The 114,262-nt window shown below is 57.6% G+C and carries 108 protein-coding genes and 6 pseudogenes (2 of these 114 cut by a window edge); 44 read left to right on the forward strand and 70 right to left on the reverse strand.

All coding sequences use genetic code 11. The features are described from left to right. The 3 genes in view from H045_RS01590 to H045_RS01600 are tightly spaced (at most 10 nt apart) and all read left to right on the forward strand, a layout consistent with a single transcriptional unit that may run on beyond the window. Window positions 1-347 carry the 3' portion of an FUSC family protein gene (locus tag H045_RS01590; RefSeq protein WP_015371210.1) on the forward strand. Its footprint begins 1,789 nt before the window's first position, so 347 of the gene's 2,136 nt are visible here — the last part of the coding sequence; its start codon lies beyond the left edge, outside the window; it ends in the stop codon at window positions 345-347. Next, the gene (locus H045_RS01595) at window positions 337-537 is read left to right on the forward strand and encodes a DUF1656 domain-containing protein (RefSeq protein WP_004371957.1); all 201 of its coding nucleotides are present in this window, start codon (window positions 337-339) and stop codon (window positions 535-537) included. The genes H045_RS01590 and H045_RS01595 overlap by 11 nt, the downstream gene beginning before the upstream one ends. A gap of 10 nt (window positions 538-547) precedes the next feature. Then, complete coding sequence (locus H045_RS01600) at window positions 548-1,417, forward strand: efflux RND transporter periplasmic adaptor subunit (RefSeq protein ID WP_015371211.1); 870 nt, start codon at window positions 548-550, stop codon at window positions 1,415-1,417. Between the two features lie 200 nt (window positions 1,418-1,617). Here the strand turns inward: H045_RS01600 and H045_RS01605 are convergent, their stop codons facing one another. The 20 genes from H045_RS01605 to yaaA all read right to left on the reverse strand — a co-directional run bounded on the left by H045_RS01605 (window position 1,618) and on the right by yaaA (window position 26,097). Next, complete coding sequence (locus H045_RS01605; protein ID WP_015371212.1) at window positions 1,618-2,520, reverse strand: HlyD family secretion protein; 903 nt, start codon at window positions 2,518-2,520, stop codon at window positions 1,618-1,620. After that, window positions 2,517-3,269 (reverse strand): ABC transporter ATP-binding protein, encoded by a 753-nt coding sequence (locus H045_RS01610; protein WP_015371213.1) that lies wholly within the window; start codon window positions 3,267-3,269, stop codon window positions 2,517-2,519. Before H045_RS01610 ends, H045_RS01605 begins: the two co-directional genes overlap by 4 nt. Window positions 3,270-3,276: 7 nt before the next feature. After that, window positions 3,277-4,407 (reverse strand): ABC transporter permease, encoded by a 1,131-nt coding sequence (locus H045_RS01615; RefSeq protein ID WP_004371949.1) that lies wholly within the window; start codon window positions 4,405-4,407, stop codon window positions 3,277-3,279. Further along, entirely contained in the window at window positions 4,407-5,858 is a 1,452-nt protein-coding gene (locus tag H045_RS01620) for an efflux transporter outer membrane subunit (RefSeq protein ID WP_236277510.1), read from the reverse strand. Before H045_RS01620 ends, H045_RS01615 begins: the two co-directional genes overlap by 1 nt. Window positions 5,859-6,015: 157 nt before the next feature. Next, entirely contained in the window at window positions 6,016-6,417 is a 402-nt protein-coding gene (locus H045_RS01625; protein ID WP_015371215.1) for a hypothetical protein, read from the reverse strand. Continuing rightward, complete coding sequence (locus tag H045_RS01630) at window positions 6,418-7,230, reverse strand: SDR family oxidoreductase (protein ID WP_015371216.1); 813 nt, start codon at window positions 7,228-7,230, stop codon at window positions 6,418-6,420. A 14-nt stretch (window positions 7,231-7,244) separates the two neighbouring features. Beyond that, window positions 7,245-7,709 (reverse strand): hypothetical protein, encoded by a 465-nt coding sequence (locus H045_RS01635; RefSeq protein ID WP_004371932.1) that lies wholly within the window; start codon window positions 7,707-7,709, stop codon window positions 7,245-7,247. A 275-nt stretch (window positions 7,710-7,984) separates the two neighbouring features. After that, window positions 7,985-9,436, reverse strand: a complete 1,452-nt coding sequence (locus tag H045_RS01640) for a mannose-1-phosphate guanylyltransferase/mannose-6-phosphate isomerase (RefSeq protein ID WP_004371931.1) — start codon at window positions 9,434-9,436, stop codon at window positions 7,985-7,987. Between the two features lie 187 nt (window positions 9,437-9,623). After that, a complete protein-coding gene (locus tag H045_RS01645; RefSeq protein ID WP_004371929.1) occupies window positions 9,624-10,280 on the reverse strand; it encodes an alginate O-acetyltransferase AlgF in 657 nt (218 codons plus the stop codon). Window positions 10,281-10,296: 16 nt separating this feature from the next. Then, a complete protein-coding gene (locus H045_RS01650) occupies window positions 10,297-11,475 on the reverse strand; it encodes an alginate O-acetyltransferase (RefSeq protein WP_004371927.1) in 1,179 nt (392 codons plus the stop codon). Window positions 11,476-11,486: 11 nt separating this feature from the next. Then, window positions 11,487-13,019 carry an MBOAT family O-acyltransferase gene (locus H045_RS01655; protein WP_015371217.1) on the reverse strand — a complete coding sequence of 511 codons (1,533 nt, stop codon included), beginning with the start codon at window positions 13,017-13,019 and terminating at the stop codon, window positions 11,487-11,489. Window positions 13,020-13,255: 236 nt separating this feature from the next. Further along, window positions 13,256-14,365, reverse strand: a complete 1,110-nt coding sequence (locus tag H045_RS01660) for a mannuronate-specific alginate lyase (RefSeq protein ID WP_004371922.1) — start codon at window positions 14,363-14,365, stop codon at window positions 13,256-13,258. 8 nt (window positions 14,366-14,373) lie between these two features. Continuing rightward, a complete protein-coding gene (locus tag H045_RS01665) occupies window positions 14,374-15,822 on the reverse strand; it encodes an alginate O-acetyltransferase (protein WP_015371218.1) in 1,449 nt (482 codons plus the stop codon). A gap of 11 nt (window positions 15,823-15,833) precedes the next feature. Further along, window positions 15,834-17,402: a mannuronan 5-epimerase AlgG gene (algG, locus tag H045_RS01670; protein WP_041931415.1), complete on the reverse strand. Its 1,569-nt coding sequence runs from the start codon at window positions 17,400-17,402 to the stop codon at window positions 15,834-15,836. Next, a complete protein-coding gene (locus H045_RS01675; RefSeq protein WP_004371916.1) occupies window positions 17,402-18,889 on the reverse strand; it encodes an alginate export family protein in 1,488 nt (495 codons plus the stop codon). Before H045_RS01675 ends, algG begins: the two co-directional genes overlap by 1 nt. After that, window positions 18,886-20,412: an alginate biosynthesis TPR repeat lipoprotein AlgK gene (algK, locus tag H045_RS01680; RefSeq protein ID WP_080627527.1), complete on the reverse strand. Its 1,527-nt coding sequence runs from the start codon at window positions 20,410-20,412 to the stop codon at window positions 18,886-18,888. Before algK ends, H045_RS01675 begins: the two co-directional genes overlap by 4 nt. An 8-nt stretch (window positions 20,413-20,420) precedes the next feature. Further along, a complete protein-coding gene (locus H045_RS01685) occupies window positions 20,421-21,587 on the reverse strand; it encodes an alginate biosynthesis protein Alg44 (protein WP_004371911.1) in 1,167 nt (388 codons plus the stop codon). Between the two features lie 36 nt (window positions 21,588-21,623). Further along, on the reverse strand, window positions 21,624-23,105 hold the full coding sequence (alg8, locus tag H045_RS01690) for a mannuronan synthase (RefSeq protein ID WP_162276117.1): 1,482 nt from the start codon (window positions 23,103-23,105) through the stop codon (window positions 21,624-21,626). An 83-nt stretch (window positions 23,106-23,188) separates the two neighbouring features. Further along, complete coding sequence (locus tag H045_RS01695; RefSeq protein ID WP_004371908.1) at window positions 23,189-24,505, reverse strand: nucleotide sugar dehydrogenase; 1,317 nt, start codon at window positions 24,503-24,505, stop codon at window positions 23,189-23,191. Window positions 24,506-25,317: 812 nt separating this feature from the next. Then, window positions 25,318-26,097: a peroxide stress protein YaaA gene (yaaA, locus tag H045_RS01700; protein WP_015371220.1), complete on the reverse strand. Its 780-nt coding sequence runs from the start codon at window positions 26,095-26,097 to the stop codon at window positions 25,318-25,320. A 399-nt stretch (window positions 26,098-26,496) separates the two neighbouring features. On the opposite strand from yaaA, the gene H045_RS01705 reads away from it, so the two are divergent. The 5 genes from H045_RS01705 (at window position 26,497) to moaE (ending at window position 30,708) form a co-directional block, all read left to right on the forward strand. Further along, window positions 26,497-27,621 (forward strand): polysaccharide deacetylase family protein, encoded by a 1,125-nt coding sequence (locus H045_RS01705; RefSeq protein WP_032870564.1) that lies wholly within the window; start codon window positions 26,497-26,499, stop codon window positions 27,619-27,621. Window positions 27,622-27,968: 347 nt separating this feature from the next. Next, a complete protein-coding gene (locus tag H045_RS01710) occupies window positions 27,969-29,363 on the forward strand; it encodes a PhoH family protein (RefSeq protein WP_004371901.1) in 1,395 nt (464 codons plus the stop codon). Between the two features lie 180 nt (window positions 29,364-29,543). Further along, window positions 29,544-30,017 carry a cyclic pyranopterin monophosphate synthase MoaC gene (gene moaC / locus H045_RS01715; RefSeq protein ID WP_015371221.1) on the forward strand — a complete coding sequence of 158 codons (474 nt, stop codon included), beginning with the start codon at window positions 29,544-29,546 and terminating at the stop codon, window positions 30,015-30,017. Continuing rightward, a complete protein-coding gene (gene moaD, locus H045_RS01720; protein ID WP_004371898.1) occupies window positions 30,014-30,256 on the forward strand; it encodes a molybdopterin converting factor subunit 1 in 243 nt (80 codons plus the stop codon). Before moaC ends, moaD begins: the two co-directional genes overlap by 4 nt. Window positions 30,257-30,258: 2 nt before the next feature. Further along, window positions 30,259-30,708: a molybdopterin synthase catalytic subunit MoaE gene (gene moaE / locus H045_RS01725; RefSeq protein WP_015371222.1), complete on the forward strand. Its 450-nt coding sequence runs from the start codon at window positions 30,259-30,261 to the stop codon at window positions 30,706-30,708. A gap of 137 nt (window positions 30,709-30,845) precedes the next feature. Here the strand turns inward: moaE and rhlB are convergent, their stop codons facing one another. Then, a complete protein-coding gene (gene rhlB / locus H045_RS01730; protein WP_169895156.1) occupies window positions 30,846-32,291 on the reverse strand; it encodes an ATP-dependent RNA helicase RhlB in 1,446 nt (481 codons plus the stop codon). 96 nt (window positions 32,292-32,387) lie between these two features. After that, window positions 32,388-33,044: an alpha/beta hydrolase gene (locus H045_RS01735; protein WP_004371893.1), complete on the reverse strand. Its 657-nt coding sequence runs from the start codon at window positions 33,042-33,044 to the stop codon at window positions 32,388-32,390. A 346-nt stretch (window positions 33,045-33,390) separates the two neighbouring features. Here H045_RS01735 and H045_RS01740 point away from each other — a divergent pair, with 346 nt between their 5' ends. The 5 genes from H045_RS01740 (at window position 33,391) to H045_RS01760 (ending at window position 38,963) form a co-directional block, all read left to right on the forward strand. After that, window positions 33,391-34,422 carry an amino acid ABC transporter substrate-binding protein gene (locus H045_RS01740; RefSeq protein WP_004371891.1) on the forward strand — a complete coding sequence of 344 codons (1,032 nt, stop codon included), beginning with the start codon at window positions 33,391-33,393 and terminating at the stop codon, window positions 34,420-34,422. 72 nt (window positions 34,423-34,494) lie between these two features. Continuing rightward, the gene (locus tag H045_RS01745) at window positions 34,495-35,676 is read left to right on the forward strand and encodes an amino acid ABC transporter permease (RefSeq protein ID WP_004371890.1); all 1,182 of its coding nucleotides are present in this window, start codon (window positions 34,495-34,497) and stop codon (window positions 35,674-35,676) included. A gap of 10 nt (window positions 35,677-35,686) precedes the next feature. Then, window positions 35,687-36,784: an amino acid ABC transporter permease gene (locus tag H045_RS01750; protein ID WP_004371888.1), complete on the forward strand. Its 1,098-nt coding sequence runs from the start codon at window positions 35,687-35,689 to the stop codon at window positions 36,782-36,784. A gap of 11 nt (window positions 36,785-36,795) precedes the next feature. After that, window positions 36,796-37,560 (forward strand): amino acid ABC transporter ATP-binding protein, encoded by a 765-nt coding sequence (locus tag H045_RS01755; protein WP_003171943.1) that lies wholly within the window; start codon window positions 36,796-36,798, stop codon window positions 37,558-37,560. Between the two features lie 137 nt (window positions 37,561-37,697). Next, window positions 37,698-38,963, forward strand: a complete 1,266-nt coding sequence (locus tag H045_RS01760) for a CynX/NimT family MFS transporter (RefSeq protein ID WP_015371223.1) — start codon at window positions 37,698-37,700, stop codon at window positions 38,961-38,963. A gap of 2 nt (window positions 38,964-38,965) precedes the next feature. Here H045_RS01760 and H045_RS01765 read toward each other — a convergent pair whose 3' ends face one another. The 9 genes from H045_RS01765 to H045_RS01805 all read right to left on the reverse strand — a co-directional run bounded on the left by H045_RS01765 (window position 38,966) and on the right by H045_RS01805 (window position 47,609). Continuing rightward, window positions 38,966-39,604, reverse strand: coding sequence for a DUF1120 domain-containing protein (locus tag H045_RS01765; RefSeq protein ID WP_015371224.1), 639 nt, complete (start codon window positions 39,602-39,604; stop codon window positions 38,966-38,968). A 10-nt stretch (window positions 39,605-39,614) separates the two neighbouring features. After that, window positions 39,615-40,742: a DUF1120 domain-containing protein gene (locus tag H045_RS01770; RefSeq protein ID WP_015371225.1), complete on the reverse strand. Its 1,128-nt coding sequence runs from the start codon at window positions 40,740-40,742 to the stop codon at window positions 39,615-39,617. An 11-nt stretch (window positions 40,743-40,753) separates the two neighbouring features. Further along, entirely contained in the window at window positions 40,754-43,141 is a 2,388-nt protein-coding gene (locus H045_RS01775; RefSeq protein WP_015371226.1) for a fimbria/pilus outer membrane usher protein, read from the reverse strand. 182 nt (window positions 43,142-43,323) lie between these two features. Next, window positions 43,324-44,070: a fimbria/pilus chaperone family protein gene (locus H045_RS01780; protein WP_015371227.1), complete on the reverse strand. Its 747-nt coding sequence runs from the start codon at window positions 44,068-44,070 to the stop codon at window positions 43,324-43,326. 2 nt (window positions 44,071-44,072) lie between these two features. After that, a complete protein-coding gene (locus H045_RS01785) occupies window positions 44,073-44,699 on the reverse strand; it encodes a DUF1120 domain-containing protein (protein WP_015371228.1) in 627 nt (208 codons plus the stop codon). Window positions 44,700-44,777: 78 nt separating this feature from the next. Then, window positions 44,778-45,398, reverse strand: a complete 621-nt coding sequence (locus H045_RS01790) for a DUF1120 domain-containing protein (protein WP_015371229.1) — start codon at window positions 45,396-45,398, stop codon at window positions 44,778-44,780. Between the two features lie 36 nt (window positions 45,399-45,434). Next, window positions 45,435-46,046, reverse strand: coding sequence for a DUF1120 domain-containing protein (locus H045_RS01795; protein WP_015371230.1), 612 nt, complete (start codon window positions 46,044-46,046; stop codon window positions 45,435-45,437). A 243-nt stretch (window positions 46,047-46,289) separates the two neighbouring features. Next, window positions 46,290-46,910: a DUF1120 domain-containing protein gene (locus H045_RS01800; protein ID WP_015371231.1), complete on the reverse strand. Its 621-nt coding sequence runs from the start codon at window positions 46,908-46,910 to the stop codon at window positions 46,290-46,292. A gap of 69 nt (window positions 46,911-46,979) precedes the next feature. Beyond that, complete coding sequence (locus H045_RS01805) at window positions 46,980-47,609, reverse strand: DUF1120 domain-containing protein (RefSeq protein WP_015371232.1); 630 nt, start codon at window positions 47,607-47,609, stop codon at window positions 46,980-46,982. Between the two features lie 433 nt (window positions 47,610-48,042). On the opposite strand from H045_RS01805, the gene H045_RS01810 reads away from it, so the two are divergent. The 7 genes from H045_RS01810 to dacB all read left to right on the forward strand — a co-directional run bounded on the left by H045_RS01810 (window position 48,043) and on the right by dacB (window position 55,929). Further along, complete coding sequence (locus H045_RS01810) at window positions 48,043-48,807, forward strand: response regulator (protein ID WP_004371866.1); 765 nt, start codon at window positions 48,043-48,045, stop codon at window positions 48,805-48,807. A gap of 195 nt (window positions 48,808-49,002) precedes the next feature. Then, on the forward strand, window positions 49,003-49,638 hold the full coding sequence (locus tag H045_RS01815; RefSeq protein WP_004371863.1) for a response regulator: 636 nt from the start codon (window positions 49,003-49,005) through the stop codon (window positions 49,636-49,638). Window positions 49,639-49,727: 89 nt separating this feature from the next. Next, window positions 49,728-50,198 carry a nuclear transport factor 2 family protein gene (locus tag H045_RS01820; RefSeq protein ID WP_004371861.1) on the forward strand — a complete coding sequence of 157 codons (471 nt, stop codon included), beginning with the start codon at window positions 49,728-49,730 and terminating at the stop codon, window positions 50,196-50,198. Between the two features lie 36 nt (window positions 50,199-50,234). Next, on the forward strand, window positions 50,235-50,510 hold the full coding sequence (locus H045_RS01825) for a GIY-YIG nuclease family protein (protein ID WP_003234198.1): 276 nt from the start codon (window positions 50,235-50,237) through the stop codon (window positions 50,508-50,510). A gap of 224 nt (window positions 50,511-50,734) precedes the next feature. Further along, entirely contained in the window at window positions 50,735-51,670 is a 936-nt protein-coding gene (locus H045_RS01830) for a glutathione S-transferase family protein (RefSeq protein ID WP_015371234.1), read from the forward strand. Window positions 51,671-51,780: 110 nt separating this feature from the next. Next, on the forward strand, window positions 51,781-54,195 hold the full coding sequence (locus H045_RS01835; RefSeq protein WP_041931416.1) for a TonB-dependent siderophore receptor: 2,415 nt from the start codon (window positions 51,781-51,783) through the stop codon (window positions 54,193-54,195). A gap of 279 nt (window positions 54,196-54,474) precedes the next feature. Beyond that, window positions 54,475-55,929: a D-alanyl-D-alanine carboxypeptidase/D-alanyl-D-alanine endopeptidase gene (dacB, locus tag H045_RS01840; protein WP_015371236.1), complete on the forward strand. Its 1,455-nt coding sequence runs from the start codon at window positions 54,475-54,477 to the stop codon at window positions 55,927-55,929. Window position 55,930: 1 nt separating this feature from the next. On the opposite strand, the gene H045_RS01845 is transcribed toward dacB, so the two are convergent. Beyond that, window positions 55,931-56,710 carry an IclR family transcriptional regulator gene (locus tag H045_RS01845; RefSeq protein WP_015371237.1) on the reverse strand — a complete coding sequence of 260 codons (780 nt, stop codon included), beginning with the start codon at window positions 56,708-56,710 and terminating at the stop codon, window positions 55,931-55,933. A gap of 120 nt (window positions 56,711-56,830) precedes the next feature. Between H045_RS01845 and hmgA the strand changes: the two genes are divergently transcribed. Genes hmgA through maiA form a run of 3 tightly spaced genes read left to right on the forward strand, consistent with a single transcriptional unit; the run spans window position 56,831 to window position 60,051 of the window. Further along, the gene (gene hmgA, locus H045_RS01850; protein WP_015371238.1) at window positions 56,831-58,114 is read left to right on the forward strand and encodes a homogentisate 1,2-dioxygenase; all 1,284 of its coding nucleotides are present in this window, start codon (window positions 56,831-56,833) and stop codon (window positions 58,112-58,114) included. A 2-nt stretch (window positions 58,115-58,116) separates the two neighbouring features. After that, entirely contained in the window at window positions 58,117-59,403 is a 1,287-nt protein-coding gene (fahA, locus tag H045_RS01855; protein WP_003234185.1) for a fumarylacetoacetase, read from the forward strand. Window positions 59,404-59,415: 12 nt separating this feature from the next. Next, window positions 59,416-60,051, forward strand: a complete 636-nt coding sequence (gene maiA, locus H045_RS01860) for a maleylacetoacetate isomerase (RefSeq protein ID WP_003234183.1) — start codon at window positions 59,416-59,418, stop codon at window positions 60,049-60,051. A 253-nt stretch (window positions 60,052-60,304) separates the two neighbouring features. Here maiA and H045_RS01865 read toward each other — a convergent pair whose 3' ends face one another. Further along, window positions 60,305-61,108, reverse strand: a complete 804-nt coding sequence (locus H045_RS01865) for a SirB1 family protein (RefSeq protein ID WP_015371239.1) — start codon at window positions 61,106-61,108, stop codon at window positions 60,305-60,307. A 186-nt stretch (window positions 61,109-61,294) separates the two neighbouring features. On the opposite strand from H045_RS01865, the gene H045_RS01870 reads away from it, so the two are divergent. After that, the gene (locus H045_RS01870) at window positions 61,295-62,314 is read left to right on the forward strand and encodes a Glu/Leu/Phe/Val dehydrogenase family protein (protein ID WP_003234179.1); all 1,020 of its coding nucleotides are present in this window, start codon (window positions 61,295-61,297) and stop codon (window positions 62,312-62,314) included. A gap of 54 nt (window positions 62,315-62,368) precedes the next feature. Here H045_RS01870 and H045_RS01875 read toward each other — a convergent pair whose 3' ends face one another. Next, window positions 62,369-62,578: a YebG family protein gene (locus H045_RS01875; protein ID WP_015371240.1), complete on the reverse strand. Its 210-nt coding sequence runs from the start codon at window positions 62,576-62,578 to the stop codon at window positions 62,369-62,371. Window positions 62,579-63,045: 467 nt separating this feature from the next. Here H045_RS01875 and H045_RS24225 point away from each other — a divergent pair, with 467 nt between their 5' ends. The 4 genes from H045_RS24225 to H045_RS24975 are packed head-to-tail and all read left to right on the forward strand — an operon-like array spanning window position 63,046 to window position 68,329. Beyond that, entirely contained in the window at window positions 63,046-64,230 is a 1,185-nt protein-coding gene (locus H045_RS24225) for a site-specific integrase (RefSeq protein ID WP_081602864.1), read from the forward strand. Continuing rightward, entirely contained in the window at window positions 64,230-65,693 is a 1,464-nt protein-coding gene (locus H045_RS24230) for a tyrosine-type recombinase/integrase (protein WP_081602865.1), read from the forward strand. Before H045_RS24225 ends, H045_RS24230 begins: the two co-directional genes overlap by 1 nt. Further along, a complete protein-coding gene (locus H045_RS24970) occupies window positions 65,686-67,863 on the forward strand; it encodes a hypothetical protein (protein WP_157225349.1) in 2,178 nt (725 codons plus the stop codon). Before H045_RS24230 ends, H045_RS24970 begins: the two co-directional genes overlap by 8 nt. Further along, a complete protein-coding gene (locus H045_RS24975) occupies window positions 67,853-68,329 on the forward strand; it encodes a hypothetical protein (RefSeq protein WP_157225350.1) in 477 nt (158 codons plus the stop codon). Before H045_RS24970 ends, H045_RS24975 begins: the two co-directional genes overlap by 11 nt. A 209-nt stretch (window positions 68,330-68,538) precedes the next feature. Here H045_RS24975 and H045_RS24980 read toward each other — a convergent pair. From H045_RS24980 to H045_RS25340, 20 genes and pseudogenes are all read right to left on the reverse strand, one after another. Beyond that, window positions 68,539-68,657: pseudogene (locus H045_RS24980) on the reverse strand (IS3 family transposase); the annotation flags it as partial. Window positions 68,658-68,860: 203 nt separating this feature from the next. Beyond that, window positions 68,861-69,160 (reverse strand): annotated as a pseudogene (locus H045_RS24240) (transposase domain-containing protein); the annotation flags it as partial. Continuing rightward, window positions 69,160-69,324, reverse strand: a pseudogene (locus H045_RS24245) (ATP-binding protein); the annotation flags it as partial. The pseudogenes H045_RS24240 and H045_RS24245, both read right to left, overlap by 1 nt. After that, a pseudogene (locus H045_RS24250) lies at window positions 69,317-69,679 on the reverse strand (IS21 family transposase); the annotation flags it as partial. The pseudogenes H045_RS24245 and H045_RS24250, both read right to left, overlap by 8 nt. 28 nt (window positions 69,680-69,707) lie before the next feature. Beyond that, a complete protein-coding gene (locus tag H045_RS24255) occupies window positions 69,708-69,908 on the reverse strand; it encodes a DUF1737 domain-containing protein (protein ID WP_015371244.1) in 201 nt (66 codons plus the stop codon). Between the two features lie 228 nt (window positions 69,909-70,136). Continuing rightward, complete coding sequence (locus H045_RS01895; protein WP_015371245.1) at window positions 70,137-71,396, reverse strand: MFS transporter; 1,260 nt, start codon at window positions 71,394-71,396, stop codon at window positions 70,137-70,139. 39 nt (window positions 71,397-71,435) lie between these two features. Beyond that, window positions 71,436-72,728 carry an ATP-grasp domain-containing protein gene (locus tag H045_RS01900; protein ID WP_015371246.1) on the reverse strand — a complete coding sequence of 431 codons (1,293 nt, stop codon included), beginning with the start codon at window positions 72,726-72,728 and terminating at the stop codon, window positions 71,436-71,438. Between the two features lie 28 nt (window positions 72,729-72,756). Further along, on the reverse strand, window positions 72,757-73,383 hold the full coding sequence (locus H045_RS01905) for a CDP-alcohol phosphatidyltransferase family protein (RefSeq protein WP_015371247.1): 627 nt from the start codon (window positions 73,381-73,383) through the stop codon (window positions 72,757-72,759). Between the two features lie 11 nt (window positions 73,384-73,394). Continuing rightward, window positions 73,395-74,669 carry a pyridoxal phosphate-dependent aminotransferase gene (locus H045_RS01910; RefSeq protein ID WP_015371248.1) on the reverse strand — a complete coding sequence of 425 codons (1,275 nt, stop codon included), beginning with the start codon at window positions 74,667-74,669 and terminating at the stop codon, window positions 73,395-73,397. Next, window positions 74,666-75,406 carry a phosphocholine cytidylyltransferase family protein gene (locus H045_RS01915; RefSeq protein WP_015371249.1) on the reverse strand — a complete coding sequence of 247 codons (741 nt, stop codon included), beginning with the start codon at window positions 75,404-75,406 and terminating at the stop codon, window positions 74,666-74,668. The genes H045_RS01910 and H045_RS01915 overlap by 4 nt, the downstream gene beginning before the upstream one ends. 41 nt (window positions 75,407-75,447) lie before the next feature. Next, window positions 75,448-76,788 (reverse strand): hypothetical protein, encoded by a 1,341-nt coding sequence (locus H045_RS01920; RefSeq protein WP_041931418.1) that lies wholly within the window; start codon window positions 76,786-76,788, stop codon window positions 75,448-75,450. A gap of 2 nt (window positions 76,789-76,790) precedes the next feature. Beyond that, entirely contained in the window at window positions 76,791-77,996 is a 1,206-nt protein-coding gene (locus H045_RS01925) for a pyridoxal phosphate-dependent aminotransferase (RefSeq protein ID WP_015371251.1), read from the reverse strand. A 10-nt stretch (window positions 77,997-78,006) separates the two neighbouring features. Further along, window positions 78,007-78,924 carry a hypothetical protein gene (locus H045_RS01930; RefSeq protein ID WP_015371252.1) on the reverse strand — a complete coding sequence of 306 codons (918 nt, stop codon included), beginning with the start codon at window positions 78,922-78,924 and terminating at the stop codon, window positions 78,007-78,009. Window position 78,925: 1 nt separating this feature from the next. Next, on the reverse strand, window positions 78,926-79,945 hold the full coding sequence (locus H045_RS01935; protein WP_015371253.1) for a GNAT family N-acetyltransferase: 1,020 nt from the start codon (window positions 79,943-79,945) through the stop codon (window positions 78,926-78,928). Between the two features lie 10 nt (window positions 79,946-79,955). Continuing rightward, entirely contained in the window at window positions 79,956-81,077 is a 1,122-nt protein-coding gene (locus H045_RS01940; RefSeq protein WP_015371254.1) for a 2-aminoethylphosphonate--pyruvate transaminase, read from the reverse strand. 5 nt (window positions 81,078-81,082) lie between these two features. After that, entirely contained in the window at window positions 81,083-81,925 is an 843-nt protein-coding gene (locus H045_RS01945) for a phytanoyl-CoA dioxygenase family protein (RefSeq protein WP_015371255.1), read from the reverse strand. A gap of 41 nt (window positions 81,926-81,966) precedes the next feature. After that, complete coding sequence (locus H045_RS01950) at window positions 81,967-83,190, reverse strand: pyridoxal phosphate-dependent aminotransferase (protein WP_015371256.1); 1,224 nt, start codon at window positions 83,188-83,190, stop codon at window positions 81,967-81,969. A gap of 94 nt (window positions 83,191-83,284) precedes the next feature. Continuing rightward, entirely contained in the window at window positions 83,285-84,382 is a 1,098-nt protein-coding gene (gene aepY / locus H045_RS24260; protein WP_015371257.1) for a phosphonopyruvate decarboxylase, read from the reverse strand. Window positions 84,383-84,429: 47 nt separating this feature from the next. Then, window positions 84,430-85,299: a phosphoenolpyruvate mutase gene (aepX, locus tag H045_RS01955; RefSeq protein ID WP_015371258.1), complete on the reverse strand. Its 870-nt coding sequence runs from the start codon at window positions 85,297-85,299 to the stop codon at window positions 84,430-84,432. 888 nt (window positions 85,300-86,187) lie between these two features. After that, a complete protein-coding gene (locus H045_RS25340; RefSeq protein WP_015371259.1) occupies window positions 86,188-86,490 on the reverse strand; it encodes a transposase in 303 nt (100 codons plus the stop codon). A 55-nt stretch (window positions 86,491-86,545) separates the two neighbouring features. Between H045_RS25340 and H045_RS24990 the strand changes: the two genes are divergently transcribed. From H045_RS24990 to tnpC, 4 genes are all read left to right on the forward strand, one after another. Then, on the forward strand, window positions 86,546-86,788 hold the full coding sequence (locus H045_RS24990) for a hypothetical protein (RefSeq protein ID WP_157225351.1): 243 nt from the start codon (window positions 86,546-86,548) through the stop codon (window positions 86,786-86,788). Window positions 86,789-87,022: 234 nt separating this feature from the next. Continuing rightward, window positions 87,023-87,340: an IS66-like element accessory protein TnpA gene (gene tnpA, locus H045_RS01965; RefSeq protein WP_015371260.1), complete on the forward strand. Its 318-nt coding sequence runs from the start codon at window positions 87,023-87,025 to the stop codon at window positions 87,338-87,340. After that, on the forward strand, window positions 87,337-87,672 hold the full coding sequence (gene tnpB / locus H045_RS25405) for an IS66 family insertion sequence element accessory protein TnpB (RefSeq protein WP_015371261.1): 336 nt from the start codon (window positions 87,337-87,339) through the stop codon (window positions 87,670-87,672). The genes tnpA and tnpB overlap by 4 nt, the downstream gene beginning before the upstream one ends. A 62-nt stretch (window positions 87,673-87,734) precedes the next feature. Beyond that, the gene (tnpC, locus tag H045_RS01975) at window positions 87,735-89,261 is read left to right on the forward strand and encodes an IS66 family transposase (protein ID WP_015371262.1); all 1,527 of its coding nucleotides are present in this window, start codon (window positions 87,735-87,737) and stop codon (window positions 89,259-89,261) included. 49 nt (window positions 89,262-89,310) lie between these two features. Here tnpC and H045_RS01980 read toward each other — a convergent pair whose 3' ends face one another. Next, window positions 89,311-90,060, reverse strand: a complete 750-nt coding sequence (locus H045_RS01980; protein WP_015371263.1) for an alpha/beta fold hydrolase — start codon at window positions 90,058-90,060, stop codon at window positions 89,311-89,313. Then, window positions 90,053-90,745 carry an RBBP9/YdeN family alpha/beta hydrolase gene (locus tag H045_RS24265; protein ID WP_341844154.1) on the reverse strand — a complete coding sequence of 231 codons (693 nt, stop codon included), beginning with the start codon at window positions 90,743-90,745 and terminating at the stop codon, window positions 90,053-90,055. Before H045_RS24265 ends, H045_RS01980 begins: the two co-directional genes overlap by 8 nt. Before the next feature lie 54 nt (window positions 90,746-90,799). Between H045_RS24265 and H045_RS01985 the strand changes: the two genes are divergently transcribed. After that, window positions 90,800-91,258 carry an Lrp/AsnC family transcriptional regulator gene (locus H045_RS01985; protein WP_015371265.1) on the forward strand — a complete coding sequence of 153 codons (459 nt, stop codon included), beginning with the start codon at window positions 90,800-90,802 and terminating at the stop codon, window positions 91,256-91,258. Between the two features lie 28 nt (window positions 91,259-91,286). Here the strand turns inward: H045_RS01985 and H045_RS01990 are convergent, their stop codons facing one another. After that, complete coding sequence (locus H045_RS01990) at window positions 91,287-92,612, reverse strand: aminotransferase-like domain-containing protein (RefSeq protein ID WP_015371266.1); 1,326 nt, start codon at window positions 92,610-92,612, stop codon at window positions 91,287-91,289. A 92-nt stretch (window positions 92,613-92,704) separates the two neighbouring features. Here H045_RS01990 and H045_RS01995 point away from each other — a divergent pair, with 92 nt between their 5' ends. The 8 genes from H045_RS01995 to H045_RS02030 all read left to right on the forward strand — a co-directional run bounded on the left by H045_RS01995 (window position 92,705) and on the right by H045_RS02030 (window position 100,760). Next, on the forward strand, window positions 92,705-93,865 hold the full coding sequence (locus H045_RS01995; RefSeq protein WP_015371267.1) for an MFS transporter: 1,161 nt from the start codon (window positions 92,705-92,707) through the stop codon (window positions 93,863-93,865). Window positions 93,866-93,929: 64 nt separating this feature from the next. After that, window positions 93,930-94,706: a YqcI/YcgG family protein gene (locus tag H045_RS02000; RefSeq protein ID WP_157225352.1), complete on the forward strand. Its 777-nt coding sequence runs from the start codon at window positions 93,930-93,932 to the stop codon at window positions 94,704-94,706. A gap of 263 nt (window positions 94,707-94,969) precedes the next feature. Beyond that, window positions 94,970-95,797, forward strand: coding sequence for an arginase family protein (locus H045_RS02005; protein ID WP_015371269.1), 828 nt, complete (start codon window positions 94,970-94,972; stop codon window positions 95,795-95,797). Between the two features lie 166 nt (window positions 95,798-95,963). Then, window positions 95,964-96,767 carry a diaminopimelate epimerase gene (dapF, locus tag H045_RS02010; RefSeq protein WP_208597732.1) on the forward strand — a complete coding sequence of 268 codons (804 nt, stop codon included), beginning with the start codon at window positions 95,964-95,966 and terminating at the stop codon, window positions 96,765-96,767. After that, a complete protein-coding gene (gene cysK, locus H045_RS02015) occupies window positions 96,751-97,728 on the forward strand; it encodes a cysteine synthase A (protein ID WP_015371271.1) in 978 nt (325 codons plus the stop codon). Before dapF ends, cysK begins: the two co-directional genes overlap by 17 nt. A gap of 94 nt (window positions 97,729-97,822) precedes the next feature. Continuing rightward, a complete protein-coding gene (gene metX, locus H045_RS02020; RefSeq protein WP_015371272.1) occupies window positions 97,823-98,947 on the forward strand; it encodes a homoserine O-acetyltransferase MetX in 1,125 nt (374 codons plus the stop codon). Between the two features lie 50 nt (window positions 98,948-98,997). Further along, the gene (locus tag H045_RS02025; RefSeq protein WP_015371273.1) at window positions 98,998-99,744 is read left to right on the forward strand and encodes an SDR family oxidoreductase; all 747 of its coding nucleotides are present in this window, start codon (window positions 98,998-99,000) and stop codon (window positions 99,742-99,744) included. A 116-nt stretch (window positions 99,745-99,860) separates the two neighbouring features. Next, a complete protein-coding gene (locus H045_RS02030) occupies window positions 99,861-100,760 on the forward strand; it encodes an ATP-grasp domain-containing protein (RefSeq protein WP_015371274.1) in 900 nt (299 codons plus the stop codon). Between the two features lie 264 nt (window positions 100,761-101,024). Here the strand turns inward: H045_RS02030 and H045_RS02035 are convergent, their stop codons facing one another. The 10 genes and pseudogenes from H045_RS02035 to H045_RS25660 all read right to left on the reverse strand — a co-directional run bounded on the left by H045_RS02035 (window position 101,025) and on the right by H045_RS25660 (window position 110,281). After that, on the reverse strand, window positions 101,025-101,369 hold the full coding sequence (locus H045_RS02035; RefSeq protein ID WP_015371275.1) for a hypothetical protein: 345 nt from the start codon (window positions 101,367-101,369) through the stop codon (window positions 101,025-101,027). A 9-nt stretch (window positions 101,370-101,378) separates the two neighbouring features. Then, window positions 101,379-101,993: a DUF6037 family protein gene (locus tag H045_RS02040; protein WP_015371276.1), complete on the reverse strand. Its 615-nt coding sequence runs from the start codon at window positions 101,991-101,993 to the stop codon at window positions 101,379-101,381. A 225-nt stretch (window positions 101,994-102,218) separates the two neighbouring features. Further along, window positions 102,219-103,235 (reverse strand): oligopeptide/dipeptide ABC transporter ATP-binding protein, encoded by a 1,017-nt coding sequence (locus tag H045_RS02045; protein WP_015371277.1) that lies wholly within the window; start codon window positions 103,233-103,235, stop codon window positions 102,219-102,221. Further along, window positions 103,232-104,266 carry an ABC transporter ATP-binding protein gene (locus tag H045_RS02050; RefSeq protein WP_015371278.1) on the reverse strand — a complete coding sequence of 345 codons (1,035 nt, stop codon included), beginning with the start codon at window positions 104,264-104,266 and terminating at the stop codon, window positions 103,232-103,234. The genes H045_RS02045 and H045_RS02050 overlap by 4 nt, the downstream gene beginning before the upstream one ends. Window positions 104,267-104,268: 2 nt before the next feature. Further along, window positions 104,269-105,123, reverse strand: coding sequence for a D,D-dipeptide ABC transporter permease (ddpC, locus tag H045_RS02055; RefSeq protein WP_425262179.1), 855 nt, complete (start codon window positions 105,121-105,123; stop codon window positions 104,269-104,271). A 47-nt stretch (window positions 105,124-105,170) separates the two neighbouring features. Continuing rightward, the gene (locus H045_RS02060; protein ID WP_015371280.1) at window positions 105,171-106,187 is read right to left on the reverse strand and encodes an ABC transporter permease; all 1,017 of its coding nucleotides are present in this window, start codon (window positions 106,185-106,187) and stop codon (window positions 105,171-105,173) included. A gap of 106 nt (window positions 106,188-106,293) precedes the next feature. Continuing rightward, entirely contained in the window at window positions 106,294-107,850 is a 1,557-nt protein-coding gene (locus tag H045_RS02065; protein ID WP_015371281.1) for an ABC transporter substrate-binding protein, read from the reverse strand. A gap of 183 nt (window positions 107,851-108,033) precedes the next feature. Beyond that, window positions 108,034-108,591 carry a D-alanyl-D-alanine dipeptidase gene (gene ddpX / locus H045_RS02070; protein WP_015371282.1) on the reverse strand — a complete coding sequence of 186 codons (558 nt, stop codon included), beginning with the start codon at window positions 108,589-108,591 and terminating at the stop codon, window positions 108,034-108,036. A 42-nt stretch (window positions 108,592-108,633) separates the two neighbouring features. Further along, on the reverse strand, window positions 108,634-109,485 hold the full coding sequence (locus tag H045_RS02075) for a MurR/RpiR family transcriptional regulator (RefSeq protein ID WP_015371283.1): 852 nt from the start codon (window positions 109,483-109,485) through the stop codon (window positions 108,634-108,636). Window positions 109,486-109,769: 284 nt separating this feature from the next. After that, window positions 109,770-110,281: pseudogene (locus H045_RS25660) on the reverse strand (hypothetical protein). Window positions 110,282-110,500: 219 nt separating this feature from the next. On the opposite strand from H045_RS25660, the gene H045_RS02080 reads away from it, so the two are divergent. Beyond that, window positions 110,501-110,956, forward strand: coding sequence for a helix-turn-helix domain-containing protein (locus tag H045_RS02080; RefSeq protein ID WP_015371284.1), 456 nt, complete (start codon window positions 110,501-110,503; stop codon window positions 110,954-110,956). A gap of 135 nt (window positions 110,957-111,091) precedes the next feature. On the opposite strand, the gene H045_RS02085 is transcribed toward H045_RS02080, so the two are convergent. Continuing rightward, window positions 111,092-111,358, reverse strand: coding sequence for a YebG family protein (locus tag H045_RS02085; RefSeq protein ID WP_015371285.1), 267 nt, complete (start codon window positions 111,356-111,358; stop codon window positions 111,092-111,094). Between the two features lie 903 nt (window positions 111,359-112,261). On the opposite strand from H045_RS02085, the pseudogene H045_RS02090 reads away from it, so the two are divergent. Both H045_RS02090 and H045_RS24275 read left to right on the forward strand, forming a co-directional pair. Continuing rightward, window positions 112,262-112,504: pseudogene (locus H045_RS02090) on the forward strand (phosphate-starvation-inducible PsiE family protein); the annotation flags it as partial. A 144-nt stretch (window positions 112,505-112,648) separates the two neighbouring features. After that, window positions 112,649-113,098, forward strand: a complete 450-nt coding sequence (locus tag H045_RS24275) for a phosphate-starvation-inducible protein PsiE (protein WP_081602868.1) — start codon at window positions 112,649-112,651, stop codon at window positions 113,096-113,098. Between the two features lie 76 nt (window positions 113,099-113,174). Here the strand turns inward: H045_RS24275 and H045_RS02095 are convergent, their stop codons facing one another. After that, window positions 113,175-113,915 carry an HNH endonuclease family protein gene (locus H045_RS02095; RefSeq protein ID WP_015371288.1) on the reverse strand — a complete coding sequence of 247 codons (741 nt, stop codon included), beginning with the start codon at window positions 113,913-113,915 and terminating at the stop codon, window positions 113,175-113,177. Between the two features lie 4 nt (window positions 113,916-113,919). Next, window positions 113,920-114,262, reverse strand: the end of a protein-coding gene (locus tag H045_RS02100; protein WP_236277792.1) for an AAA family ATPase. 755 nt of this gene lie beyond the right edge of the window; 343 of the gene's 1,098 nt are visible here — the last part of the coding sequence; its start codon lies off the right edge, out of view — the gene reads right to left on this strand; it ends in the stop codon at window positions 113,920-113,922.

Genomic DNA, 114,262 nt, shown 5'->3' on the forward strand with positions numbered 1-114,262 from the left:
ACCTGTTGCGCTGGATGCTGCAGGTGCAGGAAGTCGGCCACGCGATCATCGAATTGCGCAACGAGCAGGCAATGCTGCCGGTGCACCCGGCCTACGCCGAGTCCCAGCCGTGGCGCCAGGCCATCCGCGTGATGGGCCGCGCGCTGATGCGCCTGTTTCTGCAACCCAACGCCGGCAACCTGGAGCGCGGGTTGATCGCCGTCGACCACGCGATCAGCCGCGTGCAGGCCACCGACGAACCCTTCGCCCCGCACTTCGACACCTCGGCCCTGCGTCGGGTCAAAAGCTACCTGCACTTTATCCGCACCTCATTGCTCGACCCGCAAGGACCGTTGCATGCCTCGTGAAATCGCGTTCCACGGCCTCTACCTGCCGAGTATCACCCTGATGTTCCTGATCGCGGCGGCCCTTGCCTGGGCGCTGGATCGCTGTATAGCAGGGTTTGATCTGTACCGTTTTTTCTGGCACCCGGCGTTGCTGCGCCTGAGCCTGTTCGTCTGCCTGTTCGGCGCCCTGGCGCTCTGCATTTACCGTTGAGAATGCCCCGATGAAAAAGTTTTTCAGCCTCTTCGCCACCTTGCTGGTATTGGCGTTGGCGATCTGGATTGGCCGCACGCTGTGGGTGCATTACATGGACACGCCATGGACTCGCGACGGTCGTGTGCGCGCCGACGTCATCAATGTCGCGGCCGACGTGACCGGCGAGGTGGTCGAGGTGCCCGTGCGCGATAACCAGTTGGTCAAAAAAGGCGACCTGCTGATGCAGATCGACCCCGAGCATTACCGCATTGCGGTCAAGCAGGCGCAGTCTCTGGTGGCCTCACGCAAAGCCACCTGGGACATGCGCAACGTCAACGCCCACCGCCGCGCCGACCTCGACGCGCTGGTGATCTCCAGGGAAAACCGCGACGACGCCAGCAACATCGCCGACGCGGCCCTGGCCGATTACCAGCACGCCCTGGCGCAACTGGACGCCGCCGAGCTCAACCTCAAACGCACCCGAGTGCTCGCGGCGGTCGACGGCTACGTCACCAACCTCAACGTGCATCGCGGCGACTATGCGCGCATCGGCGAAGCCAAAATGGCCGTGGTGGACATGAACTCGTTCTGGGTCTACGGCTTCTTTGAAGAAACCAAGCTGCCCCATGTGAAGGTGGGCGACAGCGCCGATATGCAATTGATGAGCGGCGAGACCTTGAAGGGGCATGTGGAAAGCATCTCGCGCGGCATCTATGACCGCGACAACCCCGAAAGTCGCGAGCTGATCGCGGATGTGAACCCGACCTTCAACTGGGTGAGGCTGGCCCAGCGCGTGCCGGTGCGGATTCATATTGATCAGGTACCGGAAGGTGTTTTGTTGGCGGCCGGCATCACCTGCACCGTGATCGTGAAGCCACCTGTGGCGAGCAGGCTGTGACGAGCGGGCTTTTGTGGCGAGCGGGCTTGCACCGCGTTGGGGTGCGAAGCGCCCCCAATCCAGCAAAATGCGGTGTACCTGATACGGCTCAGCGCCTGGTTTTGGGGCTGCTGCGCAGCCCAACGCAGGACAAGCCTGCTCGCCACAGTAGCGGGCTTGCCACAGTAGCCTGCCTGTCACAGGGCAGCATTTGCCGATAGCTACGGCCCAAACCGCACCAGCATGCGCTGCCCCACCCGCAGTGATGCTGGCGTTGGTTGGTCGAACGCGAGGATACATTCGACCGTGCGCATATTGGCCCTGATCTGGGGGTCGTCTTCCAGGGTGCTGCTGCCCAGCACTGAGCTGATGCGCACCACGTGGGCGATCAGCGGGATGGAGCCGTTGACGCTGTCGTCCGTGACCTCGGCTTTCATCCCCGGGACGACCACGCCGGTGAATGACTCATTCAGCTCGGCACGCACGATGCGTGGCTGGTTGGGCAGCAACACGAATGCCGCGCCCGATTGTGCGGAGACGGCGGCGCCAGGCTGGATCAGGCGGCGCACGACCTCGGCGTCGATGGGTGCACGCAGACTGCGCCGGGTCAGTTCGTAGCGGGCCGCCGTCAGCTTTCTTGCGGCGGCCTGGGCGTCGCCCTGATTTTTTTCCAGCGCGTCGCGTAACCGCGCGGCGCTCTCGCGGGCCTCGTCGGCGCTCTGGTTATCGCCGGCACCGGCGGCTGCGGCAGTGCTCAGGCGCGTGGCCGTTTGCTCGGCGAACGTGAGCTGCCTGGTCAGTTGCCTGGCTTGAACCTCCACCTGCTGTTGCTCACCCAGTGCGGCAGCCACCGCCAGTTGCGCCGGTTCACTGTCCAGTGTGGCGAGCAGTTGGCCCTGCTTGACGGTTTCGCCTTCACTGACCTTGATCTCGGCCACCACGCCGTCACGGGTGACACCGAGTCTGAGCAAACCGCCTTCCACGTCAATGCGGCCGCGCGCCACTGCGAGGTAGGTCGGGGGCGCCGCAGCGGGCCTGGCCGGGACGTCTTCACGGGAGCAGGCACTCAGCACCAGCAGTGCGCTGCTCAACAACAGCCAGGGGCGAAACAGACGTGGGTTCATGCGCAGGGTTCCTGGGCACCGGCGGTTGTCGCCGGCTGGAAGGGAAAAGGGGTGTCGTTGAGGATGCGGCCGTCTTCGATGGTCAGCACCCGGTCGGCATTGCTGATCAAGCGCGGGTCGTGACTGACGCACAGCACCGTGGTGCCACGGGTGCGGGCGATGCGGTGCAGGATGTCGATCACGATGTGGCCGTTGGCGGCGTCCAGCGCACTGGTCGGTTCGTCGGCGAACAGCAGTTCGGGCGCCTTGGCCACCGCCCGCGCAATCGCGACGCGCTGCTTTTCGCCGCCGGACAATTCGGCCGGGCGCAGTTTCAGGCGCGCACCCAGGCCGACCTCTTCCAGCGCTTCGATGGCGCGTTGCCGGATTTCCCTGGCCGGCAGCCCGAGGTAGCTCAAGGGCAGCGCCACCTGTTGCAGCGCAGTCAACGCCGGAAACAGGTTGAAGCCCTGGAACACAAAGCCGGTGTGCCGCAGGCGAAACTGCTCCAGAGCGCGCGCGTCGAGGCTGCCCAGGTCTTGCCCAAGTGCGCAGGCGCTGCCCCGGTCTGGCCGTTGCAGGCCGCTGAGAATCGCGAGCAGGGTGCTTTTGCCGCAGCCGGACGGGCCGGAGATCAGGGTCAGTTCGCCAGGGCGTATCGCCAGGGTGATGTCGTGCAGCACGGGGGTTACCACCCGTCCCGAAGTGAAGGCTTTGCTGATCCCGCTGGCGTGCAGGGTGATGGGTGATGCCGAGGTCAGAACGCTCATGGACGGTTCATCTCAAAAGACTCGCCGGGTCGGCGTGACGTAGGGTGCGGATGGCCGCCAGGCCTGACACCAGGGCCAGGGTCATGCTCAGCAGCAGGCACACCAGCGCTGCGATGGGCGAGAGCTGCAACGGCACGTTGTAGTAGCCGGCCAGCGCGAAGAACAGCGCGGCCAGCACCGAACTCCCCAGCAGGCCCAGGGCCCCGACCCAGAACGCCTGCTCCATCACCACTTTACGCAGGGCCGTGACGCCAACGCCCAGGGCGTTCAAGGTCGCGTATTCGCGGATCGAGCCAACGACTGCAGCCACCAGCGTCTGGCTGGTGATCACGGCGCCCACCAGAAACACGATCGCCGCCAGAAACAGCACGCCGGCCCCGGCGCCCGTGTCGAACATCCAGTACAGCTGCGAGCGTTGGGCGAACTGTTGTGCCGTCCATACCGCGTAGCTGCCGAACGCGGCGCCGTCGCCCAGGCGCGCGGCAACCGCCTCGGCCTGGGCGGGGTCGCGCACCTTGGCCACCAGGTAGGTAATGCGGTCTGCGGGCGCGGTGGTGTCGAGTTGTCGCGCGGTGGTCAGCGACGCCAGCACGTTCACTCCGCCCAGCGCGCGCAGGCCGCTGGTGATGCCGACCACGCGCACGCGATGGCCGTTGATGGTCGCGGCGTCCCCCAGGCTGACGCCCAGGCTGTCGAGGTCGGCGCGGTCGACGATCACTGCGCCGGGTTCGTCCAGGCGTGCGCGCAGCGCGGTCGGCAGCACGCGTTCAAACATCAGGCCTTGCGGGCCGGCATCGATACCCGACACAAACACCGACACGCCGCCAGTGTCCCGGGCGCCGCGCCAATCGGCGTCGACCCAGCGAAACGGTTCCACCCGCACCACATCGGCGTCCATGCGCAAACGCATCTCCACGCCGGCGTCGATGGGCCTGCCGAGGTTGACGCTCTGGGTGCCGGGGTAGCCAACCCACAGGTCGGCCGTGGAGCCGGTGATATACACGCTGGCGCTGCCAAAGATGCCCAGCACGAGCGCAGCCTGCAGCAATTGCAGCAACCCGGCGAAGCCCACGGCAATGATTGCCGGCAGGAAGCGGCGCCATTCATGGATCAGGGTCAGGCGGGCAAGGGCGACCATCAGTCAGCTTCCTTGATTGCGCCCGCTGGCAACGGTGCGCCACCGAGCGCCTTGTACAGCGCAATGTAGGCGATACCTCGTTCCGTACTGGCAGCGTCGGCCTGTTGCAGGGCCTGTTGCGCGCGCATCTCGGCGTCCGCCAGCGCCAGCGTGCTTATCAACCCCAGTTGCGCGCGCTGTCGCAAGGCGTGCAGGCGTGCTTGCGTTGCCGCCTGTGCCTGGCGGGCCGCCTGCTCACGCAGCCGTGTTTGTTGCAGATCCCCCAGCGCCGTTTCCACCTGGGTGACGCCTTGCAAAACGGCCTGCCGATAATCCAGCAGGGCGGCTTGTAGCTGGTGGTCGCTGGCGCGAGCGGCGCTGGCGCGTTGGCCCCAGTCGAACAACGGAATGCTGATGCCCGGCCCGGCCGAGAAAATGCCGTTGCCGCTGGGCGTGCGTTTGCGGTTGCTGGCGATGTTCACCGACCACTGCAACGACGCGCCCAGGCTCAGGCGTGGGTACAGGTCGGCGCGGCTCATGCCCAGCTCCCCGGCGGCGACCAGCACCTGGGCCTCGGCGCTGGCGATGTCCGGGCGCGTGCGCAACAGGTCCGCCGGCAGGGTGTCGAGCTGCCACGGGCCCAGGGTAGGCGGCGGTCGCGGTTGCAGCCAGCGCGGATCAGGTTCGGATTGGCCCGCCAGCAGCGCCAACTGTTGCCCGTGGCGGTTGATCAACTGACGCGGCGCGCTCAGGCTCATCTCGGCCTGCGCCAGTTCCGCTTCAGCGGCGCAGACTTCGGCGGGCGAGGCCAGGGCGAGGTGCTCGCGCACCCGCAGCAGCGCCAGTTTTTCCTGCTGGGTGTCGCGCAGGCGGGTCAGGCTGAGCTCTGCCTGTTGCGCCGAACGCAGCTCCAGCCACTGCCGGGTAACTTCTGCGACCAGTGACACCTGCACGCTGCGCACATCGGCCTGCACCAGCGCTTCATGACCCTGGGCCAGGCGCTCGGCGCTTTGCCGGGCGCCGAACAGCGGTAATTCCCACTGCGCATCGAAGCCGATCAGAAAGTACGAGGTGCTGGTGTCGGGGCTGATTGCATCGTGGGTCTTCACGCCCAGCGACGGCAGGTAGGGCGCCTGCGCGCTGCGGCTGAGCACACGGGTGGCCCGCAACCGCTCGATGGCCGCGCCGACCTCCAGATTGTTGTGCAGGGCGCGCACCACCAGGGCATCGAGTTCGGGATCGTTGAAGGCGTGCCACCACTGATTCAAATCGGGCTTGTGCGCCGCCAGGGCAGCCGGCGTGTTGCGCCATGCCTGCGGCGTGGACGGTTTCAAGGCGGGCAGCGGGGCTACCGAACAGCCGGCGACCAACACCAGGGACAGGGTGCACAGCGTACGACACGAGCGCGATCTGCTGAAAAGCTTGATAGGGGTCACCCAGGGCGTGATGGGATCGATGCGGACTACGATCAACGACAAACGCGATAGGGGTCTGAGGATGCTGAGTCAGGATTCAGGGCGCGACTGTACCCATAGCGTCCGTTCAGTTCTGTTGCGAAATTGTATTGCGGGCAAATGAAGGGGCAGACGACCGCGCGCGCAGTCGTCTGCCATGGGGAGGGGTGGCCGATCAGGCCTGGCAGTAGGTCTCGTGCAAATGGCGCCACAGCAGGGCGCCGCTGGCCAGCTTCTCGAACACCACCGTGGCACGGCGGTCTGTCTGGGTGCCGCTGTCATCAACCTGATGCTCGCGGTAACTGACGATGGCCCCGCGCGCATGCCGATCAATGCCGGTCAGCTCGCTCAAGGTGATCTTCAACCCCGGCCGCTGCCCGCCGAGCCGCGTAAACAGGTAATTGACCCCGGCCGCATTCATGCGCGTGCCGGTGGACGGCGCGATCATGGTGAACTCCGGCGAAAAGCGCGCCAGCAACTGTTGCAGCATGCCTTCCGGTGCCACACCGGCAAACCATTGCTCGATCTCGATGTGGGTCTGGATCACTTCTTCGAAAAAGTCGCTGTAGTCGATCATTTATAAACTCCCATTCAAGCCAAAACGCTTCTTCAACACCTTCTCCAGCAAGCCCTTGGGCAACAACGCTGCCATCAGCGGCAACGCCCGGCTGCCATTGCCCGAACGCAGCAAGCGCGGGGGCTTTTGCCGTTGCGTGGCCTTGAGCACATCCACCGCGAAGACGCTGGCGGAGGTTGGTTTGTCCTGTGAGGCCTGGGTGCGGGCGCGGATGCCGTCGCGCAGGGGCCACCAGGGTGATTGTTCGTGGATCAGGCGTTCGGCCTGGGCGCCGGCATTTTTTGCGAAGTGGGTGTCGATCGCGCCGGGTTGCACTTCCATCACGCGTATGCCGAACGGCGCCAGTTCCATGCGCAGGGCGTCGCTCAGCGCGTGCACGGCGGCCTTGGAGGCGCAGTAGGCACCGGCAAACGGCGTGACCAGCACGCCGGAGACGCTGCCAATGTTTACCACCAGCCCCTTGCTGCGGCGCAAGGCGGGGAACAGCGCCTGGGTTACGCCGACGATGGAGAATACGTTGGTTTCGAACTGGCGCTGCATGGCCTCGGTGCCGCCGTCGAGCAGCGGCCCCATGCCGCCGTAGCCGGCGTTGTTGACCAGCACATCCAGCTCGCCCAGTTGCTCGGCCAGGTGCTGCAGAGCGGCGCTGTCGTTGACGTCCAGTTGCACGGCCCGCAAGCCTGCGGCGGCGAGGGCGGCGACATCGTCCGCGCGGCGGGCGCTGGCCCACACGTCGAAACCTGCGTCTTTAAACGCGTCAGCCAGGGCGCGGCCGATGCCGCTGGAGCAGCCAGTGATGAGTACGTTGGGCATGGGGCAATCCTTTGTCAGTCCGAGAAACTGCCTTGCAGGTGCTCGGCACGAAATTCCAGGGTTTGCGCGCGGTAACCGGGGCGCAGCGGCGGGGTGGGCAGGCAATCGTCCCAGGTGGCACCGGCCTGCAATTCGCCGGGGCCGCGATAGCGGGGGGCGGCGTAGACGTTGTCGGCCAGGTTGACGCTGTCGCCCGGTGCGTAGGCGGCGACGCGCCAGCGCAGTTCGGTGAGGGGGACGTCGTTGCCGTTGTTCAGGGTCAATTTGAGTGGGCGGTCGGCGGGGCATTCCTGAGGCGAGTAGGTGATGCGCAGTTCAAGGCGCGCCAATTGCGAGGCTTCGCGGTTGTCGAGCCACACCACCCACACCGCGACCAGGCCCAGGCCTGCGGCGGCGGCCAGCGACACCGGCAAGGCCCTGGCCGGGTAGCGCAGCAGCAGGATCAGCCAGGTGATGATCAGGAGAACGCCGAAGAACATGGAGACCACCTCGAATAGGGAACCAGCATCCTAACTTAAGCTGAGGTGGGATTGGTTACCTTGAGCAGTGTGTGGGCCGCACGGACGCCATCGCAGGCGAGCCAGCTCCCACGTTCGACCGCATTCTAAAGTGGATGCGCGGTCAACTGTGGGAGCTGGCTTGCCTGCGATGAGGCCCGTACAGTCACCACCAACCATCCGAAAAAAAGCCCCCACCCGGCCCACTGCGGATAGGGGACGCAGTGGGCCGGGTGGGGGCTTGTTCTACGACCGTGTTACTGCGCGATAGTTTTCACCGACACGCCACGTTCAATCGGCGTCGAGCGACCGTAGATGTCTTCGAAGCGCTCGATGTCGTCTTCGCCCAGGTAGCTGCCCGATTGCACTTCGATGATCTCCAGCGGGATCTTGCCCGGGTTGCGCAGGCGGTGCACCGAGGCGATCGGGATGTAGGTGGACTGGTTCTCGCAGAGCAGGAACACGTTCTCGTCACAGGTGACTTCGGCGGTGCCGCTCACCACGATCCAGTGTTCGGCGCGGTGGTGGTGCATCTGCAGCGACAGGCACGCGCCCGGCTTGACCGAGATGTGCTTGACCTGGAAGCGGCCGCCCATGTCCACCGAGTCGTAGGAACCCCACGGACGATAGACTTCGCAGTGGTTCTGGGTTTCGCTGCGGCCCTGCTCGTTGAGGGTGTTGACCATCTGCTTGACGCCCTGGACCTTGTCCTTGTGGGCAATCATCATCGCGTCCTTGGTTTCCACCACCACGATATTGTCCAGGCCGATCACCGACACCAGCTTGCCGTTGCCGTGGACCATGCAGTTGCGGCTGTCCTGGATGACCACATCACCCTTGCTCACGTTGCCATTGGCGTCTTTATCGTTGACCGCCCACAGCGAGGCCCAGCAGCCCACGTCGCTCCAGCCAGCGCTCAGCGGCACCACGCAGGCGCGCTGGGTTTTTTCCATCACGGCGTAGTCGATGGAGTTGTCCGGGCAGCAGGCGAAAGTGGCTTCGTCGAAGGTCACGGTGTCGGCGGTCTGCTCGCTGCGCTCCAGGGTCAGCAGGCAGGTGTCGTAGATGTCCGGATCGTGCTTTTTCAGCTCTTCGAGGAAGCGGCTGGCGCGGAACAGGAACATGCCGCTGTTCCAGAAATAGCCGCCGCTTTTGACGAACTCGACGGCGCGCTTCTCGTTGGGTTTTTCCACGAACTGTTCGACGCGGCTGACACCTTCGGGCAGCAGCGAGTCGTTGGCGGACTTGATGTAGCCATAGCCGGTTTCCGGGCGGGTGGCCGGAACGCCGAACAGCACCATCTCGCCGCGCTCGGCCGCCACGGTGGCCAGGGCCAGGGCGCGTTGCAGGGCTTTCTGGTCGTCGATCACGTGGTCGGCCGGCAGCACCAGCATCAGGTCGTCACGGCCTTCGTTGACCAGCATCATCGCGGTCAGCGCCACGGCCGGCGCTGTGTTGCGGCCGAAGGGTTCCATCAGGATGCGCTGGCACTCGAGCTTGCGAGCGCTCAACTGCTCGTTGACGATGAAGCGGTGGTCCTTGTTGCACACCACAATCGGCGCGTCCATGCCTTCGAACACCAGGCGCTCCAGGGTCTGCTGGAACAAGGTGTGCTCGCCAGTCAGGGCCAGGAACTGCTTGGGGAACTGTTTACGGGAAAGCGGCCAAAGACGTGAGCCGCTACCACCGGAAAGGATTACTGGGATCATGGGTGTTTCTCCTTGAATCAGTTTGGGTCAGAGCTACGAAGGTTTGTCGTTTCACTCTTGTTTTTGTCTCGGTCCTGAGCTGAAACCCGTTCAGTGTGGGAGCTGGCTTGCCTGCGATGGCGTTTTCAAGACCGCCATCGCAGGCAAGCCAGCTCCCACAAGGGGGCGTGTCAACTCAGGGAAATCGTCAGCGGGTCGACACGGGGCGTTTCACCCACACTGGCGACAGGCTCGAACCAGAACCGGTGACATACAGCACCGCCGCTTCACCACGTTCCAACGCAACCGGCTTCACATCGCCGACTTTCTTGTCACCGTCATACAACGCCAGGCTTACCTTCACCGGGTTGATTTCACGCTCACCACGGCCCTTGGCGGCCACCGACTTGACCACATCGGTCTTGCCATCGGCGGTTTTCAGGGTCAGGGCCTTGTCGCTGAGGTTCTGCACACGCACCAGCGCTTTCTGTTTGTTCTTGAACGGCGGCTCTTCGATCAGCTGCGGCTGGCCGCTGCCACTGTTGACCAGGGTGTAGTAGTGGTCGGCGGCCAGCTTGACCGGTACGGTCTGGCTGCCGACTTTGGCGCTGTAGTCACCGCCGGGCATGAAGCTGAAGTCGCTGCTGGCCAGTGGCGCAACCTCATTGAGGTTGGTATTGCCCACAGTGGCGCTGACTTCCTGGTTGCTGGCGTTGTAGATACGCACAAAGCTTGAGCCTTTTGGCGCGGTGGGGCCGTACAGGGCGGCGTCACCACCGGCGAAGGCGGACATCGATACGAAGCTCAAGCCGGCAGCGATGGCCAGAGTCTTGGTGAGATGGCGCGCAGTTGTAGTGAAAGTCATGTGAGTTACCTCTCTTTCAGTTGTGCGCCCGGTCGGGCGTCTCGGATTTTTTAAGGGGGTTGTTCGACGCCAGGTCTTGCTGGCGCATACCGGCTTGTTTGAGCTGCGCAACCCAGTCGGGGTCGGCGTCGCCGATTTCGTTGTTCACAGGCAGATAACGCTCAGGAAACTCCCAGATCAGCACTTGCGGTGGGGTGTTCTTGAAGTCATCGCTTTTCAGGTAGCTGAGCATCGGCAGAATCGGGCCGTGGCCGTCTTCGGAGTAGTTGATGACGTCGCTGTGCAGGGCCTGCTTGAGCGCGCCGACAAAATTCCAGTTGGGATTGGCGCTGTAGCTGGTGCCCACCAATGCCACCGGGGTTTCGCTGTCGGCGAACAGGGCGTCTTCGCCTTTGTCCTGCGCCAGGTGCGTCACGCGTTTTTGCAGGGGCTCCTTGGGCGGCATCAGGTTTTCGAACAGCGGGTCCAGCGGCAGGAACAGGCGCAGGTCACCTTTGTGCGGCTCGGTTTTTTCCGCCTCGGTGACAAAGCGCTGCGGCTCGCCGCTCAATGGCGTCTGCTCGGAGATGGTTTTGGCCAATTGCTTGGCTGCGATTTCCGCACCGTCCGGGGTCCAGTGGGTGTCGGTGCGCAGGAACACTTGCGTGCCGGTCAGCTTGGCCTGTTGCAGCGGCCCCAGCAGGTCCGGCGCGACGATCTTGTCGGCGGCGACACGGGCGTGGAAGTCCTGGTACAGGTTGGCGTGGATGCTCGCCGGTTTCACCTCGTCCAGATGCTCCGGGTACAGGCGCACCTTGGCCGGCACAATCGCCATCACCAACTGGATGCCACGGGCCTTGAGCTTCTGGCGTACGCCTTCGACCAGCGCGTAGTTGTCTTGCAGGTTCTGGTCCTGGTTGGCGATGGCGTTGAATTCCTCATCGCTGTACAGCCAGTGATCGCGACCCAGTACCACGCCGGTGCGGCCTTCGTTGAACAGCTTGTAGTCCAGCGCCGCCCACAGGTTGGTGCCCAGGCGCTTGATCGGGAACTCTTTGTCGTAATGGGTCTCGACGGCCTTGGTCCAGCGACCGTTGAGCACGGTGGCGTCGGCGTTGGTGCTAAAGCCCATGAAGCTGCGCAGCGACCAGGCGCCCAGCGCCAGCAGCAGCGCCAGGAACAGGCTGATATAGAGGACGCGTAATGAACGGGTCATGGTCGGCTCCCTCAGAATTGGAAGTAAAGGAACGGCGAGAAACTCTGCGCCGACAGTTTCAGAATCGACGCCACGAACAGCAGCAGCACCGCCGCACGCATGGCGTAGCGTGGCCAGTCAGCGGTCCAGTAGGCCGGTTGCACGGCCGCATCGCGACCCACGCTGAAACCGGGCTGATGGATGCTGCCGGGGTTGTCGCCCGGTACGGCCTTGATCAGGCTCGGGTCGGCCGGTTTGGCTTTATCCGCAGGGCGGTTGGTGTAGAAGTCGCGCAGACCGAAGAACGCCAGGGTTGCGTAGGCCACCACCAGGGTTGCCACTTGCAGGCCGGTGAGGCTGGAACGGTTGAGTTCCGACAGCGACCACTCGCCAAAGCTGAACATGGCGCCGTACATACGACCGGCCACGTGCAGGTTTTCGGCGCGGAAGATCACCCAGCCCATCACCACCAGCAGGAAGGTGAAGGCCCAGCGCACCACGTTGAAGCTACGCGGCGCGGTGTTGAGGCCGATGGCTTTTTCGATCGCCAGCCACATGCCGTGCCAGGCGCCCCACACGATGTAGGTGATGTTCGCGCCGTGCCACAGACCACCGAGCAGCATGGTCAGGAACAGGTTGCGATAGGTGGTCAGTGTGCCTTTACGGTTGCCGCCCAGGGTGATGTAGAGGTAGTCACGCAGCCAAGTGGAGAGGCTGATGTGCCAGCGGCGCCAGAACTCGGTGATCGACTGGCTGATGTACGGCTGCTTGAAGTTTTCCATGAAGCGAAAACCCATCATCAAGCCCAGGCCGATGGCCATGTCGCTGTAGCCGGAGAAGTCGAAATACAGTTGCGCGGTGTAGGCCAGCGCGCCGAGCCAGGCGTCACCCGTGGTGGGGTTTTGCAGGGCGAAGCAATGGTCGGCCACCACCGCGAGGGTGTCGGCGATGAATACCTTCTTGATGAAACCCTGCATGAACCGCGTGCAGCCCTCGGAGAATTTATCGAGGGTGTGCGTACGGTTGTTGAACTGGTCGGCCAGGTCGCGAAAACGCAGCACGGGGCCGGCGATCAGGTGCGGGAAGATCGCCACGAATGCGGCAAAGTCGATCAGGTTGCGCGTGGCCGGGGTGTCGCCGCGATACACGTCGATGATGTAGCTGATGGACTCGAAGATGTAGAACGAGATGCCAATCGGCAACAGCACGTGGGTGAGGATGAACGGCTCCAGGCCCGCCGACTTCATCATCACGTTGATGCTGTCGACGCCGAAGTTGGCGTACTTGAAGTAGCCGAGGATGCACAGGTCGACAGCCACGCCGAGCAGCAGCCAGCGCTGGGCCGGCTTGGTGCGCACGCCGGCGGCACCGACCTTCAGGCCGATCCAGTAATTCCACAGCGTGACGGCGGCGAACAGCGCCAGGAAGTCCACTCGCCACCAGGCGTAGAACACATAGCTGGCAATCAGCAGCAGCAGGTTGCGATAGCGTTGCCCGCTCAAGTAATACAAGCCGAGAAAGATCGGCAAGAACAGGAACAGGAACACATTGGACGAGAAAACCATCCCGATCTCTCCATGTTTAACCAACAGTCAAGGGCCGAAGCCCCCCCAAACCCCCCCACGATTTCGGGAAGGTGTACGCGTTCAGTGTGGGAGCTGGCTTATGTGGGAGCCGGGCTTGCCCGCGATGGGATCAACTCGGATTGTCTAAATCACCGAGGTGTCTGCATCGCAGGCAAGCCAGCTCCCACATAAAACCAGCTCTCACAGTTGGACCGAGTCCAACCGGGAGCTATGTATCAGCTGCCTTTGTTGCCTTTTTCATGCGCCGGGTCGTAGACCTTGGTCAGGTCACCCCCCAAGCGGAACGTCTTGAACGGTTGCATGCCGTGCTTGCGCTCGATCACGTCCGGGGCGCAGGTGTAGAGGGTGCAGAAGGGTTCGAGCCAGGCGAATTTCATGTCCTTTTTCAGGTCCTTCATGTCCTGCTCTTTGCCGTTCTTCTGCTCGAAGATCTCCGGGTCCTTGACCCCGGCCAGCACCTTGTCGCCCAGGCGCTTGAGCGCGCTGTTGTTTTCCTGGCGCAGGTCCACGCCATTGACCAGCGCGAAACTGGCGATCATCGACAGCGGCGGCAGGGCGTAGTTGTGGTACGACAGGGCACGTTGCTGGCGCTTCAATTCATTGGGCAAAAAGCCCTGGTCGTCGACCTGGTTCACGCCGACCTTGTATTCCTTAACCGCCCAATCAAACAGGTCGCGACGGTTGGTGGCGACGGACGTGGCCATCACCGACCAGGCGGCCCAGTAGGAATGGTTGTTGGTTTTTTCCAGCGGCAGGTTGTCCCAGTCGCTCACCACCTGGTCGGCCAGCTTGTTGAACCAGGCTTCGATCAACTGCGATTCCTGCTGGTGATTGGCCAACGGGTGCGAGTCGGAGAACTTCAGGCGCACATAGGCCGAGGCCATGCTGCCCAGCGCCCATTTGCGCATGGACTTGCCGGTGTGGTTGAAGTCCTTGGACATCAACGCGTCGGCCTTGGCCCACGACACCAGCCAGTTCAGCGTGCATTCAAGCTGCTGCGGACGGCCGTCGCGCATGAACTGCATCACGCGTTTGCTGGTGTCTTTTTCCAGCTTGGTGATGTCGGCGGTGCTGTCGCGAAAGGCTTTTTCCGACTGCAGGTTCAGCGTGGAGCGTGCTTTGTCCGAACCTTCGTACTTGCTGCGAAACTGCAACGGGCCGGTGTAGGGAGCGGGCATGGTGTCGCAGTTTTCCTTGAAGTCGCCGGTCTTGAACGCTTCGATCGGTGCGAAATAGCCCTGGGGCGGACGCAGCGGCGCGGCGGCGTTGGCAGCGCCGGCGAAGATCGCCAGGCCGAGCAACGATGGAATCAATAACTTTTGCATAAGTAACCTCACTTCCCGAGTTGGGCGGTCTGCTGACCACCGCCTGGAAATACGTTGCGTGTGCAAATTTTCGCTTCGACTTTCTGCGCAGCAGCGCCCGCTTCGGGGCCCTGCACTTCCACGGCCAGCAGGTTCTGCGAGGCCCAGTCTTCATCGGTGCGCAGTTCAAAGGCGAAACGCCCGTCTGTATCGGATGTTTCGGGTTTCTCGATCTTGATGTCCTCGTGGCGCCCGTTCATGTACCAGAGGGTGGCTTGCAAGGTTTTCACCGAGGGATCGGCGAAGCGGATATCGACCTGGTGGTTCACGTTACGCAGGTCCTTGTTCGAACTGTTGACCATCAGTTCGTTCTTGCCGGGTTTGAGCGTGGTGCTGGCACTCATCTGCGCGGGCTTGCCTTCGCAGCCGTTGTCGAGCAGCGCCATCATCTGGCGGTAGATGGTTTCCTGGTCCAGGCGGTACAGCGGCGAGAATTCCCAGATGAGGATTTTCGGCGGGGTTTTCTGGAATTCTTCGCTGCCCAGATACTGGATCATCGAGCCTTCCAGGCCACCGCCAGGGAAGGCGACGTTGAGGATGTCGGCACCGATTTCCTGTTGCAAAAAGCCTGCGAAGTTGTAGTTCTTGCCGCTGTGGCTGGTGCCCACGAGGGTGATCTGCGGGTTGCCCGAATCGCCGAACAGGTCGCCGTCGCCCGCTTCGCCCTTGGGCTCGGTGGTGAACTGGTCCATGTACTGGATCGCGTAGCTGGTGCCGCACAGCTGGCCGGCCATGTTGTGCAGGGTGCCGGTCTTGCCCATGCGCCCGGAGCGCTTGGTTTCGAATTCCTGGCGGGGAATATCGGCAAATTCGGGCAGTGCGCGCACCTTGGCGCCGACGATCTTCGCGGTGCGCTGGGCGCCGTATGGGGTCCAGTGTTGGTCGCCGCGGAAGTAGAAATCGTGGGCCGGCAATTCATCCGGCAGTTGCTCGTTGGTCAGCGGCGACAGGTCCGGCACCACGTAGCCCATCTTGGCAAAGCGGCCGAGCATGGTCTTGTAATTGCCCAGCGCCTTGTCGAAATCGAACGAGGCTTTTTCTGCCGGGTTGAGCTTGTTGCGGTTCACCAGGCCACGGGTCGGCTGGTAGACCAGCACCAGTTCCACGCCCTTGGCCTTGAACGCATCGTGCAGTTGTTGCAGACGCTTGTAACCAGCGGGGCTGGTGTCGAATTCGGTGCGCAGGTCTTCCTGGGTACGGAACAGCCAGTCGCCCTGGGCTTGCACCAGGGTGGTGAAGTTCTGCTGGTAGCGAGTGGTGTAGTTCTTCGCGTCATGGGCGGCCGGGCACAGGCTGCAGCACGGTTCGGCGGTGAAGGTCGGCGCCTTCACTTCATCGGCGCGCACGCCCTGGCTGGCCGCCAGCAGGCCGAGGGTCAGACCCGAAAGGCTCAGCAGTTTGATCATGTGTGGGTGCATAAGGGTCATCCTCAGTCCAGCATTTCGGTCTGGCGTTCGACAGGGTCGATCAGCACGGCTTTCTGCTGGCGCACCAGCAGGTCGAGAATTTCTTCCTGGCGTTCACCGAGAATCCCGGAGAAGCTGATGCCACTGGTTTTGGTCGGTGCCAGCATCGACACGCGGTACAGCTCGATGCTCAACGGCGAGTCGATCGACAGCGGCCCGCTGCCGTTGCCTGCCAGTTCACCGCCGACCACGATCAGCGACACCTTGGCGTCGAAAGGGTCGAGGGCGATGTCGCGGTCGGTGTCGGTCAGATCCTTGATGTGGCCGTAGACGCCGGTCAGGCCGTTGGCCATCGAGGTGTTTTCGTACAGCTTGATGTTCACGCTGTTACGCACGCGGATGCCGTGGCGACGGTTGGCGATCACCTTGTTGCCCCACAGCAGGTTGTCGCCGCTCTCATAGAGCGTGATGCCGTCGGTGTGGTTGCGGTAGATCTCGTTGTCGGCGATCAGGTTGTTCTCGCTGTTACGGTCGATCACCAGGCCCGACAGCTTGTTGTCGTAGCTGCGGTTGTTGAAGATGAAGCTGTCGTTCACTTCCCGGGAAATGATGATGCCGTGCTTCTTCTTCGTGCCGTACACGGTGTTGTCCGCGATGATCAGGCCGTGGGAACGGTCATGGGGGTCAATGCCGTAGACGATGTTGTCCTTGTAGGTATTGCCCTTGATCACGAAGCCCGTGGTCTCGTAGCAGTAGAAGCCGTACCACATGTCCGAGAACTCGGAATCGACGATCCAGCCGGTCGGTTCAGGGCGCTTGAGCACCTTGGCCATGTTCGGCGTGTACTGGGAAATACTCACCCCGTACGATTTGCTGTTGGCATAGCCGAAGCTGGCCATCTTGCTGTTGGCGATGTAGGTCTGGGTGCCGCCCCAGGCCAGCAGGAACGGACGAAATTCCTTGGGCGACTTGAACAGCGCCGGGCCGTTGGCTTTCTCATCCCAACCGGTGATCCGCGTGTCGCGCACAAACAGCTGGCCGTCGTTGATCAGGAACGAACCGGCTTGCTGGGACAGGCGCAGCTCCTGGGTTTTGCCGTCGATTTCAAGGATGCCCTGACGGCCCACCACGATCGGCAGCTTGGCCAGGAATACGCCCGGTGACGTTTCGCTCAGGTACTGTTTGGGCACTTTGGCCAACAGGTCCTTGAGGTTCATATAGCCGTCGTCGACAAAGATCGCCTGGGGAATGCCGTGCTGGCGCACCACCCATTCGGCCATCTTGTTGTCACCGCCGATAAAGTCCTTGAGCGCGTCTTCCTGCATCATGCGGCGGATGCTGACCTTGCCCGGCTTGTTGCGCACGATCTTCTTTTCCATCGCCGCTGCGGTGTAGCCCGACAGGTCGGGCAGCGCCGGCTTGGCCATTTCCAGCGGCGCGGTGGGCGGGCTGGAAATGGTGTAGGTCTTGGCCTGTTGCAGTTCCTTGGCGATGGTCGGCGCCTTGGCCGCCGTGTCGGCAAAGGCCGTGGCGCTGGCCATCAGCATTGCCGCGACGAGTAGGCTTTGAGCATTCATTGCGCAGGCTCCCATCAGAACTTCCAGATCACGTCGACAAAGGCGCGATGCATGTACGAGTCGACCTGGCTGCCATAGGCATCACCCGGCTTGAACACACCGGCACGCAAGCGCACCAGCGCTGACGGCTCGTCAATCGACTGGCTGAGCGCGGCCGGCAGCAGGCCTTTCTTGAAGTATTTGGTGACGACCAGGTCCATCTCCTGGCCCAGGTCTTTCTTGCCGTCTTCCAGAGGCAGCGAGGTGCTGGAGAGGATCGCGCCGGTCACGTCATCGGTGTTGTTCTGCACCGCGTCGATGCCGTTGCTGCCCACCGGCTTGTTGCCGTCCACACGCCAGAACTTGTGGTACACCAGGCTGGCGTCGTAGTCCTCGCGCAGTTGCCAGGAACCGAACAGGCTCATGGACTGCATGTTGTTCATCTCACCGCGAAACGCTTCGCCGAAGCGGTGCACGCGGGACTGGGTGCCGGTCCAGTTCGAACGGTTGCTCTGCAGGCCGTTCTGCTCGTACTCGGCGCTGGCACGCGAATACGCCGCGCCCACTTGCCACTGCGGGTCCAGGCGCAGGCGCACGCCCAGGTCGGTGGCCCAGCCGCTGATGTTGTCGCTGCGCTTGGCGGTGGCAGGGCGGCTGCCGTCGGCGTTCAGGGCGTTGACTGTGTCGCGGTCGCCTTTCATGCCGGTGACGCTGGCCCAGTAGTTGACGGTGTTAGTGTTGCGCCAGTTATAGGCGTCGCTGTTGGCTTCGATGCCGAGCCAGGTGAGGTCGCCGTTTTCGCGCTTGTCCAGCGAGTCGGTGGCCACGCCCGGTTCCGGGAAGTCGAGCTTGCCGTTGTCATGGGTGTGGTGGCCGCGCAGGCCGATCCACTGCCCCGGCGTCCACTGGTAGGCGGCGTCGGCGTAGAGGTGTTGGCGGTCCTTGTCGAGCGGGGACAGTTCCTTGAGGTCGGTGCGGTATTCGCTGAAACGTTCGGCGGCGCCCACATTGGCCTTGAGCAGGGTGGTGTCGAAGGTCCAGTTCAGCGCTTCGATGTTGGTGTCGCGCCATTGGCCGTCGTCATTGCGCAGGCGTTGGCGACCGAACTTGAGGATCTCGCCGGGGTAGGGCGTGAAGCCGCCGTACGCCACCCAGAACTCGCGCATCGCCAGGTAATTCTTTTTGGTCTTGCGGTCGCTGTTGCTGGTTTGCTGGTTCTCGTCATCGGCCGACTGTTGCAGGGTGTCGGTCTCGATGATATCGCTGGAGGCCACTGCCTGGCCCATGGCGTAGGCGCTCCAGTTGCCGCTTTCACCGTAGATCCACGGGCGCAGGTCGATGCCGATACCGTTGACGTCGCCGCCTTTCTGGGTGCCCAGGTCACGGTCATCCTCGGACTGGCCGGTGACTTTGACTTCCAGGCCGAAGTTCTTCGCTTCGGTGAGCGCGGCCAGGGTCGGGCACGACCACAGCAGGGCGAAGGTCAGGCCGATACCGGCCTTGACGAATGGGTTGAGCTTCATAGGGATTCCTCGCCGTCGTCTTCTTCATCCAGGGCGTGCAATTGCAACGTGCTCTGGGCCAGGGTGCCGCGAGCGGCCAGTTCCTGTTGCACCAGGCGTTGGCCTTCGGCGCGTTGCTCAGGCGTCAGCGGTGCTTCGAGCTGGGTGGCCAGCTCAACGGCTTCCGGGGTGTCCTGGGCCTTGGCCAGCTGGCTGAAGACATAGGCGTTCAATGGGTCGGGCTTGGTGCCCTTGCCTTGGGAAAACAGTTGGGCGATGGCGAAGTCGGCGCTGTTCTGGCCGTTGCGCGCAGCGGTCAGCAGGTGGTCGAGGGCTTTTTGCGGGTAGACCTTGCCCAGGTAGCCACGGCGGTAGATCTGGCCGAGGTAGTAGTCGGCTGCGACTTCCCTGCCCACGGCTTTTTCGAAATGCGCTTCGGCGGCCTGTGCGTCCGCCGGCACCCACTTGCCTTCGTAGTAGAGCTTGCCCAGCAGCAGTTCGGCACGCGGCTGGTCGGCGGCGCGGCCGTTGTCCAGGTACTGCATCATCTGGTCGACGTCGCCCAGTTCGGGGAAGTCGTAAAGCAGTTGCGCCAGGCTGACCCAGGAGGCCGGGTAGCCGGGGGCGATTTTTTCCAGCAACGCCTGGGCGGTTTTTTCATCCGGGGTGCCGAGGGTGGCATCGCCGAGGACGCGGGCGACGCTGTCGACACGCTGGGCAGTGACCGTGCCACGGCTGTAGCCGGCTTCCAGCTGCTTGAGCAACTCGGCCTGTTTTTCCGGCGCGGCCTGTTTCTGGTACACGGTGGCCAGTTCGACGTAGCAGATGTCGGTGGTGTTGAGCGCGGCCTTGCAGATGCGCTCGACGTCATCCAAATGCTGGTCATAAGTGTCCTGGGTGCGGTACAGCAGCACCTGGGCCAGGCCGGCTTCCGGGTAACCGGCGGCTTGCCATTGTGTGATCTGTTGTTGGGCGTTCACGTTCGGGAAGCTGTGAGGGTATTGCAGGTACAGCATGGCCAGCGGGATCAGGGTGTTGCCTTCGCCATTGGCAAAGGCTTTTTTCAGCAGACCTTCGGCTTCATGGTGCTCGGCTTCGGTTGCGCCGGGCTTGGCCACCAGCAGGCGACCAAGGCGTGCCTGGGCGCGCGGCGACGTGTCGGCCGCGGCCCGGTAAGTGGCTTCGGCCTGTTTGATCTGCGCAGGATCCCGGGTGCCCACCTGGATATCAGCCAGACCCACCTGGGCCTCGCTGTAACCCAGGTCGGCCAGTTGCTGGTAATTCTGCTGTGCGGTGGCGGTGTCGCCGCGCTTGAGGGCTTCGTTGGCCAGGCGCTGGTCGGGCAGGCCCGCGCAACCGGCGAGGCTGACAGCCAGTGCCAGAGCGCAGTAGGCCAAAGTGGAATGGGATCTGCTTTGTGTGGGAGCTGGCTTGCCTGCGATGGCATCGGCACGGTTTGTCAGGGACACCGAGTTGCCTGCATCGCGGGCAAGCCCGGCTCCCACAGGGGTCGGTGTTGTGATTGAGATAGGGTTCACAGGCATGTCCTCGCTTACAGACCGTGAGCCATGGCTTTGTCGATCAGCCAGTTCAGCGACGGGCCACGGTCGCTGGTGACTTCCACCGGGCGGCCGGCGTAGGCGCTGTCCAGCGGTGCATCGGGCTTTATCTGCACGCGGATGTCGGAGGACAGGTCGGCGCTGTTCAGGCTGGAGCTGCTGACGATCGTGCCGGTGCGCACCTGTTCTTCATCGGCCACCTGGAACGTCACCGGGGTGCCTGGGCGCACGTCGCCGAACTGGCGATAGGTGAAGCGCGCTTCCACGTTGGCCTGGGCACCGCGTGGCACCAGTTGGAAGATCACATCGCCTTTGCTGGCGTACTGGCCGTCGGCGACCATTTGCTGGGCAACCACGCAATCGCACGGCGAGGTCAGGGTGCCGGTCATCTGCTTGCCGAACAGTTCCTCAACCTTGGCCGGTTGCAGCTGGTCTTCGTCCAGATGGCCCTTGAGTACGTCGAGCATGCTGGTGCTGAAGGTGGCGAGTGGCGCGCCTTTGGCGGCGACAGCGTCACCTTTGAGCAGGCTCTGCACAGTGCCGTCGCGCGGCATGGTCACGTTCATGCCGGGCACGCTGACCAGGCCGGCCTGGGCGTGGCTGACGAAGTACATGCCGTACACCGATTTGAAGACGAAACCGAACGCAGCAAGGCCGACGATGAAGATACCGGCGCTGAACACCACGGCGCGCAGGCGACCGAACGCGGTCATGCCGCTGCCGCCGTCCTTGACCTTGCGCGCCTTGGTGAAGTTGTCGCGCTGCAGGGTGGCGAGCACGTCGCCCATGGTCACGATGTCGCCGGACAGGTGCGAGGTGATCAGGTGGCGCAGGGTGGAAATATCCTGGGCGTCGAGGTTCTGGAACTGGCAACCGGCGCGGCCGGTCTGGCGGTCGTAGGAGCGGATCTGCAGCTCCACGTCCATCGCCAGGCCGAGGTTGTCGATCACAAATTGCAGACGGCCCTTGTGCACCTCACCGACGGTCAACGGCTGGGTGGCGGTGAACGCCAGGCCGCCGGCGGACAGGTCGATCACCCGTGCTTCGGTCTGGGTGCGGTCGGTGTTGAAAAAGCGCAGCTTGGCCGGGATCTTGACCCGGGCATGTTGGCGCTGGGCTTCGGATTCGTGGACAACGTTGGCGTTTACTTGGCTATTCATCGGTGTAATTCCTAGGTTAATTCAGGCTTGGCAGGGTCAGACCATCATCAAGAGCACGGCGACGAAAATGCTGCCGGCGGAGAAGGTCATGGTCCGAGACGACCAGGTGTTGAACCAACGTTGAAAGCTGGCCAAATCGCGGGTCAGTTTGGTGTCCTGGCGGGTCCAGGACTGTTGATCAAGGCGGAAGAACACGTAGATCTTCACCAGCGCGCCCATGATCTGGTTGTAATAGAGAATCACCGGGTAAGCCGGGCCGATGGTGTGGCCGGAGCACGACAGCAGCAGGGTGAGGATCAGGCGGGTGATGCCGATCCACAGCAGGTACGCGAGGATGAAGGCGCCGCCGTACTTGAAGGTGGCGATGATTGCCACGGTCAGGCCGAGCAGGGAGGTCCACATCGACACGCGCTGGTCGAACAGCACCACGCTGGTGAACAGGCCCAGGCGGCGAACACCCAGGCCCAGGGCTCGGGAGTTCTGGCGCAGGTTGTTGCCGTACCAGCGGAACATCAGCTTGCGGCTGGCCTTGATGAAGCTCTTTTCCGGCGGGTGTTCCACGGTGTTGATCGCGGCGTCCGGCACGTAGAAGGTGTCGTAGCCCAGGCGCATGAGGCTGAACCAGCTGGACTTGTCATCACCGGTGAGGAACTTGAAGCGGCCCAGGCGCCAGTGTTGCAGCGAGTCGCTTTCCACGTCGGCGATAAAGCCCGGGTCGGTGACCACGCGGGCACGGAACACCGACATGCGTCCGGTCATGGTCAGTACGCGCTTGGACAGGGCCATGGAGCACATGTTGATGTGGCGTTGGGCGAAGCGCAGCTTGTGCCATTCGCTCATGATGTAGCCGCCGCGCACTTCGCAGAATTCGTTGGTGGTCAGGCCGCCAACGTTGCCGAACAGCTGGAACCACGGCACGGTCTTGCGCACCACGCCTTCGGCCAGCACGGTGTCGCCATCGATCACGGCCACCACGGCGCGGTCATCCGGCAGGTGACGGGAGATGGCGCGAAAACCAAAGGCCAGGCCGTCGCGCTTGCCGGTGCCGGCGATGCGCACGAAGTCGAGCTTCACATGCTCGGGTGGGTTCATCTTTTCCCAAAGGCTTTTGACCAGCAGCTCATCGGACATTTCCACCAGCGAGCACACCACGGTGGTGGGGAAGCCGCATTCGATGGCTTCGCGGATCACCGAGCTGTAGACCTGTGCGGTGGTCAGCGCATCGATACGAAAACTGGTGACCATCAGGAACACATGGGACGGGTCGGCAGCCTTGCCCAGCTTGCGCACTTTGCGGCGCAGGTGCGGGTACACCACGTACAGAAACAGCATGCCGCGAAAGAAGTGCGTCGCACCCATCGAGTAGCGCCAGATACCCACGGCGCCAATCAGGAAAATAAAATTCTTCGACTCGGAGTCGAACGTACTCGCCGGCAACAGCAGGGCGAGACCCATCAGCAGGCTCAGAAAGAACAGCCAGCCGGCGGATTGGAGCAGTACGTGTTTTAACTTGGACATAAGCGTCATCCGAAGGTGAAGAAGGCTCCGGCTGCACCTGCTGGGGGAGCAGGACAGGTGCAGCGCGGAACTTGCCGTTGCTGTTACCAGCAAATGCCTTCGGTACGACCTGTCGTGCAGGTCGCCTTGGACATAAAGCCCACCAGGTCGATCACTTGCTTGCCGTGCGGTGCGTTCTGCGCCAGCGCGCGGAATTTCTCGTCGCGATTGCCGAGAATGATCACGTCGGAGTTGTTGATCACATCGTCGAAGTCCGAGTTGAGCAGGGACGACACGTGCGGGATCTTGCCTTCGATGTAGTCCTTGTTCGCACCGTGAACACGGGCGTACTCGACGTTGCTGTCGTAGATGCTCAGGTCATAGCCCTTGCCGATCAGCATTTCGGCCAGCTCCACCAGCGGGCTTTCACGCAGGTCGTCGGTGCCGGCCTTGAAGCTCAGGCCCAGCAGGGCGACTTTGCGCTTGTCGTGGCTGGAAACGATGTCGAAAGCGTTCTGCACCTGGGATTCGTTGCTGCGCATCAGCGAGTTGAGCAGCGGCGCTTCCACGTCCAGGGAACCTGCGCGGTACGTCAGGGCGCGCACGTCCTTTGGCAGGCACGAGCCGCCGAACGCGAAGCCCGGGCGCATGTAGTACTGGGACAGGTTGAGGGTCTTGTCCTGGCACACCACTTCCATCACTTCGCGACCGTCGACACCGACGGCCTTGGCGATGTTGCCGATCTCGTTGGCGAAGGTCACTTTGGTGGCGTGCCACACGTTGCAGGTGTACTTGATCATTTCGGCAACGGCGATGTCCTTGCGGATGATCGGTGCGTCGAGCTCTTCGTACAGCGATTGCAGAACATCGCCGGAGGCTTTGTCGAACTCGCCAATGACGGTCATCGGCGGCAGGTCGTAGTCGGCGATGGCAGTGGATTCACGCAGGAATTCCGGGTTGACCGCGACGCCGAAGTCGACACCGGCCTTTTTGCCGGAGCAGTCTTCCAGGATCGGGATAACCACATTGGCCACGGTGCCTGGCAATACGGTGCTGCGCACCACCACGGTATGACGGGTGGTCTTGTCACGCAGCACAAGACCGATTTCACGGCACACGGCTTCGATGTAATCCAGTTCCAGATCGCCGTTTTTCTTGCTTGGCGTGCCGACGCAGATCATCGACAGGTCGGTGTCACGAATCGCTTCGGCGAAGTTGGTGGTGCCACGCAGTCGGCCGGTTTGGATACCCTGGCTCAACAGCTCGCCCAGACCAGGCTCAACGATGGGCGATTTGCCAGCGTTGATCAGGTCGATCTTGTCCTTGGAAATGTCTACGCCAACCACGTCGTGGCCACGGGCAGACAGGCAACCGGCACAGACTGCGCCAACGTAACCCAAACCAAATATGCTGATGCGCATCGCAATTACCTCTGTATTTAAATCATTGCCATTGGATGGCCGGAGTTCATGTTTGCAAGCGTCACTAATGCCGCGAAAGTTAGGCGAATAGACGCCGACTTGCCGCATGCAGGCATGTTGAATAACGAGTGACTAACTATTGCACTCAAGTTGTGCGCAACGTGGCCTTGTTATTGGGGCTTGCCCTCAAATGCAGCCAGCCTTCCTGGGAGAAGGACGTGGCGCCAGTGCCGCAAGACCTTGATAGTGGCTATAAGCCTTTAATTATCAATGGCTTGGGTTGTATCACTGACCCATCAGGGGAAGCTCGGCCTTGGCCTTATAGTGTGTGGCAATGCATCCTTATCGCCGCTCTTAACTAGTGGGTTGGTATTCTGACCCCTGAGCGAAAGTTATTAAGACAACTTCGCTACTTCCGTTGGTCTGCCATGTAAGTCATCTCCTACAGAAACATAGAATTTCGTTACCGGTGGTATGAGCGGTGCTTTGAGATGAAGTTCCTGGCCGCTCATCCTGTTTCTGGAAATTTCTTGAAATATTAGAAAAGATGGCACTGGTATTATATTGATAGCACTTGCTATTTAAGCCAGTAATTGTGGGGAGATGGTGCGCGGAGATGGTTTTTTGCCACTAGTGTTTTGGAAAATGGGTGCCACTGCGAAAAAAATCGACGAATGTCGAGTGAAAGATTTTTCAGGATTTCATGTGAATTTTTTTTGACGTCAAAAAGACGGCGTTTTGCTGCGGGAGATGCGGGAGGAGGGCGGGAAGGTACCCGCTCCCGTCTTTGAGCGCTCAATGTGTGTCAGGCTTTATTCCGGTGCATGATCGCGCAGGAACACCAGCGTGTCCGGCTTGGACTGCTGCGCATTGAAGCGATAACCCTGCATCTCGAACTGCTTGAGTTTGGCCGGATCGTTGATGCGTTCTTCGATGACAAAGCGGCTCATCATGCCCCGTGCTTTTTTCGCGTAGAAGCTGATGATTTTGTACTGGCCGTTCTTCAGGTCCTTGAACTCGGTATTGATGATGCGGGCGTTCAAAGCCGTGCGTTTGACCGCAGAGAAGTATTCGTTGGAAGCCAGGTTGAGCAGCACGTCATCACCTTGTGCGGCCAGCGCTTCGTTGAGCCACTCGCTGATGCGCGTGCCCCAGAAAGCGTACAGGTCCTTGCCACGGGCGTTGGCGAGTTTAGTGCCCATTTCCAGGCGGTACGGCATCATCAGGTCGAGCGGACGCAGCAGGCCGTAGAGGCCTGAAAGCATGCGCAGGTGGTCCTGGGCGTAGCTGAAATCGGCGTCGCTCAAGGTGTCGGCGTTGAGACCGGTGTAGACGTCGCCCTTGAACGCAAGCAGCGCCTGCTTGGCGTTTTCGGGGGTGAAGGAGGGCGTCCAGCTGCCGAAGCGCGCGGCGTTGAGACCGCCGATCTTGTCGGAGACGTGCATCAATTCGCTGATTTGCGCTGGGGTCAGGTCGCGTAATTGCTCGATCAGCTCCTGGGAGTGGTCCAGGTATTGCGGCTGCGTGAATCGCTGGGTGGCCGGGGGGGATTCGAAGTCCAGGGTTTTGGCGGGGGAAATGACCGTCAGCATGGGTTGGCTCCTATAGTCGTTGGGAGGATTGTAGGGGGTTGAGGGGATTGGGGGTATATCCGTTGCTGCGGTAATGGCTGATATGGGCTGCGCCCTTGCGGCGCGCCCCAGATCAAGATCAAGAGCGCGACTGCCTTAAAGCCGACCGGAATGGTTTGCCGAACGCTATCAAAATGTGGGAGGGGGCTTGCTCCCGATAGCAGTGGGTCAGCTACAAATAAGCTGACTGACCTAGCTCATCGGGAGCAAGCCCCCTCCCACATTTGGATCTCCACTTGTCTGATGGATATCACACTGCTTTTGCTCTGGCTTTTGATCTTGATCTCAAGCGCCCTGCCCACCCCAATCCCACGAGTCGATCAGCTATAGTGCCCAACCATTCAGGAAGGGAGTCCCCCTGTGCGATTAGCACTTTTATTGTCTGCATGCCTGCTATGCCTGAACGCCCAAGCCGCCCCCGCTGACGTTGCCAGCCTGGACCGCGGCACCTGGCCCGAAAAGCTCGGCAGCCCGGCGCTGTTCGACGTAGCCTCACGCGCCGAAATCCTGATGTTCTCCCGCAGCCTGCTGGCCAGCGAGTCCCTTGACGAACCCTCGCTCAAACAGCGCCTGGGCTTGAAGATCATCAACCTGGCCGCCATCGACGACCTGCGCCGCCAACTGTGGAAGCGCCTGCTGGCAAACTACATCTTCGCCCAGCAGAGCTGCGAGGAAGATGCCTCGTTCTGCTACCTGGTGGAGAGCATGGACGACCTGCGCGAGCAGGCCGGCAAGCTTGAGCTCAGCGAAGACTCCTTCTATATAGGGTGGGCCGCCCCGAGCCATGCCTTCCATGAGCGTTACCTGGACGAGCTGCTGCGCAAGGCGGCCCTGTTCCCGCAGATCAGCAGCGAAGTTGCGCGCTTCGGCGACCATGAACGCAACGGCGACGAGTTCAACGACCGCGTGTTCCTGCTCACCTTCGATGGCGGGCCGGCTGCGGTCGGCGGCAATACCGACTGGCTTGCCGACTACCTGCGCAAACAGAAAATGAACGCAACCTTCTTCGTGCTCGGCAGCAGTCTGCAAACCCGTGTGGAGCGCAGCTCGGCCAGCGACGTGCAGGCGTTGTATCAGGGGCAGTGCGTGGGGACTCAGGGTTGGCAGTACCGCTCCCACAGCCACTGGGTTGACTGGCAAAGCTCCATCACCCGCAGTGCCACGCTGGCGCAGAACCTGATGCCGGAAAACTATGTGCCGCAGTTCCGGCCGCCCTATGGGCAGCGCCGTGCCGACAGCCAGGGGTTTTTCCAGTCACAGGGTTTGCAGGTGGCGTTGTGGGATATCGATTCCCAGGACGAGCCGGGCAAGCTCAAGGCCGATGAGTCGGCGCAGCGGGTGCTCACCCTGATGCTGTTATGGCGCAAAGGCGTGATCGTATTCCACGACACCCAGGACCGGGCGCGGCTGGCATTGCCGATGTTGCTGCATGAAACGGCGCAGAGCGGGCTGGGCTGGCAGGACTGTCGGGAGGCGTTTCGCTGAAAAGCGCAAGTGCCCGGCCCTGTTGGGGATCAGGCGTTTTTGGGGCGATTTTTCAAAGCATTTCAAGGCAGGCTGACTTCCGACTTTAGCGGGGTAGGTGGCACTCGGCTAGTGCTATTCGTCATCCTGAAAAATAAACTTCAAAAAAACGTCAAAGTGCTTTTTTCTGTCATGGGTTTTGCGGTATTACGAAGTCAGACCGCCGAACCCTGCAACACAGGTGGCGTCTTCCAAGACTCCTCCTGTGGGCAATGCACTTGACGTCACTCAGGTGTGTGCGGTGGTCGAATCGAGGCGCAGCACCGCTCAGGTATTGCGTCGAATGGCTCCCACAAAGGTGACCGAGTATGGATGATCATGGACGTAACCCTTCTTCCGACCAGCCAATCCTTTATGTGCTTGATACCAACGTACTGATCCACGATCCAAACGCACTGCTTAACTTCGAAGAACATCACGTCGCCATCCCCATGATCGTGCTTGAGGAACTCGACAAACTCAAAAGCGGGCACCACAGCGTGGCCGCCGAATGCCGCCAGGCCATTCGCCTGATCGACAAGACGCTGGGCGAGGCTTCGCCTGAAGACGTTGAAGTGGGCGTGCCGATCCAGCGTGGCAAAAGCGGACCCAAGGGCCTGCTGTCGATCCTGATGAGCAAACGCGGCGAGCCCAACAGCCTGCTGCCGGAAAACCTCAACGACAACAAGATCATCAATCAATTGATCGACCTGCACGCGCGCGACAAGGACCTGCGTCTGGTGCTGGTGACCAAAGACATCAATATGCGCCTCAAGGCCCGTGCATGCGGGATCGCGGCCGAGGATTACAGCACCGATCAACTGGTCGACGACGTCTCGATGCTCTCGCGCGGGTATCACACGGTGCCGGGCTCGTTCTGGGACCTGGTCGCCAAGGTCGAGACCCGTCAGGATCATGGCCGTACCTGGCACCAGGTGCAGTTGATCGACAATCTGCCCTCCGTGCACATCAACGAATTCATCGTCGACGAGCAGGGCTTTGTGGGCTGGATCAAAGAGATCCAGGTCGACAAGCTGCTGATCCTCGACCTGCATCAAGAGCCCCTGTTGCACCAGGAAGCCTGGGGCCTGAAACCGCGTGACATCTACCAGAGCCTGGCGCTGTATGCGTTGCTCGACCCGGACATCCACCTGGTCAACCTGACCGGCGCCGCGGGCTCGGGCAAAACAATCCTCGCCCTGGCGGCGGCCATTGAACAGACGATGGTCACCAAGCGCTATCGCCGCATTATCGCGACCCGCAGTGTGCAGGGCCTGGACCAGGAGATCGGCTTTCTGCCCGGCACCGAGGCGGAAAAAATGGAGCCGTGGCTGGGGGCGATCACCGACAACCTCGAAGCCTTGCACATGGATGATGAAAACACCCATGGCAGCGTCGACTACATCCTCAGCAAAGTGCCGTTGCAGTTCAAATCCCTCAACTACATTCGAGGTCGCAGCTTCCAGCAAAGCCTGATCCTGATCGATGAATGCCAGAACCTCACGCCGCATCAGATGAAAACCATCATCACCCGTGCCGGCGCCGGTTCCAAAGTGGTGTGCCTGGGCAACCTGGCACAGATCGACACCCCTTACCTGTCCGCGACCAGCTCCGGGCTGACTTACCTGACGGAACGTTTCAAGGACTTCCCGAACGGCGTGCATATTGCGCTGCAAGGGGTACCACGGTCGATTCTGGCGGAATACGCCGAATCTCACCTATAAACGCGGTCAATGTGGGAGCTGGCTTTTTGTGGGAGCTGGCTTGCCTGCGATAGCAACACCTCGGTTTCCCTGATCCACCGAGGTGCCTGCATCGCAGGCAAGCCAGCTCCCACACAAGCCGGCTCCCACATTTATTGTGTGTAAGGTTTACAATCGGTGCTCCTGTTCAGGAGTAACGCTGTGCTGACTCATCTCGATTCCCAAGGTCGCGCCCATATGGTCGACGTCACCGACAAGTCCGTGACGTTCCGTGAGGCGGTGGCCCAAGCGCGGGTGCGCATGCTGCCGGCCACCCTGCAAATGATTGTCAACGGCGCCCACCCCAAGGGCGACGTGTTCGCCGTGGCCCGCATCGCCGGGATCCAGGCGGCGAAAAAAACCAGTGACTTGATCCCCTTGTGCCACCCGCTGATGCTCACCGGCGTCAAGGTCGAACTCAGCGCCGAAGGTGCGGACGCGGTGCTGATCGTGGCGCGCTGCAAGCTCTCCGGGCAGACCGGCGTGGAGATGGAAGCGTTGACCGCCGCGAGTGTCGCGGCGTTGACGATCTACGACATGTGCAAGGCCGTGGATCGCGGCATGACCATCGAAAGTGTGCGCCTGCTGGAAAAGCTCGGTGGCAAGAGCGGGTACTTCAAGGCGGAGGAGCAATGAGTATCAACGTGCTGTTTTTTGCGCGCTACGCCGAAGCGGTGGGCTTTGATTCGCTGGAGATGGAAGGTGATTTCGCCACCGTCGATGCAGTGCGCCTGGCGTTGGCCAGTGACCCGGAGTTTGCAGTGCTCAATGAGTCCAGTCTGATGTGTGCGCGCAACGAAGAGCTCTGCTCGCTGGACGAGCCCGTGCAGGCCGGTGATGAAGTGGCGTTTTTCCCCCCCGTGACGGGAGGCTGAACATGGCGATTCGTGTGCAGGCCAACGCCTTTGATCCGGGCGCCGAAGTCAATGCGATGCACGCGGCCAATGCCGGTGTGGGCGCGGTGGTCAGTTTTGTCGGCTATGTGCGCGACTTCAATGATGGGCGCGACGTGTCGGGGATGTTTCTCGAGCACTATCCCGGCATGACCGAAAAGGCCCTGGCCAAAATCGCCGTGGAGGCCGAGCAGCGCTGGCCGTTGCTCAAGCTGGAAGTGCTGCACCGCATTGGCGCGCTGGAGCCGGGCGAGCCGATTGTGTTTGTCGCGGCCGCCAGTGCCCATCGCCAGGCCGCGTTCGATGCCTGTGCGTTTGTGATGGATTACCTGAAGACCCGGGCGCCATTCTGGAAGAAGGAAAACACGCCGGACGGGCCACGCTGGGTGGAAGGGCGCAGCAGTGATCACGCGGCAGCTGATCGCTGGAAGTAAATGGTTCAAGGTCAATGGATATCTAAATGTGGGAGCGGGCTTGCTCGCGAAAGCGGTAGATCAGTCAGTACATTTTTAACTGACAGACCGCATTCGCGAGCAAGCCCGCTCCCACATTTTTGACTGCATTCCAAGGCTTAAGGGCGCTTGCGCTCGACGGCTCGCAACAGATGCGTCGACGGCGTTTCACAGCTGATCTTGCGCCCCAGCAGCGTTTCGATCGACGGCAACTGATACGAGTCGTCTTCCCCGGCAAAGCTGATCGACACGCCTGCGGCACCCGCACGACCGGTTCGGCCAATGCGGTGCACGTAGTCGTCCGGCACTTCCGGCAGGGTGAAGTTGATCACGTGGCTGATGCCGTCGATGTGAATCCCGCGCCCGGCCACATCGGTGGCCACCAGCACGCGAATCTTGCCTTCGCGGAAGCCTTCCAGGGTCTTGATGCGCTTGTGTTGTGGCACGTCGCCCGACAGTTGCGCGGCGTTGACGCCATCGCGCACCAGGCGCTCTTCGATGCGGCGCACTTCATCCTTGCGGTTGGCGAACACCATCACGCGCTCCCAACCGTTGTCGTTGATCAGGTTGTAGAGCAGCTTGTACTTGTCGGCACCGGCCACGGCGTAGATGTGCTGCTCGACGTTTTCGCTGGCGACGTTCAGCGCCTCGATCTCGACGATGGACGGGTCAGTGGTCCACTGCTTGGCGAGGTTCATCACGTCTTCGGTGAAGGTCGCGGAGAACAGCAGGGTCTGGCGCTCGTTTTTCGGCGGAGTCTGGCGAATGATCTGCCGCACTTGCGGGATGAAGCCCATGTCGAGCATACGGTCGGCTTCGTCCAGCACCATCACTTCGACCATGTCCAGGTGCACGTCGCCGCGCTGGTTGAAGTCGAGCAGGCGTCCTGGAGTGGCCACAAGGATGTCGCAGTGGCGCGCTTCGAGGTGCTTGAGCTGCTTGTCGAAGTCCATGCCGCCCACGAACGTCATGACATTGAGGCCGGTGTACTTGGTCAGGTCGGCGGCGTCCTTGGCGATCTGCACCACCAGCTCGCGGGTGGGGGCGATGATCAGCGCGCGCGGTTCACCCATGTAGCGTTCTTTGGGCGGCGGCGTTTGCAACAGCTGGGTGATGATCGAAATGAGGAACGCGGCGGTCTTGCCGGTGCCTGTCTGGGCGCGGCCTATGGCGTCCTTGCCGGCGAGGGTAAAGCCCAGCACTTGTGCCTGGATCGGCGTGCAGTACGGGAAGCCCAGGTCCTGGATGGCGTGCATCAGTTCCGGAGCGAGCTTGAAGTCGTGGAAGCGGGTCTTGCCTTCCTGGGGCTCGACGACGAAGTCTTCGAGTTTCCAGGGGATCACTACCGGTTTGGGCTTGGGCGCACGTTCGCGAGGTGGCCTGGCAGCGGCGACGGGTTCCACCGGTGCGGCAGGTTCAGGCGGCCGGGCAGCCGGTGCGCTACGCGCTGGCTGCTGAGCCTCGGTGCGGCGGGGGGCGGCAGGGGCAGGCGCACTGGCAACTGGCGCGAGCGGCTCAGCCTCGCTTTTGCCGAACATCTTCTTGAGTGCTTTGAGCACGGTGATCTCATTAAATGGGTTAAGGAATGTACGCCGGCCAGTGTAATGCAAGAATCGGGCGCGGCGTAGTGCGTCTGTCATACGGCTACATAAACGCCGGTTTCAGCTCAGTCGTGCGAGCAACCAGGCGCCGATGTCGTGGATCTCCTGAGGTAACACTTCGTGGCCCATTGGGTATTCCTGCCATGTCACGGTGACACCACGGCTCTTTAAATGCTCGAAGGCGCTGCGGCCCATCGCGTTCTGCACCACCTCATCGTGCTGACCGTGCAGGCACAGCGCCGGAATGCGCTGCTGGCTGGCAGACAATTGCAGCTCATTGTCGAAAGTGGGCGCATAGGTAGAGAGGGCGATCACGCCACCCAGCGGCCCCTGCCAGTTCAGATACGCGGTGTGAAAAACCACCGCGCCGCCCTGGGAAAACCCTGCGAGAAAAATCCGCGAGGCGTCTATTCCGGTTCTCTTCTGCGCTTCGATGAGGTCCGTGACCATGTGCGTGGACGCGTCCAGCTCTTCAAGGCTGATCGAGCGCGCCGGGCTCATGGCCTTGATGTCGTACCAACTGGGCATCGCGTAACCGCCGTTGATCGTCACCGCACGGGTCGGTGCCTGGGGCAGGACAAAGCGGGTCGACAGCAGGGTTTCCTGCAGCGCTTCGGCCACCGGCATGAAGTCGTAGCGATCAGCGCCCAGGCCATGCAGCCAGATAACGCAGGCGTCTGCGGGCTTGGCGGGCTGAAGAATCAAGGGGTCGGTCATGTCTGCTCCATAAATGTGCGAGCGCTCCGATTGAGTGCGTCGGAACGGTGCGTAACGGGTGGATTTGTTAATAAAGTGTCGCAAGGTTGAATCTTTTGCTCTTGACCGTGTGCTGAATCGACTCAGTCGTCACTCTGGTACGGCGCTTGCTATGCACACAGCGATGTCAGGTCTCTTCCACGTCGGTAACACTATCAGTGACGCCGCTTGTGGGATAGCAACTGGACTTATAGCGACAGCCTCAAACCGTTTGACCCCAAAAAAAGCCAACACGGGTCAAAGTCGCCTCAAAAGGGTGCGGTGGGGTTCGAGCTCCGACACAACAAGAGCAAAACTGGAGGTTTGAATGAAGGTATTGAAATCCACCCTGGCCATCGTGACCGCGGCCGCTGTATTGGGTGTCAGTGGTTTTGCCCAAGCCGGCGCCACCCTGGACGCCGTGCAGAAGAAAGGCTTTGTGCAATGTGGCGTGAGTGACGGCCTGCCGGGTTTCTCGGTACCGGATGCCAGCGGCAAGATCCTCGGGATCGATGCTGACGTTTGCCGTGCTGTAGCCGCCGCCGTGTTTGGCGACGCGACCAAGGTCAAGTTCAGCCAGTTGAATGCCAAGGAGCGTTTCACCGCGCTGCAATCGGGCGAAGTGGACATTCTGTCGCGCAACACCACCATGACCAGCTCTCGCGACGCGGGCATGGGCCTGAAATTCCCGGGCTTCATCACCTACTACGACGGCATCGGCTTTCTGGTAAACAACAAGCTGGGCGTTAAAAGTGCCAAGGAACTGGACGGTGCAACCATCTGCATCCAGGCCGGTACCACCACCGAGCTGAACGTTTCCGACTACTTCCGTGGCAACGGTCTGAAATACACCCCGATCACCTTCGACACCTCCGATGAAAGCGCCAAGTCGCTGGAATCCGGGCGTTGCGACGTGCTGACCTCCGACAAGTCCCAACTGTTCGCCCAGCGCAGCAAGCTGGCCTCGCCGAAGGACTACGTGGTTCTGCCGGAAACCATTTCCAAGGAGCCGCTGGGCCCGGTCGTGCGTAACGGCGACGACGAGTGGCTGGCCATCGTGCGCTGGGTTGGCTACGCCATGCTCAACGCTGAAGAAGCCGGCATCACCTCGAAGAACGTTGAAGCTGAAGCCAAGTCCACCAAGAACCCGGACGTTGCACGTCTGCTCGGTGCCGACGGCGAATACGGCAAAGACTTGAAAGTGAAGAAAGACTGGGTCGTGCAGATCGTCAAGCAAGTCGGTAACTACGGCGAAGTGTTCGAGCGCAACCTGGGCAAGAGCACCCCGCTGGAAATCGACCGCGGCCTGAACGCACTGTGGAACAACGGCGGTATCCAGTACGCGCCCCCTGTGCGCTGATCGCTGATGGTTCTGTCACCCGGTGGGCCAACCGCCGGGTGATGTTCTGTTCCATTCTTTTCGGGGCACTTCATGCAAAATCAAATCGGCGCACCCAAGCAGAAGCTCAGCTTCAGCGATCCCAAAGTGCGTGCGTGGCTCTTCCAGATCATCACGATTGTGGCGGTGGTCTCCCTGGGCTGGTACCTCTTCAACAATACCCAGACCAACCTTCAGCACCGGGGCATCACCTCGGGGTTCGACTTTCTTGAGCGCAGTGCCGGCTTCGGCATCGCGCAGCACCTGATCGACTACACCGAATCGGACAGCTATGCCCGGGTGTTTGTGATCGGCTTGCTCAACACCTTGCTGGTGACTGTGATCGGTGTGGTCCTGGCGACCCTGCTGGGTTTCATCATCGGCGTGGCGCGCCTGTCGCCCAACTGGATGATCAACAAGCTGGCGACGGTGTATGTGGAAGTGTTCCGCAACATCCCGCCGTTGCTGCAGATCCTGTTCTGGTACTTCGCGGTGTTCCTGACCATGCCGGGGCCGCGCAACAGCCATAACTTCGGCGATACCTTCTTCGTCAGCAGCCGGGGCCTGAACATGCCGGCGGCGCTGGCCGCCGACGGGTTCTGGCCGTTCGTGATCAGTGTGGTGCTCGCCATCGTTGCTATCGTGTTGATGGCGCGCTGGGCCAACAAGCGCTTCGAGGCCACGGGCGTACCGTTCCACAAGTTCTGGGCCGGCCTTGCGCTGTTCATCGTGATCCCGGCGTTGTGCGCCTTGATCTTCGGCGCGCCGCTGCACTGGGAAATGCCAAAACTGCAAGGCTTCAACTTCGTTGGCGGCTGGGTATTGATCCCCGAACTGCTGGCGCTGACGTTGGCGCTGACGGTCTATACGGCGGCGTTCATCGCCGAGATCGTGCGGTCGGGCATCAAGTCCGTCAGCCACGGCCAGACCGAAGCCGCCCGCTCCCTGGGCCTGCGCCCTGGGCCGACGCTGCGCAAGGTCATCATTCCGCAGGCGCTGCGGGTGATCATTCCGCCGCTGACCAGCCAATACCTGAACCTGGCGAAAAACTCGTCACTGGCCGCCGGAATCGGTTACCCGGAAATGGTTTCGCTGTTTGCCGGCACGGTACTCAACCAGACTGGCCAGGCGATTGAAGTCATTGCCATCACCATGAGCGTGTACCTGGCGATCAGCATCAGCATTTCCCTGCTGATGAACTGGTACAACAAGCGCATTGCGCTGATCGAGCGGTGAGGAAACCTGCATGAGTTCGCATACGTTCAAACCTGATATGCCGCCGCCGAACAAAGTCTTCGGGCCGATGGCATGGATGCGCGCCAACCTGTTCTCCAGCTGGCTCAATACCCTGCTGACCCTGTTGGCGTTTTACCTGATCTATCTGGTGGTCCCGCCGATCCTGAACTGGGCCATCCTTGACGCCAACTGGGTGGGTACGACTCGCGCCGATTGCACAAAGGAGGGCGCCTGCTGGGTGTTCATCCAACAGCGCTTCGGGCAGTTCATGTATGGCTACTACCCGGGCGACCTGCGCTGGCGTGTGGACCTCACCGTGTGGCTGGCCATCGTTGGCGTGGCGCCGTTGTTCATCTCGCGTTTTCCGCGCAAGGCGATCTACGGCCTGGGCTTTCTGGTGCTGTACCCGATCATCGCGTTCTTCCTGCTGCACGGCGGCGCTTTCGGCCTGACCAACGTGGCAACCAGCCAATGGGGCGGCCTGATGCTGACCCTGGTGATCGCCACCGTCGGCATTGCTGGCGCGTTGCCGCTGGGCATCGTGCTGGCCTTGGGCCGACGCTCGAACATGCCGGCGATTCGGGTGGTCTGCGTGACCTTCATCGAATTCTGGCGCGGCGTGCCGTTGATCACGGTGCTGTTCATGTCCTCGGTGATGCTGCCGTTGTTTTTGCCTGAAGGCATGGGCATCGACAAGCTGCTGCGGGCATTGATCGGCGTGATCCTGTTCCAGTCGGCCTACGTGGCCGAGGTGGTGCGCGGCGGTCTGCAAGCGATCCCTAAAGGTCAGTATGAAGCCGCTGCGGCGATGGGCCTGGGTTACTGGCGCAGCATGGGCCTGGTGATTTTGCCGCAAGCCCTGAAGATGGTGATTCCCGGCATCGTCAACACGTTTATCGCGTTGTTCAAGGACACCAGCCTTGTGATCATCATCGGCCTGTTCGACCTGCTCAACAGCGTCAAGCAAGCTGCCGCCGACCCGAAATGGTTGGGTATGGCCACTGAGGGCTACGTGTTCGCCGCCCTGGTGTTCTGGATTTTCTGTTTTGGTATGTCGCGCTATTCCATTCATTTGGAACACAAGCTCGACACAGGCCACAAGCGTTAGGAGTTGATGTGATGAGCGAAGCGATCAAACAGCCTGTGAGTCCTGAAGGCATTATCCAGATGCAGGGCGTCAACAAGTGGTACGGCCAGTTCCACGTGTTGAAAGACATCAACCTCAACGTCAAACAGGGCGAGCGTATCGTGCTGTGCGGTCCGTCGGGTTCGGGCAAGTCCACCACCATCCGCTGCCTCAACCGTCTGGAAGAGCACCAGCAGGGCCGCATCGTGGTCGATGGCGTGGAACTGACCAACGACCTCAAGCAGATCGAAGCGATCCGCCGTGAAGTGGGCATGGTGTTCCAGCACTTCAACCTGTTCCCGCATCTGACCATCCTGCAGAACTGCACGCTGGCGCCGATGTGGGTGCGCAAGATGCCCAAGCGCAAGGCCGAGGAAATCGCCATGCACTACCTGGAGCGCGTGCGTATTCCGGAGCAGGCGCACAAGTTTCCGGGGCAACTGTCCGGCGGCCAGCAACAGCGTGTGGCGATTGCCCGCGCGCTGTGCATGAAACCCAAGATCATGCTGTTCGACGAACCGACCTCGGCTCTCGACCCGGAAATGGTCAAAGAGGTGCTGGACACCATGATCGGCCTGGCCGAAGACGGCATGACCATGTTGTGCGTAACCCACGAAATGGGTTTTGCGCGCACCGTGGCCAACCGCGTGATCTTCATGGACAAGGGCGAAATCGTGGAACAGGCGGCGCCGAACGACTTCTTCGACAACCCGCAGAACGATCGGACCAAGTTGTTCTTGAGCCAGATTCTGCATTGATCGATGGTTGAATGAATAAACCCGGCCTGGTGCCGGGTTTATTTTTGCCTGTAGGCTGTAGGGCTATTCGCCAGTTGCTCGGTCATTTGCGCCACGCACCTGTCAGACCTTGTTTTTTCTTTTCCTACAGTTGATCCATGAGCCCTCAAGCCCAACGCACGCCCGACCTGGAAGCACTCCTGATTGACGCCGAAGCCGACGACGATGCGGTGCAACAGGCGCCTGCGCCTGTGACTCGCCCGTGGCTGTTGCTGCTGGGCCTGATCCTGGTGGCGCTGAATCTGCGCCCGGCATTGTCGAGCCTCGCACCGCTGCTCAGCCAGGTGTCCGATAGCCTTGGGTTATCGGCGGCTCGGGCCGGGTTGCTGACCACCTTGCCGGTGTTGTGCCTGGGCCTGTTCGCGCCGCTGGCGCCGATCCTGGCGCGGCGGTTTGGCGCCGAGCGCGTGGTGCTGGGCGTTTTGCTGATGCTGGCCGCCGGTATCACCCTGCGCAGTGCGTTCGGTGAAGTGGGCCTGTTTAGTGGCAGCCTGCTCGCCGGGGCGAGCATCGGCGTTATCGGCGTGTTGTTGCCGGGCATCGTCAAGCGCGACTTCGCCAGGCAGGCCGGCGCGATGACCGGCGTGTACACCATGGCGCTGTGCCTCGGCGCGGCGTTGGCGGCGGGGGCGACGGTGCCGTTGAGCCATTACTTTGCAGACGACTGGTCGCTCGGTCTGGGGTTCTGGATGCTGCCGGCGCTGTTCGCAGCGTTGTGCTGGCTGCCTCAGGCCCGGCGCAAACACGCGACCCACCAGGTCACCGCGCGGGTCAAGGGCCTGCTGCGCGATCCGCTGGCCTGGCAAGTGACCTTGTACATGGGCCTGCAATCGTCGCTGTCGTACATCGTGTTTGGCTGGATGCCATCGATCCTGATGGGGCGGGGCCTGAGCGCCACAGACGCGGGTTTGGCGCTGTCCGGTTCCATCATTGTGCAACTGCTCAGTGCACTGACCGCGCCGTGGCTGGCCACGCGTGGCAAGGATCAGCGCCTGGCAATTGTGGTGGTGATGGTCATGACGCTCGGCGGGCTGTTCGGCTGCCTGTACGCGCCGATCGACGGCCTCTGGGGCTGGGCGGTTTTGCTCGGCCTGGGGCAGGGCGGTACGTTCAGTCTGGCGCTGACCCTGATCGTGTTGCGCTCGCGGGACGCCCACGTGGCGGCCAGCTTGTCGGGCATGGCCCAGGGTATCGGCTACACCCTGGCGTCAATGGGGCCGTTGGCCGTGGGTGTGATCCACGACGTCACCGGCGGCTGGAGTGCGGTCGGCTGGGTGTTTGGCGTGATCGGCGTGGCCGCCATCATCGCAGGCCTCGGCGCCGGCCGCGCGCTGTACGTGGGTGCCGGCAGCGCGCGGCGCTGAAACTACAGGTAAACCACTTCAAGAGTGGCCGACCCGTCCATCAGCGTCTCCACGCTCAGATCGAGGTTTTTGCGCGCGTTAAGCGTGGCTTCCAGTGTCAGCGTGCTGGTCAGGCTGCGGATGGCCGACGGCCCGGCTACGCTGCCCATCAGGTCGGTGAACCCCAAGAGGCTGCGTGAGCCAATGTCGATGGGGTTGAGGTTGGCGGTGCGCCAGGCGACCCCGCCGGTGGTGGACTCGGTGCCGTACACCACGCTCATGTCGTCGACGACGGTTTGTTTCGGGTCAACGCTCACCGAGTACACACCGATCTTGTTACCGCTGGTGTCCAACCCCAGGCCGTAGAAAATTTCGCTGTTGACGTGGGCCGTGCCGTCGCGGTTATCGCGCATGCGCAGGGCGAAGCGGCCGGGGGCATTGCAGCTGACCGTCAGGGTCAGGGACTTGAGGGGCAGACGCGTGCCGACCTCCTCGTTGAGGTCGTTGCGCGAGATCTTGCCGAAGTCCACGTGCCCGCCGCTCGACAGCAACGGCGTGCACGCCATCGGCGTAATCAGGCCCTTGACGCTCAGGTCGACCGTGGAGGCGGCGTGCGCGGTGCCTGCCAGCAAAGGCAATACAGCAAATAGCAGGGGGTTCATGGCGGTGCTCCTAGGGGTAGTGAAGTTCGAGGGTGGCCGCGCCATCCAGCTGCACCTCGCTGCCCAGGTCCAGGGAACCCAGCGGTGCGATCACCGCTTCCAGGCTCGCAGTGGCGCTGAGTTGTTTGATCGGCACGGGGCCGCTGGTACTGCCGGCGCTGGTGCTGAAACCCAGGTAACGGCTGGCGCCTATCGCCAAGGGAAGGGCGCTGGCGCTGCTCCAGGCCGAGGTGCCCGTGGCCGAGTCGGTGCGATACAGCTGCGGCCAGCTGTCGGCGGTGGTGCGCGTGGGATCGAATATCAGGCGGTAGCGGCCAATCCTGTTTTGCCGGGCGTCCAGGCCCAGGCCGAAGAGAGTGTCGTCCGCGGGCCCCGTGGCCGAGCCGAGGCGGTTGTCCCCCAGGCGCAGGGTGAAGGCGCTGGGCGCATCGCAGGCGACGCTGACGATCAAGGGACGTGCGGGCAGCGCGGTCTCCTTGTCCATGTTCAGGTCCATCACCGAGAGTTTGCCGAAGTCCACCGTGCCGCCCCCGGACAGGCTCGGCGTGCAGGCCGCCGGGGCGAAGCGTGCCTGCAGGCGCAGTTCCCGCGAGCGGCCGGCGTTGATTGCGTCGAACACGCCTTGAGTGTCCCAGGTGACAGCGTCGTTGACCTGCGAGGCTGCTTCGCTGGCCCAGGCGCTGATCTGGATCTGCACTGACAGGCTGCGACCCCCCGCGGCTACCCCGGCGCGTAGCGGCACGATGCCGTGTTCCGGACGCCAGCGCAGGCTTGTCGCGGTCTGGACCGGGGGCTGGCCGCTGCCGGCGAGCAGGCCCAATTCCACGCCTTGACCGTCGAGCAGCGCATCGCTCACCTGCAGGCTGTAACTGCCGCGAGGGGTAAACGCGAAGCGCTCAAGGTCTGCTGCCATGGCGCGATAGAACAGGCTCATGTCGGTGGGGTTGGGACAGTTCAGGGTCAGGCCCAAACGCCGTTCGCCCAACGAACGCTCGGTGGCTGGCGTGAGGGCGAGCGCGCGGTTCATCTGGCCGAAATCCACCCTCGGTTCGCTCAGGTGCAACTGGCACTCATCGGCGCCCCAGGCATTGGCAGCCTGCAGAAGGGCGAGGGCGAGCAAGGCAGGTTTCATGCCCATGGTGAGAGTCCTCATGGTTGGCACCGCGCGTCTGCGGTTTCGTAATACACCTCGGGGTCGCCGCGTTCGGGCAGTGCGAAGTCCAGGCGGCAGCGGGCCTGGCCCGGCGCGCTGATCCACAGCGGGCGACGGTTGAGTACATCGGGCAGGAATACCTGGCTGCCTTCCTGCACCAGGGTCACGAATTCGCCGTCGTCGGTACTCACGGCCGCTCCCCGCGCAAGCGGACGGCCGTCAGCGGTGCTGACGGTGAGCAACGCGCGGCGCGTCAGTGCCACGCCGAACTCGACTTTATCCACCGCGCCGCGCCCGGCGGACAGCACCGCCAGACCATTGCTGATGTCGGCATTGCGCGGCAGCGAACGGGTTTGCACCTCCACCGGGCTGCGTCCATACGCGCTCAGTTGCGGCACCACGGCCTGGCCCTGCCAGTCGGTCCACACCGGGCCGCTGGGGGTGCTGACCTTGATGCCGGCCATATCGCCCACCGACATCAGCGCGAAGGTTTCGCGCACCGGGTAAGGCGAAAAGGTCAGGCCGTCGCCGTGCAGCACCACGCCACCGCGTGCGCCGCCCTGATAGCTGGAGCGCTCGGCGTTGTTGCGCGTGTAGTTGAAGTCCAGCTGGCTGTAATAGGGCAGCGCCGAGACGCCGAGGGACGATTCCACCTCGCGGTCGCGACTGTCGCGCTCCACCCCCACGCGGTAGCTCAACTGGTCGTTGAGCTGTTCGTTGAGCCCGGCGCCGATGCGCTGTTCGCCGCCGGCATTACGGGTCCAGGCACGGGCCCTGCGGTTTTCGCCCAATGGCACGCTGATGTTCACGTACACGCTGTCATCGCTCTGCTGGCGCCCGCCGACTTGCCACTCGGCGCTGGCCGACACCGACACGCGGCCAACGCTGATGCCCCACGACGCCAATGCGCGGCTGCTGCTGTCGCCGGTAAAGTTGGAAGACCGCGAGACCCCGGCACTGAACGCGCCCAGCAGCGGGTGCGACCAGGACGCTGTGGCGCTTTGCTGGTCGCGGTAGCGTGAGCGTTGTTGTTCACGGGTCGTGGTGGTGTAAGTGGAGTCTTCCAGGTCGCGGTAACCCAGGCTGCGCCAGGAACCGGCGGTGGTGATCGACCAGCGTTCGGACACGCGCTGGGACCACGAAAAATCGGTTTGCACGCCGCGTTCGTTACCCTGGCGAGTGGCCTGGGCGAGCTGGGTCGAGACTTGAAACTGGCTGTCCTGCCACGGCAGCCATCCCAGGTTCAGGCCGCTGGCGCGGTAATCTTCAGCGGCCAGTACACCGGCGCCAATCGTGATCTGCGGATGCAGCGCGCCGCTCCAGCCGCCGCTGACCACCCAGGGTTCGGCGCCTTCACCGCGACCCACCTTGCGCACACGGCCAGCGGCCACCGAATAGCCCGGCGCCGGCAAACCCAGGCCGAGCATGGCGGCGGGCACCGTGAAGCGGCGTTCTTCACCTGTGGTTTCCCTGATCGTGACTTCCACATCCGAACGTCCGTTGAGGCGTCGCACGTCCGTCAGCGAAAACGGCCCGGCGGGCACCACGGTGGAATGAATCAGCGTGCCGTTCTGGCGCACTTCCACCTGGGCCGGGCTGTTGGCGATGCCGGTGATGGTCGCGCCCTGGTTCTGGTCCTGCAGCGCGGTTTCGGTCAGCACCTGGGCACCGGTGATTTGCGCGCCGGCCAGCACCGGGTTGTAGAGATTGAGCTGACCCGCCTGGAACACCGCCTGTTGTTCGGCAAATGTGCGTTGGGCGTAGGCGTCCAGGTGGGTGGTGCGCGAGACCTTGTCCTGCCAGGTGCGCACCTGGCGGCTGCGCACGATCCAGTCACCGGCATTGAAGCCCACCTCGGTGTTGGCCGAGCCGAAGCGGCTGTTGTCGTCGCCGTATTCGTTGTACAGGCCGGTGAGGTCGTAGTTGAGCAGCCCGGCAAACCCGCCGGTCTGGTAGCCGGACACGTCCTGCATCGCCGGGCGCAGCGCATCGGTGGGCACCACCAGCGACAGGCTGAGGCTGGCCGGATCTTGTTTGATGACCGTTTGCGGGTAGGCGTCGAGAAATCCGTGGCAGTCGGCGTTGGCGTCTGGCACGCGCAAGTTGCCCGCGTTTAGCAGCGCCTGGTTGAAGCACAGCGCGCCCTGGTCGTCGAACACCACGTCCACTCGGCCACGCCGCTGGCCGTTGACGTTGAGGTTGAGGGCGTGACGCCCTGCGGTGAAGCGCGGGGCCTGCAACAGCAGGTTGGCCAGTTGCGGGTCGATGCCGCGCTGGGACAGGGTTTGCGGGTCGAAAGAACCGGCGCTGTCGTCGGCCAGGGCGTCGCCGTTCAGCGCCGCGGTGCCCAGGCTCAGCGCCAGGCCCGCCAGCAGTCGGCGCATGGCGCGCGGTGAAACGCCGGGCAAGGCTGCGCCGTAGCGGTCAGTCTTAGCTGTGCTCACAAGGTGTACTCGCATAAGAGAGAAGCGCCACGCCATTCCCTGACGCGGCAGACTCCCGGCGGCCTTCAATGGGAGGCCACTTCATTGTCAGGGCGCCGCAACCCGTCCCTGCGGCGCGGTGATCAGAGGGTGATCGGTGCTTCGTAGGGGCCCACGGCAAACCCGTAAACGGTGGCCGGCTGCAATTGCACGGTGCTGGCCTGGGCCTGGCTGGCGGTGACTGTCAGGGTTTCACCCGGCAGCACATAGGTACGCGGCAGCAGCGCCGAACCGCTGCCTGGCAGCAGCCTCAACTCCTGTGCCAGGCGCACCACGTACGGCGTTGGGTTATGCACGCTCAGTTGGCCGTTTTGCAGGCTCCAGGTCAGCCCGGTCCAGGGGGTGCGGTTGGGTGCCAGGCCTTTGGGATGCAGGATCACCGGCAGGTTCTGCCGCACTGTCACGCCCACTCGGGCATGGCCGGCCTCGGCGGCGGCGCGGCCCTGGGGCATGCCTTCGAAGATCACGCGTTTCAACCGCTGGGTGGTCAGCGGCGTCGACGATTGCAGGATAAAGCGAATCAGTTGGCTCCTGGATGGCTCGACCCGCGTCAGCGGCGGCGTGACAAACAGCAGCGGCGCGGTGTCTTCCGGAATGTCTTCGAGAGTCACGTGCAGCAGCGCCAGTTTTGAGTCGGTGTTGGTCACGGACACCGAGGCTTCGCCGTCGGCCTCATTGACGATCACCACCGAGGTGTCCGGCACCATGCCGTCGGCCAGCACCAGGGTCGGGCCCCACAACGTCAAGGCCACAGCGGCGAGGTACAGCCCGGTATAGCGAACAAGGTTGAACAGCCGTGAGAGCAGGGCAAAACGCGGAATGGGAAACATGGTTAGAGGTACCTCAGGTCGAGCACGATGGAGCCGTCCAGCGGCACCTCCTGGTCGAGGGTCAGGAAGGCGGCGGCATTGATCGACGTGTCGATCTGCAAGGTGGCGGTGATCCGGCGATGGGGTTCGGGCACCAGGGTGCCGGGTGTGGCGAAGCCCATGAAGTTGTCCGGGTAGGCATTGGACTCGGGAAACCAGGTCTCGCCCTGGTTGCTTGACGCCAGCACCAGTGCGCGCACGTTGTCGCCGAAGGCTTCGCGAATCGCCAGCGAGACGGAGCCCAGGCGTTCACTCGGTGCATGAATGTTGTTGCCCAGGCCGTAATAAAAGCCTGGCCCAACCGACGACGCGGCGCGGTTGTCCACGCCCACCAGCACGAACAGCACCGGCTCGTTGCAGCTCACTTCCAGGTCAAGGTTGCGGGTGGGCAGCTTGGTGAATTCGTAGTGGTTGAGTGAGCGCGCTGGCACCCGTCCGTGATCGACGATGCCATCGGCAGACAGAGACGGCGTGCAGGCGCTGGGCGTGATGATCCCGGTGAACGTCATTTCGACGGACGAAGCCCACAGGGCGGGCGTGGCGGGCAGGCAGAGGCACAACGTCAGCAGACGGCGCGAGAAGATGTTCATGGTCAGGTTTGAAACCGTGAGTGAAGGAGACATCCGTGGCAATCGCGCCACGCCGTACCGGCATGGCGCAACCGTGCATTAGAGGTACTTGACGGTCAGGGTGACGGAGCCGTCGATGGCCACTTCGTTGGTCAGGGTCAGGCTACTGGCGGGGGCGATAATCGGACGGATGCTCATGTCCGCTGTCATCACTTGCACGGCTGTCGGTGTGTTGATGTCGGTGGTGGTGACCGACATTATGTCGCCCTTTTGAAAGTAGGACATGGCCCGCCAAGTCGAGCCGTTGTTGCTCGATGCAATGGTTCGCGAGGCAACGCCATCGGCGGTCGCATTAGAGAGTCTCAGTTCCATACCGCCGAGCTTCTCGCTTTCATTGATTAGCCCCAGGCCGAACAGTCCGCCGTCGTTTTCGTACTCCGAACCGGCGCGATTGTCCTTCGGCTCCAGTGCCATCAGGGTTGCCGCGTCACAGGTAACGGTCAGTGGAACCGCCTGATGGGGCAAAAATGTCGGTTTATCGGTATTCAGATCCTTGGCGGAAATCTTGCCGATATCCACGTTTCCGCCATTGGGCAGGGTGGGCTCACAGGCGCTGGGGGTGATCAGCCCGCGCACGGTCAAGTCAACGCTGGAGGCCGCGACGGCGGTGCCAGCGCCAGCAAGCAGCAAGGCGGCAAACAGAGTGTTGAAGGACTTCATGGTGGTGCTCCTACAGGGGAAGAGGGGTTAACGGATTCACAAGTACTTGAGCTGCAGCGTTGCCTGGCCATCAACGGGCACTTCATCGATGAGCGTGAGTGCGTTGGCTGGCACGATGATCGAGAACGCCCGCAGCCGTGCGTGCAGGTCCTTGAGGGCCATAGGGGTGTTGCTGCCGATGGCGGCGAACGACGTCAGCCCCTCGTGGCCCAGGTAGTTCGATGCCGACCAACTGCTGCCGCCATTACGCGAGACGATCACGTTGACTGCGTTTTCATCGGCCACCGGGTCGAACAGGGTGAACGTCACGCTGCCAAGTTTTTCGTCGTTGGGGGTCAGGCCCAGGCCGTGGTCGCGCCAGTTGATAGCCGAGGTGCCCGCGCGGTTATCGATGGTGGTCAGGGTGAAAAAAGTCTCGCCGTCGCAGTGCACTTCCAGGCGCAGCTCGGCAGGGGCCAGCAGCGTGGGCCGGGTGGCTTGCAAGTCCTTGGCGGTCATCTTGCCGTGGTCGATCAACCCGTCATTGGTGAGGGTGGGCGTGCAGGAACTGGGCACAATCGCCCCGGAAACGCTCAAGTCGGCAGTGCTGGCGGCGAAGGCGCCCGGCGCACAGGCCGCAAGCAGGAAGGCGAGGGTGACTCTGTCCATAGGTATACGTCCTTGGGTGTTGAGAAAAATCCATGGGTGAAACCACCCTGGTGCAGGTCCCCAAGGCCGTCGTTAAAGCGCTGCTGGGCGCGCGGGAGGAAATTTAGCGCCGGGGCGGGAGGACGGAAATACAACTAATACGAATGACACGGTGGCAATGATGTCGGCGGCTTGTTTTTGAGGGTGGTGTCGGTTTATAGCGGCCACGCTGTTGATTGCGAGGCCGCATTCTGCGGATGCGTGTCAGAGGTACTTGACGGTCAGGGTGACGGAGCCGTCGATGGTGACTTCGCTGTCCAGGGTCAGGTCTTTGGCGGGAGCAATCCTTGGCATGACATAAAAATCGGCGAACAACTGCCGGACCGGCGTTGGTGCGTTGACGGTATCCATCGCAAAGGAAAGGATCTCACCGGGCCTGAAATAGACGCTGGGATGCCACGTAAGACCGTTATCCCAGGAGGTGATGGTTCGCGATGCTGCACCGTCGGCGTTTGCATTCAATAAAGCCAGGGCCATATCGCCGAGTTTTTCGTCGTCGTTGATCAAGCCAAGGCCGAAACGCTCCGCCGTTTCATCGTGGCCCGAACCTGCGCGGTTGTCCCGGGGCTCCAGCGCCAGGAGGGTCGCCGCCTCGCATTTGACGTTCAGTTGCAGTACGTGGTGTTGCAAGTTTGTGGTTGTCTCCACGTTCAGATCCTTGGCGGACAGTTTGCCAAGGTCTACGTTGCCGCCGTTGGAGAGTCCGGGTTCGCACGCGCTGGGTGTGATCAACCCGTGCACGCTCAAGTCCACACTGGAGGCTGCGATGGCGCTGCTGGCACTCAAGAGCAAAAGCGCGGCGAGCAGAGTATTGGGGGATTTCATGGGATCTCCTGGGTCAGTCCTGGCTATGCATGCGGGAGTTGAGAGGCAACCTGTCGAAGGCTAAGCCGCCTACAGGTACTTCACTTCGAGGGTGGCGGAACCGTCGATCTGTACTTCATTGGCCAGGTTGAGGTCCTTGGCCGGCGAGATGATGGGCGCGACTATCAGGTCAGTCGTCAGCGCCTTGATCGGAACGGGCGCCCATTGGCCGTTTGTGCGTGACCCGAAGGCTGCAAGGTTTTTGCGTTGCCACATGGCATCGTCGAGTTCCATCCAGGTCTGGCCGCCGTCGAGGGATTCCAGTGCCGCAATGGTCACCTCGTCCGCGACGGAATTGCTCATCAGAAAGTGGTAGCGGCCGATCTTTTGCGTGTTGTCGATCAGGCCCAGGCCGTAGCCCGTCGAGGTGGTGGAAGACGAGGCGCGATTGTCGGTGCCCTGCAGGGCGAACAAGGTGCTGGCATCGCAATCGATGCTCATCTGCAAGGTGCGTTCGGGCAACAAGGTGTAGGTGTCCTGCTTGAGGTCCTTGGCCGAAATCTTGCCCAGATCCACGTCGCCGTTGCTGGACAGTCCCGGTGTGCAGGCGCTGGGCGTGATCAGGCCTTTGACGCTCAGGTCGATGTTGCTGGCGGCGAAGGCGTTGCCCAGGCATGCGCTGAGAAGAATGGTCGAGCAGGCAACTAGCGGCTTTTTCATGTGATGCGGCTCCGGTGTCCGTTTTAAGTGGGGCAGATGTAGTAGCGACCGCCTTTAAGTAGTCAGCGGTGTCCCTCTTGATGGGGTACCGCGCAATTTAGCGAGAGGGGGGCTGTAGTGGAATGCAACTAATACGAGACTGAGCGGATGTCTCACAAGACAAGTAGGCGGTGTCGTATTGCTTTATTAAATAGCCCACGCTTTATGCGGTTTTCGTAGTTGTTGTATCGCTGCGCTACATCCGTTCGGATATGTTCAAGGCTCGAAGAACATTTTTTTGAACATCAATTTTTGAGGTTCAAAACAGCGTCTTGGGGCGAAAGGCTCGCGTGTGGCCACCGTCATGCCGGCTGAGCTGTTCGCTCTCTAGAGAGGGCTTATGCCGGGCACGTTTCCAGAAGGGAGTTCATGCCAGGCAAAGTCCGACGCGGCCATGCCATGGGATAAACGCGGTACTCGCGTACTGGTGGTGGACGACCATGGCACCTATCGGTTGTTGCTGAGCTCATTGTTGGGAAAGCTGGGTATTGCGCACCAGTGTTGCTGCGATGGTCGGCAGGCGCTGGACACGATGGTGGCGCAGCCTTTTGATGTGGTCATTACCGACTGTCATATGCCGGTGATGGACGGGTACGCCATGACCCGTGAGCTGCGCCGCCGCGAACGGGCCGCAGGCAGCCCTGCCTGTTGCGTGTTGGCCTTGACCGCAAGCCCCGGGCCGCTGGACATCCAGCGCTGCCTGGCTTGTGGCATGGACGGCTGGCTGGTCAAGCCGGTCGGCCTGGGCAAACTGCGGGAAGTGCTGCGCTACTGGTTGTCGGCGCCCCAGGCCCGGGGGCGCGCGGTCGCGCATTGCGCCTCGGGCCTGCCTGTGAGTCGGCCCACGCGCGCCAGCTTGATTGCCACATTCGGGTCCTGGGACATCGCAGAGCCACTGCTCGTGAACCTGATTCAGGAAGCTCAGCATGACTTGACCACCCTGGGGCAGGCGCTGGTCTGCCTGGATGGAGTGCTGACCACTCAGCGTCTGCACCGTCTGATGGGCAGCATCGCGTTTTTGGGCAACACCGGTCTTGAGTCACAGGCCGTGCGCCTGATCGAACAGGTCAACCAGTCCGGTGTTTCGGACAATGTGCTGGCACTGCAGGTTTTTTTTCGTGAGGTGGAAAATTACCTACAGTACTTGAGCAGCCTGTAAGGCTTAGTTGTTGTAGGAATTTCTTACTCTGTTATGTAGTACTTTTCTGTATGTAATTTCTTTTATTTATGTGGGTATTAACTGATGGCACTTAAAACATTGGTTGGCACAGATTTCACTCAGTTATTGGTGGTTGTTGCCTACAACCAGTCGGGATATTTTGCTACTAACTAATTGCCATCATGGAAACAACCAATGCTTCGCATAATTATTGCTGACGATCACCCTATTGTCCGCGTCGGGCAAAAAGTCGTGATTGAGGCGAGTGGTAAATGCAAAGTCGTGGGCGAGGCCAACGGCCCGGACGAGCTGCTGGCGCTGGTGAACAAGACCCCCTGTGATGTGATCGTGACGGACTTCGCGATGCCGGGCGATCAGCAGGCCGATGGTTACGGTTTGCTGGGCCTGTTGCATCGCCAGTTCCCGCGGGTGCCGGTGATCGTGGTGACCATGTTCGCCAATGTCGCCACCCTGCGCACCGCGCTGTCCCACGGTGCGCGGGCCGTGGTGGCCAAGAGTGCGTCGGCGCGCGAGTTGCCCCAGGCCCTGCAGACCGTGGTGCAGGGACGCACTTTTGTCAGTGAGTCCCTGCGCCTGCAGCTCGATCAGGCCGGCCTCGCGCAACCGACGCGCACGCCGCAGTTGTCCGGCAAGGAGCAGGAAGTGGTCAGAATGCTCGCCAGTGGCATGACCGTCAGCCAGATCGCCGCGCGGGTCAATCGCAGTATTTCCACGATCAGCAAACAGAAAAGTACTGCCATGCACCGCTTGTGTATTTCCACTGATGTGGACTTGTTCGCCTATGCGCGTGATGTGGGGATGGTGCCTTAGTCACCGTCTCTGGCGAATGCCCGTGGCTTTCCAGCGTTGCGCGGATTATCGTGCGCTCCTGTCGACCATAACGATTCAGGGAGCTGCACATGAGTGATGCCCATACCGCGTTGATCACCCGTTTCTACGAGGCCTTCCAACGGCTGGATGCTGAAGCCATGGCGGCTTGCTACACCGAAGACGTGGTATTCAGCGATCCTGCCTTCGGCGAACTGCGCGGGCGCGATGCCGGTGATATGTGGCGCATGCTCACCACACGGGCCAAGGATTTCTCCCTGACCTTCGACCACGTGCGCAGCGATGACACCACCGGCAGTGCGCATTGGGTGGCGACCTACCTGTTCAGCGCCACCGGCAATACCGTGGTCAACGACATTGGCGCGCGGTTCGTGTTTCGCGACGGCAAAATCTGCGAACACCACGACCACTTTGACCTGTGGCGTTGGTCACGCCAGGCCCTGGGCTTCAAGGGGTTGCTACTGGGCTGGTCGCCGGCGCTGAAAAACGCCGTGCGTGCCCAGGCGCGCAAAGGCTTGCAGGCATTCCAGGCCGGTCGTTGATAAGCTTGGCGCTTTGCGCGTAAAACGAATCGACCCGTGACCACACCCCCTGAAGCCAAGCCCTGGTTCGTCTACCTGGTGCGTGCCGCCAATGGCTCACTCTATTGCGGCATCAGCAACGACCCGCAGCGCCGTTTTGCCATGCACCAGAGCGGCAAGGGCGCGCGGTTTTTTCTGTCTAGCCCCGCAGTGGCGCTGGTGTATACCGAGCAATGCGCGAGCAAGGGCGAGGCGTTGCGTCAGGAGCGCTTGATCAAGAAACTGAAAAAGAGCGCCAAGGAATGTCTGGCGGGCAGTGGTGCGTTGACCTGAGCGAAACCTTCACTCGGGCCAACCCGAGCAACGATAATTGCCACGGGCATGATCTACCGCACCGCTCACGTCAGGATTTTGCCGTTTCACTGTTTGCGGCGTATATGCGCAGGCAGGGTGTGCCCTTGCCCTGATACCCATTGATCCGACTGATAAGGCGTCATCACTCCCGTCATGCGTCTTGCGCGTTAAGCTGCGGGTTCATTTATCAAGTGGACTCCCGCATGTCTGAGCTCATCCTGCACCACTACCCGACATCCCCTTTCGCAGAAAAAGCGCGGCTGCTGCTGGGTTTCAAGGGCTTGTCGTGGCATTCCGTGCAGATCTCGCCGGTGATGCCCAAGCCCGACCTGACCGCGCTGACCGGTGGTTATCGCAAGACTCCGGTGCTGCAAATTGGCGCGGATATCTACTGCGATACGGCTCTGATCGCTCGCCGTCTGGAGCAGGAAAAAGCAGCGCCGGCGCTGTTCCCCGTCGGCCAGGAAATGACCACGCAAACCTTCGCCACCTGGGCCGACAGTGTGGTATTCGCCCATGCGGTGAGCCTGGTGTTTCAGCCCGAGTCAGTGGCGGTGCGTTTCGGCAAATTGCCGCCGGATGCAGTCAAGGCGTTTCTCGCCGACCGCGCCGCGCTGTTCAGTGGCGGCACCGCGAGCAGGCTGCCAGCCGAACTGGCCAAGCACCAATGGCCGGCGATCATGGCGCGTCTGGAGCAGCAACTGCGCGCAGGCGCCGGGGAGTTCCTGTTCGGCCAACCCTCGATTGCCGACTTTGCCCTGGCCCATTGCCTGTGGTTTCTCAAGGCCACGCCGGTGACCGCGCCGCTGGTGGATGCTTATCCGGTGGTGACTGCGTGGTTGGCGCGGGTGCTTGAGTTTGGTCACGGCACTGCCACGCCGATGACTGCCGAACAGGCGCTGGAGATTTCGCGCAATGCCACGCCGGCCGTGCTGCCGGACGAGGTGTTCGAGGACTTGAATGGCTTCCACGCCGGGCAGGCGGTCACGGTCAGCGCGATAGACTATGGCGTCGACCCGGTAGCGGGCGAGCTGCTGTTTGCCGGGCGCGAAGCGCTGATTCTGCGCCGCACGGATGAACGCGCGGGTACCGTGCATGTGCATTTCCCGCGCTGGGGATTTCGCCTGCAGGCGCAATAACTGAAAAATAGTTGCAAACAAATGTGAGGTAAACCGGCTGCCCATCCGTGTAGTGCTTGAAACTGCGAGCTATTCGCATTACCAGCTTTTCTATACGGGTTCCTTTGAGCATGAAGTCGACGGCGGGCAGTTGGGTTAAACAGTGGCTGGGAGCCTCGGTATTGGCGGTCTCGGGGCTGGCGTTGCTGCCCCTGGCGGTGGCGCAGGCGCAGGAGCAGCAGAGCGCGCGGTTCAACTTTGCCCTGGCAGCCAAACCGCTGCCCCAGGCGCTGAGCGATTTCAGCCGGGTGACCGGGCTCAGTGTGATCTACACCGACGACGCGCCCTATGGCCTCAATGCGCCAGCGGTCAGCGGGCAGATGAGCGCCACCGAGGCGCTGCAACGCCTGCTGGGCAACTCCGGCTTTACCTTCCGCCAGATCGACGCCCGTACCTTGGCCCTGGAGCCCGTGCCCACTGGTGGCGCGGTCAACCTCGGCGCCACCACCATCAGTGGCGCCGGCCTTGCCCTGGACAGCAACAGCTATCAGCCGCCGCCCACCAGTTCGGTGATGCGCTCCCAGGGCTTGCTGCTGGAGACCCCGCAGACCGTCAACGTGGTGCCTGCCCAGGTGCTGCGCGACCAGACCCCGCGCAACCTCGACGATGCCCTGGCCAATATCAGCGGGATTACTCAGGCCAACACCCTGGGCAGCACCCAGGATGCGGTGATGCTGCGCGGTTTTGGCGACAACCGTAATGGCTCGATCATGCAGGACGGCATGCCCGTGGTGCAGGGCCGTGCGCTGAACGCCACCGCCGAGCGCGTCGAAGTGCTCAAGGGCCCGTCGTCGCTGCTGTATGGCATCCAGGACCCGGGCGGTGTGGTCAACATCGTCAGCAAAAAGCCCGCGCTGGTGCAGTCCACCTCCCTGACCGCCCGCGGCTCGACCTTCGGCGACGGCAAGAACGGCAGCGGCGGGAGCCTCGACACCACCGGACCCATCGGTGACTCAGGCCTGGCCTACCGCTTGATCGTCGACCACGAAGACGAAGACTACTGGCGCAATTTCGGCACCCATCGCGAGACGCTGGTGGCACCGTCCCTGGCCTGGTACGGCGACACCACCAGCGTGGTATTGGCCTACGAGCACCGAGAGTTTCTCTCGCCGTTCGACCGTGGCACCGCCATTGACCCCAAGACCAACCACCCGTTGAACCTGCCCGCAACCCGTCGCCTGGACGAGCCGTTCAACAACATGCAAGGACGTTCCGACCTGTACCGACTGGAAGTCGACCACGACCTCAACGACGACTGGAAAGCCCACTTCGGCTACAGCTGGAACCGCGAGACCTACGACGCCAGCCAAGTGCGCGTCAGCGCGGTGAACGCCAACGGCACCCTGACCCGCAGCATGGACGGCACCCAGGGCGCGATCACCACCGACCGTTTCACCACCGCCAGCCTGGAAGGCAAGGTGCAGGCCGGCGGCCTGCAACATGACCTGGTGTTCGGCCTGGATGACGAGTACCGCAAGGTCTACCGCGCCGACTTGATTCGGCAGAAGCCGCGCGGTTTCTTCAGCTACGTTAATCCGGTGTATGGCAACGAAGTGGCGGGCTCTACCGTCAGCGCCCCGGACAGCGCCCAGACCGACCTGCTGCGCAGCGACTCGCTGTTCTTCCAGGACGCCATCCACCTGACCGATCAGTGGATTCTGGTGGGCGGCGCGCGCTACCAGATGTACGACCAGTACGCCGGCAAAGGCGTGCCGTTCAAGGCCAATACCGACGGCAACGGCCAGAAGTGGGTGCCGCGTGCCGGTCTGGTGTATCGCTACACCGATGAGCTGTCGTTCTACGGCAGCTACACCGAGTCGTTCAAACCCAACTCCACCATCGCGGCGCTGGCCGATGGCAGCACCCTGAGCGGCAGCCTCACGCCGGAAGAGTCCAAGGCCTGGGAGCTGGGCGCCAAGCTGGATATTCCGGGGCGCATCACCGCCAGCGCTGCGTTGTTCGATATCCACAAGCGCAATGTGCTGGTGTCGGTGGGGACCGGGCTGGACACGGTCTACAGCGTCGCCGGCCAAGTGCGCTCGCGCGGCCTGGAACTGGATGCCACCGGCCAGCTCAGCGACAACTGGAGCCTGATTGGCAGCTATGCCTACACCGACGCCGAAGTCACCAAGGACCCGGCCCTGGAAGGCAAGCGCCTGCAGAACGTGGCCAAGCACACCGGCTCACTGTCGGCGGTGTACGACTTCGGCAGCGTCATGGGCGGCGATGACCTGCGCGTGGGTGCCGGCGCACGTTATGTGGGCCAGCGCGAAGGCGACGCGAACAACAGCTTCAATCTGCCGGGCTACACCGTGGCCGACGCGTTCGCCACCTACGACACGCGCATCGAAGGGCAGAAGGTCAAGTTTCAGCTCAACGTGAAGAACCTGTTCGATCGCACCTACTACACCTCGGCGGCGAGCCGTCTGTTTGTGTCGCTGGGCGATGCGCGGCAGGTGTCGGTGTCCAGTACGCTGGCGTTCTAGCGCTGGGCGGGTTTGCTGCGAAAAGGGCTGGCGGGTTGACTGTTGTGGCGAGCGGGCTTGCCCCAATGCCGTCAGTTAAGCGCAGATTCCTTGTGGCGAGCAGGCTTGTCCTGCGTTGGGCTGCGCGGCAGCCCCAAAACCAGGCGCTGAGCCGTATCAGGTACGCCGCGTTTTGCTGGATTGGGGGGCGCTTCGCACCCCAACGCGGGGCAAGCCCGCTCGCCACAAGGGGGGCGAGCTGGTAGCGTTGCCGCAACTTTTTGCGGATACACACTGGCGATGTCTTTTGGACGATGGTTACACCCCTTCACGCTGCTGGCGGGCCTGAGCCTGTTACTGGGCGGTTGCGCGAGCGTCTCGCACACGTCCACCGCACCGCTGGACCAACTGCTGGCGGACCCGGCGCTCAACGGCGCCACGGTGTCGCTGATGGTGCGCGATGCCCAAAGCGGCAGCACGCTGTACCAGTACAACCCGCGCACTCGGCTGATTCCCGCGTCCAATCTCAAGTTGCTCACCACGGCGGCGGCGATGGATGTGTTGGGGCCGCAGTACCGCTTTGCCACGCAATTGTTGAGCAACGGCGTGCAGCAGGGGGATCGCCTGACGGGCAACCTGTACCTGCGTGGCCTGGGCGATCCCACCCTGCAGTTCGCCGATTACCAGGCCTTGGCCGCGCAATTGGCGCGCCTGGGTGTGCGCCAGGTGCAGGGTGACCTGGTGGTCGACGACACCTGGTTTGACGCCGAGCGCCTGGGCGTCGACTGGGCCCAGGACGATGAGTCCACCTACTACGGCGCGCAGATTTCGGCGCTGACGGTGTCACCGAATGCTGATTTTGATGCAGGCACCTTGCTGGTCACCGCCAAGGCACCTGCAGCGGTCGGGCAGCCGGTGAGCGTGGAGATCAGCCCCGCCACCGATTACGTGCAACTGAGCAATCACGCCATCAGCGGGCCGGGCAACACCTACGGCATCACCCGCCAGCACGGCACCAACCTGTTGCAACTGAGCGGCGCGCTGGCGCCGGGCAAGCAGAGCCGGCAGTGGGTCAGTGTGTGGGAACCGACGCAACTGGTGGCCAATCTGTTTGAACGGGCTTTGGCGCAGCAGGGCATTGAGGTGTTGGGCCGGCGGGTGATCGGTGGCGCCAGCCCGGCTAGCGCGTTGCTGTTGGCCGAGCACCAATCGGCGCCGTTGCAGGAACTGATCACGCCACTGCTCAAACTCTCGAACAACAACATGTCCGAAGCGCTGCTCAAGGCCATGGGGCGCAAGACCGCCAATGCGGGCACCGCGCAGGCCGGTGTGGCGGCGGTGGCGGCGTTCATGACGCGCCAGGGTTTGGACCCGGCAACGTTGAGTCAGGTCGATGGTTCGGGGCTGTCGCGACGTAATCTGGTGTCTTCGCAGAACCTCACGGACGTGCTGCTGGCGACGGCAAAACAGCCCTGGTTCGACGCCTGGTACAACGCCTTGCCGATTGCCGGCAATGCCGACCGCCTCACCGGCGGCAGCCTGCGTTATCGCCTGCGGGGCACCGCCGCCGAAAACAACCTGCACGCCAAGACCGGCTCGATGGCCGGGGTGTCGTCACTGAGTGGCTACATCACCGACGCCAGCGGGCGGCGCCTGGTGTTCTCGATGATCAGCAATAACTACGTCAGCGATGCGGCGCCGATTCGCGCCCTGGAAAATCGCCTGGCCGTGGCGCTGAGCCAGTGGCACGACTGATTCAGGGCTGGTAGCCCATGCGCCAACTCACGGCCCGGGTTGCCGCCAGCAGGCGCTGCGCTGCTGGGCCGTCTTCATCGGCATGGAACACCGAGGTGGGGCCGACCACGGTCATTACCGCCGCCACTTGCCCGACCGCGTCGAACACCGGCGCCGACAACGCATCCACGCCGGGCATCAGCAAACCATGTACAAAATGCAGGCCTCGGCTGCGGATCTGCGCGCAGGTGCTGGCGTAGACCTGATCGTCCGCCAGTACGTGGGCGATGCCGGCCTGGATTTCACGCTCGCGCAAGTCCACGGTTTCCCGCGCAGGCAGGTAGGCGCTGAACACCAGCCCGGTGGACGAGCTGAGCAGCGGCAGCACCGAACCCAGTTGCGTCACCACCGTGACCGCGCGCACCGCCGGTTCGATCTGCACCACGGTCGCGCCCTGGTTGCCCCATACCGCCAGGAAGCAGGTTTCATTCAGGTCATCGCGCAGTTCGGCCAGGGGCAGGGCACCCACCTTGAGCACGTCCATGCTGCCCAGCGCGGCGAGGCCCACGCGCAGGGCTTCACGGCCCAGGCCGTAATGGTTGGTGGCGACGTTCTGTTCGGCAAACCCCGAGGCGATCAACGCCTGGAGGTAGCGGTGCACCTTGCTGGCCGGCATCTGCACATGCTCGGCCAGGCGCGACAGCGAAGTGGCCGGTGACAGCTCGGCGAGGGCTTTGAGGATGTCAGTGCCCACTTCGGCCGAGCGGACTTTCTGTTTACCGGTGTCGCGGGGCTTTTCCATGGAGGGGCGAGAATCCGAGAGGTGAGTGGGCGTCTTTATAGCTTGACGCTCAACAGTGATCAAATTACGTTGTGCGTAACTGGATTACGATAAAAACAACTTCCTTGCAGAGGACGATCCATGCACCTGGACTACCTGTCGGGCTTCGGCAATCAATTCACCAGCGAAGCCTTGCCCGGCGCCTTGCCCGTCGGCCAGAACTCCCCGCAAAAAGCGCCCTACGGGCTGTACACCGAACTGTTCTCCGGCACCGCTTTTACCGTGGCGCGCAGCGAAGCCCGGCGCACCTGGCTGTACCGCATTCAGCCGTCGGCCAATCACCCCGCGTTCGTCAAACTGGAACGGCAGTTGGCCGGCGGGCCGCTCGGCACGGTGACGCCTAATCGCTTGCGTTGGAACCCGCTGGATATTCCGGATGAGCCGACGGACTTTATCGACGGCCTTGTGGGAATGGTTGCCAACGCCGCGTCGGAGCAACCCTCAGGCATCAGCATCCATACCTACCGTGCCAACCGCTCGATGGAGCGTGTGTTCTTCAACGCCGATGGCGAACTGCTGATCGTTCCCGAGCAGGGCCGCCTGCGCATCGCCACCGAGCTCGGGGTGCTGGAGGTTGCGCCGCTGGAGATCGTCGTGCTGCCGCGCGGGCTCAAATTCCGTATCGAACTGCTCGACGCACAGGCCCGCGGCTACGTTGCCGAAAACCATGGCGCGCCGCTGCGCCTGCCGGACCTGGGCCCGATCGGCAGTAATGGCCTGGCCAACCCGCGCGACTTTTTCAGCCCGGTGGCGCACTACGAAGATCTGAAAAAACCGACAACGCTGGTGCAGAAGTTCCTCGGTGAACTCTGGGCCTGCGAACTCGACCATTCGCCGCTGAACGTGGTGGCCTGGCACGGCAACAACGTGCCGTACAAATATGATCTGCGCCGCTTCAACACCCTGGGCACCGTGAGTTTCGATCACCCCGACCCGTCGATCTTTACCGTCCTGACCTCGCCCACCAGCACTCATGGCCTGGCCAACCTCGACTTCGTGATCTTCCCGCCACGTTGGATGGTGGCCGAAAACACCTTCCGTCCGCCGTGGTTCCACCGCAACCTGATGAACGAATACATGGGCTTGATCCAGGGCGCCTATGACGCCAAGGCTGAAGGCTTCCTGCCCGGCGGCGCATCGCTGCACAGCTGCATGAGCGCCCATGGCCCGGACGGCGAGACCTGCACCAAAGCGATCAATGCCGACCTGGCGCCGCACAAGATCGATAACACCATGGCCTTCATGTTCGAGACCAGCCAAGTGCTGCGGCCCACCCGGTTCGCCCTTGAGTGCGAGCAGTTGCAACCTTCTTACGACGCGTGCTGGGCATCGCTGCCTGCCACCTTCAACCCGAATCGGAGATAACCATGACGCAGCCAACCCTCACCCGTAGCTGGGTCGCCTCCGCCAACGGTCACCCTGATTTCCCGTTGCAAAACCTGCCCCTGGGCGTGTTCAGCATCAACGGTTCTGCCCCGCGCAGTGGCGTGGCGATTGGTGACTGCATTCTCGATCTGCACGCCGCCCTGGATGCTTTCGAAGGCCAGGCCCGCCGCGCGGTCGAGGCCACCGCTGGCGGCCAGTTGAATGCCTTTTTCGAACTCGGCCGTGGCCCGCGTGTGGCGCTGCGTGAGCGCCTGCTGGCGCTGCTGGCCGAAGGCAGCTCGCTGCAGGCGCGTGAAGCCCAGGTGCTGCATCGCGCCGCCGACTGTCAGATGCACGTGCCGGCCAGGATCAACGACTACACCGACTTCTACGTCGGCATCGAACACGCGCAGAACGTCGGCAAACTGTTCCGTCCCGACAGCCCACTGATGCCCAATTACAAGTATGTGCCTATCGGCTATCACGGCCGTGCGTCGACCATTCGCCCGTCGGGCACCGAGGTGCGTCGCCCCAAAGGCCAGACCTTGCCGGCAGGCCACAGCGAACCGGTTTTCGGCCCCTGTGCGCGGCTCGATTACGAACTGGAGCTGGGCATCTGGATCGGCCAGGGCAATGCCATGGGCGACGCGATTGCCATTGGCGATGCGGCCGAGCATATCGGCGGTTTCTGCCTGCTCAACGACTGGTCGGCGCGGGATATTCAGGCCTGGGAGTACCAGCCGCTGGGGCCGTTTTTGTCGAAAAGCTTCATCACCACGATTTCGCCCTGGGTGGTGACGGTGGAAGCGCTGGAGCCATTCCGCAAGGCGCAGCCGCCACGGCCTGAAGGCGACCCACAACCGCTGTCCTACCTGCTGGACACCCGCGATCAAGCCGCCGGGGCGCTGGATATCGAACTCGAAGTGCTGCTGCTCACCCAGGCGATGCGCGAGCAGGATCTGCCGGCGCATCGCCTGGCCCTGAGCAACAGCCTGCACATGTACTGGACCGTGGCGCAGTTGGTGGCACACCACAGTGTCAACGGTTGCCAGTTGCAGGCCGGTGACCTGTTCGGTTCAGGCACCTTGTCCGGGCCCCAGGCAGGGCAGTTCGGCAGCCTGCTGGAGATGACCGAAGGCGGCAAGCAGGTGGTCGAGTTGCCGAATGGTGAGGTGCGCAAATTCCTCGAAGACGGTGATGAAATCATCCTGCGCGCGCGCTGCCGCCGTGACGGGTTTGCGTCCATCGGGTTCGGTGAATGCCGGGGTACTGTGATCGCGGCGCGCTGAGAGGGCAGGGCGATGCAACTTTATACTTACTACCGTTCGACCTCGTCCTACCGGGTGCGTATCGCGTTGGCGCTCAAAGGCCTGACGTTCAATGCGGTGCCGATCAATCTGCTGGTGCCGCCGGGCGGTGCGAACCATCAGCCCGAGTACCTTGCGATCAACCCGCAAGGGCGCGTCCCGGCGTTGCGCACGGATGACGGCGAACTGCTGATTCAGTCACCGGCGATCATCGAGTACCTGGAGGAGCGCTATCCGCAGGTGCCGTTGCTGTCCACGAATCTGGCGACCCGTGCCCACGCGCGTGCGGTGGCGTCGATTATCGGCTGCGATATTCATCCGCTGCATAACTCCAGTACCCAGAACCTGCTGCGGCAGTGGGGGCACGATGAGGCGCAATTGCTGGAATGGATCGGCCATTGGGTCAGCCAGGGATTGGCGGCGGTGGAGCAGTTGATTGGCGATGAAGGGTATTGTCTGGGCGAGCAGCCTGGGCTGGCGGATGTGTTTCTGATTCCGCAGGTATATGCCGCGCAGCGCTTCAAGGTGTCGTTGGAGGCGTATCCGCGAATTCAGCGGGTATCGGCGCTGGCGGCGCAGCATCCGGCGTTTGTCCGGGCACATCCCGGCAGTCAGGCTGACGCGCCTTAGTTTCAAATGCGGGAGGCTTTGTGGCGAGCGGGCTTATTGTGGCGAGCGGGCTTGCCCCGCGTTGGGGGGCGAAGCGGCCCCCAATCCAGCAAACCGCGGTGTACCTGATACGGCTCAGCGCCTGGTTTTGGGGCTGCTGCGCCGCCCAACGCAGGAAAAGCCTGCTCGCCACAGGGAATCTGCGCTTAACTGACTTGCATTAGAGCAAGCCTGCTCGCCACAACAGGCCCTCTTGCCATAGGAATGCAAGTGTTCAGTGCACGACCGAGTTTGGGGGTAGATGACCCAGCCGTTCGGCCAGGCGCAGACGCTGGATCGGGTCTTCGCTGAGCAGCAGCGCATGTTCCAGGTCAAACCGCTCGGCGTTGGGGCAGTCCAGGCGCTGATAGAGGCTGGCCCGCGCCAGGTAGTCGGCGGCGCTGGCGTTGCCCAGTTCCAGTACGCGTTCGGCGTCGACCAGGGCGGCCAGGTAATCATCGTTGGACAGGTGCAACTGCCTCAGGTTACGTGACAGCCTTTGCAGGATCGAGCGCGGCTCGGCGGTGTGCAGGTGTTCGGATTTCAGCGCGAGGTTGGGGCCGTATTGACGTTGCAGCAGCTCGCGGCAGTCGTTGGGGTAGAGGCGTCGACCGCCGCAGGGGTCGAGCAGATGATCGGCCCCCGGCACGCGCAGCAGGAAGTGGCCAGGGAAATTCACGCCCTGCAGGGGAATCTCCAGACGCCGCGCCAGTTCCAGCGCGATCAGCCCCATGGCCAGTGGCTGCCCGCGCTTGCGTTGCAGTACCTTGTCCAACAGGGCAGCGGCGGGGCGCAGAGGGGTGAAGTCGTCCTGAGCGAAGCCCAAGTCGTTCAGGCGTCGCAGCAGCGGCTGGCCGAGTTCATCCATTGGCAATGTCGGCATGGCCAGGCCGACCTGTTGCTGCAGCAAGGCGAGATCACGCAGGATGGCTGACGGCTGCACGGCCGCGTCATGCTCGGCGGCAATCCACAGCGCGGCTTCGAACAGCGCCGGGGGCGAGCGTTGGAGACAGGCGAAAAAGGCTTGGCGGGGAGTCATTGCATTCTCCGGCAGATGCCCCGTTTTAGCCTTGCTGCGAATATACGTCCAGTGTCTTGAAAAATATCCTACGTGCTTATGTCGGAACACCTACGAAATCTGCCTGCTTATTCCAGCACGCTTAAGCGAATTTTTGCCGCGAGCCTATACTTGGCCCACGACCAGACGTGATCCGGGAGCTTGACGATGTTTGCTCTCATGAACAGTACCCGCCTTGAATCGCTGCACCTGAGCACCGACCCGGTGACCGGCCTCAAGGCGATCATCGCTATTCACAACAGCCGCTTCGGCCCCGCCCTGGGTGGCTGTCGCTACCTGGCCTATCCCGATGACGAAAGTGCCGTGGCGGATGCTGCGCGCCTGGCCCAGGGCATGAGCTACAAGGCGGCTCTGGCCGGGCTTCCGGTGGGCGGCGCAACGGCGGTGATCCTGCGGCCTGCCCACGTGGAAAACCGCGCGGGTTTGTTTGAAGCCTTTGGCCGTTGCATCGAGCAACTGGGCGGACGCTACATCACCGCCACCGACAGCGGCACCTCGGTGGCCGACATGGATTGCATCGCCCAGCACACCCGTTTTGTCACCAGCACCAGCGCCGCTGGCGACCCCTCGCCCCACGCGGCCATGGGTGTGTTCGCCGGTATTCGCACCACGGCCATGGCTCGCCTGGGCAGTGACAACCTTGAAGGCTTGCGCGTGGCGATCCAGGGCCTGGGCAATGTGGGTTACGCGCTGGCCGAACAACTGCACGCCGCCGGCGCCGAACTGCTGGTCAGCGACATCGACCACGGCAAGGTGCAACTGGCCATGGAGCAGCTCGGCGCGCACCCCATCGCCAACGACGCCTTGCTTAGCACCCCCTGCGACATCCTCGCGCCCTGCGGCGTCGGTGCCGTGCTCAATCGCCAGAGCGTCGCCCAACTGCGCTGCGCCGCCGTGGCCGGTTCAGCCAGCGCACAATTGACCAACCTGCAGATCGCCGACCAACTGGAAGGGCGCGGCATCCTCTACGCACCGGACTACGTGATCAACTCCGGGGGCCTGATCTACGTGGCCCTCAAGCACAGTGGCGCGCAATTGCCGACCATTACCGCGCACCTGTCCAATATCGGCACGCGCCTGACCGAAATTTTCGCCCATGCCCAGGCCGAAAAACGCTCACCCGCACGGGTGGCCGACGAACTGGCCGAACGTCTGCTCTACCGCTGACCGGGCATTAAAAAGGCCCTGAATCAATGATTCAGGGCCTGTTCAATTCGGGCTTTATTCCGCCGCTGCGTTCAGCAGCTCGGACAACGCGTCCGGCTGGCTCTTGAACGCCTTGGCAAACACATCGCGATTTTTCGCCATGTAGATGCCGGCTTCCTCCACTTGCTGCTCGCTCAGGGACGGCACGGCTTTTTGCAACACTTCTGCCAGCAACTCAGCGAGTTCAAGCATTTTGTCATGACGGTCAGCTTCGGCTTTATCCATGATTTTCTTCCATGGAAACTGCCTAGATACCTCCAGATTGGGTGTGAGTGAATCTGTGAGGGTTGAGCTCTGAGCAGCGGTGCGATAGTTTAAGCATGTGGCCAGCGAAGCCTGATTTCCCACAGCTACTGACTTCGTGTTACTGCGTTTCGCGTGACACGACATGGCTGTGCAAACGACCCAAATGTCGGGAGCACAGCCATGCATTGCACTGAAAAAAGTTGTCGCCCTATAGCAGGCAATAAGCCAAGCTCAATTTTTGACGAGTCACCATTCTCTCATAGCAGGAAAGAGTGGCTGCCGAATGGGCATCCGATAAATATATTGGATGTGAAAAGCATCATATTAAATATGTGGTGCTGCTCGGCGCTCAACCTGTTCTCATATCTATGGCCTGTCGGCTGTTGCCTTACAAAAAATGACTTAACTGCCGGTTGCCTATCCGAGGGTGGGAAGGGAGCAGAGCTATGTTGAAAAGTGGCCTGGTTTATAAGCTGTGCTCATTTGTTGTTGAGGACTCTGTTCAGCATATTGTCATGCATCGATTAAATTTAACTATTCCAATTAGCGCCTCTATTTACATCGCTCGATTATCCCAGAAATATCGTACTAGGGGCGGTACGTTTGGGCTAAAGGCGCGTCATATTACGTTTTTGTATAGCTGGGCAGACGCTCACCGCTATGATTTAGAGCACGCTTTGTTTAGCGCTTCAGGAGTTGATGACTTTTGTGTTCAACAATTTTGCGAGTGGTTAGGTCAAAGACGACATAAGGGTAAATGTTTGGATGCGGAATATCTTAATCAGATTATAGATAATTGTAGAGATTTAATTATCTACTTTATTAGGCGGTGTTCTATGGCTAGTGCACTTGATAAGAGTATTGAAATATCCGCTCATTTAGATGTCTGGAGAGAATATCGCCAGCATGAAGAAAGTGATAGAGATTTTGATGATCTTTCGGATAAAGAATATGAAAAGGTGGAAAGCGCGCTTCGTGGTGTGAAGGAGTTTGGATATATGACTTCATTGGAGCTGCGAAATTATATTCTCTGGCGTTTAGCTTGGGAGTTTGGACTGCGTATTGGGGAAATTCTGGCTTTACGTTTAGAAGACATCTGTGAAGAGGGTGGATTTAAGTATCTCGCTATAGTGCGAATAAATCATCGAACTGAACTAGATCCACGAGCGCCAAACCAACCGAGAGTAAAAACAAAATCTCGTGAATTGGGTTACATAAACGCTAATAGCGACTTGCCAGAAATCTTGGATATATACCTGAGTCAACACCGGCGAGCATGGCGGCTTGTAAAAAATGAAAAGATTTTGACTCAATTTTTACCCCGTAATTACGTGTTTATTGCTCATGATTCTACCGCCAATGCACTCTCTTTGTCCGGTGCTCAAAAGGTAGCGGAGAATATTTCGAAGAAGTCTGGTGTCCATCTACGCTGGCATCGTAATCGTCACTCTTTTTTTAATCGGGCGTATGAAGACGCACTTAATAGCAAGCTTCCAAAAGAAAATATTCGAGATTTAGTGTATTTCGGAGGTTGGGCCAGCGAGCGCTCTTTGGAACTATATATAAAGCGTGTTACCAGGGAAAGGGCAAAACAAGGTCTTCAGGCTCTGAATCTTGAGAAGGTGGTGTAATGGCCAATTGCGTTCATTTTTTTTGCAAGATTAATAACGTATTACCTGTAAAGATATCTGTATCAGGAGACGTGTGGTTTTGTACTTGGAGAAAAGGTTGTCAAATCGATTTCTCAAGCTATTCTTTACCAAGCTCGATTATCGATGCAGCAAAAGCATCGCTTCGCTATAGATTGCGAAGTACTGGTCCTGGTTCGATAGATGCTGTTAAGTTTTTATTGAGAGATTTGTCTATTTGTTGGCAAGAATCTTGGGTGGATTTTGGTTCTCTCACATTATTCATGGTGACAGAAATATGGAACTCTGCAGTGGCAGAGAGCAATAGGGAATTCAGAAAGGAGCTTGTTCGATTCTATAAATATTGCGAAAATAATTCTTTGTGCGGTGCGGAAACAGCGATTTACAAAAGGATGAGAGGCTGGAGGTGCACTAGCGGTCGTAAAAATTATAGAGATCTTTTGGCATGGCATCCTCGGTATGGCGCCATGATCTCAGGTGAATTCGAGCTTGTGCGGTTAGCAGTTTCTTCTGCCGCTTCCGAAGAAAGCCAAAATGATCATTACATCAGGATTTTGCTATGGATCTGCATTGAAACGCTAAAGCGGCCAGGCCAAATTCTTGAGATGACCGCCGATGCGTTGACGACAGTATTTACTTCAGACGGCAGTAGTTCCTATTTTCTGACTATTCCCAAAGCAAAGCGTCAACTAGGTCGGCCACCAGAAAAATGGCCGATTACTTGTGATCTTGCAGCCGAACTCGAGAGGTTTTGCAATAGACCTAGCGTTCACGCAGACCAAATTTCCTGTAACCGTCTTCTAGTTTGTATTCATGCCAATCCTAGAAGACCTAACTATAATCTATCTGGTTTCATTAATCGCTGGGTCGAACAGCGAAATATCATTAGCTCTCGTACCGGTGATTTTATCCATTTAAGTCCTAGGCGGATAAGGCATTCAGGCGCTACGGCACTTGCACTAAGAGGCATGCCTGCTCCGCAAATCCAGTACATTTTGGAACACGACAGTCCTGAGTCGTGTTACGTCTATATAGATGCAATCGGTTCTGAGTTATGTCCTCTAGTTGAAAAGGTTGACAGGAAACTAGGTGGGATTTTTTCTGGATTGCTTGAAGCTTACTTTCTTGGGCGAATTGGGACGAAACAAGGTACGCCGATATTGATACCGGCCTCGGAGACTCCTGCGGTTGTAGGTGGTTGCAACTCTAATAATGGGTGCAGTAAGCATCCTTTTTTTAGTTGTTATAATGGTTGTAGATATTTCATCGCATGGAGAGGGGCTGATCATAAAAAAGCGCTAGATTATGTTCAAAGTGAACTAGATGTATGGCGTTCGGCTGAGGGAAGGTATGATCGGAGTAAGTCAATAAAGGACTTTGAACGTGTTTATACAGCGATCACCCAAGTTATTCAGGAAATAAAAAAAGGGGAAGGGTGTGAGTGATATAGTTCTGGTTAAAAAATTTATCTCATCTGTTGAGTATGGTGACTCACTTGAGGTTATGTTTGATTCGCTCCGTTATACTCTTCCCACAGGGCAAGATATGCTTGAAGACCATTGGGAGCTTATTTTGTGGAGCTCCAGGCCTGGAAATGCTATCACAAAATCTCTAAATTTTTTAGATTATAAAAATGAGGATTTAAAGTTTTTAGTTAAGCTTTGCATTTTGGATAAGCGTCAGCGAGGTGCGATTTCCTTAGAGGCTATAATGTCCTATTATTATGCGCTTCTAAGTTTGGATTATATGTTGGCCGGTCGTAAAGTTTCAAGTATGGATTCTGATGACTTTAGTCGTGTGGAACAATTTTGGAAAGAGACTCGGAAAGATGGTTACACTACTTATTATAGGGTTCTTCAATCATTTGCAAATTGGTACTCCAGTAATTTTGACCCATCTATTTCATATGTGGCGCCGGATCCAAGACGAGCCTCGTATGGACGCGAAGGCACTGATGAGGGGCGAAAAGCTAAGAAAATTTCGGATGAGGTTGTAGCATCAATTTTTTCCTTGGCAGGCGAGGAAGATCTTGCACTAAAAGACAAATTTCATTTGAACGCTTTTGTGTTGGAAGTAGTTCTTCAGGGGCGTATCAATGAATTGGCTACTTTGCCAGTAGACTGCCTTAATAAAGATATGTGCGCGCTCAGGGTTTTTTCAGAGAAGAGTGGATTGCTAGATTTTAGGATATTTCCACGAGTGTTACTTCCGGTTGTAGAGCGATCCTTAACGTTTCTTAAGTCGACGACTGAAGAGGGTCGGGAAATAGTGAAGAGGCTACGGCAGGACAAATCCTTGGACTGGAGTAGAATTGTAAAGGAACCCTCGGCTTTGCGCTATCATGTGAAGAAAGCTGTCTCACAATGGGTGATTGAAAATAACTTGCTTGACCCTAGTTCAGTTTGGTGTCAGAGCCAGAAAAAATTCATAGATCCTAAATATTTTTTGATATGTAATCGGTACTCAAAAGTCCGCGCAGCCGAACAGTGTGGTTTGAGTTACAAAAGCTTTTTGGAACTGTATGATAAGCAAGTAGCCTTAACACAGGGTAAGGTGTTGCTAATTAACCAGAGCGAGCGCTTTTTTTGTGACCCGTTCAACTTATCCCATTGCCGGAAAGTCAGAATTAATCCAAAAGCTCTCTCGCTTAAGGCTCTTGAGAGAAAGTTAGAATATTCTTTGTATGGTTACAAAGAGGTTGTTCGTGAAATTTTAGATGAAGGGCTGAGGGCTCAGCTGCTGGGACAAAAAATTCCCTTGCCGGAGTTTGATAGTTACTTTGAAAATGAGTTTTCAAAGATGATTTTACCTGTGGTCGCTATCGATGGTGTGACGATTTTGGAGCCGGAACATGCCCTGTTTATTGTTCCTAGGTCGCTCTTGAGTACTGAGGTTACTCGGTTAAACGATTACTCACTAATTACTCATGGGATGTTCAGAGAGTGGTTAAACACATCCATGACAGGGGAGTTTTCACTTTTCTCAATCCGAGGAATTATTGATCCCAAGACAGGGCTAACTCCTAACTTTAAGTGGCATGATGTTCGTCATTGGATGCAGACTATCTACCTAAAAGGAGGGTTGACAGATATTCAGGCCAGTATGCTTGCCGGGAGGAGGTTAGCGAGACATGCAGCTGTCTATGACCAAATTTTGGCTAAGGATAGGTCTATCGGACTGGCGCAAATGCGTGAGGATATACGTGAAGGGAAAGTGTTTGGTGTAGTTCCCGATACATTTAAAAAAATACGCTTGAGTAGTGAGAGTGCAGCTGAAGAATATCTAAGTGCTTCAACTCAAACCGTGAGTTGGATGCCTCACAGAAGTTGCTCTTTAAATATTGTACTAACTCCATGTCAGAATCATCTGTCATGTTTTGTAGATGGCAAGACTGGTAAATGTTGCTCGAAACTCGTGATTCATATCGAGGATCGTCAGGCCGAACAGCAATTAGAGAAAATTGTTGAGAATGCAAAGTTTATGATTTCCCATATAAAAAATTTGGGTGGCGAGCACTCTCCTCAGTTCGGACACTTTGAAAAAATTCTGTTCAATGTAAACGATGTCCAGCAGGCCGTTTATGCGAATAAATTCGGAGGGTTCGATGAGAACTGATTTTGATCACGAACAATCAAGAGCTCATGGTCGCAAGCAGAATAGAGGAAAGAAACTAGAGGATAAGCTTCGTACGCTTCTTGCCGATTGGTGTAGAGAAATCAAAGGGAGTGGCCGTAAATGGGTGTATACACAAGCGGCATTTGCGAAATATGCCGGCGTTTCCAGAGAGACGATTCGCAGCAAACAGCTTCACTTGGATGGGCTGATTGCTGAATTAGATAGTTCCCGTCGTTTATCAAACGGCTCAGTGGGGCTGAAACAAGCCGTTGCCAGTATCAGTAATTTAAAAAATGAAAATGCTGATTTAAAAGCTCAAATATATTCGCTGCAGATTCAGCATGTACGAATGTTTGAAAAGCTTTATAAGAAAGCTCGAAATCTTTCGGTTCTGGTAGAAGGCGATTTGCCTTTTGCATCGATCGGTCACTGTCCATTGTGCGGAGGTACTAATCGCAATCAGTAGAATTCACCCGTGATCTGAACTTGGAGTTCCCCGCAATGGAAGAATCCACTGGAGTGATTGCTTGCTCGGTACCCGGGTGGTCCGTGTATAACTTGAAGCCCTGAATGAAGATGCTTTGTATGCGATCCATAAACCCCACCTATTCGTGCGTTCTTTGACACCATTGATCACGAGTGGATGATGTGTTTCCTGCAACACCGAATTGCGGATAGCAGACCCGAAGGCCTGCCACGCTGCTCATAGGCCATATCCAGCGCTTTGGTCACCAGTGCGGCGTCCGGCTTTCTGACAGTGCTCAGCCCACTATGCGCCGAGTGCACAGATCCAGGGGCCCCTGACTATCAAACAATCTTAAGAAGCGTGTTCGCTTCGGTACCGGTGCATTTGTTGGCGGGTGAGCACTCAGTCGGAGGTTGGGATGTTCCTGGCTGGGCAAATAAGGGAGCGACGAGTCTCACCATCATGCCAGACGTTGGACACCTAATGATGTTGCAACATCCCGCTGCGTTTGGTCGGTTGGTTGCGGGCGTATTAGCCTGAGTTAGAATTGATACACGCAAAAGCGTCTGCCGAAGGCACCATGCCTAAGCTAGGCCCCGTCCACTGATACGGCAGCAGTTGTCCGGTCTCACTTGCTTGCTGCGTCGGCAGCCGCTTGAGAACATCCTTTAAATAGGCATACGGATCATGCCCATTCAGTCGCGCCGACTGGATCAAACTCATGATCGATGCGGCCCGTTTGCCGCTGCGCAACGACCCTGCAAAGAGCCAGTTCTTGCGCCCAAGAGCCCACGGTCGGATCTGGTTCTCTGTCCAGTTGTTGTCAATGGGTTCACCGAGCGCACCGCGCGATCCGCATGTTCCTGCTGAAGCAGATGTTCCAACAGCCATTTCGATGAAGCCGTCGACGCTGTTCCTTGAGATACCAGTTCTTCCCAAGCACTGGCCATGCCGTGCAGGCGCAGTTCTTTGAGTTCAGTCATCAAGTCACGCATTGCGATTCTCCTCATCGGTCATACGGAGCCGGTCGTAGCGCGCCGTATTGGCAACAGGCGCGACCTTGAGTTGCAGGCTGGTTTCTACACAGGGAGGTGGTGCGGTGGAGGTCAGGCGGGCAAGGACGTTGAGGATGTGATCTGCGCTCAGACTTCCCGATTCAAGTACCAGCTCCACCGCCACCAGCACAGGTTCGAGACCCGCAATTGGCACAGCAGCCAGTACCTGCATCATGATTCGATCACCGTTGGTATGACGCCTCAGTACTCCTTTGAGAAGCCGTAACGGTTTTGGCCGATGAGCAAATGGCGCGCCATTGCGCAGTGCACCATGCTTGCGTTCGATGAGTGGAATACTTCTAATCATCATTGATACAGGCTGATTAACCAACAGATAAAAGGGTAGGTCTGCCCCAAATGATTGCTTGCGCCACTATCACATTTTGCCCATTGAAGGTGACTGCAGGGCTACCATAAAGCTGGTAACCCATCTGCAATGCAGCACTCACACGGTGGCAGAAAGCTGCATCGTCAGGGCCAGTGAGAATACGATAAATTGGCAGATCGTCCGGTGGTACGGTCACATGCGAACTCCTCTGGTTCTGGTTCAAGATTGCTCATGTAGGACACAGGTTATCGGCTTGCGTATCCTGAGTTCTGAACTGGATTACACCACTACGTGTAAGACTGGCATTTGGAAGGAAATGTACCCATCCTCAACGCGGACTTTACAAGGTGGGTTGCCCAGACTCTTACAGAGAAAAGACTCTTTCATGTCTTATACCGGCACGCCATCCAAAGTTGGATTGGTATCAGCTGTTTTGATTAAAGTGTCTAGGCGAAGTATCAAGGCAAAGTATAACTCTGTTACTACGGAGCGAATACAAGATAAGAGCTAACCCTGATAGACAAGCACAAATAATGACAAATCTGCTGTTAATCAATTGCGAAAGAGCCCCCCCCAATAGGGCAGCAGGCGGCATGATCCCCCAGGTGATGAAGCGAAAGCTTGCATTGATCCTACCAAGGAGGAATTCAGGGCTAACCAACTGCCGGAGGCTGATAATATTGACCACGCCAATTGATGAACCCCAACCTGCGCAAAACAAGAATACGCCGATTAATAGCTGATCTTGGTCGGTCGATTTCATCACGGTGCAAATGGCTAAAGTAAAAAGGCCATAGATCATACCGCCCAACATTATGCTGCCTCCATGTCCCAGCCTTTCGCTGGCCCTGCCGGCGCAGAGCGCTCCGATCAATCCACCAAATCCTTGCAGTCCCAGGATCAGGCCTACTTGCGTGGGGGTAAAGCCCAGCGTTCGGGTGAGATACACCATGATTTGCGGGGTCGCGGCGCAGGCAAAGATATTCCACACTGCACCAATAATTACCAACCGACGCAACTGCGGTGAGTGGAATAAAGCATGTATACCTTGTTTGATTTTGCTGAGGCTTGACTGGGAAGTCCCCTTAGGAGGCGCCGGGTTATTCTTCGGTACCGTCAGGATCATGCCAGTGCCTATCAGAAACAATATGCTGTTCAATAACAGAGCTCCCGGAGTTCCGGCAATTTTTAATAGTAGCCCGCCGGCTGCAGGCCCTATTAACTCTGCCCCTCCTGCGATGGCCGCCAGGGCACCGTTGCCCTTCGAAACCAACTGGCCGGGAACCAACGCAGGTATATAAGTCCAGTAAGCCACCTCAAAATATACATTGGCGATGCCGACGATAAAAACCATTGCCGCCAGAGTCATCACTGATAATGCATCGGACCAAACGATAACCATTATTATTAACAGTAAAGTGAAACGCAGAAAGTTGGCGTAAAACAGAATCAATCGGCGTTCCCACTTATCTGCGGACACACCGGCGATAAGACTGAAAATAATAAATGGCAATCGTTCGCTGGCTGCGAGAATACCAATCTCAAGCGGCGTCGCGTTAAGAAAAGTTATACCGATGAGTGGGATTATGATAATGACGATCGCGGTGCCGAGTTGAGTGGCGATATCCCCCAGACAGAACCGTACGAATGCCGGATGATGAAAAACCGAACCCGCTGTCGTCATATGATCGCCTCCTTAACTCGCCGGGCCATACGCTAAATCCTAAGCAAAGTATTTTGCCGTTTCCAAACCAATCAACGCATCAATTTCGTTAAGGAAACGATGTCCCTTTTTAGAAACTTCATCTGGGGTTTTCGCCAGAATAATGACATGTCCCATGATGCTGAAATTCCCCTCGTAGCGTCCGATCTCTCTGCCTGCATAGATGTTCAGCGTATTGTGCGGGATCTCGTAGCGAGCCAGAAGTTCATCAAGCTGGTCTGGTCGGAAGGAAGAACAGACAGTGCCTCCATATCTGGCGGCCACAGCGAGAGTGATTCCTGCATCTGTAAACTCGTCGTCGTTTACATTCACTGGTTCCCCAAGATGGAGGCGTATCAAATATTCAAAAGGATCGTGACCCGTCTGGATCTGATACATGATCGGAGATACGCTTCCCATCATCCGGGCATTGATTTCCACCAAGATAGGGCCGCTTTCGGTCAACAGCAACTCAACGTGATACAAGCCAATCTGAATGTTAAGGGCGTTGAATACTGCTTGCAGATAGGTTTTCATCTCCTCACGTGTCTGCTTCGCTAAACCTGAGGGCATTACCGCCGCCAGTTCTAGCAAGTCATAATAATGTGCACGATAACGAGTGGTGGTGGCGTAAAACATGACCTTGCCGTTGCGCACGATGACCTCGGCAGAATGCAGCGTGCCGTTGATGTACTCTTCGACAATATACTCATGCGACACCACGCTATCAATCAGGGCGCTGTTGGCTCGATCGATTTTCAGATTATGGACATAACTATCGAAATCGCTCCGGGTACGGCAAATGGCGGAAAATTGTTTGGCGAAGCCGCGAATGGGTTTTACCACAAATGGCAGCTCAATTTTTTTGGGTCCTTGTAACAATTCTTCTTCACTAAGTACTTCAAAATCCGGTGATTTGATACGGTTGTTCTTCAGCGTGTTACGCAAACGGTTCTTAAATATTGCATTGCCTAGATCATGCGGACTGGGATAGGGCGTTCCCCATTTTTCAGCCGCATAGGCGGCCGCCATGATGCCGGTTTCCGCCGAACTGATAACCGTGTCGAACGGGTTCTTTTTCATCAAAGCATTGAGGACGGGAAAAATATGCTCGTTTTCCAAGGTGTCGACCTCGATGTAACGATCGACATGCTCCAACTGGCTAGTCAGTTTAGCAGGGTCTTTTGACATTATACTGACGAAGCTGGAAGACTTAGTCGGATGAATAAAGGTGACTTCATGACCAAGCCGTCGAGCGCTGCGAAAGGCGTTCAAACCGGTCGGTGTGCTGTCGATAAAGATAACGTGAGCCATCAGTATTTCTCCTTGGGCATGAAAAGATCTAATTGGGTAAACCGCAGATAAGAAGGTTGATAAAAAACAGTACGGTCAGTCCTGTGACGCAGACGGCGGAGTTGGGCATGCGAATCGGGATGCAAGTTATTTGCAAAATTGAACTGATAGCTGCGATAAGCAGCACCAGACTACTGGGTAAATGGCCTGCCATATTTAACAACAATATATTGGTAATTACAAAAGCGGCGTAAGGGGTTTGCAGACCATAAGCGCTCTCATCTCCCGACCCTGTCTGCAAAGTAAAATGCGACAGGCGCACGCAGCCAAATAGAACGATGGAGGCCGCAATAAGCCCGGCCAGAACCGGCGTAGAGTCAAATTGCTGAAATAACAATATGCCAGTAAGCACATTGAAGTTCAGCATGTCTGCCAGTGTATCAAACTGTTTGCCAAATGCGCGTTTTTCCTGATGGTGTGCATAAAAACGGCGGGCCAGATATCCATCAAGGTGATCTAGCATGATAGCGATAAACACTAATAGAATTGCGAAGCCCGGACGTTTGGCCAAAACCAGCATCAGCGCGAGGGATCCCACCAGGACATTGATGGCGGTGACAAAGTTTGCGCCGTCAATGTATTTATTGGGCATAAACCAGTAATGATTTTTTAACATGCTGGTAATTCCTAATTTTTAGTGACTGTGGTGTGTTGGCAATTAGCCATTCGCTCAAGCGCTGTATAGAATGTCGCTTCATCGCAACACAGGACGATCCTAATATGGTCCGCGCAATCCTCTCCGTAAATTATTCCGGGTACCGTGGCTACGCGTGCAACCTGCAATAAGTAATCTGCAACGCTTTCACCCACAGTGGCAAAGCGTTGTTGTTGCGCCAAGGGCAAGCGTTGATAGAGCCCTCGGACGCAGGGAAACAAAAACATTCCACCCATCGGTGAGCGTGGCCAGTTGAACCCTAGCGCCGACGTTAAATGCTGTTTGGCCAGATAAATACGTGAGTGAAGCATCACTTGCTGCTCCGCCAGCCACTCGTCAATCTTCGCATCTTGAAGTATGCGCAAGGCAATTTGTTCGTATTGACGATTAACGCCAAGCACCAGATAGTCGTGGGTTTTGCAGGCAGCGCTAATAAATTGCGCACTACCGACCAACCAGCCAATACGCAAGCCAGGAATGCCGAATTTCTTGGAGAAACTGTTAGCTAGAACCGTCCTGCTCGCCTGGGGATCAAAGGCTCGCGCAGGATAATGAGGACGGTCAAATACCATGCTGTCATAGACTTCATCGTGAATAACCCAGGCGCCGCTGCGTTCTGCACAATACATCAGCTGCTGCCATTCATCGGCGGACAATACGTAGCCCGATGGATTTTCCGGTGAATTGACAATTACCGCTTTTGCACCACCGAGGTGGGTTCGAAAAGCCGGATTATTATCGATCAGTTTAATGAATTCCTCATCGTGGATCGGGCGCGAAAAACGTTTAGGTTGGCGTCCGAGCGTTAGCAAAGCCCGTTCATACAGCATATAGGACGGATCGGTGATTGCCACCGTGTCCCCGGCATTGGAGCAACACAGGATTGCCAATGCGACGGCTTCAACACCACCGTGGGTGATCAATACTTCGGTCTCGGCATTAACTTTAAGGTTGTAACGACGTAAATACCAGTCAGCGACTGCCTGACGCAGCGCCAGCGAGCCCAACGAGTGACCATAACGTTTAGCTGAGGAAAGAAACGCTTCTTGAGAAAGATCAGTTCGGGCGATCTCTGCCAGCAAATGCGCCGGTGGACCAAAAGCCGGCTCTCCGATGCTCATATTCATGATGTCCGGCTTTTCACGCGCGGCTTGCGAGATAGCTTTTGAGGCGTAAACACTGATGCTGGACAACGTACTGTTCAGATGTGCCTGTTTTACCTCTCTCAATTTTTCATGTTTTTTCATGAGGCTAAAATCTCCTCGGCCAGAGGGGACGCACGTTGCAGATCGCTTGGGTTGTCCACTTCAATCCAAGGGCGACCGTCAGCGTCCACATACTCTGTGGTAAACCGGGAGAACGCCTGTTCAAAAATTCTGTAAAGCTGCATTTCTCCTTTAAATGTCAAGACACTTAGCGCGTCGACAACAAACTTACGTGCCGCTTCGCCCAATTTGACGAAGCAGATGAATTCACCGATGGCACCATCACCGGGTTGACTTTCTGCTGTGCCGTGCTCAATAAACAACAGATGTTTCACTTTGCCATCGGGCGCAATAACGAGCGTATCAATACTGGGATTTTTACTTTCAGAGTCTACCGCAATGCAAATCTCGGCGGGGCTGTTTTTTACCTGCTTGAGCAACGAGGGTGGTATTAGCAAGTCGCCTTCATAGTAAATAACCGGTCCAGAATTTTGACTTAGAGCCAACCAGGCGCTCCAGTCCAGATTCCGCGATCTGAACTCCGGATTGTACGAAATAGTAAAATGAGTGCCAGCCAATGACTCAAATAGAATCTGCGCTACTTGAGTGGCACCGTGGCCTAGAACAAATGTTTTAGACTCGATGCCTGCGCGTTCAAAAGACTCAAGTTGATAATCCAGTATTCGCCGTTTTTCAAGCATCAAACAGGTCTTATGCTGGGATGTGGTCAGTGGCAATAGCCTGCTGCTTGAACCTGCCATTAAACATACAAGACGCATTTCAATCTCCTTTTAAATAACGGTAGAGCAGCGCTCCGGAGCTACTCAGCGCGTTCCAGTCCCGTTGACCAGCTTGCGCCTTGGGCATGGTTTACTACGACCGCCTCTCCGTGATAAGCCTCATCACGCGAAAAGGTGCCAGCGTAGTGGCCATTGATAATGATCGGGCCAATGCATAACATTCTTGGATTGTCCTGTTTATCCGGCAGGGTGTAGGTCCAGATGTCGTCCACCATTTCTTGCAAGACAAAAGAACCTCCTTCTGCAAGCAGCCGCTTCAACTGCTCACACCATTGCAGAGCCGACATTTGTCTGCCAAACATTACCTGGTGCCCGCACAGTCCCAACCCCGGTTTTAAAACAAGGTTTCTCTGTTCGCTTATCGCTTTAGACACATTGGCCTGTGTCAACATAAAGGTATGAGGAATGTGGGCATCGATGAGCGCGCGTTCCTGCTCAGTGAATAGGTGGGCATAATCGGGGTCGGTGAGAAAGGACAGGTTTGCTTTGTTGTCGTAAACTGCGCAGCTGGCTGGGACGCTGAACAGGTCTATTTGTCCCTGGTTTTCCGCCGCGACCAAGTCTGCAATGAACGTGTTTTCGAGGTTGTACTGTAACTGCTCGGCGTATACGAAATCAGTGAAAATGATGTCGATTTTTACGCCAAAAGCATATACGCCTGCTTGAGTGAAATGGACGTCCGCCGGTTTGCCGGTCAATAGGCGAAAGCCGCCTTCTCGAGCTATCTTGCCAAAGTCAGGCCAGCCGAAGTTGTCCTCCGCGACCTCATCCGGATCGTCTAGCAATTCCAACATTACCGGGGGGCGGTCGTCCGTCAGTGGTGTGCGGTAGTGGTGCAATGTTTCGGCCCATAGACTACCCATATCCGGCGCATAGAGTTTAATTCCCGCAGCCTGGAGCTGACCACTAAGCGGATTCTCCTTTAAAGTGCTGACATAACGATTGCAGATGCCCAGGCCACCCAGTGAAGGGGTCACGTTCATTTCAACTATTTTGAAGCCTTCGTTCGTTAGCAATGCGTCCGGCCTGGCAAATATCCGCGCACGCTCTAACATATGGGGTTTGCAAAAGCTCAGGATGTCTTTACGTTGCTTATGCGTCAGGCATTGCGAGGCCAGAAAAGACGAATAGTCCCCGCCGAATAGGCGCTCCGGGAGGCTGAAAACAATAGACAGTAGCCGTGCGGCGTCAGTACCTATGTTTGTCAGGTGGCCGGGAGGGAAAACCGCTGGCGGGAATGATGCGCGCCAGTCGCCTGGGTGTACCTTAAGCAGTGATTGTGAAAAAAAATCTGCGTTCTCGGCGCCCCCCTGCGTTGAGTAAAAATTCATAACCTGCTGATCAAGCATGTTTTTAGGCATCTTTACCTCCCATATGAAAGACGAGCAATTGCCTGATGAAAAACCTGCTCGCTGGCACAGTTGGTCAATCGTAAATAGTGTCGGCTTTCGGTGCCGTAAATGATCCCCGGTACTGTTGCAATATGCCGTACCTCCAGAAGATATTCCGCAACTGCACTGCCAGCATCAGACGAGAAACCACGCCATTGGGCTGGCAATGCACGATAGAGTTCGGATACGTCAGGGAACAGGAACATGCCTCCCATCGGGCGCCTGGGCCAGCGCATGCCCTGCTTCTCGCCCAATAATGAGAGAGCGTAATGGTTGCGTGCGGCCAGCATGTCCTGCTGCTGTTGCATCCAGGCGTCCACCTCAGGGGTACTTAGTAGCCGTTCGGCAATAGGCTCATTAAGAATACTTACGCCAAGACACAAGCTTTCGTGGACCCTGCTAGCGGCTTCAATTACATTGGGCGGGCCAATCAGCCAGCCTATGCGCAAGCCGGGAACGCCGAATTTTTTGGAGCAACTATTAATCAGAACGCTGCGTTCGCGCAGGGCGGGAATACACCACGCATTAATGTGTCGGCGAGTGAATGCCAAGGTGTCGTAGACTTCATCATGAATGACCCAGCGATCACCGTCGTGACACTCAGTAGAGAGCGCTTGCCAGTCCGCATCACTCATCACGTAACCAGTGGGGTTCTCCGGGGAGTTAATCAGTATCGCTCTAGCCGAGGCATGGGTATTCTCCGCCAGCGCAGCGACATATTCGTCTTCGCCTTCAGGACGGCACAGTGGCAGGCTTTTACGGTTCAATAATTGAATGGCGCGTTGATAGAGGCTATAGGCCGGTGCCGCCACTAGGACGCTGTCTTTCGGATTGGTCAGTGTCTGCAGTGCCAGGTTGAGTGCTTCAATCCCCCCATGGGTCACCATTACTTCTCTTTCGGGATCGATATCAATAGCGTAGCGGCGTCTATACCACGCGGCTATCGCGCAGCGCAGCGACAGCGAGCCGCATGAGTGTTCATAGCGCTTAACCGCATCCAGGAACCGCTCCCTATTTAGATCCTCTTTACATATCAGGTCAATCAACGCAGCGGGTGGACCGAAATCGGGCTCCCCCATGCTGAGATTCAGGATCGCAGGGTTCGCTTTCGCTCGCAGAGCAATTGTCTTTGATGACAGGGGGTTCAGGTGTTCCAAATACGCATTAATGGATGGCATTGTATCCCTCTTATTTCTGATCCATTGAACGAGGATTTAATGCGATAAGGTCGCGCGCCAGCAGAATCAGACGATCGTAATTCAGTATTAGCGTAGTCAGGGTTACAGCCACCAGCATTCCGATCTGCCATTGCCCGCTGACAAGAGACTGCATCACGAAAGCCAGCATGGGTATCAACGAATTCATAAAGGTAAACACGGTGACACCGACCCACTGTAGGCATGTCTGTGACAAAAAAGAAGGCAAAATCATATTGGCCATGATAAGTATCAACAAGTTGTGCAGGGTTTCCGGGGCTACCCATAACGAGCCGAACTCGTTATTGGCACACAGGTAGGCGGCGCTGAAGGCCAACAACACATAACAGCGTAGAGATACGACTGAGACAGGCCCGAGCCCGCTCTGCAGACTAAAACGCAATGAGCTGACGTAATAGAGGTACATCATGGTTCCCGCGATAATTGAGGTGTACAGCACCGTTAAAGAGAATGCAGAGAGCGCATGAATACAAAGGATTGCCGTCGCGATGAACAGCGACTTCAGCCAGCGTTTTTCCCGAATGCAGCTGCACATTGCCGAGGAAAGGAAAAATACGCCGATGAAAAAATCTGCTGAGGCATGGGTCACGCTGTAGTAGGAAAAAATCCAGTTCAACACAAAGGTGACGGAAAGAGTAAGCCACATACGCCAATGGCGGCGTATCGCGCTGTGGTTAAGCCGCAGGCGGCGGAACTCCCACAGGTTAAACACTACGCATGCTGCCAGAGCCATATAGAAAAGGCTGATTTGGATTGGTATACCTCGGCCGACATGGCTTAAAAATACCTGTGAGGCCGAGGTGAGGGCGATATACAGCAAGGTCAATAATTGCCCGCGCGCAAGCGTCGAGCGTTTCTCAAAAGACGGGCCGCCAGGGGATACAGGCATGTCAAGCCGCCTCCGATGAGCACAGTGCCGAGTACAACGGCTGGGATTGGCAACCTAAACGCGCTTTGATCCGGGCATTGGTCCTTCCCGTTTCAACCCGACGGATACCTTGCGTGAATGCATATTGCACACTGGCCGCGATCATGACGGTATAAGGGCTGAAACTGGTAAGTCGATAGTCAACGCCGCCGGCCCATAGGTGCAGACATTGCGGATCGTTCAGACAGATGACGGCTGCCACCAATTGGCCTTCGTGTTCAACTTGAACCACGGTCACCAGGTCGCCGCACGTCTCCAGGAAATTTATAAATGTTGCTATCGGATAATAATGAGGTGTGCCGTTTCGTGAGCTAGTGGCATTGCATAGCTTGACCGCAGCGGCAAGATCGGCATCCGGGCCTGAAAGTACGCGGTAACTTCCGCGATCATTATCAAATTTTCGCAACTGACGCTTCATTTCTTGGCGGCCATCGCGTGGAAGAGCTGTTAGATAATCATCGAACCGTTCGAACGGCATCAAATCAATAAAAAAGCGCTCATGCATGAAATTACAACGGTAACCCGCCAGCTCCGCGGCTATTAATGATGGACCGGCGCTGAGGTTGAGCAAGCCACATCCTGGAATTCCCTGTCGGCTGGCCAGCGCTACAAGTTCGGTCATCAAGCAATGCACCGCGTCTTCTGAACCTGGGCGATGCAGGATTTGAGTGTCGTAGCAATGCGCTATGTGTCCCAGTAGTCCGCCGATGGGTGGGCAAAAATGAACCCCGGTACTCTTCGACAAGGTACCGAAGGGATCGGGTTGCGATTGCTGATAGACGACTAACAAAGCATGAAGGCGCTCTCCTTGCCATGCTCCCAAGTAATAAGTGGCTAAAATCGGCAGCAGAGGGTGAATTTCGGCTGCCTTCAGCAGGGCAGGGTGATAAAAAGCCGGCTGCTTGCACGCGACCCACAGGTCGGCATAGGCTTGGGCGTCGAGTTGTGCAAATTGTTGATTGCAAGACAGGTGGTAACTCATAGCATAAGCCTTAGCTAAAAAATTTTAGGAGGGGCGGGGTCGCGCTCTGGGAGGTAAACTCAGCGAATGCCGCCAGCAAATCATCGATGTCCTGGATACTGAGCTCTCCCATAATCCCAATGCGGAATGAATTTACCGCCCAGTGTTTGGTTGGATAAATCACCAACCCTCGCTGAAATAAGAACTCGTTAAGTTTGTCAATTTCGCATTGCGTTCCGGGATTGGGCGCCAGCGTGACAATCAAGGGCGCGCAGAACTTCAGCTCTATCATCGGGCTGAAACCCAAACGCTCCATACCGCTAAGCAGGTGCGCCATACGTTGGGTATACAAATGGTGACGCGCATGCCTTCCCCCCTGTTGGTGGTACTCGTCAATGGCTTGTTTGAGCGCAAGCATGATCTGCAGTGGCGGCGTGAAAAGCCATTGCCCATGGCTATCCAGCGCTTTGGCATGCGCCTTGATATCCAGGCTGAGCGTGCGTGGGGGGACGTAGGTTGCAAGCACGTCCTTTCGCGCTAATACAAACGCGAGGCCAGGCAGCCCATGCAGGCACTTGTTTGCCGAAAGCGCGACGGCGCAAAGTGAGGGAGCGCTATAGTCCAACGGGAGTACACCAAAAGTGCTGATAGCATCAATCAGTAACTGGCAGCCATACGCGTTAGCTAGTTGTGTCAGCCCGTCAATATCATTGATCACGCCTAACGCTGTCTCAAAATGCACGGCAGCGATATGGGTTACCAAAGGTGTTTGTTTGATGGCTCGTTCTATTAGCCCTAGGTCAAAGCCCTGATGTGGCGGCAACTTCAATACTGAATGCGAGATAGAATGGATGTGACAGATATCCAGCATGCGTGCGCTATAAACGCCATTTTCGATTATCAGCAAATGGTCATCTGCAGAAAGCAGCGAGCAAAGCATTGCTTCGACTGCAAAAGTGCCACTGCCGGATAACGGCACAGCGCTCCAACTCTCGTCGCATTCCGCGATATGTACTATTTCCTCACGCAATTGCGCGCTCAAATGAATAGCGGTAGGGCTTCGCGACCCTAAATCTCTTCCCGCTGCCTCGCGCACCTGCATCGAGGTATTCAGCGGGCCTGGAGTGAATAAGCGAAACTCCTTTGAGTGCATGATTGTTACCCTTCAGTGGGATTGTGGCACTGATTCGGCTCGTATTGCCGCGCACTATGAAATGTTGGCGTGGAGACGTGAAAGATGGGATTGTCCGGTGTAGCCCATTTGGTATTGTAGTAATGCTGATAAAAGTCGCCCTCGCTAGACAGATTGAACGTAAAGAATAGAATGCGCCGGGTAGAGGAGGAGCGGTTTTCGCTGGAACGGTGGGGAACATAGGAGTCGAATAGAATCACGTCGCCCGGAGCAGCATCGATTCTCTGCCAGCTCATGCCTTCACAGAGGAGATCGTCGATATCCCCATTGCGCGTACCTCCCTGGTAGCAAGGTAACTGGGGCAAAATGCCCCTTGGAGTATTCACCAATTGGCTGCCTTCTGGCGTCATGTCCCAGTGAGTGGCGACTTCCAGCGCCCCATTTTCTTTCACTGCGGCGTCTAGCAGCACAGCTGCGGTCACTTGGTAATTCGTGCCGAAATGACGATAGGCCGTAATATCCTGATGGGGTGTGAACGCGCCACCACCAGGGTGTTTAAAGTTACATTTATCTTTGAACAGATTGACGGAGTGACCCAGATGCTGCTCTATCAATTGCGCCAGACAGGGAACTAGCTCTTGCGCATAATAAAGCGAGCTACCCGCGAGGTACTCGAGACGGCACAGTTGTTCGGCGTTGCTGGCTTCGGTGACCACCACTAGACCTCGCATGATATCGGGTTGGTCTGATAGGGCGCGTTGGGTAATCTCAGCCAATGCGGACTCAATACGGCTCAGATTGAGATTGGCCCGCGTTTTATCCAGATGGACAAAGCCCTGCTGTTGAAACTGGGTACGTGAGGCGTTCATCACAGTCTCCTTCTGCGTTGACGGTCACCGCGTGCGGTGGGTTACACCATACGTTCCATTGCAAGTTTGAAAACTTCGTCCGTCATACAGAGCACCAGCCGAATATGGCTGTTGCCCTGCGGGCCATAAACAGAGCCTGGTACAACAGCAACGCCACGCTCTTCAAGAAGGTAATTGGCAACGGCGTCGCCAACAGGCTGGCCCGGTTGCCGGTATTTCTCAGGCATCTGTTTATAGACGCCGCTTACTTCCGGGAACAGAAACATCGCACCGAGCGGCTTACGAGGCCATCGGTATCCACGCTCTTCCGTCAGCGTATTCACCGCAGTTTCGCAGCGCTGGGCGATGGTCAATGACATTTTCTCAAGCCAGGCAAATTTGCGATCATCACTAAGCAGACGGAGTGCGATACGCTCGTACTGGATATTGACGCCCAGATACAGGTAGTCATGCGCTTTGGCTGCTTGTTCAATAACCTGCGACGGAGCTATCATCCAACCGATCCGAAGGCCAGGCAGTCCGAATTTTTTTGAAAAACTGTTGATAATAATTGAGTTGTCAGCAAGAGATTCGATGGATCGAGCTGGCTTGTGAGAGCGTTCAAAGTGCATGGCGTCGTACACTTCGTCATGGATTATCCAGCAACCGCTGCGCGCAGCCCGTTCTCCAATTACGGCCCAATCCTCTGGGCTAGCCACGTATCCGGTCGGGTTTTCCGGGGAATTGACAATCATCGCCTTAACCCCCTCCAGCGAGCCGTCCTGTTCCAGCATTTGAGCATATTCATGGTTGCCGGCAGGACGCGCTATTCGTAGTGGAGTGCGTTCAAGCGTCTTCAACGTGCGCGCATAAAGCATATAAGAGGGGTCGCTGATGGCGACTTTATCCTGTGCCGATGTTGTCACTAGGAGAGCCAGAGTAATGGCTTCCACGCCACCATGCGTCACCATGATTTCAGACTCAGGATCGAAATTCAGGCTGTAGAGGTCGCGATACCAAGTGGCAATAGCTTGACGGAGCGCCAGGCTGCCCCGCGGGTCCTCGTAGCGTTTTGAACCGTCCATAAAAGCTGATAACGACAAGTCTTGCTCCTCTATCGCCTTCAACAGATGTTCAGGTGGCCCGAAAACCGGCTCGCCAAAACTCAGGTTTGCAATCGAAGGATTGGCTTTTGCTTTCAGCGAAATGGCTTTGGAAGCATAGATGTCCATATCCATAAGAACAGCATTAAGGGCGGTTGGTTGGGTCGTTTCATGAGTTTTCATGAGTCTGTTCTCGTTGCAGTCGGTGAGTTATAAGTGCGTTCCAGGTGACGTTGCGGGCGCGTCGTCACGGGTTCAGTGAGCTGTAAAGCAGCGGCTATCGTCCTAGATGAGATCGTAGGCGGCGCGCAACCTCATGCGGCGAAAGCGTTGGACGGCCCAATTTCGCCATCGAACCGATGCGTATTGGGACATGCAGCAGGCGGGGGCCTGCTATATCCGTTTGGCGCAGAGCTTCCGCAAAGCTGTCTAGATCGTTGCAATGCTGTGCGTAGGCATAACCAGCGGCGTAGGCAATGGCTACAAAATCCACGCTAGGGGATGCAGTGGGTTGGGCCCCAGTTGAGTCGTAGCTGCCATTATCCAAAATAATATGAATCAAATTGTCAGGCTTACTGGCTCCAATACCGGCAAAACTCCCCAGATGCATCAGTGCGGCCCCGTCACCGTCGATTACGTAGATCGGCAGCCCTGCGCAGCCCAAGGCAACTCCGTGAGCGATCGCGCTGGCATAGCCCATTGATCCTACGCAATAAAAATGCTCACGCCGGTCAGACAACGTAAAAAGCTCCCGGCTTGTTTTACCCGTTGTAGCGATAATCACCCCAGCAGGTTTTGCGTGAGCCAGCAGCGTCGCTAGCGCTTCTTCGCGACTAGGAAACACCGGTTGCGGCGAAGGCATCTGAGATTGAGAGGTGCAGAATTGATTGCCTGTCAGTACCAGAGCATAAGGACGCTGCTCCGAACGAATATAATTGCAGGCATGCCGAAGGGCTGCTAATGCTTCGGTTGCATCATCGGGAAGCAACGCCCACTCGACTCCAACAAGACTCAGCAATTGAGGAGTGATCTCACCCATCAGGCGGTGCTGTGGTTCATCGCTGGTGCCGGGCTGACCACGCCAAGTCACTAATAGCAATACCGGAATGGAGAACGGCTCGTTAAGCGAAGTCAGTGGATTTATCAGGTTGCCCAGACCTGAGTTCTGACAGAGGACAACGGCCGTTTTACTTGCAAGCCAAAGCCCGGATGCCAGAGACAGCGCCTCACCCTCGTTTGAGGCCAGTACGTAGTGGGTTTCATTGCGAGCAATAACTTCATTGATTAGAGGTGTTAAATAAGAGCACGGGACTCCGGTAAAATGATTTGTACCTTGCTCGATCAGTTCATTAACAAAATCGCGGACGTTAATCATTTAATAATTACCTTGCGAATGAATAGAAGAAACGAGCAGTTTCCGCGCTACAGGGTTAAGTATTTTTGTTCAGCTTGTTGCACTTCGTATTCATTAGTAAGTCTGAAAATATCGTCCAGAGAGGCAATGTCGCTCTCAATTTGTGCAACACTGTTATGTTGTCGGATATTTTGGGTGATGGCGCGTATAGCGGCTATGGACGCACGCAGGCTCTGATTAGCCCATATAACCGTGGATATACCTGCGTCACGGAATGCATCGGTGGCGGTGTTATAGTATTTTGTCGGTACGATGACAATTGGGCAATCGTTTTTCCACTGGTGGCAAAACTCTATGATTTCAGCGCCATCTGACTTTTTGGAGTGAATTAATATTGCATCGGCGCCCGCACTTGCGTAAGCATCAGCACGCTTCAGCGCTTCTTCCATGGGGCAGCCGCTGATAAGTGCTTCCACACGGGCAACTACGCAAAAATCACTGTCTAACTGGCTGTCTTTCGCCGCTTTTATTTTGCCCGAAAACTCACTGATTGAGGCCAAGTCCTGCCCTGCACCGATAAAAGAATTTATCTTGGGGAATAATTTATCTTCTAGACATACTCCGGCAACACCGCGTTGAGACAGCTTCTTTACTAATCGGCGAACATTGTTAAAGTTGCCAAAGCCAGTATCGCCATCCAGTAAAATAGGAACAGCGGTGTTATCGACCATGAAATCTACAACGTCCATAACCTGGGTCCAAGACGCTTCATTCCTGTCGCTAAGCCCCATAGATGCGGAAATGGATAATCCGGAAGCCCAAAGTCCCTCAAAGCCGCTTTCTTCAGCGATTTTTGCACTCATTGCATTATGGGCTTCCATTAGAAAAGAAAGCTCTTTCTTCTGGAGTATGTTTTTCAAGGCTGTTGTCTTTCTCATGGTATGACCTCAATTAGTATTGTCGTGTTGATGTCTCGATAAAGATTTCTAGTGTCGTTAGTTGAAAAATCAAAGCGAGCCTAAGGCGTATCGACTGTATATGTCATAACCAAGGATGCCTGCTATAGATGAATAATTATTTTGCCTTTGGTTGAGTAGCATGCTGGGTTTTTAGATTTTTTATCAGCTGTTTGAAAACAATAAGATTGCTTGGCGGGCAGTAGGATTATTATTCTGCCTGTCAGACGATTGTTTGTGCCCGATAATATTGATATCGATCAGAGAGTTATAGTTGCCTATATAATGCTGATGTCGGGCTGCTGCAGCCGTCTGAGGCAGTGGCTACATGTAAAAATTCGTTGTAGCGATCGGTTAGAAATAGGTACTGGATTGGAGTATTGGAAAAACCATAATAAGTTTTCTCATGGCTTTTATGATCAATATCTGCATTGCAAAGGGGCAAGGCTAGTTCAGCCACTGTGACGGGCCGAAGTACTGCCTTTGAGATTGGAAGACGGTTAAGAAATGCGCTCCAGTCTCTTATTTGCAGCAGTTCCACCAAGCACCAGTTGAGCATGGCAGACAGCAGATCAGGTCGAGTCCATTTGGTATTGGTTAAATATAAGTGATCCATCGCTTACCTCCAACATATCCTGATACAAATCTAAGACCGAAAACATTTCGATTTCAAGAAAAAAATTCAAATAAAGTTATTATTTTTTTAAATTGTTGATTGTTAAAAGTTTTTTTGCTGTCCTTCATTAGCGCGGCATGCCTATTGGGATGGCGGCATTTTGCCTGGATTCGCCTTCTACCGCGTGAAATTGTTCGGGTCTAGTTTGACCTCCGTCACTCGACAGACAGCTGGCCATAGAAATTTTCCTTGGTTTAAGCGCCGCGCGCCAGCCAGATACCGACGCCGTCGTGCACCAGGACTTTCATGCGATTGGTGTAGCGGGGCTGTTTGGAAAAATGGGCGCAATGCGGCTTCGCCGCACCGAAAGCCGCGACTAATCTGGCAAACGTAGTCTTAGTGTCGGCACGTGTGTCCATGGGCTCGGTGGCGAGCCAAATGGCATCGACCCGAATCTTCGGACCTAGACGAATAAAACGTGCGCAGCCGTCCGGCTCAGAGGTTGGCCATTTAACTGTAATGGATTTATCGCCCAGAGGAAGCGAGATGATCACCATCTCTTCTGTCGCTTGCCTTGGTATCCTTTTTCCCTGAACGAAAGACGGCAGGGTTGTGGACGATTATCCCCATAAATCGGTAGCCACCTGCGGATCATGCTGTCGTTTGATGCCCTGGTGGATGGCTGAGCTGGAAATCATCGCATCCGGGATGCGGGCATTCCTGGAAGACCTGGGCTTTGAATGGTTTGGGGTAAGAGCTTCGTCGGCGCATGAAAATCCTGACGATAAGGATGATCGCGTCCGTATTAAAAATACGCGGACACCATCGCCCTTAATGCTGGAATTTGGTAGTTGACTTGGCCGGACGCTTATAGATGAGCGTCCGCGAGCGCGCCCAGTTATATGCGTAGGCTTGCGGTAGAGCTGTTGTGGCGCATAGGCGAATGTCTTGATGGAAGCTACACATTTGCCTTAAAGCTTTGGTGCAGCGTAAGGGGCCGGTGAACACACCTTCCGAGCACGGTCGATAAGGGCGATTGTGTCCGCGTATTTTTAAGCGGACGCAATTACCCTTAACGTCAGGATCACCATGCGCCAACGTAAGTCCTATCCGAAATCCTTCAAAGCCCAAGTCGTCCAAGAGTGTGAGCAGCCCGGTGTTTCTGTGGCGGCTATTGCAATGAGTCACGGTATCAACGCGAATGTCGTTCGCCGGTGGCTGCCGCTTTATCGCGATCAGCAGGCCGCCACCCTGCCTGCATTCATTCCTTTGAAAGTCGAGGCAAAACGTAAGTCCGAAACGTTGGCGATCATTGAATTGCCGCTTGGCCAGCAGACGCTCACCGTAAAATGGCCAGCTTCCGATCCCGAAGGGTGCGCCAGATTTATCCGTGGGCTTGCCCAGTGATCCGCATCGATTCTATCTGGCTAGCCACCGAACCGATGGACATGCGAGCTGGCACCGAGACCGCACTGGCCAGGGTGATCGCTGTGTTCGGTGCGGCGAAGCCGCACTGTGCTTATCTATTCGCTAACCGCCGAGCCACTCGGATGAAAGTCCTGGTGCATGACGGCTTCGGGATCTGGCTGGCTGCTCGCAGATTGAATGAAGGAAAATTCCACTGGCCTGGTGTTCGCCAAGGCTCTGAACTCGAGTTGGACGCCGAGCAGCTTCAGGCCTTGGTGCTGGGCCTGCCGTGGCAACGAGTCGGAGCCGGCGGTGCAATCACATTGCTTTAAAGCGCTGTAAATTGCTCCCCGGCCTGCTGCCGCAAGTGATCTGCTTTGGTAAAATCCACGGCATGACTTCCTCGCCCAATCTCGACCAAATGACCCCCGACCAACTGCGTGCATTTGCTGCGCAGTTGCTGTCGCAGGTCGACACCATGGGCAAGAAGATCAACCGCGATCAAACAGTCATCGAGAAGCTGACCCACGAGATCGCACAGCTCAAGCGTTTGAAGTTTGCCAAGTGCAGCGAGCAGATGAATCCTGAGCAGGCCAGCCTGCTTGATGACCTGATCGATACCGACATCGCGGCGATTGAGGCCGAGCTTCAGGCCTTGCAAATAGCCCCAGCGACGACCGAAAAAAAGCAAAAGCCCAAGCGCACGGCATTGCCGGCAGAGTTTCCACGCACCTTGATCCATCACGAACCGGACAACACTCACTGCCCATGCGGCTGCGCACTCAAGCGCATCGGTGAAGATGTCAGCGAAAAGCTGGACTACACGCCGGGCGTGTTTACCGTTGAGCGCCATGTTCGTGGCAAGTGGGTTTGCGATGACTGCGAAACGCTAATCCAGGCACCGGTACCGGCGCAGGTCATCGACAAAGGCATACCAACCGCCGGGTTGTTGGCCCATGTCATGATCGCGAAGTTCGCTGACCATCTTCCGCTTTACCGTCAGGAATCGATTTTTGGTCGTGCCGGCTTGGCGATTCCACGTTCAACTTTGGCTCAATGGGTTGGCGTTACGGGAGTTCACTTGCAGCCCCTGGTCGATGCCCTGCGTGACGTAGTGATCGGGCAGCAGGTTGTACACGCGGATGAAACACCCGTGCAGATGCTCGCTCCGGGTTTGAAGAAAACCCACCGTTCTTATGTTTGGGCTTACGCCACCAGCCAGTTCTGCGAAACAGCCGCTGTGGTCTACGACTTCAGCCCCAGCCGCGCCGGTGAGCATGCTCGCAACTTCCTGCAAGACTGGAAAGGTAAGTTGGTCTGCGACGATTTTGGCGGTTACAAGGCCAGCTTCGCACTCGGCGTGACCGAGATCGGCTGCATGGCCCATGCCCGGCGCAAGTTCTTCGAACTGCACGCGACCAACAAGAGCCAGCTCGCCGAGCAGGCCCTGCGCTACATCCAGTTGCTGTACGAAATCGAGAGCGAAGTACGCGATCTGGAGCCGGATTTACGGTGCCGAATACGGCAAGAAAAAGCCGTACCGGTGATGGATAGACTGCATGCCTGGATGATCGCTCAGCGTGATCTGGTGCCCGAAGGTTCGGCCATCAGCAGAGCACTCGATTACAGCCTAAAACGCTGGGCAGCGCTGTCGCGCTACCTCGATGACGGGGCCGTCCCCATTGACAACAATTGGTGTGAGAACCAAATCCGACCGTGGGCTTTGGGGCGTAAGAACTGGCTCTTTGCTGGTTCGCTGCGCAGCGGCAAACGGGCAGCGGCGATCATGAGCCTGATCCAGTCTGCGCGGCTGAATGGACATGATCCGTATGCCTATTTGAAGGACGTTCTCACGCGCCTGCCGACGCAACGAGCAAGCGAGATCGGACAATTGCTGCCGCATCAGTGGACGGGTGCCTAGCTTAGGCATGGTGCCTTCGGCAGACGCTTTTGCGTGTATCAACTCTCACTCAGGCTAATAGGCCCGCAACCAGTCGACCGAACGCAGCGGGATGTTGCAACATCATTAGGTGTCCAACGTCTGGCATGATGGTGAGACTCGTCGCTGCCTTATTTGCCCAGTCAGGAACATCCCAACCTCCGACTGAGTGCTCACCCGCCAATAAATGCACCGGTACCGAAGCGAACACGCTCCTTAAGATTGTTTGATACTCTGGGTGCCCCGTGACCGACACTACCGATTGGGCCATCGCTTGCAAGGTTGAAGCAGGTTGGTGAGCAAGCCAGGTCTTCGCGGTTTCTGTTTTGCCAGCGGGCTCCAGTATTCCTGATCGCTCAAGCCAGGCCTCGGGATCGGCTCGGAATCCCTCCAGCATGGTATCTGCTTGCTCTACTGACATGTTCGCGACGGACGATGACCAGAAGGCATCCTTCAGGGTGAAGTTACCTTCAACGCTGACAAGGCTCTTCACGCGCTCTGGGTAGCGGTCGGCAAATGCATAGGCCACCACTCCACCGACCGAATGCCCAACAAGATTCACTGCACATTCACTGAACTCGGCCTCGAGTACCTCGCGTATTCGTTCGACCTGCCCCTCAATATTGATATTCCCTACAGGCGTACGTTGATGGTCTCCATAGCCGTAAAGGTCAGGGGCAAGGAAAGGTCGATTACCGAACTGCCTATGAATCTCAGGATCATTCAACGTACCGATAAGGCCGTTGATGAATACAACAGGGACGTTGGATGCGTTATTCATTTGGCTTTCCTTGCAAACAATGAAGTGAATTCTTTTCTTTAGCGTCGTGAACGGTTGAGCGAACATCTGGGACGGGGCTTACAGACGTTCCGACGAGAGCTTCCAGCAACGCTCTCCCCTGAGGCCAATCACCAAGTCTGCTGGCCGAATTGATGTGCCCTTGGTGCCCAATGTTCACCAAGCTGCTACCCCAGGCTTCTGCACACCGCTGGCTATAATCCATATCTGCATAAGGATCGTTGCAGCTTGCGACAACAGTACTTGGAAATGCAAAGCGCTTCAGTCCAAGCGGACTAAATCCTCGGGCCTCGTTCGGAAAAGTAGAGCGGTCGGGGTCTGGTACGGCAACCAGCAAAGCGGCCCTAACCAATGTGCGACTACATTGCGCCCAGTGGGCGACTTGCAGGCAGCCAAGACTGTGGGCTACCAACACGATGTCGGGCCCCGCTCGGCTAATAGCGGCCTCCAGATTCTCGACCCACTTTGTGCAAACTGGTCGATTCCAGTCTTGCCCCCCAATGCTCTCCATGGACGCGTCGGTCTGTGCCCATATCGTCTGCCAGTGACCTGGCCCGGAATTACCAATGCCGGGGAGGAGCAATATAGAAGGGTTCATTTCTTGTTTCTCAGATGGGGTGTGCGCAGAATGTAGCGAATGACACATCGACCTTGGATGGCAAATCATCCGAAAGAAGCGTCGTCAACCGATGATTCATCGGTTTACTCAGTAGAGGAAAGCATGGAGCTGGACAGCAAAGATTGGCAGATTCTGGAGGCACTGCAAAAGAATGCACGGCAAAGCCTGGCATCCTTGGGCAAGCGCATTGGTCTTTCCCAACCGGCTATGAGTGAGCGAGTTCAGAAACTCGAAGCTGCGGGTGTCATAGAGGGTTACAGCGCGCGGGTAAGTTTGCGTGAGGTAGGGTTGGGATTGCAGGCGATCCTGCGCATTCGCACAACTCACCAGCACATCAAGCGCTATCTGGAGTTGTTTAACAACATACCTGAGGTGCTAGAAGCTGACAGGATCACGGGAGAAGACTGCTTCATAGTCCGTTGCGCGTTTTCTCAGCCTGCTGATTTGGAGACTATAGTCGATGCGCTGGCTGTCCATGGTTCGGTCACGACATCGTTGGTTCTGTCCAATGCCGTGCGCAAACAGATACCTGTACGTCCGAGAAGTGACCCAGACAATTAACTGCTCGCAAGACGTGATTGCCAGGCGCTTACGGTGCAGCAGCGATCTGATCACGAATGTTTTGAAATGCATTGCGTAGTTGTTCTATTGGGATACCCCCAAACGCAATTCGCAGAGCCTGCGGCGCCGCATCTGTAACCGCATAGGGTTCACCTGAGGAGACGGCAATGCTCTGGGCAATAAGCGCGGTTATAATGGGTTCCGCGCGCTGACCATTCGCCAGCGGCAACCATGCAAAACTTGCGTTGGGGTGAGAGATAATCGACATGTCCTTGAATATTTCTTGGCACAAGCGCTGACTTTGGGCGCCGTCACGGCGTCGGTTTTTTTCCGAGATTGCCAGCGTACCGTCTTCAATCCAACCGGTTACAAGCGCGGAAATGAGAGCTGGCGCATTCCATGTAGTCGCCCTGATGGCATGTGACAGCTTGCCGATATGCTGTTCCGGCCCAATCAGATAACCAAGCCGTAGTCCGGTCGCGAGACTTTTCGAGAATCCGCCGATGTAGATCGTCCGTTCCGGTGCCAGTTCGAGCAAGCTGGGTGGTGGGTCCGGTTCTAGGAAGGCATAAGAGCTGTCTTCGATAATCAAGAGATCATAACGACGTGCCACATCCACAAGTCCGCGGCGAGTCGCCTCGTCCATAACCGAACCCAGCGGATTATGAACCGTAGGCATCAAATAGATCGCACGCAGTTTTTCTTCTTTGCATTTGCGTTCTAGCGCGTCAGCGTTCATAGAGCCGCCCAAACCGCCGATGGCCAGTAGATTCAGACCTTGAAGTGCGGCGACAGATTTAAAGCCCGGGTAGGTCAGTGCGTCGGTGCCGACCGAATCTCCGCGCCTCAGAAGACCCAGCACCGTGATTGCTAAGCCATGCTGCCCACCCGAAGTAATAAGTAACCGCTCTGAGGTGATGACACCTAATTTGTTGAGGTAAGACGCGATAATTTTCCGCTCGTGTGGCCTCCCGCCATGAGGCTGGTAGCGGAGCATAGCGTCAAGATCACCAGCCGCCGCCAGACGTTTGAGTCCTGCTCTCAACATCTCCGAGTCACCTGATTCGCTGGGCATATTGAAAACCAGATCGAGCAGCCCTTCGGTGGCAGTTTGCTCAATACCCAGTGTCAAGGGCAGTCCTAGGTCACGCACAAAAACACCGCGCCCCTTTTCGCCGACGATCAGGCCACGGCGCTCTAGCTCTCGATAGGCTCGCGTCGCCGTTGCGAGGGCGACACCATGTTGCTCGGCAAACGCTCTATGCGTCGCAAGCCGAGTACCTGGGGGCAAGTTTCCATTTTGGATGTCATCGGCGAGTGCCGCAGCGATTTCTATGTACTGAGCTTTGGGCATGAATCCACCGTAATTAGTACAATTTATTAATTGCACTGAGCTGAAATACCATGTTATCTAGCAACAACTGCTACGACGGACCGTCACAGACTATGGCTAATTCATTTTCGACAGCTTTACTTGCCCTGGCTTTATTCACGGCGACTTTCGCTGTCAATCTCCAGACTCCATTGTATGCGGCTTATGCGGCTGAAAGCGACGTAGGCGCAACCGCCGTCACCGTCGCCTTTGCAGCTTATGCAGCTGGATTAATGCCGACACTGCTGTTGTTGGGAGGTTTATCGGATCGGATCGGTCGCCGACTCCCCATAACAATAGCGCTGTTACTCGGCGCAATAGCGACTGCACTGCTAGTCTGGATGCCCAACTGGGGAAGCTTGGTTGTCGCACGTATACTGCTAGGTATTGGTACAGGTTTGGTGACGACCGCAGGCACAGCTTACATGACCGAAATCATGGGGGAGGATAACGCCCGGCGTGCCGCGCTGATCGTTACATCTGCCACCACCCTGGGCTTTGGTGGCGGAGCCCTTGCAACGAGCATAAGCCTTGGGCTACAAGGTCCAACCTTAATGCCTGCCAGCTTCATCCTGCTCTTTCTATTGGCACCGTTGCTAGCAATTCTTGCCTTAAAACTCCCAACCGTCGATGTTCCCAAGCGTGTGTCGCTCGTCCGGCTTCCGGTATTCCCCAGGGGAACATGGGTGTTCGGTATCGCCATGATCCTGGCTTGGTCAACGAGTGGAATGGTGATCGCTGTAGTACCCCTTGAACTAAAAAATCAAGGTCTTGATGGCTGGACAGGACTCGTTATTTTCTTGGCAATTTTTGTCGGCTTTCTGTGCCAACCCTTTGCGCGTCGGATGAGCAACACAAAGTCACTAGTAATAGGATTTGTTCTAACTCCTCTTGGCTTCCTCGTTGTTGTAGCAGGTGCTTGGATAGGTTCAATTGGTGTGATATTGCTGGGAACCTGCATTACGAGTGCTTCTAACTACGGCTTTACCTACCTCGCAGCTTTACTCGAAGTTACATCAAGAGCACCAGATAATCGTGCGCGTGCTACCGCAGGCCTTTTTGTTTACGCTTACATTGGGTTTTCGCTTCCAGTCATTGCGAGTGGAGCGCTAGCTGACCTGTTCGGCTTGCTGCCAGCAATGACTATATTTGCAACGGTTCAGATCAGCATTACGGCACTGATTCTTACGCTGTGGATTAAACAGCCCTCCTTACAGAGCGTAAAATTGGCCTGATGAGGCTATAGTAATATTTCATAAAGTTACGCATCAAGAGAACGTTTCTTACATTTAAGAAAGGATGTCTTTGTTGGATAACTCAATCGTGCGCCCGGCGTTCAAAAATTTAATCTGTCAAAAACGCATCCGTGAAGAGGGAAAGGACTGGCATCGTGCGGTCTTAAATGATCTCGAATTACGATTGGATCGTGATTCCGGGTTTCCCTGTGTATTCTCGAAGAATGCATTTCGCAAACAACTTCTAAAATTTATACTCGTCGAAAATATCGAGCGTGGAGGTATCCAACACTTAGCTGAAGGCCTTAAGGAATATGTGGATATCTCTAACCACTGGGACGGTACTTTAGACACGGCATATCCATTGCTCGTGGCATTTTCATTGGATGCCATAAGTGCTGAAACGGTCGAGAGCTATCATGCTTTCGGCTGGGAAGTACTACAGAAGCTACATGAAATCGATTCAGCGCCTTGGCCAGAGGACATAGCGAAAGATCCTGAATCTCAACACTGGTCCATGTGTTTTAATGGCATGCCTCTTTTCATTAATATGAGCAATCCAGCTCATCAAGTTCGCCGGAGTCGCAACCTCGGCGAGTACTTCATCCTTGTCATCAACCCGCGCGAACGGTTCGATATTTTTGCCGGCGATAACGTGGGTGGTCGTAAGGTACGCTCAAATATCCGCAGTAGGATCGAACGCTACGATGAGTCTCCCCACGCCTCCCAATTGGGTTCTTATGGTGCAGGCGGCATCGAATGGTGGCAGTACGGACTCGTTGAAAAAAACGTTGAACGGACAGATAAATGCCCCTTTATGTTCTTAAAGTCGCGATCCTAGAATTTTGTATACGACAAGGGCCTTCTTTTGCACGCTCCACTCCGGAAATTTAATTGAATGCCAGCCTTTAAGGCGGGTACTGCTGATTTTATCAGTCTTAGCAGTTATACAAACAAGGTAGCTAGTTTTTTCTATCTCCGAATGATAGCCAAGTGCCATTATACCCCAGAAGCTTCATGTGTGCGGTTATTTACGCATGCCGACTCACTTGAAACGTTAATCAACCTGTAACGCGTTACCAATAATAAAAGCGAGCTTAATTAATGATTGACCTTATCGTTTCTCAGGGCCGTGTCGCTGACAAGACGGCACGCACGGTAGTGGGCGCCGTCCGCACGGCAATAGCATTAGAACAGCGTTACCAAATCAAGGGCAATGCGGTTGGAAAAGCGGCTCCAGCTGCTACTGACGATTGGAGCGTTAGTCTTCCCCAGGCGAGGGAGAACCTAATCGATTTGGGGGCAGCGGTCTCTGCGAGCATCAAGCGGGGGAACCTTACAATCCTGGCGTCTAACACCTGCCCGGCAAGCATCGCCACACTTCCTGTTGTAGCGCGTGAGTACCCGGACGCTGTAGTGCTCTGGATCGACGCACACGGTGACTTCAATACGCCCGAAACGACTGATACAGGCTACCTAGGCGGCATGGTGGTTTCCGCTGCGTGTGGACTCTGGGACAGCGGTCATGGTGCTGGGCTTCGCCCTGAGCAAGTGATCCTGATCGGGGCAAGAGACGTAGACCGAAGCGAGCGCGAACTGCTCAACAGAGCAGGGGTGCGGATCATTCCCCCGGCGCAAGTAACGCCGCAAACAGTATTGAATGCCATTAACGGCGCGCAAGTCTGGGTGCATATCGATTGGGATGTACTCGAACCCGGCTTCGTGCCCGCCGATTACCAAGTCCCTGACGGTGTATTCCCGGCACAACTTCGGGCGCTGTTTGAGGCTATTCCGTTGAAGCAAATTCTGGGCATCGAACTGGCCGAATTTAATGCACCTACTGACGATGCCAGCAATAACAAGGCGCTTTCAATCATTCTCGATATCGTAGCTCCGGTCTTCGAAAAGTTGGCGGCCGAGCGCACCCTTTAATATAGAAGGATTCGCGTAGCGGGGGCAGGTATGACCTGGAGCGTGAGATATAACCTCTTTGGTCAGTTAAACCTGAACGGCTACAGCCGTCCGCTCAACAGGAGTAGCAGCTATCAAACATTCATCAACCCTACATGTCAGCAAAATGCACGGCGCTGGCAACGACATGATTGTGTTGGATTTGCGCGATGCACAAGCGCCCTCTGCAGAACTGTGTCGCGCACTAGCTGATCGCCATACTGGCGTTGGCGGCGACATGATTCTCGGTGTCAAAGCCCCGCGGAGTGCAAACGCTGTCGCCTCCTACGAAATCTGGACAGCGGATGGCTCTCTATCGCAACAATGCGGTAACGGCGCTCGTTGCATTGCTGCTTGGGTCCTTCGCGCGGGCTTGGCGCGGGGCCCACGGTTCGCGCTTGACAGTCCAAGCGGCACGCACGACGTAGAGGTGCTTGAGGGCCAATCTTTTCGGATCGCAATGGGCGTACCGCAGTTCGCACCAGACCGGATTCCCTTGGTCGGCTTTGATAGCGAACAGGACCAGTATGAAACTGACCTCGGCGACGGATTGAGCGCGCGTTTCGCAGCTGTTTCAACGGGCAATCCACATGCAGTGATCGAAGTAGACAATATAGCGCTCGCTCCCGTTGCTCAAATCGGCCAAGCCCTTCAGAAGTCAGACTTCCTTCCGCCAACAGTCAATGTTGGCTTCACTGAAATCGTATCCCGCGACCGCATTAATTTGCGCGTTTACGAATTTGGCGCAGGCGAGACCCTGGCCTGCGGCAGCGGTGCTTGCGCTGCAGCGGCGACACTGATGCGCCTGGGGCGCATTAATCGCAGTGTTACGGTTGCTCTGCCAGGCGGCGAGCTTCACATCAACTGGCCAGACGCCAATGAACAAATCACGTTGGCCGGCCCTGCCACTTTCGTCTTTGAAGGAGAATTCTTATATGCCTCTCTACGATAACATTCTTGAAACGATCGGCCGTACGCCTATCGTCAAACTACACCGTCTCGCACCAAAGCATGTAACCGTTTACGTGAAGGTGGAGTCGTTCAATCCTGGCGGCTCAGTGAAGGACCGCCTCGCACTCTCTGTAGTCCTTGACGCCGAAGCGAAAGGGCTGCTGAAGCCCGGCGACACAATCGCCGAATGCACCTCCGGCAACGTTGGCATCGCACTGGCTATGGTGGCCGCAGCGCGCGGCTATAAATTCGTGGCCGTGATGTCCGACGCTTACTCGCTGGAGAGGCGCAAGCTGATTCGTGCCTACGGCGGCAAAGTGATCCTCTTTCCTGGCGCACTGGGCAGCAGCGGCGGCAATCGCATAGCGGACGACCTGGCCAGGAAACATGGCTGGTTCCGCGCCAATCAGTTCGAAAACCCGGCTAACCCGGCCTACCACCGCGAAACGACAGCGGCAGAAATCCTCAGCGATTTTGCCGGCAAGCGATTGAATTACTTCGTTACCGGTTTCGGCACGAGCGGCACTCTGACGGGCGTCGGCCAGATGTTGAAACTCGCGCGTCCTGAGGTGCGGATCATCGCTGCCGAACCTGCAAATGCCGCGCTGTTGTCGGGCCAGCCGTGGAATCTGCACCGGATTCAAGGCTGGGCCCCTGACTTTGTGCCTGGCGTGCTCGATCAAAGCGTAATCGACGAGCTCGTGCCGATTGACGAAGTATTGGGCAGAGACACCGCGCTCCGTCTTGCCGCTGAAGAAGGCATATTCGCAGGCATTTCCGCTGGCGCTACTTTGGCGACCGCGCTGAAAATCGCAGAAAGCGCGCCGAAGGATTCGGTATTGCTCGCCATGCTGCCGGACACCGGAGAACGCTACCTGTCCACTTTCTTGCTGGAAGGGATGAACGAAGGCTCGGACGATGAGTGGCTTGCTTCGCTGGACGTCGCGCCTTGCTTCGCATGAACATGAAACATTCTCCTCCTGAATGCTCAAGCAACGGTGTCGCTGCGCATTCTCTTCGCCTGGAAGAAAGCCATTGCACAATGGGAGTAGGTGTATGAGGGAATTCATTCCTCTTTCAACACGTTTCATCGACCTGCCCGATGGCTTTGAGATGAAGCGCGGCGGTGTGCTACACGGTGCGCGCATCGCCTATGAAGTGTTCGGACTGTTAAACGCCGCACGCGATAACGTAATCCTGATCCTCACGGGGCTCTCACCAGATGCGCACGCCGCCGCCCATGCGGACGACCCGACCCCGGGCTGGTGGGATGCCATGTTGGGGCCAGGCAAGCCCATTGACACCAATCGCTGGCATGTGATTTGTGTCAATTCGCTGGGTAGTTGCAAGGGTTCAACCGGGCCAGCCTCAGTCGATCCAAATACGGGCAAGCCATATCGGCTTGAGTTTCCTGAGTTGTCTATAGAAGACATCGCCGATGCTGCGGTCGTCGCGGTGCGGACGTTGGGTTTTGAACGCCTGGCCTGTGTGATCGGCGCGTCCATGGGGGGAATGAGCGCCCTGGCTCTGTTGGATAGGCATCCTGATTTGGCACGTAGCCATATCAATATTTCCGGAGCGGTGCATTCGCTACCTTTTTCGATCGCCATCCGGTCACTGCAACGCGAAGCCATCAGGTTTGATCCAGATTGGAAGCAAGGTCAATATTGCGAGGAGCATTATCCGCAACGTGGCATGGTCACGGCACGCAAACTCGGTGTCATCACCTATCGCTCGGCACTGGAATGGAACACTCGTTTCGGCCGCGCGTGTATGGACTCGGATTGTCGCCTTGATGAGAAACCTTTCGGGCCTGAATTTGAGGTAGAAAGTTACCTGGAGTGCCATGCACACCGCTTCTTCAGGTCCTTTGACCCCAACAGCTATCTCTACTTGAGTCGCTGCATAGATTGGTTTGATCTTGGCGAATCCTGCGGTAGCAATGCTGACGAAGCTCTGTCTCGGTTGCGCATTGAAAAGGCGCTGGTGATCGGCGTCCAGACAGACATCCTGTTCCCGTTACAGCAACAGCGGCAAATTGCCGAAGGTTTGCGTGCCGGCGGTGCAGATGCGCAATTCCTATCGCTGGAGTCACCAGAGGGGCACGACGCCTTCTTGGTTGATCCCGGCCGCTTTGGTCCGCCAGTGGCAAGTTTCCTGTCAGCGTTACAGCCTGCCTGATAAACCTCGAGTGTCAGCCCTTCTCCTGCCTTCAAGATGGAGCACAAGATTTGTCCACACATCCATTAAAAATAGCCCTCGTCACCGGCGCCAATCGTGGCATCGGATTCGAAATTGTGCGTCAGCTTGCCGAGAGCGGCGTCAGCGTGTTTCTCACCGGCCGCAACTACAAGGCCTCAGTCGAAGCTGCGACGAAATTGCAAAGTGCCGGTCTCGATGTTGAGGCCCTCGCTCTCGACGTGACGCAGTCGGACAGCATTTCTGCTGCCGCCGCGCACGTTGCTGCCAAGCACGGACGCTTGGACATCCTGGTCAACAATGCGGCTATTCGCATTGAGCAATATGGGAACCAGCCGTCAGAGCAACCGTTGAAACAATGGCGAGAAACATTCGACACCAATCTGTTTGGCGTCGTAGAGGTCAGCATTGCTTTTCTCCCGCTGATTCGGAAGTCCACGGCAGGACGTATCGTTAATATCTCCAGCCTGCTCGCGTCGCTAAGTACACACAGCAACCCGGACTCGTATGCCTATAGTCCTATGTTCAAGTCCCTCCCGGCTTATAGCGCCTCCAAAAGCGCGGTTAACTCCTGGACCGTGCACTTGGCTTACGAATTACGCGATACACCGGTCAAGGTCAACGCGGTGCATCCTGGCTACACCAAGACTGATATGAACGAAGGGGAAGGCGATCTCGATATCCCGACCGGTGCCAAAACAAGCGTCAGAATGGCTCTGTTAGATGACGACGGTCCAACTGGCTCTTATGTGCACATGGGAGACACTGTGGCATGGTGATTATTGCTGCCGCGTTTGCCATGTGCTAGCCCTCCCTTTGTGTCTAGTAATTCAACACTGAATATCTGACACCAGATCCATAAACACCCACCCCTCTTCGACGTTGGATTCGCTCTATGATCAGCCTTGCCTTAGTTACCGATGAAGCCAGTCTTCCAATTGATTACGACATGCCGCTGTTGCTTGATGCCTGCCAGGCGACCGGCTTTAATACAGAGGTCTGTATCTGGGAGGACCTAAACATTGATTGGTCTCGTTTTGATGCAGTTCTATTGCGTTCTCCCTGGAACTGCATCGAGCAACTGCCTGAGTTCCTGATCTGGTGCGATCATGTGGCTGCCGTCACCAATTTGTTTAATTCTGTCTCGGTCGCGCGCTGGGGGCTGGACAAACTTTACTTGGCTGATATTGCCGCTCGCGGTGTGCCCATTATTCCAAGCCAGTTTGTTGAACCCGGGACAGATCCTGCATTGGCGCTCAAGGCTTTTCTCACAGCCTATCCCGGAACCGAGGAGATTGTAGTTAAACCCACAGTGGGTTCCTACTCTAGGGGGGTCCAGCGTTACACTCGACCGCGGGAAGCTGAAGCGGCCGAACATATCGCCAAACTGCTCGGCAAGGGCTGCCATGTGATACTGCAACCCTATATAGACTCGATTGATCAATATGGTGAAACTGACTTGATCTATTTCAACAACGTCTACAGTCATGCTATCCGCAAGAGCGCTATGCTTATGCCGGACGGTACGGTGAACGTCCCTACGCTCGAGTTTCGCAAAGCACGAACAGCCAACGAAGAAGAGCGCGCCGTGGCTTTAGCTGCGCTCAACGCGGCGGCATCGCATTTGGGCCTTGAAAAACCGTTGCTCTACGGACGCGTCGATCTTATTCGCGACGTTAACGGCAAGCCGATGGTGATGGAAATGGAGATTTGCGAACCCTCTTTGAATCTACCGTTCGGTGAAGGCAGTGCATTGCGATTTGCGCAAGCGCTGAAGGAACGGCTGCTGGCTTAAACCAAAGAGGCGGCAGTGCTGATTCTTGCGGTAAAGTCTTGCACTGCCCGCATTATTTTTCCGCGGCTTGTCGACATCGACTGTGGTTTTTACCAACGGAATGGCTGTATCCGTTTCCTCAGGATCCTCTTTTGAACGGCTTTCACGTCGAATATCGTAGGAGTGATGCAGTGGCTCGCTCATCCCCAGAACTTCAAGGCAGAGGAACGTCGTACCATTATTGATCCAGCGACCGCGCATTTTTAGCCGTGCGGATCCTTCAAATCAAGGTTGCACCTGCAGACTCGTTTCGTTCTTCCCTCGGGCTCGGGCGTTGTCGAGTTGCGCGTACAGGTTCTTGGCGGCGAGCTCAGTTTTTAGGTTGTACTGAACCATGGTCAAGAACAGCGCATCCTCGTCAGGGATCCCTCGCGCAGGACTGACAGCCCAGGTTTCAGGATCTTTATATTCAAATATCGCATAGAGGGTCTCGAGAACCTTTCGCCATGGGTAGGTCACTGAGACTCTTGCCATGTCTGATGTGGACCCATAGCAACGGTAAAGACATTCGACGCAGGGAATGAGCAGGTTTTTTTCTTTGGGGAGTGGAAAGTTGAGCAGATCACTCATCAGTCGGATTCAATCATGTTCGCGCCAATTCGCTTGGGTCGGGATCGGGCTCCAGCAGGAAGATTTTCCAATCTGGTCGCTGTAGGCGAGGGCGGCTGAGCTGATCATAGCAGTCTTGCGACGATTTTCTAGGGACACCTGTCCAGGGGTTCCATTGTCTCTTCTGTTGGGCCGCCGCCAATGGCTGAAGTAGCGCTTGTCCTGATCTTCTGTGATGTCCGGCCGGGCTTCTAGCCGGACGTCCAAGTGCGGTGTCGCTGCACGGGTCGCGATCGTTGGAGTGTTGTTGTTCAGCTGTGCAAGGAACTCGTTAGGGTTCAGGCGATTGAATGCTTCGCCGTTACGTGTTCTCAGCAAATTTGCGAGTCGCTTGTAATCCTCCGTGGGGAAATAGTTCGAGATCTCATAAGTTTCACTGACGTCAAATAGGAAAAATTCGGATTGAGGATGCGCCACTGTTCCACGACTGACCATCGAGAGCTTGTATGGTCGTTCGCCAGTGGAAAAGATGCACTCGAACTCCACAGTGCCGTGTTGGCTGCGAAAGCTTTGGTGCTCAATCGGCTCTCCATACTGATTCAACTGACCGAGCATGCTTCTGTGCAAGATTTCAAGGTTGGTCATTCTCAACTGTGTACCCTCATAACGGTAATCTCAAAACAACGGGCCCAGAAACGTCGGCAATTCAGCGTTTCACGCTCGCAGATCTGCTCATCGCGTATCTTCATAATCACCAAACGGCGCTGCGTAACCTGGCGATTGCCTTCGAACACTACAACGAGCAGCATCCGGACAGCGCTTTGAAACTCGCTCGCCGAGGGAGTTCAGGCGCTCGGCGGCAGCATCAATTTAACGGGGAGTAGGTATCCGGTTCGGTAGGGGCAAGTCCAATGCCTGCGCCTCCAGATGACACCGGACATGCTCGGCGCCACCGGACGCTCTGGCCGGCAGCAGCGCCTGGGGCCGATCACAGCCCACGGTCGCTTTCGGGCAACGATCGCGGAAAAAACAGCCGGTGGGCAGGGTGCGATTGCCGGGCAACTCAGTCGGTGCGGAAGCATGCGCATCGTCCACGCTGACTCCCAGGCGGGGCACGGCCTCGAGCAGCAATTGCGTATAGGGATGGCGCGGGTGCTCCAGCACTTGCGCCGCGCTGCCCAGCTCTACAATCTGCCCCAGGTACATGACGGCCACCCGGTCAACCATGTGGCGCACCACGGAGACGTTGTGGGAAATCAGGATGTAGGTCAGTCCCCGCGTGCGCTGCAATTCTCTCAACAGATTGAGGATTTGCGCCTGAACGGAAATGTCCAGGGCAGAGGTGGGTTCATCGAGCACGATAATGTCCGGATCCGACGACAGAGCGCGGGCGATCGCGATGCGTTGGCGTTGTCCTCCGGAAAACTGATGAGGGTAGCGGTCAAGGTACTCTGTCCTGATGCCGACTTGGGTGGCGACTTTCGCGGCGATCTCGCGCATGTCGCGATGGGGCGTGCGACCCTGCACGAAGAGCGGCTCAGCGATGATTTTCCAGACCGGCAGGCGCGGGTCCAGCGACGATTGCGGGTCTTGGAACACGATCTGCACATGACTGCTGCGTTCGCTGTCGCTGCCATAGAGCCAGTCGAGCTTGCCGGTTGTGGGCTTGATCAAGCCCATCAACAGTTGCGCCAGGGTGCTCTTGCCGCAGCCCGACTCGCCCACGATGCCCAAGGTTTCACCGGCCTGCACATCCAGATCAATGCCATTGAGGGCGTGGGCGAGCGCTTTGGGCCTGCCCAGCCAGTCAGTGCCCATCGGGTAATGCACCCTGACGTCCTGCAACCCCAGGATGGCCGGGCGAGGTGACGCGGTTACATCATTCATGACTGCAACTCCAGGGAAGAGGTCCGGGGCGTTTGGTCCAACCAGCAAGCGCTTTGATGACCTGTCTCGGCATCAAGGGCGCGAATCGGCGGCCGTTCGGCACAACGCGGCATTGCATGGCCGCAGCGGTCGCGAAACGTGCAACCCTCGGGCAGCGCGGATAGGTTGGGCACTTGGCCGGGGATGGTCATCAGGTCCTGGCCTGGCTCGACCTGCTCGGGCAGGCCACAGAGCAAACCCTTCGTATAGGGATGGCGTGGGTCAGCCATCACCTGGGCGGTCGTGCCTTGCTCAACCACCGCGCCGGTGTACATAACATACACACGGTCGCAGAACTGCGAAACCAGGGCCATGTCATGGGTGATCAGCAGAATCGCAGTGCCGCGTTGGCGCGCCTTTTCGCGCAGCAGCAGCAAGACCTGGCGCTGCACGGTTACATCGAGCGCGGTGGTCGGTTCGTCGGCGATCAGCAACTGCGGATCACAGGAGAACGCCAGCGCGATCATGACCCGCTGACGCATGCCGCCGGACAGTTCGAAGGGATAGCTGTGCATGACCTGTTCGGGATCGGCAATGTGCATATCCCGCAGCAGGGCGATGGCTTTCGCGCGGGCGTCGGCCCTGCTCAGTTGCTGGTGATGGATGATCACATCGAGCATCTGGCGGCCAATGCGCCGGGTTGGGTTGAGCGCCGTCATCGGTTCTTGAAAAATCATCGCTACGTGTTTGCCACGCACCTTAAGCAGGTCTTTTTCTGGTGCGGAGAGCATGTCGCGCCCGAGAATATGCAGCGCCCCGCTTTTTACCTCATAGGCGCGCTCGGGCAGCAAACGCATGCTCAGCATGGCGGTCACCGATTTCCCCGAGCCTGACTCGCCGATCACGCCGACAATTTCGCCGGCCTTGACTTCCAGGGAGACACCGTTGAGCGCTTTCACAGTGCTGCGATAGGCCGGGAATTCGATGTGCAGGTTGTCGATGGACAGCACGGAGTCGGGCGAGGGAGCGATGACGCGTGATTGAATGGACATGCTCATTTCCCCCGTTGACGTGGGTCGAGCAGGTCGCGTACGCCGTCGCCCAACAAGTTGAATCCGGTCGCCGTTATCAGGATTGCGACCCCTGGAAAGGTGGAATACCACCATTGGTCAAGAATATAATTGCGCCCGGTCGCGACCATGGCGCCCCATTCGGCGGTCGGCTGCTGGGCGCCGAGGCCGATGAAACCCAAGGCGGAGGCCATCAATATCGCGCTGCCGATATCCAGGCTCAGTTGCACCAGCAGGGGTGGCATCGCGTTGCGAGCCACATGCCAGCTCACCATGTGCCAGCGCCCCGCGCCGAAGGTCTCGGCGGCTTTCACATAACCCATCTGCCGAATGCTCAGGGCCTGGCCGCGCGCCAGGCGCACATAGAACGGAATCCGCACCAGGGTAATCGCCAGCATCGCATTGAACAGGCTGGGCCCCAGCGCCGCGGCCAGGGCCATGATCAGCACCAGTGACGGCACTGAAAGCATGATGTCCATCACGCGCATGATCAGGCTGTCGAAGCGCCCGCCGATGATCCCGGACAGACAGCCGAGCAGGCCACCTGCCAGGCACGCGGTAAAGGCCACGAACAGGCCAACGCCCACCGATTGCTGGCTGCCGTACAAGACCCGGCTGAACAGGTCGCGGCCGACTTCATCGGTACCGAACCAGTGTTGCGCCGAAGGCGCCGCCAGCCGCTGCGCCAGGTTCAACGCGTTGGGGTCATGGGGCGCGAGCCAGGGCGCGAACAGCATCACCATCAGTACCGCCAGCGTGATCAGCAGCCCGGCCATGGTCAGAGGGCTGCGCCGTAGCTGGTGGGCCAGGTACGCAAGTTTGTCCTGCCAACGGTTCATTTTTGGCAACGGCGTCACTGAGGGCGCCATCAGGGAGTCAGTCATGGTCAGTTGACCTCGCCAATGCGTGGGTCGATCAAGCGATACAGCAGATCGATCGTCATGTTGAGCAGCACGTAGATGAACGACACCAGGATGGCGAAGCCCATGACGGCGGGGAAATCCAGGGATTGAATCGATTTGACCACGTAGGCGCCCATGCCCGGCCAGGCGAAGACGGTCTCGGTCAGCACGGCGCCATACAGCAAATCGCCGAGGGTCAAACCCAGCACAGTGATCGACGGAATCAGGGCATTGGGCAGCGCGTGGCGCAGAATCACGGTCCATTTCGATAACCCGTAGGCGCGTGCCGTGCGTATGTAATCTTCGCCGAGCTGATCGAGCATCGCCGAGCGAATCTGCCGCGCGATGATCCCCAGGTTGACAAACCCCAGGGTGATTGCCGGCAGGATCAGGTGTTTGACGGCATTGGAAAACAGTGCCGTGTCCCCGGCAATCAACGCGTCGATCAGGTAGAAACCGCTGAACGTGGGGGGCGGGGTTATGCCTTCATCCAGCCGTCCGCTGCCGGGGAGCCAGTTCAGGTGGCCGTAGAACATCACGATCAGGCCCAGGCCGAGCCAGAAGGCCGGGGTCGAGATACCGGTCACCGCCAATGTTCGCGCGACCTGGTCGATAAAGCGGTTGTGGTAGACCGCCGACAACACGCCGAGCGGGACGCCCACCAGGATCGACAACGTCAGCGCCGCGAAGGCCAGCTCCAGGGTGGCGGGGAAGAACGCCTGCAAATCCTCGAGCACCGGGCGGCTGGTCCGGATCGAGGTGCCAAGGTCGCCATGAAACAGGTCGAGCATGTAGCGCCCGTATTGCTGATACAGCGGCAGATCCAGGCCTAATTGATGCCGAATATTCTCGACAATCGCATCCGTGGCCCGGTCACCCGCGATCAGGCGTGCCGGATCGCCCGGGATCAGGTGGGAAATCGAAAAGGTGATCAGCGAAACGCCGAACACCACCAGGAGGAGGCCGCCGAGGCGTTTTCGCAGGATATTCAGGAAGGCCATGGGGCACCTCGGTCACACGGTGAATGGGCAGAGCAAAAAGGATCTTGCGCGCATGGCGTTGCAGCGGCCCCGCGCTAGTTGCGGGGCCGCTGCCAGCGACACGGCCTTACTTGGTGATCGTGCCGATGTTGAAGACTTGTTCAAGCATCGGGTTGAACACATACCCTTTGATCTTGTCGCTCATCGGCAAGGTGTAGGCTTTCTGATAGAGGTACGCGTAGACGCTGTCGTTGAGTACGATCTTCTGCGCCTGTTGATACAGCTCAACACGCTTGGCTATCTCGTTGGTGGTGGCCGACTCACGAATGAGCTTGTCGACCGCCGGGTTTTCGTACATCGAACGGTTGCCCGCCAGGCCCTTGAGCTTGGAGTCGAAAAAGAAATTCATGAACATGTAGGGGTCGGCAAAGTCCGGACTCCATGAGCCGATGGCGACGTCGAAATCACCTGAGCCCAGGCGTTCGCGCATGCTGGCGTTGGCCAGTTTTTCCATCTTCAGGTTGACGCCGAACGACTGCAGGCCGGCTTGCAGGGTCAAGCCGATGGGCTCCCAGTTCGGGTCTTTGTCGGAATACATGAACGTCAGGTTGCTGACCTTCGGCGAGACCTTGGCCAGGTCCGCCTTGGCTTTGTCCAGGTCCTGTTTCAGCACCGGCAGCGTTTCGTCATATGCCCACATGCCTTGAGGGATCGGGCCGTTCAGCGGTTTTGCCTTGCCCCCCAAAATGCCCTGGATAATGCCGTTGTAGTCGACCGACTCGATAATCGCGCGACGCGCATCCGGGTTGCTCATCGGGGCTTTTTGAGTGTTCAGGTAAAGCATCGTCACGCGCAGCGAAGGGTAATCGCCGATCACGATTCCGGGCTTTTTCGCCAGGGCCTGGAGCTGGTCTTCGGGCATGTCTTCGATAATGTCCAAGTCGCCATGTTCCAGTTGCAGGCGGCGTACCGAGGCTTCGCCGATGATCTTGACGACCACTTTGTTCAGGGCCGGTTTGGGGCCGGCGTAGTAGCTGTTTTGCTCTAGGGTCAGCGCCTGGCCTTTCTGCCAGTTGACCAGTTTGAACGCGCCGGAGCCGGCGGTATGCGTCGACAAATAGGTCTCGGCACCTTCGGGTTTTTTGGCCACGGCCGGGTTGACGATGGCCGCGCCGTTGTGCGCCAGGGTCGACAAGAACGGCGCGTACGGCGCTTTCAAGGTAAAGCGTACGGTCATCGGGTCGACCGTGCTGACGGCCATGTCATCGGGGAATGCACCCGACGGCCCTTGTTTGAGTTTCATCACGCGATCGAAGGAAAACTTGACCGCCTCGGCATTCACCTCGGTTCCGTCATCGAACTTGTTGCCGGGCTTGAGCTTGAATTCCCAAGTCAGATTGTCCGGCGAGGTCGACCAACTGGCGGCGAGTTCACCCTGGACTTCGGTGCTGCCTTTGCCGTTCTCGGTCTTGTAGGTCACCAGGCGCTGATAAGCCGGGTAGGTGATTGCCCAATCGTTATTATCGATGGTCACCGCCGGGTCGAGCGTCTGCGGATCGGACGGTTTGCCGATCATCAGCGTGTCCTGAGACAAGGCCGCGCTTGCCGATTTCCAGGTGCCGAGGCCCATGGCGGTGACGAAAACAGCCATCGCCAGATGACGAGGTGCAAGGATTGATTTCATGCCGGTTCCTTTATCGTTCGATGTATGGAATTTTTTCCAGGTTTATTATTGGCGCTATACCGGGCAGTAAAAATGGGAGGCCGGAGGGCATCCCAGGCGTGCTATCCACTTTAATCCGTGAAGTGGCAACGTGTTCTAAGCAGGGATTCATCGATGTCCCGGTCGGGTGTCACGCTTATTGAATCAATGGGCGGGAGCAATGGACTGATCATCGATCAGTGGGTATTGCTCCGCGTCAGGCAGTTCGTAATGCCACCACTCGCTGTCGATATAGGTGAACCCCGAGGCGAGCATGATGCCCAGCAGCAGCAATCTATTGCGTTGCACCTGCGGTGGAAGATCAGGGTAAAACTGGTGTGATTTTTTGCGCATATCGTCAAAGCCGGTGCCCATATCCAATGCCTGGCCATTCGCGTCGATCAGCGTCAGATCGACCGCCACGCCTCGACTATGGTGCGAGCCCAGGGCCGGGTCGCGAACGTATTCAGCATTGGGCAGGGCGGCCCACAACAGGTATTGAGCGTACGGCGGCCTGTAGGCATCGAGAATACGCAGGCTCAAGCCGGCCTGGTGGGCCAGTTGGCAGGCCTTGCGCAGGCAGGCCTCCGCATCGGGGTGTAACAGACAGCGCGGGTCCTGATAAATCCGCTTGCCCGCCAGATTATGGGCACCGGCATAGATCAGATCGATCTCGATTTTCAACGCTTGGGCATCGATTTCGATGAGGGGGTTGTTATTCACTTCACGGCTCCAACACAGGCATTAATGTGGCACGGCTATGCCTTAATCAAATTGACCAAACAGTTTTTGCAATTCGCGGTTCTTGGCCAGGCGTTCATCAAGGTGGTTACCTAGTTTTTCAGCCACCGCGGAAACGATGAGGTTGAGCAGGCAGGAAAGCGGTGCCAGCGAGTCCCAGAACTGCCCCACGTCCGAATCCAGTTGAAGCAGGTCGTGGGGGTAGTCTCGCGCCCAGGGGCATTGAAAATCGGTAATGAAGGCCAGCGGCAGTTTTTGCTGATGGGCCACATCGCAGAAGGTCCGCGCCACGGCCGAGTACATACGGAAATCGGCAATCACCGCGTAGGGATTGTCGAACCGGGAGTTGAGTGACTCGGCATAAGTCCCTGACAAACCGTCCACGTAATAGACCTTGGGCCGGATGTATTCTAAATGGCTGAAGAAGGCATTCAGAATGCCGCGAGTCGACTGAATGCCTACGATAAACACGGCATCCGCGGCGCAAAGTCTGTCGACGATTTGTGAGAAGGTGGTGCCACGCGCCAGCGCATACACTCGCTGGACGGCTTCGACTTCGCGCTTCATCGAGCGTTCGAGGGGATCGCCATGGATCTTTTCTTCGCGAAACGCCCCCAGCCTGTCGGTGATGACCCAGGCACTTTCGTCATCGTCACGCAGGCTTTTCTTCACATCATCGATGTTGCGGTAACCCAGTGAGCGCAAGAAACGCCCGACCGAGATCCCTGTGGTTTCGGTCTGTTGGGCGATGCTGTCGGCGGTCTCGAAAGGCAACTTTTGCGGGTTGGCCAGCAGGTAGCCGGCAATCCGTTTACCTGTCGGCGTGAGGTCGGAAAACCGCTTGTCCAGCATTTCCAGGAAACCGGTCTTGTCCATGAGTAATCCGCAGTAGGGATAAAAAATCAGACTATGAGTGTTATTAGACGATCATTTTTGTCCTGCGTGTTATCAAGGTAACATGTGGAAAGAATGATGGCATAGTGTTTTTTAGCGCTTTAATCGTCCTGTTGTTAACGCCAGCGCTGAATTGCCCTACGTGCTGACGGGGATTAACCTACCCTCAAGTCAACACAAATCCAGTAAAAGGAGTGGTTCGCAAGGAGTCTGCCCGGGTCAGTGATATCTCGGCAACTGGGTCAATTCGGGGCCGGCGCCAACACTTAAGCGAGTTTGGGACTTTTCGTCGACTTGCGCTTCAGGTAGAGGGGAGCGTACATCTGGTGACTGGCTGATCTGGGAACCGACACTGAAATCCGAGGCCGGTGATTTTCCAAGCGCTTTTTCGAGAACCACACCTGTGATGTCTTTTTTTTGCGAAGGTCCAGCTCTCCCATTTTGTAAACACCGTGAGAAGTGCGATATAAAACGGCACTTTCTTGAGTTGCTATGCCTTGGAAGCAAATAATTTGGTCCAGATCTTCCAAACGCCATCTGTCGGAGCGGGTCAGGGCTGGTGGGCATAGCATCTGCACATGACTGATCACAACGTCAGGAGCAGCATTCAGATAGTACTGAAGTTCATACGCACAGCTGACCATCGCGGCGCGATCACTCATCCCTGTCTGGGCTGAGGTATGGTGATAAGAAAGCCCACCCCCTCTAGCTCACAGTGTGTCCTGGTGAAAACTTTACGTTCTGCAGGGTCAAGTATATATATCAATTGCCAACCCATTCCCGATTCAGTCCGTGCCGCTCGTACACCCACAGTGAAAAAACATTCGGTATCGCAGTACGCATCTCGACTGCGTTGTGAGTGTTTGAGGATTTGTAGAACGTTCCTGGAAGGATGAGGATTCCAAGCTTTCGCGCTATATATGCATGGTATACCCCCCACGATGTGATGCGTCAAAGCGTGGCTTTATTCTCTCTTTTGTGAGTACACGGAAGAGAGATGGATTATTTGGAGGCTTTAGGGCAGGTCATAAGGGAAGTCCGGGTTGCTGCTGGGCTCAGTCGAGAGGGCTGTGCACAAGTCCTAAATCGAGATCATCTTGCCAAGGTCGAACAAGGGCGTCAGGCCATTTCCATTCTCAAATTCTATTCTTTATGCGAGTGCCTGGGCATCTCCCAAAGCCTTTTGCTTATGGCTGTAGAGGCGCGCATGGTTGGGGTCGAGTTGGAAGCCTATCGGCATCAGCAAGAATGTGATTTAAACCGACTGCTCGGAGCTGGCCTGCTGAGTAGTGTTATCAATCATGGCGCGAGCCGTGGGGTACGTGGAAAGCGGGCAGAAGATAATCGTTTGGCCATCCAGACTTTGCAATCCGAAGGATTAGCAAAAATGGAGATCGTGCGTAGACTGGGTGTCAGTCGCGCCACAGTCGACCGTTATTGGCTTAAGCGATGAGCTACCAAGCACTCCCGAGGGGGTTGTAATCCTAGAAATATTCCAAACAGTCCCATTACGCTGGAGCTTAGTTTGCATAAGCTCCAAGCGCTTACTAAACGGTCAATCACGCCCGCTCGAAGGCCCAGACCTATTTCATCCTTCAGTCCCAGCGGCTTCAGTAAGCTCGCTCAAAGCGCCGACATTGTTTTTGAAAGCTGCTGCGAACACTGAGCGATTTTTAGCCATGTAGATGCTCACATCTTCTGCGTGTTTCTCAGATATCCCCGGTACATGCTTCATCAGTGTGTCCGTGAGCAGCTCCGCCAGCTCAAGCATTTGATCATGCGCATCAGCGAGTTTGCGGTCCACAAAAGTAGTCTCCAGGTCTCGGGTACTGCGATAAAGAGTCTCAACTGCCATTTTTGGCCTCGTCGTCTGTCTGTTTGTCCAGTGTGTATGAGGAAGCATTGTTCAAAGCAAATGCTGGCCGATGAATCTTGCGAACTGTTTCACTAAAGCCCTACGAGCTAACTAGGCAGGGTGGCAAAAGCGAAAACTAGGCAGGGTAATTGGTTTCGAAGGACGATCTCTCTCCATTTGGATGCGTAGGCTACTGATATCACGGCAGTTTTAGAGGCACCTATCCCCGACCAATGGCTATCTAGGCAGTCCACTAGTCCGCAAAATCAAGAACAAACGCTCCAGATCTCGGCTGCTGCGGTATACCACTTCGACGGCCATTCACCACCTCACATGCCTTCACGATAGATGTCTTTTGCGACTACTGTATTTATATACAGCGAAAAGCATAAGCCAAACGCAGCGGTTTGGATAGCAGGTTTTTAATGTAGTGGGGAAATGCGGGTTTGCTACTACGGGTATTGGAGCAAGTCGCGCCAGCCTGATGCCTCTTACAGACTGTTCGCACGCTAGTGGGGCGGCCAAAAAAAAGGTCGCGCAAGCCTGGATTTTTCCTGTTACTCACTTCATCGCTTGGAGCACGGCAGTAAAAGGGCCAGCGGCTAGATTCCTTCCTCATCGACAACGGAGCCTTCAATGGACACTTCCTTTTCCTCTGGTACCCACGCAGACAACGAAGAGCAGGCCGATGGCTAGGATCCTTTCGGTTTACACGCCCGCCAACGGTAGCCATGAGCGACTGCTTCTCGGATGAGCGTAATATTCACTTTTCCAATTCCCAGACGTGCCCCGTCGCACCCCGCCGCCCTCTCACTTCCCAGCACTGGTCTTTTTTCTGCATGCAGAATAACCGTCACGTCCATCCCGCATTATCCGGTCGAGTCGACCTAAGGAAGCACTATCGTGAAAATCAACTGGGCCGAAAGGCTGCGCCGGCAGGTCCACGGGCTGGCCGAGTCCCTGGGCAATCTGTTTGTCGAAACCTTCCACTATCTGGCGCTGTTCGCCATTGGTGCGGTGACCGCGTGGGCAGCGGTGATGGAGTTTCTGGGGATGCTGGAGAACGGGCACATCAAGATCGATGACATCTTGCTGTTGTTCATCTACCTGGAGCTGGGCGCGATGGTCGGGATTTATTTCAAGACGAAGGTATACGTTACTAACATTCTTAGTCATGGCTACCAGATGCTTGCAAACCACGCTAATGCGAGGCAATGGCGAGCATGAGCCGCTTCTGATACGCCGTGTGGTTGGCTTGATTTGCTTAATTTATGAACAGTGGTGGGTACGATGACGCAAGAAGTGAAATGGGCTGAAAGCCTGCGCAAAAAACTGCATGGTGGTGCTGACTCAATCGGCAATTTGTTTGTAGAAGCGTTTCATTACCTCGCTTTGTTTGGAATCGGGGTAGTGACTGTTTATGCGGGAATTTCTACCTTTATAGGAATGTTGCAACAACCTAAAATTTCTGTAGATGATATCTTACTGCTTTTCATTTTTCTTGAATTGCTAGCGATGAGTGGCATTTACTTTCGAACTAATCACATGCCCTTACGTTTTCTTCTATACATTGGCGTTACGGCACTGATTCGTTTATTGATCAGTGACGTTTCTCATCACAATGCGCCGGATACCGGAATTCTCTATGTGTGTGGTGGTGTGCTTCTACTTGCTGTGTCGATTTTGGTGGTTAGGTATTCTTCTTCAAAATACCCATCAGTAAAAGAAAAGACTGATTGAAGATTTAATGTGGGTTGGGGTTTAAGATTTTTGAAAAGGGGGGAGGGAGTTTTTGACTCCCTCTAAATCGAATTTTCTATGTGCTTAATGTTAGAGTTGATGCGGATTTAAGTAAAATGTCAAGATGGTGGCTCCAGATGTTATGGTTCTTCATCTTCTCGATAACCTCCAAGAGGTCGTCGTCGTTTAATGCGATTGTGGCTGTAGTTGCTGAGTATATGGCAGAGGGTTGACATTCTAGAAGAATAGTTTCAACGATTCCGGCTAATTTGTTTCTTCTACGAGTTGTTTTGGTGTTGATCCAAAGTTCTAGTCTTTCTGTAGCGGTTTCGATTGATGTTTGTAGTTGTTGTCCGATATCAAATCGTTTTATAACTAGCCGTTCGGAGTTGTTTAGATCTGCTGCGTCAATCGTGGACTTTCCAAGCTCAGTGACGCCCTTCAGTTTATAGAGTTTAAGCTTGAGATGCTCCCTTGGATTTATGTCGTAGGGGTTTATTAATGGTTCGTCTTCGACGTCGTGATCGCCTTTGGCGATGTTGCATCTTTTGCACGATGGGAGAAGATTAAGCCATTCGATGACTAAGTCTTGATACTTGTTTTTGTACTTGAAATGCTCAACTTCCATGTATTTGCTTTCTTCGGAGACGCAGCATTCGCAGTAAGCACATTTTTCATGGCTGGATTGTAAAAGTGGCTTTTTTATTTCTTCTTGATTCCAGACACTATCGCCAGTTTCTTTAAATTTCCTCGTTAACTCTGCGGCTTTTTCGTTGGAGAGGAATGTAGGTTTTTTTATCCTTTCAAGTTTTATCATGGCTTTATCCTTTCAGTGCGCCTAACTGAAAGGCAAGAAGCTTTCTTAAATGATTTTCTGGGTGTAGTAAACTGTCGAGTTTTTCATAAGCGGCGCTGGCGTCACTGTAATTGTCGTCATCAACGGCTTTTTCAAATTCTTTTAGAGTTTTGTGATAAATAAGAGTACGAGTGTCTTCCATGCCCATTACATCTTTTAGAACTTCTTCAATTGTCCACCCTTGAAAGCCATACTGAGTTTCTGGAAGGGTCCTTCTAAACACATGACCATTATCTGTTTGTAGTGCAATTACCTCATCTAACTGTGCTGCTTGTATTACATGAGGACTGTGGGTCGACACAATAAAT

It is taken from the genome of Pseudomonas poae RE*1-1-14 (genome assembly GCF_000336465.1).
Lineage (GTDB): Bacteria > Pseudomonadota > Gammaproteobacteria > Pseudomonadales > Pseudomonadaceae > Aquipseudomonas > Aquipseudomonas poae.

Excerpts from the sequence above, each read along its gene's own strand:
- H045_RS01790 (WP_015371229.1), bottom strand. The coding sequence starts at position 45,398 with ATGAAGTCCTTCAACACTCTGTTTGCCGCCTTGCTGCTTGCTGGCGCT.
- H045_RS24225 (WP_081602864.1), top strand. The coding sequence starts at position 63,046 with ATGTTGAAAAGTGGCCTGGTTTATAAGCTGTGCTCATTTGTTGTTGAG.
- H045_RS01900 (WP_015371246.1), bottom strand. The coding sequence starts at position 72,728 with ATGGCTCACGTTATCTTTATCGACAGCACACCGACCGGTTTGAACGCC.
- H045_RS01650 (WP_004371927.1), bottom strand. The coding sequence starts at position 11,475 with ATGACCCGTTCATTACGCGTCCTCTATATCAGCCTGTTCCTGGCGCTG.
- tnpA (WP_015371260.1), top strand. The coding sequence starts at position 87,023 with ATGCGCCAACGTAAGTCCTATCCGAAATCCTTCAAAGCCCAAGTCGTC.
- H045_RS01990 (WP_015371266.1), bottom strand. The coding sequence starts at position 92,612 with ATGCCCAAAGCTCAGTACATAGAAATCGCTGCGGCACTCGCCGATGAC.
- H045_RS01625 (WP_015371215.1), bottom strand. The coding sequence starts at position 6,417 with ATGATCGACTACAGCGACTTTTTCGAAGAAGTGATCCAGACCCACATC.
- H045_RS02085 (WP_015371285.1), bottom strand. The coding sequence starts at position 111,358 with ATGGCAGTTGAGACTCTTTATCGCAGTACCCGAGACCTGGAGACTACT.
- H045_RS01920 (WP_041931418.1), bottom strand. The coding sequence starts at position 76,788 with ATGCCTAAAAACATGCTTGATCAGCAGGTTATGAATTTTTACTCAACG.
- H045_RS01765 (WP_015371224.1), bottom strand. The coding sequence starts at position 39,604 with ATGAACCCCCTGCTATTTGCTGTATTGCCTTTGCTGGCAGGCACCGCG.
- H045_RS01770 (WP_015371225.1), bottom strand. The coding sequence starts at position 40,742 with ATGGGCATGAAACCTGCCTTGCTCGCCCTCGCCCTTCTGCAGGCTGCC.
- H045_RS01925 (WP_015371251.1), bottom strand. The coding sequence starts at position 77,996 with ATGCCATCCATTAATGCGTATTTGGAACACCTGAACCCCCTGTCATCA.
- H045_RS01685 (WP_004371911.1), bottom strand. The coding sequence starts at position 21,587 with ATGAATAGCCAAGTAAACGCCAACGTTGTCCACGAATCCGAAGCCCAG.
- H045_RS01610 (WP_015371213.1), bottom strand. The coding sequence starts at position 3,269 with ATGAGCGTTCTGACCTCGGCATCACCCATCACCCTGCACGCCAGCGGG.
- H045_RS01735 (WP_004371893.1), bottom strand. The coding sequence starts at position 33,044 with ATGACCGACCCCTTGATTCTTCAGCCCGCCAAGCCCGCAGACGCCTGC.
- alg8 (WP_162276117.1), bottom strand. The coding sequence starts at position 23,105 with ATGTCCAAGTTAAAACACGTACTGCTCCAATCCGCCGGCTGGCTGTTC.
- H045_RS25340 (WP_015371259.1), bottom strand. The coding sequence starts at position 86,490 with ATGGTGATCATCTCGCTTCCTCTGGGCGATAAATCCATTACAGTTAAA.
- H045_RS01980 (WP_015371263.1), bottom strand. The coding sequence starts at position 90,060 with ATGAATAACGCATCCAACGTCCCTGTTGTATTCATCAACGGCCTTATC.
- H045_RS01760 (WP_015371223.1), top strand. The coding sequence starts at position 37,698 with ATGAGCCCTCAAGCCCAACGCACGCCCGACCTGGAAGCACTCCTGATT.
- yaaA (WP_015371220.1), bottom strand. The coding sequence starts at position 26,097 with ATGCTGACGGTCATTTCCCCCGCCAAAACCCTGGACTTCGAATCCCCC.
- H045_RS01815 (WP_004371863.1), top strand. The coding sequence starts at position 49,003 with ATGCTTCGCATAATTATTGCTGACGATCACCCTATTGTCCGCGTCGGG.
- H045_RS01755 (WP_003171943.1), top strand. The coding sequence starts at position 36,796 with ATGAGCGAAGCGATCAAACAGCCTGTGAGTCCTGAAGGCATTATCCAG.
- H045_RS02075 (WP_015371283.1), bottom strand. The coding sequence starts at position 109,485 with ATGGACAAGACCGGTTTCCTGGAAATGCTGGACAAGCGGTTTTCCGAC.
- hmgA (WP_015371238.1), top strand. The coding sequence starts at position 56,831 with ATGCACCTGGACTACCTGTCGGGCTTCGGCAATCAATTCACCAGCGAA.
- H045_RS02000 (WP_157225352.1), top strand. The coding sequence starts at position 93,930 with ATGTCTTTGTTGGATAACTCAATCGTGCGCCCGGCGTTCAAAAATTTA.
- H045_RS01750 (WP_004371888.1), top strand. The coding sequence starts at position 35,687 with ATGAGTTCGCATACGTTCAAACCTGATATGCCGCCGCCGAACAAAGTC.
- H045_RS01985 (WP_015371265.1), top strand. The coding sequence starts at position 90,800 with ATGGAGCTGGACAGCAAAGATTGGCAGATTCTGGAGGCACTGCAAAAG.
- H045_RS01675 (WP_004371916.1), bottom strand. The coding sequence starts at position 18,889 with ATGAAGCTCAACCCATTCGTCAAGGCCGGTATCGGCCTGACCTTCGCC.
- H045_RS01660 (WP_004371922.1), bottom strand. The coding sequence starts at position 14,365 with ATGCAAAAGTTATTGATTCCATCGTTGCTCGGCCTGGCGATCTTCGCC.
- H045_RS01865 (WP_015371239.1), bottom strand. The coding sequence starts at position 61,108 with ATGACTCCCCGCCAAGCCTTTTTCGCCTGTCTCCAACGCTCGCCCCCG.
- maiA (WP_003234183.1), top strand. The coding sequence starts at position 59,416 with ATGCAACTTTATACTTACTACCGTTCGACCTCGTCCTACCGGGTGCGT.
- H045_RS01640 (WP_004371931.1), bottom strand. The coding sequence starts at position 9,436 with ATGATCCCAGTAATCCTTTCCGGTGGTAGCGGCTCACGTCTTTGGCCG.
- H045_RS24230 (WP_081602865.1), top strand. The coding sequence starts at position 64,230 with ATGGCCAATTGCGTTCATTTTTTTTGCAAGATTAATAACGTATTACCT.
- H045_RS01930 (WP_015371252.1), bottom strand. The coding sequence starts at position 78,924 with ATGCCTGTATCCCCTGGCGGCCCGTCTTTTGAGAAACGCTCGACGCTT.
- H045_RS01835 (WP_041931416.1), top strand. The coding sequence starts at position 51,781 with ATGAAGTCGACGGCGGGCAGTTGGGTTAAACAGTGGCTGGGAGCCTCG.
- H045_RS01600 (WP_015371211.1), top strand. The coding sequence starts at position 548 with ATGAAAAAGTTTTTCAGCCTCTTCGCCACCTTGCTGGTATTGGCGTTG.
- H045_RS01710 (WP_004371901.1), top strand. The coding sequence starts at position 27,969 with ATGGATGATCATGGACGTAACCCTTCTTCCGACCAGCCAATCCTTTAT.
- H045_RS01800 (WP_015371231.1), bottom strand. The coding sequence starts at position 46,910 with ATGAAATCCCCCAATACTCTGCTCGCCGCGCTTTTGCTCTTGAGTGCC.
- H045_RS01905 (WP_015371247.1), bottom strand. The coding sequence starts at position 73,383 with ATGTTAAAAAATCATTACTGGTTTATGCCCAATAAATACATTGACGGC.
- H045_RS02050 (WP_015371278.1), bottom strand. The coding sequence starts at position 104,266 with ATGTCCATTCAATCACGCGTCATCGCTCCCTCGCCCGACTCCGTGCTG.
- metX (WP_015371272.1), top strand. The coding sequence starts at position 97,823 with ATGAGGGAATTCATTCCTCTTTCAACACGTTTCATCGACCTGCCCGAT.
- H045_RS01775 (WP_015371226.1), bottom strand. The coding sequence starts at position 43,141 with ATGCGCCGACTGCTGGCGGGCCTGGCGCTGAGCCTGGGCACCGCGGCG.
- H045_RS01945 (WP_015371255.1), bottom strand. The coding sequence starts at position 81,925 with ATGAACGCCTCACGTACCCAGTTTCAACAGCAGGGCTTTGTCCATCTG.
- H045_RS01795 (WP_015371230.1), bottom strand. The coding sequence starts at position 46,046 with ATGGACAGAGTCACCCTCGCCTTCCTGCTTGCGGCCTGTGCGCCGGGC.
- H045_RS01615 (WP_004371949.1), bottom strand. The coding sequence starts at position 4,407 with ATGGTCGCCCTTGCCCGCCTGACCCTGATCCATGAATGGCGCCGCTTC.
- H045_RS02005 (WP_015371269.1), top strand. The coding sequence starts at position 94,970 with ATGATTGACCTTATCGTTTCTCAGGGCCGTGTCGCTGACAAGACGGCA.
- H045_RS24975 (WP_157225350.1), top strand. The coding sequence starts at position 67,853 with ATGAGAACTGATTTTGATCACGAACAATCAAGAGCTCATGGTCGCAAG.
- H045_RS01875 (WP_015371240.1), bottom strand. The coding sequence starts at position 62,578 with ATGGATAAAGCCGAAGCTGACCGTCATGACAAAATGCTTGAACTCGCT.
- moaD (WP_004371898.1), top strand. The coding sequence starts at position 30,014 with ATGAGTATCAACGTGCTGTTTTTTGCGCGCTACGCCGAAGCGGTGGGC.
- H045_RS01630 (WP_015371216.1), bottom strand. The coding sequence starts at position 7,230 with ATGCCCAACGTACTCATCACTGGCTGCTCCAGCGGCATCGGCCGCGCC.
- H045_RS01940 (WP_015371254.1), bottom strand. The coding sequence starts at position 81,077 with ATGCACTCAAAGGAGTTTCGCTTATTCACTCCAGGCCCGCTGAATACC.
- H045_RS01995 (WP_015371267.1), top strand. The coding sequence starts at position 92,705 with ATGGCTAATTCATTTTCGACAGCTTTACTTGCCCTGGCTTTATTCACG.
- H045_RS02035 (WP_015371275.1), bottom strand. The coding sequence starts at position 101,369 with ATGAGTGATCTGCTCAACTTTCCACTCCCCAAAGAAAAAAACCTGCTC.
- H045_RS02045 (WP_015371277.1), bottom strand. The coding sequence starts at position 103,235 with ATGAATGATGTAACCGCGTCACCTCGCCCGGCCATCCTGGGGTTGCAG.
- H045_RS01645 (WP_004371929.1), bottom strand. The coding sequence starts at position 10,280 with ATGACTTTCACTACAACTGCGCGCCATCTCACCAAGACTCTGGCCATC.
- H045_RS01805 (WP_015371232.1), bottom strand. The coding sequence starts at position 47,609 with ATGAAAAAGCCGCTAGTTGCCTGCTCGACCATTCTTCTCAGCGCATGC.
- aepX (WP_015371258.1), bottom strand. The coding sequence starts at position 85,299 with ATGAGAAAGACAACAGCCTTGAAAAACATACTCCAGAAGAAAGAGCTT.
- H045_RS24275 (WP_081602868.1), top strand. The coding sequence starts at position 112,649 with ATGACGCAAGAAGTGAAATGGGCTGAAAGCCTGCGCAAAAAACTGCAT.
- H045_RS01635 (WP_004371932.1), bottom strand. The coding sequence starts at position 7,709 with ATGTTCTTCGGCGTTCTCCTGATCATCACCTGGCTGATCCTGCTGCTG.
- H045_RS01665 (WP_015371218.1), bottom strand. The coding sequence starts at position 15,822 with ATGCACCCACACATGATCAAACTGCTGAGCCTTTCGGGTCTGACCCTC.
- algK (WP_080627527.1), bottom strand. The coding sequence starts at position 20,412 with ATGCCTGTGAACCCTATCTCAATCACAACACCGACCCCTGTGGGAGCC.
- H045_RS01785 (WP_015371228.1), bottom strand. The coding sequence starts at position 44,699 with ATGAACATCTTCTCGCGCCGTCTGCTGACGTTGTGCCTCTGCCTGCCC.
- H045_RS02060 (WP_015371280.1), bottom strand. The coding sequence starts at position 106,187 with ATGGCCTTCCTGAATATCCTGCGAAAACGCCTCGGCGGCCTCCTCCTG.
- H045_RS02030 (WP_015371274.1), top strand. The coding sequence starts at position 99,861 with ATGATCAGCCTTGCCTTAGTTACCGATGAAGCCAGTCTTCCAATTGAT.
- H045_RS02095 (WP_015371288.1), bottom strand. The coding sequence starts at position 113,915 with ATGATAAAACTTGAAAGGATAAAAAAACCTACATTCCTCTCCAACGAA.
- H045_RS01740 (WP_004371891.1), top strand. The coding sequence starts at position 33,391 with ATGAAGGTATTGAAATCCACCCTGGCCATCGTGACCGCGGCCGCTGTA.
- H045_RS01830 (WP_015371234.1), top strand. The coding sequence starts at position 50,735 with ATGTCTGAGCTCATCCTGCACCACTACCCGACATCCCCTTTCGCAGAA.
- H045_RS01595 (WP_004371957.1), top strand. The coding sequence starts at position 337 with ATGCCTCGTGAAATCGCGTTCCACGGCCTCTACCTGCCGAGTATCACC.
- H045_RS01810 (WP_004371866.1), top strand. The coding sequence starts at position 48,043 with ATGCCATGGGATAAACGCGGTACTCGCGTACTGGTGGTGGACGACCAT.
- moaE (WP_015371222.1), top strand. The coding sequence starts at position 30,259 with ATGGCGATTCGTGTGCAGGCCAACGCCTTTGATCCGGGCGCCGAAGTC.
- fahA (WP_003234185.1), top strand. The coding sequence starts at position 58,117 with ATGACGCAGCCAACCCTCACCCGTAGCTGGGTCGCCTCCGCCAACGGT.
- ddpC (WP_425262179.1), bottom strand. The coding sequence starts at position 105,123 with ATGAACCGTTGGCAGGACAAACTTGCGTACCTGGCCCACCAGCTACGG.
- H045_RS01605 (WP_015371212.1), bottom strand. The coding sequence starts at position 2,520 with ATGAACCCACGTCTGTTTCGCCCCTGGCTGTTGTTGAGCAGCGCACTG.
- H045_RS01950 (WP_015371256.1), bottom strand. The coding sequence starts at position 83,190 with ATGAAAACTCATGAAACGACCCAACCAACCGCCCTTAATGCTGTTCTT.
- algG (WP_041931415.1), bottom strand. The coding sequence starts at position 17,402 with ATGGGAGCCTGCGCAATGAATGCTCAAAGCCTACTCGTCGCGGCAATG.
- H045_RS02065 (WP_015371281.1), bottom strand. The coding sequence starts at position 107,850 with ATGAAATCAATCCTTGCACCTCGTCATCTGGCGATGGCTGTTTTCGTC.
- H045_RS01895 (WP_015371245.1), bottom strand. The coding sequence starts at position 71,396 with ATGACGACAGCGGGTTCGGTTTTTCATCATCCGGCATTCGTACGGTTC.
- H045_RS24265 (WP_341844154.1), bottom strand. The coding sequence starts at position 90,745 with ATGATTTGCCATCCAAGGTCGATGTGTCATTCGCTACATTCTGCGCAC.
- H045_RS01820 (WP_004371861.1), top strand. The coding sequence starts at position 49,728 with ATGAGTGATGCCCATACCGCGTTGATCACCCGTTTCTACGAGGCCTTC.
- H045_RS01655 (WP_015371217.1), bottom strand. The coding sequence starts at position 13,019 with ATGGTTTTCTCGTCCAATGTGTTCCTGTTCCTGTTCTTGCCGATCTTT.
- tnpC (WP_015371262.1), top strand. The coding sequence starts at position 87,735 with ATGACTTCCTCGCCCAATCTCGACCAAATGACCCCCGACCAACTGCGT.
- dapF (WP_208597732.1), top strand. The coding sequence starts at position 95,964 with ATGATTGTGTTGGATTTGCGCGATGCACAAGCGCCCTCTGCAGAACTG.
- H045_RS01780 (WP_015371227.1), bottom strand. The coding sequence starts at position 44,070 with ATGTTTCCCATTCCGCGTTTTGCCCTGCTCTCACGGCTGTTCAACCTT.
- H045_RS01935 (WP_015371253.1), bottom strand. The coding sequence starts at position 79,945 with ATGAGTTACCACCTGTCTTGCAATCAACAATTTGCACAACTCGACGCC.
- H045_RS01845 (WP_015371237.1), bottom strand. The coding sequence starts at position 56,710 with ATGGAAAAGCCCCGCGACACCGGTAAACAGAAAGTCCGCTCGGCCGAA.
- H045_RS02040 (WP_015371276.1), bottom strand. The coding sequence starts at position 101,993 with ATGACCAACCTTGAAATCTTGCACAGAAGCATGCTCGGTCAGTTGAAT.
- H045_RS01745 (WP_004371890.1), top strand. The coding sequence starts at position 34,495 with ATGCAAAATCAAATCGGCGCACCCAAGCAGAAGCTCAGCTTCAGCGAT.
- H045_RS02080 (WP_015371284.1), top strand. The coding sequence starts at position 110,501 with ATGGATTATTTGGAGGCTTTAGGGCAGGTCATAAGGGAAGTCCGGGTT.
- cysK (WP_015371271.1), top strand. The coding sequence starts at position 96,751 with ATGCCTCTCTACGATAACATTCTTGAAACGATCGGCCGTACGCCTATC.
- aepY (WP_015371257.1), bottom strand. The coding sequence starts at position 84,382 with ATGATTAACGTCCGCGATTTTGTTAATGAACTGATCGAGCAAGGTACA.
- H045_RS01915 (WP_015371249.1), bottom strand. The coding sequence starts at position 75,406 with ATGCGTCTTGTATGTTTAATGGCAGGTTCAAGCAGCAGGCTATTGCCA.
- dacB (WP_015371236.1), top strand. The coding sequence starts at position 54,475 with ATGTCTTTTGGACGATGGTTACACCCCTTCACGCTGCTGGCGGGCCTG.
- H045_RS01870 (WP_003234179.1), top strand. The coding sequence starts at position 61,295 with ATGTTTGCTCTCATGAACAGTACCCGCCTTGAATCGCTGCACCTGAGC.
- H045_RS01695 (WP_004371908.1), bottom strand. The coding sequence starts at position 24,505 with ATGCGCATCAGCATATTTGGTTTGGGTTACGTTGGCGCAGTCTGTGCC.
- H045_RS01910 (WP_015371248.1), bottom strand. The coding sequence starts at position 74,669 with ATGAAAAAACATGAAAAATTGAGAGAGGTAAAACAGGCACATCTGAAC.